Below are 115343 nucleotides of genomic sequence, written 5' to 3' on the forward strand. Positions count from 1 at the left end.
CGCCGGGGCCGGGGTCTCCGCCGGTGCGGGTGCGGGCTTGGGTGCGCCCGGCTTCGGCGCGTTGGTGCGCGGGCCGGGGCTCGGACGGTCGGCGACCGGCGCCGACGGGGTTGCGGGTGCACCGGGCTTCGGTGCGTTCGTGTTGCCGGACGGCTTGGGTCCGGGCTTGGCGCTCTGGCGCGGGCCGGGGGCCGGGGACGACTTGGAGTCCTTGGCTCCCCCGTCCTTGCCGGGGAACGATTCACGCAGTCGACGGGCCACGGGGGCCTCTACCGTCGACGACGCCGATTTGACGAACTCGCCTTGCTCCTTCAGACGCTCGAGCACCTGCTTGCTCGTGACGCCGAGCTCTTTGGCCAGTTCGTGCACGCGGGCTTTGCCTGCCACTGCTCTCCTCACTTGGAGGCCAAGCGGCTCACCCGCTACGGCCTCGATTTAAGTCCGGTACATGCTCATCGTGACTTCACGGTGTGCTCATGTCTTCTGCTACCTGTTCCGGCTCCGGGGAGCCATCCTCTGGTGGGTGATCGCGCCGAGCTGTTCGGTGAGATCGTCCGGGTCCACGGTCAGACCGGGGGTCCGGAGTGCCGCGGCGAAGGCCCGGCGTCGCGTCGCGGTGGAGATGCACTCCGACCGCGCGTGCAGCCACGCGCCTCGTCCCGGCATGGTCTTCGCGGGATCGACCACGACTGTCGGGGTGTCACCGCACAGCTGTGCGACGACACGGACCAACTCGCCGGCCTCTGCCCGCTGCCGGCAACCGATGCACATCCGGATGGGTGTGCCGCCGGCTCGCGAACGGGGGGCGGATCGCTGAACCATCGATCAGTCTAGCGCGAGCGGGCCCGGCGGGGACAATCGGCCGCTGCGCGTCACTCCGGCCCGCCCTCGGCCGCCGGCGCGGCGTCGGACCGGATGTCGATCCGCCACCCCGTGAGCCGGGCCGCGAGCCGGGCGTTCTGGCCCTCTTTGCCGATGGCCAGCGACAGCTGATAGTCCGGGACGATGACCCGCGCGGCCTTGGCGGCGGCGTCGACGACCGTCACCGAGACAACCTTCGCGGGCGACAACGCATTCCCGACGAAGACCGCCGGGTCGGTGTCGAAGTCGATGATGTCGATCTTCTCGCCGGCGAGTTCGCTCATCACGTTCCGTACGCGCTGGCCCATCGGACCGATGCACGCGCCCTTCGCGTTGAGGCCGGCCACGCCGGTGTGCACCGCGATCTTCGACCGGTGGCCGGCCTCGCGCGCCACGGCGACGATCTCGACGCTGCCGTCCTCGATCTCGGGCACCTCGAGGGAGAACAGTTTGCGCACCAGGTTCGGATGGGTCCGGGACAGGGTGATCTGCGGACCGCGCGGTCCGCGGCTCACGCCGACGACGTAGCACTTGATCCGGTCGCCGTGGGTGTAGACCTCGCCCGGCACCTGCTCGGCCGGCGGGATGATCCCCTCCGTCGAGTTGGCGTCACTGCCGATCTGGACGACGACCATCCCGCGCGCATTGGCGCGCGAGTCCTGCTGCACGACGCCGCCGACGATCTCACCCTCGTGGGCGACGAGGTCGCCGAAGTTCTTCTCGTTCTCGGCGTCGCGCAGGCGCTGGAGGATGACCTGCCGTGCGGTCGTCGCCGCGATGCGGCCGAAACCCTCGGGGGTGTCGTCCCATTCGTGGACGACGTTCCCGTCCTGGTCGACCTCCTGCGCCATCACGCGGACGGCGCCGGACTTGCGGTTGACGTCGACACGGGCGTGCGGTGCAAAACCGTCGGTGTGTCGGTAGGCCGTCAGCAGAGCGGTCTCGATGGCGGTGATGACGGTCTCGATCGAGATGCCCTTGTCGGCCTCGATCATGCGCAGGGCGGCGATGTCGATGTTCATGTCGTCGGTCTCCTATTCACTTGTCGTGTTCATTTGTGGTGTTCAGTTGTCGCGCGGCGGGGGCGCGGCGCGCTTCGATCTCGTCGGGTTCGAGGCCGCACAGTTCGAGCTCGCGGACGCTCGGCTGAGAGAAATCCACCTGCACCACGGCTTTGGTCACCGAGGCGAGGTCGACGGTCTCCACCGCGATCCGCCCCTTGTGGTTCGCGACCACCTCGACCGCCGGCGCCGGGTCGTCGAGCAGCCTGCCGATGCGTCCGGCGACGGTGCGCGGCTGCGATCCGGGTCCGCCGTCGACCTCCACGACGACGCGCCGACCGGTGTTGCGACGCCAGTGCCGGGGCAGGGTCAGCGGGCTGTCGACGCCGCGCGAGGTGACCTCGAGCACATAGGCGAGGTCGGCGAAGTCGGGCGTGGCGTCGAGGAGGTCGGAGATCTCGGTGCTGAGTCCGGCGAGGACGTCGAGGTCGCTGCCACCGTCGCGGTCGACCACGATCGACAGTTCCTCCTGGCCGTCCCGGCTGCGCACCGTGATGTCCTCGAGGTCGAATCCCCGCTCGGCGACGAGCTTTTCGACGAGTTCGCGCACCTGCGTCGGGCTGATCGGCATGCCACTCCCCTCGTCTTCAGTTGTCGGGCCGTGCCGGGTCTCGCACGACGTTGCTCCGAACATCCTAGTGGATCGATCGCGCGGAGAACTGCTGGCATGATGTCCCGGGTGAGCATGCCCCCGATCGAGCGACGGACCCTGCGGCACCCGATCGACCGGCGCACCGCCTTGCGCGGCGGACTCCTCGCGGGCGCCGTCGTCGTCGGTGCCGGGGCGGCCGGCGTCGGACTGACCGGTTGCGATTCGTCGCCCTCCGCGGAGACCCTGCTGGCCGAGAGCCTGGTGCCCCTGGTGCGCTCGGCGTCCGCGGACGAGAGCACCGCGCGCGCCCTGGTCGCCGTCGAGCCCGCCTACGCCACCGCACTCGGTGTCGTGGCCGATCAGCGCGCCCAGCACGCTCGCGCACTGCGCGAGGAGATCATCCGGCTCGACCAGGAGGTGGCGGCGACACTCGACCGTCCCGCCACCTCGGCGACCGCCTCGACATCCCCGGCGGGTGCCCCACCGGCGGCACCGTCCCTGGCTCGACTTCGCGTCGATCTCGACGCCGCGGCCGGGCAGGCCCGCCGGGTCGCGCTCGGCGCCGCCGGGTACGCAGCCGGGCTGACCGGGTCGGTCGCCGCGGCCGTCACTTCGATGCGAGAGGTGCAACTGGCATGACGTCCCCCGTGAACACACCGGCGTCGAACTCACCGGCCGCGCAAGCAGATCCCGACGACCCGTTGGTCGTCGCCGCCGAGACCGAGAACGCCGCGATCTTCACCTACGGCGTCATCACCGCCTTCGTCGCCGCCTCCCGTCGACGAACCGTCGCCGAGTACGCCGACGCCCATCGCGCCCGACGCGACGAGATCGACCGGACGATCGAGGCGGCGGGGAACACACCGCCGCTGGCGGCCGCCGGCTACACGCTGCCGGTCGAGGTCACCGACCCGACCACGGCGGCCCGCGCCGCGCTCGGCGCCGAGATCGACTGTGCGAGCGCCTATCGTGCGTTGCTGGAGCAGGCCGACGACGAGACCGGACGCCGGATCGGCGCCGACGGGCTGTCGGAGAGCGCGGTGCGCGCCGCGCGCTGGCGGGTGGCTCTGCAGGAGAGCCCGGTCACGGTGGCGTTCCCCGGGTCTCCCGCAGACGGCTGAGCCGCCTCAGCCGCGGGCGGCCGCCACCACCGCGTCGACCGCGGTGTCGACCGCGACCTCGGTGGCCTCACCGGTGAAGCGGTCGCGGATCTCGATGGTGCCGTTGGCATATCCGCGACCGACGACCACCACGGTCGGCATCCCCAGGAGTTCGGCGTCCTTGAACTTCACTCCGGGCGACGCCTTCCGGTCGTCCAGGAGCACCTCGAGACCGGCCGCGTCGAGGTCGGCGGCGAGCTGCTCGGCGCCGGCGACGGCGGCCTCGTCCTTGTTGGCGATGACGAGGTGAACCGCGAACGGCGCCACCGACTTCGGCCAGCGCAGGCCCTTGTCGTCGTGGGACTGCTCGGCGATGACCGCGACGAGGCGCGACACCCCGACACCGTAAGAACCCTGGGTCAGGCGGACCGGCTTGCCGTTCTCGCCGAGGACGTCCACCTCGAAGGCGTCGGTGTACTTCTGGCCGAGCTGGAAGATGTGCCCGATCTCGATGCCCTTGGCACTCACCAGCGGTCCGGCGCCGTCCGGCGACGGATCGCCGTCGCGGATCTCGGCGGCCTCGACCGTCCCGTCGGGCGTGAAATCGCGGCCGGCGACCAGACCGACGTAGTGCCGGCCCGGCTCATCGGCGCCGGTGATCCAGGACGTCCCCTCGACCACCCGCGGGTCGACGAGGTAGCGGATGCCGTTCTCGGCCAGCGCCTTCGGTCCGATGTATCCCTTGACCAGGAACGGGTTGGCGGCGAAGTCGGCGTCGGTGAGCAATTCGACCTCGGCGGGTTCGACGGACGCCTCGAGACGCTTGACGTCGACCTCGCGATCGCCCGGAACACCGATGCCGGTGATCTCCCAGTCACCGCCCGGCACACGGAGTTTCACGAGCACGTTCTTGAGGGTGTCGGCGCCGGTGTACTGACCGTCGAGCGTCGCGTTCGCCCAGTCGACCAGGCTGTCGATCGTCGGGGTACCGGGCGTGTCGTGGACGACCGCCGCGGGCAGGTCGTCGTAGGGCAGCGGGTCGGGCGCGCGGGTGATGACCGCTTCGACGTTGGCGGCGTAGCCGGATTCGACGCATCGCACGAACGTGTCCTCGCCGACCGCCGACTCGGCCAGGAACTCCTCGGAGGCGCTGCCACCCATCGCGCCGGAGGTCGCGGCGACGATGACGTACTCGATCCGCAACCGCTCGAAGATCTTCTGATACGCCTCACGGTGCGCGTTGTAGGCGGTCTTGAGTCCGTCGTCGTCGAGGTCGAAGGAGTAGGCGTCCTTCATCACGAACTCACGTCCGCGGAGGATGCCCGCGCGCGGCCGTTCCTCGTCGCGGTATTTGGTCTGGATCTGGTAGAGGATGACCGGCATGTCCTTGTACGACGAGTACTCGCCCTTGACCAGCGTCGCGAACAGTTCCTCATGGGTCGGGCCGAGGAGCATGTCGGCACCCTTGCGGTCCTTGAGGCGGAAGAGCGAGTCGCCGTATTCGGTCCAGCGGTTGGTGGTGTCGTAGGGCTCGCGGGGCAGCAGGGCGGGCAGCAGGATCTCCTGGCCGCCGATGGCGTTCATCTCCTCGCGGACGACGTTCTCGATCGCCTTCAGCACGCGTAGACCGAGCGGCAGCCACGAGTACACACCGGGCGCGACTCGGCGGATGTAGCCGGCTCTGACCAGCAGCTTGTGGCTGGGGACCTCCGCGTCGGCGGGGTCGTCGCGCAGGGTCCGCAGGAACAGGGTCGACATGCGTGTGATCACGACCAACCAGCTTAGTTATGGTGTTGCGGTGCTCGTCATCCTGCCTCCCTCCGAGACAAAATCCGACGGCGGGCGCGGCGCTCCCCTGGATCTCGACACGCTGTCCTTCCCCGAGCTGAACCCGGTCCGCAAGCAGGTCGCCGACGCGCTCGTCGCCCTGGCCGCCGACCTCGAGGCCAGTCGTACCGCGCTCGGGCTCGGCGCCACCCAGCTCGACGAGGTCGACCGCAACGCCGACCTGTGGCTGTCCCCCACCCGGCCGGCTCTCGAGCGCTACACAGGCGTCCTCTACGACGCCCTCGATCACCGGTCGCTGACCCGGGCGGGCAAGACCAAGGCCGCCGACCGGCTGGCGATCGGGTCGGCGCTGTTCGGTGTCGTGCGGGCACCGGATCCGATTCCCGCGTATCGACTCTCGGGCGGGTCCAAGCTGCCCGGGATGCCGACCCTGGCGGCGCTGTGGAAACCGGACCTGTCCCCCGCGCTGGACGCGGTCGACGACTTCGTCGTGGACCTGCGCTCGGGCGTCTACCACCAGCTCGGTCCGATGCGCGGCGCGGTGACGGCGACCGTGATGACCGAACAACCGGACGGCTCACGCAAGGTGGTCAGCCATTTCAACAAGCACTACAAAGGTCTGATGGCCCGCGAGCTGGTCCGCACGCGGCGTTCCGTACGCGACGTGAACGGTGTGGCCGCGGTCCTCGCCGACGCCGGGCAGCGGGTCGAGATCGAAGCGCCGGACCGCATCGTCGTACTGACCGACTGACCCGGCACCGAGGTCCGCGACGCTACTGCGCGTCGAAGTCGAAGAGGGTTGCGCCACCGGGCTCCACGGTCTGCAGGACGGTCGCCCGTCGCGGCGTCACCCGGTAGACGTACCAGGGCGGCGGGCCGGCCGACGGCGCACTGAAGTCGGCGGTCAGCGCGGCACCCGACTCGTCGACGCGGCACGGCCACCCGTCGCTCACCCACAGCTCCAGCTCCGCCATCTCGGCGACGACGGCGGGCTCGGTGACCAGGTTCGCGTCGCCCTCGACCACCAGGTCGGCCTCGTCGAGTGCCACCGACAGGGTGCAGCGCGGGTCGCGGGCGAGGTTGCGCGCCTTCCGGGTCGACGGACCGGTCTCCAGCCATATCGCGTCCCGATGCCACAGCGCCCCGATGCCGGTGACGTGCGGGCTGCCGTCGGCGTTGATCGTGGCGATCCACCACGTGTGCCGGTCGGGCCCACCGGTCCCGGGTGCCTGGGACACCCCGGCGGTCAGTCGGGCCGCGACGGGCTGCCAGTCGAGCGTGCCGATGTCGTAGAGCTCAGCGAGATTCTTGGCCTCCATAGCGGGACCGACCGTGCGTCCGCCCGGAATTCATCGCCGGGTGTCGGACCCCGGGGTGCTCGTATCGGCGTCGAGCCCGGCGTCGGCGGCTTCCTGGGCGGCCTGTCCCTCGGCGACCTGCTCCGGCGTGAACCGCATGAACAACACCACGACCGCGGCGAGGACGGCGATGCCCGCGCAGGCGGCGAAGGCCAGCCCGTAACCCTCGGCCTGCGCGGCGAGCTGGGTGGGGTTCATCGTCTCGACCGGCGCGGTGGTGCCGCCTTTCGACAGCGCGCGCGAGGTGACCATCGCACCGACGACGACCAGGCCGACGGCCCCGCCGAGGTTCTGTGCGACCTGCGCGAGCGCGGTCAGGGGGCCGATCTCGGTGGTGCCCACCCCGGCCACCACGGACAGGGTCAGCGGGATGACCGCCAGACCGACGCCGAAGCCGATCACGACGACGGGGACGAAGATGCTCGGGAAGTAGTCCGGTGAGTCGGTCGCGATCGACGATGCGTAGAGGCAGCCGACGAGGATCACCGCGCCGCCGACCAGGACGAGCCAGCGCGGCTGGATCATCAGCGCCAGCTTCGACGCGATCGCCGCGGCGATGCCCAGCCCGAACGCGAACGGCACGACCGCGAGCCCGCTCTGGATCGGCGAGTACTGCAGGATGCCCTGCAGGTACAGCGAGATGAACACCGCCATGCACATCATGATCATGCTGGCGAGCAGGATGGCGAGCAGGGCTGCGACGCGTGAGCTGTTGTCGAAGAGGGAGAACGGCAGCAGTGGGTTCCGGGCGCGCCGTTCGACCACGATGAACGCGGCCAGGGCGAGGGCGCCGAGGATGAACGAGCCGACCACGACCGGCGCCGTCCATCCGTTGGGCCCCTCGTTCACCGCGAGCACCAGCAGAGTGCAACCGAGCGTGCCCAGTACTGCGCCGGGTACGTCGAGGGGCAGTCGCTCCCCCTGGGACTCCCGTAGCGCGACGATCGCCCCGACGACGACGATCAGGCCGATGGGCACGTTGATGAGGAAGACCAGGCGCCATGACAGCTCGGTCAGCACCCCGCCGAGGATGAGCCCGGCGACCGATCCCACGCCGGTCATGGCCGCGTAGATCGCGAAGGCCTGGCTGCGCGGTTTGCCGGGCGCGAAGGTCGTGGCGACCAGGGCCATGGCGGTCGGCGCCGCGATCGCCGCCGACGCGCCCTGCAGGGCCCGGCCGGCGAGGAGGCTCGCCTCGTTCCAGGCCAGTCCGCACAGCAGCGAGGTGAGGGTGAAGGCGACCACGCCGACGATGAACATCCGCTTGCGGCCGAACGTGTCACCGAGACGGCCGCCGAGGAGCATGAGACCGCCGAACGCCAGCACGTAGCTGCTGATGACCCAGTTGGCGCTGGACTCCGAGAGCGAGAGCGCGTCCCGGATGCTCGGGAGCGCCAGCGCGGCCACGGTGCCGTCGAGCACGACGAGCAACTGCATCCCGGACAGCACCAGGATCGGCAGGCCGAAGACCGGACGGAACTGCTCGCTGTTCGGAGTTCCTGTGTTCACCGTTCCAGTGTTCACGGTTCCGGTGTTCGCAGCTCCGGGAGTCGACATAGTGAACGACCGTACCGGCCGACCGCCGGGACATGCCAATCTGCGTTGATTCGGTCTGGGTTGATCTGGTCAGGCGCCCTCGGTGAACGCGGCCACGTCGCCGATGACGACGATCGCGGGCGGACGCAGGCCCTGCGCCTCCGCGACCTCGCCGGCGTGGGCGAGATCGGTACGCAGCAGACGCTGGGTCGGCAGGGATCCGTTCTCGATCATCGCGACGGGGGTGTCGGGCCGCCGGCCGCCCTCGAGCAGCGCGTCGGCGAACACCTCGACGCGTTCGACCGCCATCATCAGGACCAGGGTGCCGCGCAGCTTGCCCATGGCCGACCAGTCGATCAGCGAGTCGGGGTGGCCGGGCGGCACGTGGCCCGAGGCGATCACGACCTCGTGGGTGACGCCGCGGTGCGTCACCGGGATGCCCGCCGATGCCGGTGCGGCGATCGAGCTGCTGATCCCCGGCACCACGGTGACCCGGACCCCGGCGGCCACACAAGCCTGCAGTTCCTCGAAACCCCGCCCGTAGACATAGGGGTCGCCGCCCTTGAGGCGGACCACGAACTTGCCCTCCTTGGCCTTCTCCACGAGGACGTCGTTGATGGCTTCCTGCTTCATCGCGCGGCCGTAGGGCACTTTGGCGGCGTCGATCACCTCGACCTGCGGGCCGAGTTCGGCGAGCAGTTCGGGGGGCGCGAGCCGATCGGCCACCACCACGTCGGCCTCGGCGAGGAGCCGTTGGCCGCGGACGGTGATCAGGTCGGGGTCGCCGGGACCGCCACCGACGAGGGCCACGCCGGCGGCGTGCGGGGCGGCGTCGTCGACACTCAGCGCCCCCTCGGCGAGGGCACGGCTCATCGCGGCGCGGAGTGCGGCCGACAGTTTGTGGTCGCCGCCGGCGAGGACGCCGAACTGGACGTCGCGGTGACGGCCGGACGCCGGGGTGACGGCGGTGCCGTGGCGGGCGTCGTCGGCCCGGACGCAGAACGTGTGCCTGCGCTCGGCCTCGGCCACCACCGCCTCGTTGACGGCGGGATCGTCGGTGCAGGCCATCGCGTACCAGGCGCCTTCGAGATCACCGTCGGCGTAGCGGCGCTGGGTGACGGTGATGCCGGTGAAGGATTCGACGGCCGGGGTGGGATCGAGCGCGATGACGTGCACGTGGGCACCCGCAGCGACCAGATTGGGCAGCCGCCGCTGCGCCACCGACCCGCCGCCCACCACGACGACCTTGCGTCCGCGGAGGTCGAGGCCGACCAGGTAGTGCCCCTCGCCGGAGGGGAAAGCATCGGGCCCGGGGACGTTCGGGGGTCCTGGGACATTCGACCCCGATACATTCGACCCCGGGACATTAGACACGGCGGAGGCAGGCTCGGACATGGGAGCTGACCTTACCGGGACAGCTGATCTAGAGCGGCAACTCACCCGTCCGGCGGACGTGGGCCCACACATCGGCAGCCGGGACACCGAGCCGGTGGGCCGCGGACTGCAGGAGCGCCCCGAGCAGGCTCGACGTGCAGAACGCGGCATCCAGCGAGTCGTCGGCGTTGATCCGGATCTGGTTCCACCACAGCGGGTTCCGATCCACGGCGGCCTCGGCCATGGCGATCGCGGTGGCGAAGCCGGCAGGGGCGGAGGCGGACTTCCCAGCGCCGGTCCCCCTCACTTCGGTCACGGTCACGTCGGTCACCGGGCCCGCAGTTCTCGTGCGTGCTGGCGCTGCAGCGCCCGCTCCCGCGACTCCTCGAACTTGCGCACCTTGACGTCCATCTCCTCCAGGAACTCCGCGAGGCGTTCGCGGTAGTGCTCGCCGACCGGCCCGAAGTCGTCGCGCTCGAAGATGCGCCACTTCCGCAGCACGGGCATGACGACGTCCGACATGTGTTGCGGCAGATCGTAGATGCCGCCCTTGGCGATCAACACGGCGTTGCGCCGGAAGTTCGGCATGGTCGCGCCGGGCATCTGGAAGTTGGTCACGATCGCGTGGATGGCGGCCATGGTCTCGTCGGGAACGAGGTCGAGCGCGCCGGCGACGATGTTGCGGTAGAAGAGCATGTGCAGGTTCTCGTCGGCCGCGACACGCTGCAGCATGCGGTCGGCGATCGGGTCCCCGCATGCCTTCCCGGTGTTGCGGTGCGAGACCCGGGTGGCCAGTTCCTGGAAACTGACGTACGCGACCGCGAACAGCATGTCGAAGCTGTGGTCGCGCTGCCCGTCGTCGTCGGGCAGGGGGTTGAACCCCGACGTCATGTGCGCCATGCGGATCTCTTCGAGTTCGACCGGGTCGACACCGCGGGTCACCACCAGGTAGTCGCGCATCACGATCGAGTGGCGGTTCTCCTCGGCCGTCCAGCGCCCCACCCACCAGCCCCAGGCATCGTCGAGGGTGAAGTTGTCGGCGATCACCCGGTGGTACGACGGCAGGTTGTCCTCGGTGAGCAGGTTGGTGATCATCGCGGCCTTGGCGACGTCGGAGAGCCGGGACTGTGCCGGATCCCAGTCGAGTCCGCCGAGAGCCGCGAAGTTGCGTCCGTCGTCCCAGGGCACGTAGTCGTGCGGGTGCCAGTCGCGCGTCATCTTCATGTGCCGCTCGACCTCGGTCTCGCACACGGGCAGCAGTTCACGCAGTAGATCCGAACCGGTCATGCCGCGGTCGGCGGGTTCGGCGTCGGGGGGTCCGATGAGGGTGGTCACGTGCTCTCCTGATCACAGCGGGGGTCGTACCATCCACTCTGCGCGGCGGGACGGGTGGTGCTCGTGAGGCGAAGGTCCCGCCTGTATGGGGTCCGACGTCGCGACTTCCCGGCGCCGCACATCCGGTACTTTCAGACCCATGTCCCCTGCCACGACCGATTCGGCCACCGCCGATCCGACCCCGTCCCCGAATCCGGTCCGCGCCTACCTCGTCGACGACCACGAACTCGTCCGGCGCGGTCTGCGCGACCTGCTCGGGACCGCCGGCGACATCGAGGTGGTGGGCGAGGCGGCCTCGGTCGGCGAAGCCCTCGTCGGCATCCTGGCGACCAAGCCCGATGTCGCCGTGCTCGACGTCCGGTTGCCCGACGGCAACGGGGTCGAGCTGTGCCGGGACGTCCGCGCGGCCGAACCGGGGATCAAGTGCCTGATGCTCACGAGCTACGCCGACGACGATGCACTGCTCGCCGCGGTCCTCGCCGGCGCCTCGGGTTTCGTGCTCAAACAGATCCTGGGGCACAACCTGGTCGCCGCGGTCCGGACCGTCGGTCGGGGCGGTTCACTGCTCGACGATCGGTCCACGGCGGCCCTGCTCGCCAAGCTGCGCAACGAGAAGCAGACCGAGAAGGATCCGCTCGCCGAGCTCACCCATCAGGAGCGCGAGGTGTTCGCCCTCATCGGCGAGGGCCTGACCAATCGGCAGATCGCCGGCCGGATGTTCCTGGCGGAGAAGACGATCAAGAACTACGTGTCCCGCATCCTGGGCAAATTGGACATGCAGCGACGCACCCAGGTCGCCGTGATGGCGACCAGACTCCGCGACGGCAAGGAGTGAGTCAACCCACCAGCGGCACCGACCAGGTGAGCGTCGTCCCGCCGCCGCTGGTCCGGCCCTCGCTCGTCCCGCCCCCACTCGTCCCCCGCGGGCGGGTGACGATGCTGAACGTCCCGTCGCAGTCCTCGGCGCGGCGCGTCAGGTTCTCGAGACCCCGATAGGTGACGTCGGCGCCGATGCCGACCCCGTCGTCGCTGATCTCGACGGTCAGGACGTCGTCGGCGGTCACCGACACCGCGATGTGGTCGGCCCGCGCGTGCCGGAGCGCGTTGCTCAAGCCCTCTCGCAGGACGGCGTCGATGTGTGGTCCGAGGGAGTCCGGGACCACCGTGTCGACGGGGCCGTCGAACTCCACGCTCGGCGAGATCGACGCGTGCCCGGACAGTTCGGAGACAATGTCGAGCACCCGCCGCCGCAGCGTCGGGCCGATGTCGGTTCCGTAGGGCGTCTGCAGGTCGAAGATCGAGGTGCGGATCTGCGCGATCGTGCGGTCGAGGTCGGTCATGATCTGCTCCAGGCGCGCGGCCGCGGCGGCCGGATCGGTGGTCCCGGCCAGCAACGTCTGTACCGACATCCCGACCGCGAAGAGTCGCTGGATCACATGATCGTGCAGGTCGCGGGCGATGCGGTGCCGGTCTTCGAGGACCTCGAGATCGCGGGCGATCTGTTGCTGCTCGGCGTAGACGACCGCCAGCGAGGCGACCTCGGCGACACCGGCGAGCCCGGCGATCTCCTCGTCGTCCCAGTAGGGGCGGTTACGGTGGGTGATGAGCATCCAGCCGAACGCCCCCGATGCGCGCTGGAGGGGTTGCACCGAGGTCCAGCGGGCGCCGCCCCGTATCAGCGACTCGGCGATCTGGCCGGAACGCTGCACCCGCAGCGCCGTGGCGTCCGGCGGGATGAAGTTCTCGATCTCCACCGGATCGCCGGTGTGCCCGCGTAGTTCCACCTCCCCCGCCATCTCGGTGAGCAGGTAGACATCGACCGCGCCGACGAGACCGGCGACATCGGCGCACATCCGGGACATGGTGTCCGACAGCGCGATTCCGGCCAGCGGCTCCGACCCACGCCGGGCCAGGACCTGCATCCAGCGGTGGCGGGTGCGGGCCCGTTCGAAGAGACCCGCGTTGTCGACGGCGATCCCGGCGGCCACCGCCAGCACCGCGACGACGGTCTCGTCGACCTCGGAGAAGTCCTCCGCGGACCGCTTCTCGGTCAGGTACAGACTGCCGAACACCTCGCCGCGCACCATGATCGGAGCACCGAGGAAGGTGTGCATCGGCGGGTGGTTGGGCGGGAACCCGACCGACGTCGGATGAGCGCCGAGGTCGTGGATGCGGTGCAGGCGGGGGTCGTCGATGAGCAGGCCGAGGACCCCGCGGCCGACCGGCAGATGTCCCATGGTGGCGCGTTGCGCGTCGGTGATGCCGATGTGCACGAATTCACTCAGCCCGCCGTCCGGTCCGCGCACGCCGAGGGCACCGTACTGGGCATCCACGAGTCCCGCCGCGACCTCGACGATGCGCTGCAGCGCGCGGTCGAGTTCGACCCCCTGCCCGACCACCAGCACCGCCTCCAGCAGTTCCCGGAGCAGGGCGGGATCGTCGGCACCGTGATCGGCGAGCGCGTCGAGCGTCTCGCGGAGCCGGTGCGCCAGCATCAGGACGCCCCGGGGGCGTCGCCGACGGACTGGGGCGTCGGCACCCGCCCACTATCGGCGGATCGGGACACGAAGCGGCACAACGCTTCCGGGATCGCGGCCGGATGCAGATGCAGGTACGAGGCGTGCACTGCGGCCGTCGCGACCCCGTGCATCGACGCGCGGCCCGCCGAATCCCGCCAGGCCCAGGCCGGGGCGAGCGCGCCGTCGCCGACTCCGCTGCGGTGGAACTCGTGACCGGTGACGCGTTCGCCGGTCCGGAACAGGGCCGAGTCGCCCACGGCCACGGCATCGCGGTATCCCAGCGTCAGGGTCGGGCCGAAGTGGCCGGGGATGTCGAGGACGCCGCTCATCGGGTGCCCGTCGAGTTCGGTGCACAGGTACAGCAGGCCCGCGCACTCGGCGTGGATCGGCCGACCCGCCGCGGCGTGCGCCCGGAGGTCGGCGCGCAGGAGATCGTTGGCGGCCAGCGCCTCGGCGTGTTCTTCCGGGAATCCGCCACCGATCACCACGCCGGCCGCTTCCGCGGGCAACCGGTCCACGAGCGGGTCGAAGACGACGACGCGCGCGCCGGCGGCGGTCAGCATCTCGGCGTGCTCGGCGTAACCGAAGGTGAACGCCGCGCCCCCGGCGACCGCGATCACCGGCGAACCGGCCGACGCGGCGGGACGATACGGCGCGACGGCTTCCGCAGCCGACCAGGCCGCGGCGTCGGGGACCGCACGTCCGCGGGCGGCGGCCACGATCGCCGGCAGGTCGAGGGCGCCGCGCAGGTGCGCGGTCATCGCGTTCACGGCGGCGACCGCGTCGGCGTTGCGTTCGGCGGCCGGGATCAGGCCCAGGTGCCGGGAGGGCACCGTCAGCGACGGGTGGCGCCGCAGCACACCGAGAACCGGCAGTCCCACCCGCGCGGCGGCCTGTCGCAGCACCATCTCGTGGCGCGGCGAACCGACCCGGTTGAGGATGACGCCCGCGATCGACACCGAGGGGTCGTAGGAGAGGAACCCGTGCAGCACGGCGGCCAGCGACTGGCTGTGGCCCGCGGCGTCGACGACGAGGATCACCGGCGCACCGATGATCGACGCGACGTGCGCGGTGGAGCCGACGCCGAGCGAACCGGCATCGCCACCTGGACTGCCGCCCGTGCCGTTGCCGCTGTCGGAATCCACGATCCGGCCGTCGAAGAGGCCCATCACGCCCTCGACGACCGCGATGTCGGCGCCCGCGGCGCCGTGGGCGAAGAGCGGCGCAATGCGTTCGGCGCCCACGAGATTCGGGTCGAGATTGCGTCCGGGTCGTCCGGCCGCGACGGCGTGGTATCCGGGATCGATGTAATCGGGGCCGACCTTGAACGGCGCCACCCGGTGTCCGGCCGCCCGCAGAGCGCCGATGAGGCCGGTCGTCACGGTGGTCTTGCCGCTGCCCGACGACGGCGCGGCGATCACGACGGCGGGCGTCGACGCCCGCACGGAGGTCACCATTCGATCCCCTTCTGCCCCTTGCGTCCGGCGTCCATCGGGTGGGCGATCTTGTGCATCTCGGTCACGAGATCGGCAGCGTCGACGAGGGCCTGCGGGGCGCGCCGGCCGGTGATGACCACATGCTGGCGTCCGGGTCGGCGGGCGAGGGTGTCGAGCACCTGAGCGGTGTCCACCCAGCCCCAGTGCAGCGGATAGGTGAACTCGTCGAGGACGTAGAAGTCGTGTTCGCCGGCATCGAGACGGCGTGCGATCTCCGACCACCCGGCCCGGGCGGCGGCGGCGTGGTCGTCGTCCTGGTCGTCGTTGGCCCGCAACCAGGACCAGCCCTGACCCATCTTGTGCCATTCCACCGGCCCTCCGGCGCCGGTCTCCGCGTGCACCCGGTCGAGGGTGAGCATCGTCGACTCCTCCCCCACCTTCCATTTCGCACTCTTCACGAACTGGAACACCGCGACCCGCATACCCGCGTTCCACGCGCGCATCGCCATCCCGAAAGCGGCGGTCGACTTGCCCTTGCCGTCGCCGGTGTGCACCGCGAGGACGGGCTGATTGCGGCGCTGTCGCGTCGTCAAGCCGTCATCGGGGATGCTGACCGGAACTCCCTGGGGCACTCGACTTCTCCTCTGGTCTCAGTTCGGGGTGGCGGGGGCGGTCAGGCCGCTCCCCGCGCGGGTGCGTGTCCCGTCAGCGCGGTGGCGGACAGTTCGTCCATCGGGATCAGGCTCGCGCCGAGGTGGGCCGCGAGATCGCCGGCGAGTCCGAGCCGGACCATCCCCTGCTCGCAGTCGACGACCACGGACCCGATGCCGCGACGACGGATACCGTCCGCGGCTTCCCGCGCCCGTGCCATCGCGCCTCGTCCTGAGGTGGCACGACCGTCGGTGAGGACCACCAGCAGCGGCCGCCGGTCGGGCTCGGCGCGGCGACACCGCTGCACGACATCGGCGGCGAGCTGCAGGCCCTCGCCGAGCGGTGTCCGGCCGCCGGTACGGATCTCCTCGAGGCGGCGCACCGCGATCTCGACCGATTTGGTGGGCGGCACCGCAAGCGTCGCGGAGGAACCCCGCGCCACGACCACCGCGACGCGGTCGCGGCGGGTATATGAGTCGCGCAACATCTCCACGCAGAGTTCGGACACCGCGGCCAGCCGACGCCGGGCGGTCATCGACCCGCTGAGGTCGACCACGAAGACGACGAGGTTGGCCTCCTGGCCGACCCGTTGCGCCGACCGCAGGTCGGGGGCGGCGATCCGCACACCGCGCTCGAACCCGTCCCCGCCGCGACCAGCCCGCCCCGCGGCGGCGAGCACCGTGCCGAACAGATGCACCGGTCGGCCGGCATCGAAGTCCACCGCATGGGTGGTGTGTCCGCGACGGCTCCGCGCCTTCGAGCGGCGACCCGGGTCACCGTCGCCGAGTCCCTCGACGCGCAGGGTCGGCATGCGGCGAGCCGTCGAGGTCGGCACGGACCCGAACGCCGGGCCGGGCGCGTGCTGCGGGGCGTCGGTGTCGCCGGTCTCGGGAGCCGCATCGGGGTCGGTGTCGGGCGCCGGGCCGGTGTCGGATGCGGAGTCCGGGGCCTCGCCGCCGCCACCGGGCGGTGGTGTCTCGGGCGGTTCCGGGTCGTCATCGGGTGTGTCGGGTCCGGCCGCGTCCTCGCCCGCCGACATCGCCTCGTCGAGCTGGTCGCGGCTGAGCCCCGACTCGTCGAAGGGGTTGCGGCGGCGCCGATGCGGCAGCGCGAGCTCGACGGCCGCCCGGACGTCGACGTCCTCGACGGCGGTGGCCCCGCGCCAGGCGGCATGAGCGAGCGCGGTCCGGGCCACCACGATGTCGCCGCGGAGTCCGTCGACGTCGAGGTGGGCGCAGATCCCGGCGATACGGCGCAACTCCCGGTCCGGGAGGGCCACCGCACCCACGGCGGCTCGTGCGCTCGCGATCCGTTGTGTCAGTTCGTGTTCGGCGGCGGCGTGGGCGGCGACGAACGACGCCGGGTCGGCGTCGTATGCCATGCGGCGGCGCACCACCTCCACGCGTTCGTCGACCTCGCGGTCGGCGGCCACGTCGACGGCGAGTCCGAACCGGTCAAGCAGCTGCGGGCGCAGCTCTCCCTCCTCCGGGTTCATGGTGCCGACGAGTACGAAATCGGCCGCCATGGTGTGCGACACACCATCGCGTTCGATCGTGACCCGTCCACTGGCCGCCGCGTCCAGCAGCACATCGACGAGGTGATCGGCGAGCAGGTTGACCTCGTCGATGTACAGCACCCCGCGGTGCGCCCGGGCGAGCAGACCGGGAGTGAACTCGGCACGGCCGTCCCGCAGCACCGAGGTGAGATCGAGCGAGCCGATCACACGGTCCTCGGTTGCACCGATGGGCAGTTCGACCACGCGGCCGGTGGTGTCGTCCGTTGGACCGGGGACGCTGAGCAGCGGGCCGAGCCCGCGCACGATGGTCGATTTCGCGGTGCCCTTCTCACCGCGGATCAGGACACCCCCGATGCCCGGCGAGATGGCCGACAGGATCAGTGCGAGCTTGAGCTGCTCCTGCCCGACGACGGCGCTGAACGGATAGCGCACATCAGCGAGGGGGTCCACGGAAGCGGGGAGTTCACCGAGGGTCGTCATCGTGACCCGGCGCGGAGCATCGACACGTGGGGTATTCCGTCCTCGAGGTAGTCGTCGCCGTCACGGACGAAGCCGAACTTGCCGTACATCTCGGTGAGGTAGGTCTGCGCCTCGATCCGGCACGGGCGCTCCCCGACCTCGGCGAGCGCGGCGGTCATGAGGGTCGCCACGAGGCCGTGACCCCGATGGTTGCGTTCGGTGCAGACGCGGCCGATCCGGAAGACCTGTCCGCCGTCGGCCTCCGGTTCCTCGAGCAGACGAAGCGTCGCCAGTACCGCCCCGGGGTCTGGCCCGTCCTCGTCGCCTCCGTCGGCCCGGTCCCCACCGTCGGTGATCCAGAACTGGCGCGTCGTCGGTTCCAGGTCTCGGCCGTCGAGTTCGGGATACGGACAGGCCTGCTCGACGACGAAGACCTCGACCCGCAGCCGGAGGACCCGATAGAGCGTGGCTGCGTCCATGTCGTCGGCCAGGGCGCGGTGGACCCGCGGTTCAGGGATCATGTGTCGTGGTTAGCACACAAGGCGACCGGACTTCACCTCGCGCGATCAGCCGGCAGTGGCGGGCGCGAGCCGGCCGGTCTCGGCCGGGACCTCGTTCCGGTCGGTCAGCTGCAGCGTCTTGTTCGTCCAGTCCCACACCTGGCGGTACAGGTCGCGGTTGTCGTTGAGCTTCTGACCGAAGGACGGGATGATCGCGGTCAGCTTCGACGACCAGCCCGCGTACTCCTTCGGGAAGCACTGTTCGAGCACCGAGATCATCGCCGGCACGGCGGTCGAGGCGCCTGGGGACGCACCGAGGAGCCCGGCGATGGTGCCGTCGCCGGCCGCGACGACCGCGGTGCCGAACTCCAGCTGACCACCCATCCCGGTCTTGCGTATGACCTGCACGCGCTGTCCGGCGGTGATGAGCTCCCAGTCGGCGCCGAGCGCGCGGGGGACGAATTCCGACAGCGTCTTCACCCGGTCGGCCGGCCCGGCGGCGAGCTCGCTGATGAGGTACTTGAGCAGCCCGAACTCCTTGGGAGCGATCGACACCATGGGGAGCAGGTTGCCCGGCTTGATCGAGGCGGGCAGGTCGGTGATCTTGCCGCTCTTGAGGAACTTCGGCGACCATCCGGCGTACGGGCCGAACAGCAAGCCCGGCTTGTGGTTGATGACGCGGGTGTCGAGATGCGGCACCGACATCGGCGGGGCACCGACGGCGGCCTGCCCGTAGACCTTCGCGTGATGCTCGGCGACGAGATCGGGGTTGGTGCAGCGGAAGAACTCACCGGACACCGGGAACCCGCCGAACCCCTTGGCCTCCTTGATGCCCGACTTCTGCAGCAGGTGCAGCGCACCGCCGCCGGCACCGACGAACACGAACTTCGCGTGCACGGACAGCTTCTGCCCGGTCCGGCCGTTACGGACCTTCACGATCCAGCTGCCGTCGGACTGCTTGGACAGATTGGTCACCGAATGACCGAAGTAGATGTCGGCGCCCTGGGCGACATGATTGAGGAGCTGCTGGGTGAGCGCGCCGAAATCGACGTCGGTGCCCTGGTCGAACCAGTTCAGCGCGACCGGGTCGGCGAAGTCGCGTCCCTCCGACATCAGCGGCAGTCGCGCGGTGAACTCGGCCGGATCGTCGATGAACTCCATGCCCTCGAACAGGGTCTGGGTCGCGAGATTGTCGTAGCGCTTGCGGAGGTACTTCTGGCCTTCGGCGCCGTGGGTGAAGGCGACGTGCGGGATGGGGTTGATGAACTCCGACGGGTCACCGAGGATGCCGTTGTCGACGGCGTGGGCCCAGAACTGGCGCGACACCTGGAACTGCTCGTTGATGGTGAGCGCCTTGTCGATGTTGACGTCGCCGTCGGCGGTCTTCGGCGTGTAGTTCAGCTCGCAGAGTGCCGAGTGTCCGGTGCCGGCGTTGTTCCACGGGTCGCTGCTCTCGGCGGCGGCGGCGTCGAGCTGCTCGAACAGGCTGATCGACCAGTCGGGCTGAAGCTGTCGGAGCAGCGCTCCGAGCGTCGCACTCATGATTCCCGCACCCACCAACGCGACGTCGGTCGTGATCACCGTTTTCGACACCTGGACTCCACTTCACCTGGAGGGACACTGTGACCGGTGTTCGTCGCGGCACGTCGTCCCGGATGGCAACTTGTCGACCGGGCACTTCTCACCCGGTCCTTCTCAACCGTCATTGTCCAGCATGGCACGTCCAGCACGAGAATCGACCTTCGCAACTGTGTGCTGCACGACATCCGGGCAGTCCTGACCTGTCACTATGCTGGTCGCCGTGAGCGCATCCGCAGCCGCCGACTGGCAGCCCGACCGATTTCTCGAGGACTACCGGCAACGCGTCCTCCCCCTGGGCCCCGATCCCGACGGTGAATCGCCGATCACCGCGACCCTGGTGCGACGCGCCGAGTCGTCACCCGCGCGCGGCGCAGTGCTCTACGTCCACGGGTTCACCGACTACTTCTTCCACGAGCCGCTCGCCGACTTCTTCGTCGACCGCGGGTACGCGTTCTATGCTGTCGACCTGCGAAAATGCGGGCGATCGTGGCAATCGCACCACACGCCGCACTTCACCACCGACCTCGCGATGTACGACGAAGAGCTCAACGCGTCGCTGCGGATCATCCTCGACGAGCTGGGACCCGACTGCCGGGTCGTGGTGGCCGGGCATTCGACGGGCGGCCTCATCACCGCACTCTGGCTCGACCGGTTGCGGCAGCGCGAGCCGGCGCTGCACGCGGCAGTTGACGGACTCCTGCTCAACTCACCCTGGTTCGATCTGCAGGGCGACGCGGTGCTCCGCACCCTCCCGGTCACGCTGCTCGTCAAGGCGATCGCCGCCGTCGCGCCGACCAGGGTGATACCGAAGGAACTCTCGCAGGCCTACGGCGAGAGCCTGCACGACAGCGCTCACGGCGAATGGAACTACGACCTGTCGGCGAAACCGCTGGGCGGATTCCCGGTCACCTTCGGTTTCCTCGACGCGGTGCGCAGCGGTCAGCGTCGCCTGCACCGCGGCATCGACGTCGGTGTTCCCGCGCTCGTGTTACGTTCGGACAAAACGCATTTCGCCAGGACCTACTCGGCGTCCACCGATCATGCCGATGCCGTCCTCGACGTCACCCACATCGCCCGCTGGAGCGGGTGCCTCGGCGGCCGCGTGACCGCGGTACCGATCCCCGACGCCCGGCACGACGTCTTCCTCTCCGTCGCACACGCACGCGAGCACGCCTATCGCGAGGTCGACCACTGGCTGTCCGCCGTCCTCTCAACCGAAAGCGAGAATCCTCTATGACCGCCACGCAGGTCGTCGACCTGGCCATCATCGGCTCCGGCAGCGGCAACGCCATTCCCGATGACCGCTTCGCGGACAAGACCCTCGCGATCTTCGAGGAGGGCGTCTACGGCGGCACCTGCCTCAACGTGGGGTGCATCCCGACCAAGATGTTCGTCTACGCCTCCGAGGTGGCCGAGATCGCCAGGCACGGTGCTCGCCTGGGCGTGCACTCGAAGGTGGACTCGGTCGACTGGCCCGGCATCGTCGAGCGCGTGTTCGGCCGCATCGACCCGCTGTCGCAGGGCGGCAAGGAGTACCGGGTCGATCGGTGCGAGAACATCACCGTGTACGACTCCCATGTCGAATTCGACGGGCGCGACGACGACGGCCGGTACCGGTTGGTCACGCGAGACGGCGACACCGTTCTCGCCGACGAGGTCGTGCTCGCCGCCGGATCGCGCGCGGTCATCCCCCAGATCATCGCCGACTCGGGGGTCACCTACTACACCAACAACGACGTCATGCGTCTTCCCGAGCTGCCCGAACGCCTGATCATCGTCGGGAGCGGTTACATCGCAGCGGAATTCGCACACGTCTTCGGCGCGCTGGGCTCACATGTGTCGATCATCGCGCGCGGCCCGGGTCTGCTCCGCAAGCAGGATGCCGACATCTCCAACCGCTTCACCCAGGTGGCCCGGGAGAAGTGGGACGTGCGGCTGGAGACCACGATCACCGAGGCCGAGGATCTGCCCGACGGCGGTGTGCGGGTCGGGCTCTCCGACGGCGCGACACTCGAGGCCGACGTCCTGCTGATCGCGACCGGCCGGCAGCCGAACGGCGACCGGCTCAACCTCGACTCCGTCGGTATCGAGCTCGACGACGAAGGTCGCGTGCGCTGTGATCAGCACGGTCGCACCGCCGCCCGCGGAGTGTGGACGCTGGGCGACGTCAGCTCGCCGTACCAGCTCAAGCACGTCGCCAACCACGAACAGCGGGTGGTGCAGGCCAATCTCCTGAAAGGCTGGGACGCAACCGATCTGGACGCCTTCGACCACCGGTACGTCCCGGCGGCGGTGTTCACCCACCCGCAGATCGCCGCGGTGGGCCTCACCGAGGACGAGGCTCGCGAGGCCGGCCACGACATCGCCGTCAAGGTCCAGGCCTACGGCGATGTCGCCTACGGCTGGGCGATGGAGGACACCACCGGATTCTGCAAGCTGATCGCCGAACGCGGCACCGGCCGGTTGCTGGGCGCACACCTCATCGGCCCGCAGGCACCGACGGTCATCCAGCCGGTCATCCAGGCGATGCACTTCGGCCAGACCGCACACGAACTTGCCCGCGGCCAGTACTGGATCCACCCGGCGATGCCCGAGGTCCTGGAGAACGCGATCCTCGGCCTGGACATCTGACGGCCAGGCCCTCCGCGCGAGCTCAGAAAATCGTTGAGCGCAGGGCGATCTCGCTGGCGAGGGCCGGGGCCGCGCGCTGCGGAATCCAGTGGTCCACGCCCGCGAGTTCGCAGTAGCGGAAGTCGCCGTAGACGTACCGGCCGCTGCCCTGCGCCTGTTCGCGACCCAGGGCGGTGTCGGCGTCGCTCCACAGCAGCGTGGTCGGGATCTCGACCGGCGGGCACGCCATCGTCGCCTTGATGTCGCCGGTGAAGTTCGCGCGGTACCAGTTCAGCGCCGCGGTCAGGGCGCCCGGTTCCCGCAGCGGGGCGAGTTCGTCCTCGGAGATCCCCACCGCCCGCAGCTCGGCGGCGTCGTCGGCGAGCAGCCTCTCTTCGGCCCCGTCGGCCACGAAATCGAGGATGTACGAAGAACGTTCACGCTGGTCGCTACCGACGAGAGCGTCGCGCATGGCCGACGGATGCCCGGTGCTGGCGACGACGAGACCGGTGAACCGGTCGGGGTACTTCCCGGCGAGATGCCACGCGACGATGCCGCCCCAGTCGTGCCCGACGAGGATCGCGTAACCGATGCCGAGGGCGTCGAGAACCCCGATCACATCGGACACGAGGTGGGTGAGCCGGTAGTCGTCCACCCCGGGCGGCCGCGCGCCGGGGCTGTACCCACGTTGATCGATGACCAGTGTCCGCAGCCCCGACTCGTGCAGGCGCGGCAATACGTCGTCGTAGCAGCTCCCGTTCACCGGGAACCCGTGCAGCAGCAGAACCCACGGACCGGTCTCCGGTCCCCCGATCCGGACGTCGAAGGTGAGGCCGCCCACGGTCACCTGACGTCGGTCGTCGATCATGGGGCGGTCTTCAGTCATGGCGCCCACGATAACCCGTCTCCACGACCCCGGCGTCTACAAGTCCTCGAGGTGGTGACGGATGACCTTGGGGTGGCGCGGCGGCCCTTGTCGGATCAGCCGCATGACAGCGTCGAGGTCGAGGTGTTCGGTGACGAGGTCGGCCATCGCGTCGACCTGTCGCCGACGTACGGCGTCGACATCGGTGTCGGGCGCCACGCGGAATCCCCGGACCCCGGCCTCGGCCGCCACGTCGGCCAGAAGTCGACGCCGGAAGTCGTTGCACGCCAGCAGTCCATGCCAGTGGGTACCCCGGACCGCCCCCCGCACCGCGCCCTCCGGACCGTGCCGGTCGTCGACGATCCACGTGTTCTCGGCCGATCGGGTCACCCGGCCGTGATGGATCTCGTAGCCGCTGATCGCGACGCCGGACGCGTCGCCGCCGGTCCCGGTCACCTGCCGCACGGTCTTCTCGGCGTGGAACTCGATGTCGAGGTCGAACAACCCCAGTCCGGGCACCCGCCCGCGACCGGACTCCACCCGGTCGTCGAGGGTGCGGCCCAGCATCTGGAATCCGCCGCACACGGCGACGATCGGACGTCCGCGGGCCGCGCGTTCGGTGAGCGCCTCCCCCAGACCGCGCGCCCGCAGCCACTCGAGGTCGGTCACGGTGGCGCGGGTGCCGGGCAACACGACGAGGTCGGCGGCCGCCACCCCGGCCGGGTCGTCGACCCAGGTGACGTCGACACCGGGTTCGCAGGCCAGCGCCTCGACATCGGTCGAATTGGAGATCCGCGGCAGGCGGATGGCGGCGACCCGCAATCGGGGTCCTCCGGTCGCGGAGGATTCGGTGAACGAGCGCGGTGGCCCGACCCGCCGCCCGACCGGCGCCGCTAGCGAGTCCTCGGCGTCGAGCCACAGGTCGTCGGCGAAGGGCACCACCCCGAGCGTCGGCCGTCCCGTGATCGCCTCGACCTGCCGAAGTCCCGGCTCGAGGATCGACGGGTCACCACGGAACTTGTTGACCACGAACCCCGCGATCAGCCGCTGATCGGCGTCGTCGAGGACCGCGGTGGTACCGAACAGATGGGCCAGCGACCCGCCGCGGTCGATGTCGGTGACCAGCACCACCGGGAGGTCCGCCGCCTGTGCGAGACCGAGATTCGCGATGTCGTTGGCGCGCAGGTTGATCTCGGCGACCGAACCCGCACCTTCGCAGATGACGACGTCGAAGTCGCGTCGGAGACCGGCCAACTCGTCGGCGACGACGGCACGCAGCCGCGACCGCCAGTGCAGGTAGTCGGCGGCCCCGGCGTCTCCGGCGGGCCGACCGCGGAGGATCACGTGCGAGCGACGGTCACTGCCCGGTTTCAGCAGCACCGGGTTGAACCTGGTGGAGGGTTCGAGGCCACAGGCGAACGCCTGCAACGCCTGGGCACGACCGATCTCGCCGCCGTCGAGGGTGACCACCGAGTTGTTGGACATGTTCTGCGCCTTGAACGGTGCGACCCGCACACCGGTGCGCCGCAGCGCACGGCACAGCCCGGCGACGATGAGGCTCTTCCCGGCATCGCTGCTGGTACCGCCCACGAGCAATGCGCCACCGAGTCCGTCCACCCGGAACAGACTAGAGGCCGGACCCGAGGCCGCGACCACGGTGGCGTCGTTCACAAGTCCCACCGTTCACCTCGCGGTCGTGCGGGTCTGGATACAGTGACCCGGACGAACAGGTCGACAGCCGGTCGTTCGGAGTCAAGGGGGGTCATCGGACGTGGAGGTCGTGAAGCCCGGGTCCGTGTTCGCCGGATATCGCGTCCTCTCGATGCTCGGGCGCGGCGGCATGGGACAGGTCTGGCTCGTCGAACACCCGACCCTGGGCCGCCGCGAGGCCCTCAAGATCATCTCGCCGAACCCCGCCGATCCCAGTTTCGCCGAGCGGTTCCGCAACGAGGCCCGCACCGCCGCGGCCCTCGATCACCCCGGCATCGTCACGGTCTACACCCACGGCGTGGAGAACGGCAGCCCGTGGTTCTCGATGTCCTACCTCGAAGGCGAGGACCTCGCCGCCGCGTCGGCCCTGCCGGTCGACGACGTGGTGACGGTCGTCGGCAAGGTCGCCGACGCGCTCGACTATGCCCATACCCGGCGCGTCATCCACCGCGACATCAAACCCGCGAACATCGTGGTCGCCCGCGGCCCCGACGGCCGGATCACCCGGGTCACCGTGCTCGACTTCGGCATCGCCCGCCTGATGGACGGCGCGAAGATGACCGCGACCAACCTGTTCGTCGGCACCCTCGCCTACGCCGCACCCGAGATCCTCACCGGCGAACCGGCGATCCCGGCGTCGGACCAGTACGCGCTCGCGTGCACGACCTTCCAGCTGCTCACCGGATCGCAGCCCTACCCCGGGCAGACCCCGATGGCCCTGATCGCCGGCCACGTCAACACGCCCGCACCGCGGATCTCCGAGCGCCGCCCCGACCTCGTCCACGTCGATGCCGTGTTCGCGCGCGCCCTCGCCAAGAACCCCGCCGACCGGTTCGCGTCCTGCTCCGAGTTTGCCGCGGCGCTCGCCCGGGCGGTCGAGATCGCGTCGACGGCGCCCTCCGTCGTCGCGGCGCAGGCACCCGGCCGTCCGTTCTCCCCACCGCCGCCCACCCAGCAGGCGCCGGTGCACCCGGTGAACCACCGTGCCCAGCCACCCGGCGTTCACCCACCGTTCCCGGCGTACGGTCCCGGCGGACCGCCGCCGGGTCCACCACCCGGATATGTGACCGGGCCCGGCGGACCCCACGGACCCGGCCCGGGGTCACGGGGAACGGGCTCACGCACCGCGTGGATCGTCGCCGCGGTGCTCGGTGTCGTCGTCCTCGTCGTCGGTGTCGTCGGGGCCGCGATCGCCCTCAGCGGATCGGTATCGGATCCTCAGACGGCGCCGGTCGCCGGGTCATCGACGACGGCGCCCAGCAGTTCCGGCGGATCATCCGGCGGCAGCGATGAGTTCGAGTCCATCGCCTCCAGCGGGGACAGTACGTGCGCGGTGCGCGGCGGTCGACTGTACTGCTGGGGCGACAACGAACGGGGCACGCTCGGCGACGGTACGACCACCGACCGTCCGCGACCCGTCCCGGTCACCGGTGTCTCCGACGTCTCGGCGGTCAGCATGGGCGGCCTCGGGACGACCTGCGCGATCAGTTCCGGAGACCTCTACTGCTGGGGTTACGGCATCGGACCGCCCGGCCAGAACGTGCCGCTGCCGACAAAGGTGTCCGGCCTGTCCCGGGTGTCGGCGGTGTCGGTCGGGCTCACGATCTGCGCGATCAGCGACGGCGACGCCTACTGCTGGCGCAACAACGCGAGCGGCCAGGTCGGCAACGGCAGTACCGGGTCGGTGGACGTGCCCACCCGCGTGGCCGGCCTCTCGGACGTGACCGCCGTGTCCACGTCGCACACCACGAGTTGCGCCATCGCCGGCGGTTCGGCCTACTGCTGGGGCAACAACCGGGAAGGCCAGATCGGCGACGGCACCACACTCGACCGCCTCACCCCGACCCGGGTCCTCGGACTCGACTCGCCCACGTCGATCAGCACGAGCCTGTACTCGACGTGTGCGGTCGCCGGCTCCGGCGGCGTGTTCTGCTGGGGCCAGAACACCAGCGGCCAGCTCGGCGACGGCACCGAGCAGAACCGGCGCACCCCGACCCGCATCGACGTCCGCGGGGCCACCGAGGTGTCCACGGCGGCCTATGGCGGATGCGCCGCCGCGGGCAGCTCCGCCTACTGCTGGGGTTCGCGCAGCGATCAGCCGGACAAGAGCCCCGACCGCGTCAACGGACTGTCGGGGGTCACCGAGGTCACCACCGGTTCGGCGAACGTGTGCGCGGTCGCGGACGACGAGATGTACTGTTGGGGCCTCAACGGCCAGGGTCAGCTCGGCAGCGGGACGACCACGACGAGCAGCGAACCGCAACCCGTCCGCTTCCCCGCCTGAACGTCTCGGCTGTCGGACCGAACCTCAGTTGTCGGGCCCGATGTCAGTTGTCCGGCACAGTGAGGATCTCGGCGCCGTCGTCGGTGACGACGAGGGTGTGCTCGAACTGCGCGGTCCACCGGCGGTCGGCGGTCACCACGGTCCAGCCGTCGTCCCACATCTCCCACGGCAGTGCGCCGAGGTTGATCATCGGCTCGATGGTGAAGACCATCCCGGGTTCGAGGACCGTGTCGACGTTCGGTTCGTCGTAGTGCAGCACGATCAGCCCGTTGTGAAAGGTCTCACCGATGCCGTGGCCGGTGAAATCGCGCACGACCGTGTAGCCGAACCTGTTCGCGTAGGACTCGATGACCCGACCGATGACATTCAGCTCGCGACCCGGTTTGACGGCCTTGATGGCCCGCTCGGTCGCGATCCGCGTCCGCTCGACGAGATCGGCGGCCTCCTGGTCGACGTCGCCGGCGAGGAAGGTCGCGTTGGTGTCGCCGTGCACGCCGTGGATGTAGGCGGTGACGTCGATGTTGACGATGTCCCCGTCCTCGATCACCGTCGAATCCGGGATGCCGTGGCAGATCACCTCGTTCAACGAGGTGCAGCACGACTTCGGAAAGTCCTTGTAGCCCAGCGTCGACGGGTAGGCACCGTGGTCGATCATGTACTCGTGCGCGATCGCGTCGAGTTCGTCGGTGGTCACGCCCGGGGCGACGGCCTTGCCCGCCTCGGCGAGTGCATTGGCCGCGATCTTGCTCGCGATGCGCATCTTCTCGATCGTCTCGGCGGTCTGCACCCAGGGCTCATGGCCCTCGTTCACCGTCGGCTTCCACACGTATTCGGGACGTTCGATGGAGTCGGGCACGGACCGGATGGGCGACACGATCCCCGGCGTGAGGGCACTGCGAACTGGCATGCGACCAGACTATCCCGGCCCGTCGCGGCGAGGCCCGTGGGCGGACACCGCGGCGAACGTCACTAAGCTCGCCGGGAGGAGCCGATGGGAGGGCATCGGAGTCGACGATGGAGGTGTGCGGTGCGGACCAGGGGCTTACGGGCGGCGCTGGTGATGGTGCTGACCGTGCTGAGCCTGTCGGCGTGCTTCGTCACCCCGATCGAGCAGGAGCGGCACTCGCCGGGCGCACATCTGCGCGACGGCCCGCAGACTGCGACGCTCGCGGAGTCCGACGTCACGCCCGTCGTCGAGAATCCCGCTCCCCGGCTGCCCGCGACCGTGGACTCGCTGCGGTACGGCGACGTGACCGTCGACGACGCCGACCGGATCATCGCCGTGGACATCAACGGAACCCTCGGCAACATCGTGTACGCCCTCGGACTCGGGTCGCACGTGGTGGGGCGCGACACGTCCACCGCCTTCCCCTCGGCGAGATCGCTGCCGGTGGTGACCAACCGCGGACACAGCCTCAACGCCGAATCCGTTCTCGCCCTTGACCCGAGCGTCCTGCTCGTCAGCGAGTCCACTGTGCCCACCGCCGCCGTCGACCAGATCCGCGACTCCGGCGTCGCGGTCGTCGTGTTCCCGGCCGCCCGCAATCTGGAGTCGAACGACACCCTGATCCGCTCGGTCGCAGCCGCACTCGGTGTCGCCGATGCCGGCGAGAAGCTCGTCGCCCGGACCGACGCCCAGATCCAGGAGGCGCGCGCGCTGGTCCCGGATCCGTCCGGAGATCCCACCATGGCGTTCCTCTACATCCGCGGACGCAACCTGCTGCTGCTGGCCGGGCCCGGATCGGGTGCCGACGACCTCATCGAGGCGCTCGGTGGCCGGGATGCCGGCGCGGCAGCCGATCTCACCGGCGCGTTCACCGCGATCAGCGCCGAGGCCATGATCACCGCCGACCCGGACGTGATCCTCGTGATGACCCAGGGCGCGGCCACCGTCGGCGGACCCGAGGGGGTGCTGACCCTGCCGGGTGTGGCCGACACCGAGGCCGGCCGCAACGGACGGGTCGTGCAGATGGACGAGAGTCAGATCCTGGCGTTCGGTCCCGAGGTCGGACTGGTGCTGGGTGCGCTGGCGAGGTCGATCTACGCATGACCGACCCAGCGCGGACCACGACGGACCCGGCGACCGAGCCGACGACCCCGTCGGCCGTCGTCGCTCCCCCGGCCGGCACGTCGCATCGGGTCCGTGACCTCACGGTGGTGGCGGTGATGCTGGTCGCCTTGGTCGTGCTCGTCATCGTGTCCGCGGGCACCGGAAAGGTGTCGGTGCCGCCGCTCGAGGTGCTCGGCAGCCTCGCCCACCATTTCCACCTCGATCTCGGACCGCTCCCCTCCCACCCGAACGGCGAAGGCGCGCTGTGGAATGTGCGCTTCCCGCGCATCGTGCTCGGACTGTTCGTCGGAGCCGCGCTCGGCGCCGCGGGTTGCCTCCTGCAGGGAGTGCTGGCGAACCCGCTGGCCGAACCGGGGATCATCGGCGTCTCCTCCGGCGCCGCGGTCGGCGCCTGTCTGATGATCGTGCTCGCCGGCGGGACCGCCGGAGCCGGTGGCGCGGCGGGCAATTGGGCTCTCGCCGGGGCGGCCTTCGTGTTCGGCCTCATCACCGCGGCGGCGGTGTACGTGTTGTCCCTTCGCGACGGCTCGTCGTCGGCGATCATGCTGGTGCTCACCGGTATCGCGGTCAACGCGTTCGCGGCCGGGGTCATCGCCTTCCTCACCTTCGTGGCCACCACCGCCGCCCGCGAGCAGATCATCTTCTGGCAGCTCGGCTCGCTCGCCGGACGCACCTGGAGCGAGATCTGGGTCGTCGCACCGCTCGTCGTCGTGGGTGTCGCGGCCTGCCTGTTCCTGGTCTCGAAGCTCGATCTGCTCGCGCTGGGCGACATCCAGGCCGCCTCCCTCGGCGTGAACGTGGAGGCCGTCCGCCGGCAGGCGATCGTGCTCACCGCGGTGCTGACCGCCGCGGCGGTCGCCTTCGCCGGGATCATCGCCTTCGTCGGCCTCATCGTGCCGCACGTGATGCGCCTCATCGTCGGACCGCGCCACGCGATCCTGTTACCCACCAGCGTGATCGGTGGAGCGCTGGTCATCACCGGTGCCGACCTCGCCGCCCGGACGATGCTCGGTGACGCCGACCTCCCGCTCGGCATGTTCACGTCCCTGATCGGTGGCCCGGTCTTCTTCATCCTGTTGCGTCGCAGCCGTCACGCGGGTGCCGGATGGTGACGACCGAAACCGCCGCGACGACGGCCCTGGGTATCCACGCCCGAGACGTCTCGGTCGTTCTCGGCGGACGCGAGGTGGTGCGCGAGGTGACCCTCGACGTCGGGCGCGGTGAACTCGTCGCCCTCGTCGGCCCCAACGGGTGTGGCAAGTCCACGCTGCTGTCGGCCCTGTCCGGCACCCGCACACCGCAGCGCGGTCACATCGAGGTCGACGGCCGGGACGTCGCGACGACCTCGATGCGCGAACTCGCCCGCCACCGCTCGCTGGTGACCCAGCAGAACCGGGTGGACACCCCCTTCACCGTGGCCCAGGTCGTCGCGATGGGCCGCTACCCGTGGCTGCGGACACCGCGCGCGGCGAACTCCCCAGCGGTCATCGCCGACGCGATGGCACTGTGCGAACTCGGCGACATCGCCGACCGGCCGTTCGGACAGCTCTCCGGCGGCCAGCAGGCACGCGTCTCCCTGGGTCGTGCCCTCGCCCAGGACACCCCCGTCATGATGCTCGACGAGCCGACCGCGGCACTCGACATCCACCATCAGGAGCAGGTCCTCGACATCCTGCGCGTCCACCGCGATGCCGGGAACGCCGTGCTGCTGGTGGTGCACGACCTCACCCTCGCGGCCGCCTACGCCGACCGGGTGGCCGTGATGAAGGACGGCCGGCTGCTCGCGATCGGGCCGACGCCGGAGGTGATGACCGTCGACCTGCTCAGCCACACCTACGACCACCCCGTCGAGGTGATCGAACATGCCGGGCGACGGGTGATCCTCCCCGTCCGGACACCCGGTAGCGCCTAGAAGATGGTGCGCACTGGTGAGGGCGTCTCAGGAGAGAGGGCGCACCGCGTAGCCCGGTCCGAGACCGGCGAAGAAGTCGCGGGTGACGGCCACCGCGTTGTTCGAATCACCGCCACCTACGACGAGGGTGGCGAACGCGATGTCGCCACGGTAGCCGGCGAACCAGGCGTGTGACCCGCCGGCGAACTCCGCCTCACCGGTCTTGCCGAAGACCGCACCCTGGCCGTCGATCACCGACGCCGTACCGCTCGTGATGACCTCACGCATCATCGGGCGCAGCTGGGCGTAGACCTCGGGCGCCATCGTGGGCGTCGGACCCTCGACCTTCGTGGGCTTGTCCAGGATGAGTTGCGGCACCGGCGCCTTCCGACCGTTCGCCACGGTGGCGGCCACCAGGGACAGCCCCAGCGGCGAGACGAGGACCTTGCCCTGCCCGAAGCCGTCCTCACTGCGGGCGACGAGTTCGTTCTCGATCGGCACCGAGCCGGACACGGCGTCGAGGCCGGCGATCTCGTACTGTTGTCCGACGCCCATCGCGGCCGCGGCGTGCGCGAGATCCGACGGTCCCATCTCGCTGGCGAGTTTGGCGAACGTGGTGTTGCAGGACTGCGCGAACGCCCGCAGCATCGACACCGTCCCCAGCGAGAACCCGTCGTAGTTCGGGATCAGGCGCGGACCGATCTGGATGGCGCCGGGACATCCGACGGGAGTGTCGGGGGTGGCCATCCGATGGCTGATCGCGGCCGCGGCGGTCACCATCTTGAAGGTCGACCCGGGCGGGTACAGACCGGTCGTCGCGATGGGCCCCGACCGGTCGGCCGCGGGATTCTGGGCGACCGCGAGGATCCGACCGGTGGACGGCTGCACGACGACCAGCGCGATCTGGAACCGGTTGGTGGCGTTGACCGCTCGCTGGGCCGCGTTCTGCACCGTCCGCGACAGACTCAGCGAGACCGCCGGCGCGGGGTCCGGGTCGTGGTCGGCGAGGACGTCGGCGTCGAGGCCGTTGGGGTTGACCGTCACCACCCGCCAGCCCGCCCGCCCCGACACCTCGGAGTCGACGACCTTCTTGACCTCGGTCAGCAGGGCGGGCGCGAATCTCGGGTCCTCGGGGACCAGTTCGGCCTGTTCGTTGGTCACGACGCCGGGGATCGCCAGTTGGTCGCGCAAGCGGTCGAACTGGTCGTGGGACAGCCGGGCGAGCGGGTACTGCTGCCGGTTCGCGGTGACCTGTTCGATGATCGTCTGCTCGTTGAGCGAGGGACTGAACCGGCGCAGTACCGCGACCGCACCGGTCACCGACTCGGCGACCGACGCGCCCTGTTCGGCGGCGGCGGTCGCATCGAAGTTGACGCCCACGACGGTGCCGTTGACCATCACCTCCGAGCCGTCGGACTCATTGACCGTCGCGCGCGGCGCCTCGACGATCTGGAGCGAAAGGCGTTGATCGGCACCGAGTTTCGGATGGATGTTCGTCGACGCCCAGCGCACCGCCCAGCCGTCGTCGGACCGGCCCATCCGCAGGGTGGCGTCGTAGGCCCAGTCGCGGCCCCGCGGCAGCGCCCACGTGTAGTCGACGTCCACCTCGGCGGTGTCCCCGGTGACGCGGACCCGCCCGGCCTGCGACTCGAGCGCCTCGGCACCCAGCCCGGCCCAGGCCGACTCCATCGCGGACTCCGCGGCAGCGGGTGTGTCGGTCAGCGCCGCCGCGGACGCCACCTCACGATCGGCGTAGGCCTGCAGGAAGCGCTCCGCGGCGCGGCGCGGCCCGTCGTCCTCGGAGGCCGAACAACCGACCGTGGCCACCGTCACGGCAGCACACACCGCGACGATCACCGCCGGGGTCCATCGAGTTCGCATGCGCCACATCGCAGTCGAGTCTAGGGTGGCCCGGCCGGAATCCCGCGACGCCACGCGGGGCGGGCGCTCAGTCGACGAGGACGGTCGCGAAGGTGCCGACCTCGGTGAACCCAATGCGGTCGTACACCGCGCGCGCGGTCACGTTGAAGCTGTTGACGTACAGACTCGGAATGCGGCCGTGAGCGGCGACGGCCTCGGCGACGGCCGCGGTACCACCCAGTCCCAGTCCCTCACCGCGCCGGTCGGGATCCACCCAGACTCCCTGGATCTGGCCGACCCGGCGGGACAGCGAGCCGATCTCGGCCTTGAACACGACGTCGGGGCCGTCGAACCGGGCGAACACCCGCTGCGCGGTGATGAGCGAGGCGAGGCGCCGACGATAGGAACGACCGCCGTCGCCGGCCGTCGGATCGACACCGACCTCGCCGATGAACATGTCGATGGCCGCGGGCATGTACGCGTCGAGGTCGTCGAGGGTCACCAACCGCACGAGCGGGTCGGCGGGTACCGCCGCACAACACGTGAGGGCGAGCAGTGGCTGCACCGGCCGGACCTCACGCGCCGGACCCCACACCGGCTCGATCTGTTCCCACATCTGCATCACGAGGTCGGCGCGGCCGACGATGGAGGAGCATGCCCGCGGCCCGGCGATGGCGCGGTCGGAGAAGTAGTCGAGATCCTCGGGCGAACCGGTGAGCGGGATCAGGTTGGCGCCGGAGAAGCAGAGGGACGACGCGGGATTCTGCGCGGTCCACAGCTCGCCGCCCAGCAGCCGGGGGTTGATCCCGTGCGTCTCGAAGCGGGCCGCGACCATGCACATCGCCACCGGGTCCGAGGTGAGGACACGTTCGACAGCAGCCGCATCACGAGCGCCGAGCGGCTTGTCGCCCAGTAGCTTCAGCAACGCCGCTCCTCCCTCTCGAGCCTCCCGCCGACCTAGGAAACGGTCACCACGGGCGGGCCCACGTGAGTACCGTCTCCAGTTTCTCCTGATTCCTCGGCGATCCGCAGCGCTTCTTCGATCAAGGTCTCCACGATCTGCGCCTCGGGAACCGTCTTGATGACCTCGCCCTTGACGAAGATCTGCCCCTTGCCGTTTCCGGAGGCCACGCCGAGGTCGGCCTCGCGGGCCTCACCGGGGCCGTTGACGACGCACCCCATCACGGCCACGCGCAGCGGGACCTCCATGCCCTCGAGTCCGGCGGTGACCTCGTCGGCCAGCTTGTAGACGTCGACCTGGGCGCGGCCGCACGACGGGCATGAGACGATCTCGAGTTTGCGCGGGCGGAGATTCAGCGACTGCAGGATCTGGTCGCCGACCTTGATCTCCTCGGCCGGCGGGGCCGACAGGGACACCCGGATGGTGTCGCCGATGCCCTCGCTGAGCAGCGCGCCGAAGGCGACGGCGGACTTGATCGTGCCCTGGAAGGCGGGCCCGGCCTCGGTGACCCCGAGGTGCAGCGGGTAGTCACAGGCGGCGGCGAGCTGGCGGTAGGCCTCCACCATGATCACCGGGTCGTTGTGCTTCACCGAGATCTTGATGTCGCCGAAGCCGTGCTCCTCGAACAGCCCGGCCTCCCACAGCGCCGACTCGACGAGCGCCTCCGGGGTCGCCTTGCCGTACTTCTGCAGGATCCGCTTGTCGAGGGACCCGGCGTTGACGCCGATCCGGATGGGGATCCCGGCATCACCGGCCGCCTTGGCGACCTCCTTGACCCGGCCGTCGAACTCCTTGATGTTGCCCGGGTTGACACGCACGGCGGCACAGCCGGCGTCGATCGCGGCGAAGATGTACTTCGGCTGGAAGTGGATGTCGGCGATCACCGGGATCTTGGACTTCTTGGCGATGATCGGCAGCGCCTCGGCGTCTTCGGGACGCGGGCACGCGACACGCACGATGTCGCACCCCGAGGCCGTCAACTCCGCGATCTGCTGCAGGGTGGCATTGATGTCGTGGGTCTTGGTGGTCGTCATCGACTGCACCGAGATCGGGTGGTCGCTGCCGACGCCGACCGAGCCGACGAAAAACTGCCGGGTCTTCCGACGCGGGGCGAGCACCGGCGGTGGTCCGGCGGGCATGCCGAGTCCGATCGGCACAGCGGTCGCGGGAGTCGGGGCGTTCATCTCGTTCACCTCTGGGGGTTTCGGTTCTCTGATGGTATTCGGCGCCGGACGGCGACCCGGATCGTCCGGGTCACTGCCACGGGTTGATCGGGTTGATGATGTCGGCGGTGAGCGTGAGCACCATGAAGCCGGCCATGATCACGACGGCGGCGTAGGTGATCGGGAGCAGTTTGTAGTAGTCGACGGCCCCACCGGGTGCCCGGCCGAACCAGCGCCGCACGGTGTCGCGCCCCTTCTCGTAGCCGACGATCGCCATGTGGCCGCCGTCGAGCGGGAGGAGCGGGACCAGGTTGAACAGTCCCAGGAAGAAGTTGATGCTGATCAGGAGCATCCAGAACATGTCCCACAGTCCACGCTCGACGGCCTGACCGCCGAGCACCGAGGCGCCGTACACGCTGACCGGGGTGTCGAGGGCGCGCTCACCGCCGGTGACCGCCGTCCACAGCGCACCGATCTTCGAGGGTAGGGACAGCAGCGCGTTCCAGGTCTCGACCGCCAGTTCGCCGGTGAATCCGATCGCGCCGGGCACGATCTCGAGGCCGCTGTAGGTGATGACGTTCGGCGGGACGTCGTAGGCGATGCCGACCATGTTGTAGGTCTGGGTTTCGGAGGTGCCGTCGGCGTTCGTCGCCGTCACCGTGGTGGGCTCGGGGGTCATCGTCAGGTCGAGTCGCTGACCGTCGCGGTCGACCGTCAGCGCGACCGGGCCGCTGGACTCGCGGATCACCGGGGTCAGATCCGACGCCTGCCCGACCGGCTGACCGTTGATCGCCACGATGTCGTCACCGGGGAGCAGCCCGGCGGCGCCCGCCGGGCCGGTGCCGGTGCAGGGCGCGTCGGTCTGCTTGTTGCCTTCGATGGTGATCGTCGACGGGACGCACTGGGTCTCGCCGACGGTTGCCGGGGTCGGGCCGGGGTTGAGATTGGGCAGGCCGAACGTCAGTCCGACGATGATGATGAGGACGAAACCGAGGAGGAAGTTCTGGGCCGGTCCGGCGAACAGCACGACCAGGCGTTTCCAGGCCTTCTGCTTGTACATCGCCCGGTCCTTCTCGTCCCAGGCGAGTTCCTCGTGGGGGGTCATCCCGGCGATGTCGCAGAAACCGCCCAGCGGCAGCGCCTTGATCCCGTACTCGGTCTCGCCGCGCCGGGTGGACCAGATCGTGGGACCGAAGCCGACGAAGTACCGCCGGACCTTCATGCCCGTCGCCTGCGCGGCCCACATGTGGCCGCACTCATGCCATGCGACCGACAGCAACAGCGCCACGGCGAACAGCGTGACGCCGATCGCGAAACTCACGTACCCACTCCATCCGGATCACGGGGCGCACCCGCTCACGAGAGCCGCCGATCAGACGGATGCGGCCGCAACCAGCTGCGCAGCGCGATCCCGGGCCCACCGATCGGCGGCGAAGACCTCTTCCACAGTACCTGGCGTCCGGCGCCACTGGTCTGCCTCGCCGAGCACCTCCTCGATGACCTCGACGATGCGCGGGAACCGGATCGCACCTGCGAAGAACCCTGCTGCGGCGGCCTCGTTGGCGGCGTTGTAGACAGCCGTCAGACTGCCTCCCGCCGCACCGGCGCGTCGAGCCAGCTCGATCGCCGGGAACACCGCGTCGTCCACGGGCTCGAACGTCCACGCCGACGCGGTCGAGAAGTCGCAGGCCGTCGACGATCCGGGCACCCGGTCCGGCCATCCCAGTGCCAGGGCGATGGGTAGCTTCATCGACGGCGGTGAGGCCTTCGCCACCGTCGCCCCGTCGACGAAGGTCACCATCGAGTGCACGATCGACTGCGGGTGGACGGTGACGTCGATGCGGTCGTAGTCCACGTCGAACAGCAGGTGCGCCTCGATGACCTCGAGGGCCTTGTTGACCAGGGTCGCGGAGTTGAGCGTGATCATCGGGCCCATCGACCACGTGGGATGTCGGCCGGCCTGCTCGGGGGTGACGTCCTCGAGTTGCGCACGGGTCCATCCGCGGAACGGGCCGCCCGACGCGGTGAGGACCAGTCGGTCCACCTCGGCGGCCGTCCCCGCTCGCAGACACTGTGCGATTGCGGAGTGCTCGGAGTCGACCGGGACGATCTGCCCGGGCGCGGCGGCGTCGAGGACCAGTGCCCCGCCCGCCACGAGCGACTCCTTGTTGGCCAGCGCGAGCCGGGCACCCGATCGGAGTGCGGCGAGGCTGGGCGCCAGACCGATCGAGCCGACGACGGCGTTGAGGATCACATCGACCCCGGTGTCCGCGGCGACGACGTCGATCAGATCACACATGGCGTCCGGTCCATTCAGGACCCGGCCGCCGAGACGTTCGCCGAGTTCCTGCGCCCGCGTGGCGTCGGCGACGGCGATCCGCGAGGCCGGCACGCCGAACGCGGCGGCCTGATCGGCGAGCAGATCGGGATTCGACCCGCCGGCACCCAGACCGGCGACCTCGAAACGATCCGGATGTTCGGCGATCACCTCGAGAGCCTGGACGCCGATGGAACCGGTGGAGCCGAGGATCAGCACGCGTGTGGGCACGCACCCATTCTGGACCATGCTCGTCGACGAACCGCCGCCGCCGGTGACACCGGACCGACCTGCGGGCAGGAGGTGCCGCTATGCTGCTCGGAGAACTACTACCGATCGTCAGACATCTGACGTCCGCGCTGTGAGGAGTGGCTGTGGCAAGCACCGATGTGGAGCACACTGTGGGGCACGGCGATGGGGGGCATGGCGAAGTCGAGGTCATCGACACCGGCTGGCGCCGCGAGCCCGCCGATGCCCCGTCCGCCCGGTTCGGCTGGCACGGAGCAGCGACCAAGACCTTCTACGGTGCGGCCATCTTCTTCGCGCTGTTCCTGCTCGCGATGATCATCGGCAACCACACCGGGCACATCGAGGACCTGTATCTCATCGCCTTCGCCGCGGGCACGATCTTCCTCGTGGTGCGCGGCTGGTGGATGAACCGCGGAAAGTGGTCCTGACCAGCCAGATCGCCTCATCTACGACGAACGCCGAGCGGTGATCCGCTCGGCGTTCGTCGCATCTGCCTCTCAACACGCCCCGGGTCGGCGCCTCGGTGTCAGCGCTCTTCGGCCGCCAGCTGACCACACGCGGCGGCGATCTCCTGCCCGCGCGTGTCGCGAACGGTGCACGAGACTCCCTGCTCACGGACCCGGCGGACGAATTCGCGTTCGACCGGTTTGGGACTGGCGTCCCATTCCGAACCCGGCGTCGGGTTCAGCGGGATGAGATTCACGTGAACGAGTGACCCGAGGGCCCGGTGCAGCTTCTCCCCCAGCAGGTCGGCCCGCCAGGGCTGATCGTTGACGTCGCGGATGAGGGCGTACTCGATGGAGACGCGCCGTCCGGTGGTGTCGGCGTAGTAGCGGGCCGCCTCGAGCACCTCGGCGACCGACCACCGGTTGTTGACCGGGACGAGGGTGTCGCGCAGTTCGTCGTCGGGCGTGTGGAGGGAGACGGCGAGCGTCACCGCGAGCCCCTCGTCGGCGAGACGGCGGATCGACGGCGCGAGACCGACGGTCGACACGGTCACCGAGCGCGCGGAGATCCCGAGGCCCTCCGGCGCCGGCGAAGTGATCTGCCGGACGGCGCTGACCACGCGCTTGTAATTGGCCAGCGGCTCACCCATACCCATGAACACGACGTTCGACAGGCGTCCGGGCTCGCCGAGCTCCCCGTCGCGCAGCGCGCGGGCCGCGGCCCGCACCTGATCGACGATCTCGGCGGTCGACAGGTTGCGGTCCAGTCCGCCCTGCCCGGTGGCACAGAACGGGCAGGCCATGCCGCAGCCCGCCTGGCTGGAGATGCACAGCGTGTTGCGATCGGTGTAGCGCATGAGGACGCTCTCGAGGAGCGTGCCGTCGTGCAGGCGCCAGAGCGTCTTGCGGGTGGAGTCGTCGTCGCAGGAGATGTGCCGGACCGGGGTGAGCAGCTGCGGGAAGAGCTTGTCCCGCACCGATTCGCGCGACGCCGCCGGCAGATCCGTCATCTCGTCGACGTCACCGTTGAGGCGCGCATAGTACTGGCGGGCCAGTTGATCGGCCCGGAACTTCGGCAGCCCCAGGTCGGCCAGCGCCGCGACGCGACCGGCGGGGTCGAGGTCGGCGAAGTGTGTCGGCGGCCGCCCACGCTTGGGCGCGTCGAACACGAGTGGCAATGAGGTCATTTCGCCATTGTCGCATGTCATGATGAAGTGATGACGACACCCGAGGACCGACGGCACACGGGTTCGGTACCGGCGTGGGGCGAACAGCCCGCCGCGTCACCGCCACCGGCGACCGGTCACGCGCACACCCCGGAGCAGCACGCCCCTGACCCGGACCATCGCGATCGTCTCCGCCGCACGGTCGCCGACGTGGAGCACACGCGGACGCGCGCCACCTGGTTCGGCGTGGTGATCGGCGCGATCATCCTGGTCCTGTTGCTCGTCTTCATCGTGCAGAACCTCCAGTCGCAGACCATCGACTTGCTGTTCTGGGAGGTCAACCTGCCCCTCGGGGTCAGCCTGCTGATCGCGGCCATCGCCGGTGCACTGGTCGTCGCGCTCGTGGGCGGCCTGCGGATGCTGCAACTGCGGCGCGCGCTGAAGAAGGCAGCCAAGTAGCGTCCGGCGGCGCGGTGGCGCGTGCTCAGAGCAGCGCGGTGAGCACGACCCACACCACGAACGCCGACGGCAGCAGGCTGTCGAGCCGGTCCATGATGCCACCGTGGCCGGGCAGCAGCGTGCCCATGTCCTTGATCCCGAGATCGCGCTTCACCTGGGATTCGACGAGATCGCCGAGGGTCGCGCAGACCACCAGGACCGGTCCCAGGATGATGCCGATCCACCAGTGGCTCTCGAGCAGGAACACCACGCAGCCGACGGCACCGACAGTGCCGACGACGAGCGAGCCCACCATGCCTTCCCAGGATTTCTTCGGACTGATCGCCGGCGCCATCGGGTGCTTGCCGAACATCACACCCGCGGCATAGCCGCCGACGTCGGAGCACACCACGACGACCATCAGCGTGGCCACTCGCGCCGCCCCGTCGTCCTGCACGACCAGGTGGGCGCCGAACGACGCGAGCAGCGGTAACCACGCCAGCACGAACACGGTGACGGCGAGGTCGCGGAGGTAGTTGACCGGCGCCTTGTCGATGCCCTGCCCGAGCAGCTTCCACACCATCGACACCAGGGCCGTCGCCACGAAGGCGACGAGGGCTCCGGTCGGACCCCAGGGCCAGCTCGCCCAGATGATGGCCTGGCCGCCGATGAGCAGCGGCCAGAGGGCGACGTCGTAGCCGCCGGTGCGGAGACGTTTGATGACCTCCCAGGTGGCGACCGCGAACGCGACCGCCACGAGGCCGTACCAGACCTTCGGGACGAAGATCAGGATCGCGATGATGCTGATGCCGAGTGTGCCGCCGACCGCGATCGCGGCCGGCAGGTCGCGGCCGGCGCGCGACCTCTTCCCACCGCCCCGTTGCGGAACCTCGTTCACACCTCGAGCAATTCGTCTTCTTTGTGCTTGACCAAGTCGTCGATCTGGTGCACGTAGGTCGCCGTGGTCTTGTCCAGCTCCTTCTCGGCGCGCGACACCTCGTCCTCGCCGGCCTCGCCGTCCTTCTGGATGCGCTTGAGCTCGTCGGCAGCCTTGCGGCGCACGTTGCGGATCGCGACCTTCGCGTCCTCACCCTTGCCCTTGGCCTGCTTGACCAGATCGCGGCGACGCTCCTCGGTGAGCTGCGGGACGGCGACGCGGATGATCGTGCCGTCGTTGGTCGGATTGACCCCGAGGTCGGAGTTGCGGATCGCGGTCTCGATGTCGCGCAGCGTCGACGCCTCATACGGCTTGATCACGACGAGTCGCGGTTCGGGCGTGTTGATGCTCGCGACCTGGGTCACGGGGGTCATCGAGCCGTAGTACTCGATGTTGACCTTGTTGAACATGGCCGGGTTCGCCCGCCCGGTGCGGATGGAGCCCATGTCCTCCTTGGCGACGTTGACCGCCTTCTCCATCTTCTCCTCGGCGTCGAGCAACGCGTCGTCGATCATCTTCGTCCTTGTTCCGTTCGGTCGGTGTTCTCGTCGATCTCGGGGTCAGGCGCCGGTTCAGGTGCTGACCAGGGTGCCGATGCGGTCGCCTGCGACCGCACGGGCGATATTGCCCTGCTGGAGCAAATTGAACACCAAGATCGGCATCTTGTTGTCCATACACAGGCTGAAGGCCGTCGCGTCGGCGACCTTGAGCTCCTTGTCGAGCACCTCGCGGTGAGTGATCTCGGTGAAGAGGGTGGCGTCGGGGTTGGTGCGCGGGTCGGCGTCGTACACGCCGTCGACCGCCTTGGCCATCAGGACCACCTCGGCCTTGATCTCCAGCGCACGCTGGGCCGCGGTGGTGTCAGTGGAGAAGTACGGCATCCCCATGCCGGCGCCGAAGATGACGACGCGGCCCTTCTCCAGGTGCCGCTGGGCACGCAGCGGGAGATACGGCTCGGCGACCTGCCCCATCGTGATGGCGGTCTGCACCCGGGTCGAGATCCCGCGCTTCTCCAGGAAGTCCTGCAGCGCAAGGCAATTCATGACAGTGCCGAGCATGCCCATGTAGTCCGAGCGGCTTCGGTCGAGCCCTCGTTGCTGGAGTTCGGCGCCGCGGAAGAAGTTGCCGCCGCCGATCACGACGGCGACCTGGACACCGGAATTGACGACGTCGGCGATCTGGTCGGCGACGGTACCCACGACGTCGGGGTCGAGCCCGACGTCGCCGCCACCGAACATCTCGCCGCCCAACTTCAGCAAGACCCTACGGAATCCATCCCGCCGGATGGGGTCGGACGCTTCACTCATCGGCTTCCTCACTCGTCGGTTCGGTGAACTATCGTACGTCGTCACCGGAACCGACCCGCGATACGCGTCGTGCGCGCCGCGCGAGGGTGCCCTGTGGATTCAGCCGCGTAGGGCCGCGTCGAACTGCGGCCAGGCACGATGCAGTTCGTCCTGCCAGTACGGCCACGCATGGGTCCCGCCCTCGTAGAGGTGGAACGTCGCCGGCACACCGATGTCGCGCATCCGCCGCTGGAGGTTCCTCGTGCACTGCGCCGTGGCGGTCTCGATCACCGCCCCGACTGCGATCTGGTCGAACAGCTTGGAGCCGTTGCCCTCGATGCCGGGGCCGTCGAGGGTGTCGTACCGGCCCGGCATCCCGGATCCGTTCGAGACGTAGATCGGGCTTCTCCTGTCGCTCCTGTTCTTCAGCGTGTTCGCCGGGTTCTTCTTCACCGTGTCGATCTCGGCTCAGTTCGGACTCGGCTACTCGGCCTTCGGGACCGGGATGCTGGCCCTGCCCTTCGCGATCGGCGCCGCGGTCGGCTCACTCGCCTCACCACGCGTGGTCGCCCGCATCACCGCCCCGCACACCCTGATGGCCGGATCCGTCGCCGTCGGAGCCGGATTCGTCTGGCTCGCGATGATCATCGAACCGGCTGCGGAGACCCTGCCGGTGCCCGGCATCCTCGGTCCCCTCGTACTCGGCGGTCTGGGGACGGGTGTGTTCATCGCACCGCTGCAGGCCGTGATCCTGTCCGACACGACCGAAGCCACGGTGGGCACGGCAACCGGGACGATCCCCACTGTTCAGCAGATCGGCGCCTCGATCGGGCTGGCGGTCGTCACCCTCTTCTTCTTCGGTCAGGTGGCCGGCCAGACAAGCGAGACGGTTCCGGCGGTGAGAGCCGAACTCGTTGCGTCGCTGTCGGAGTCACCGGTTCGCCCGGTGCTGCACGGGGCGGTCGCCGATCGTTTCGCATCCTGCGCGAGCGATCAGCTGCGGTCCGCACATCCGGAGCGACCGGCGCCCGCCTGCGCGGGCGGACCGACCTCGCCGGCGGTCGCCGCGGTCGCCGCGCAGGCACGGCCCTCGACTCAGGATGCGGCCCGGTCGGTGACCGCTCGGACCTTCCTGGCCGCGCTGAGGACGACCTTGATGATGCTGGGTCTCGTCGCCGTGGCGATCGGGGCACTCGCCGCCGCTCTGCGGACGCGACGGACCCCATGAACGCACATCGCCCCGTCTCCTCGACGGAGACGGGGCGATGTGGAACGCGTTCGATCAGGCCTGGCCGACCTCGAACCGGGTGAATGCCTTGACGGTCACACCGGCGTCGTCGAGCAGGGCCTTGACGGACTTCTTCGAGTCCTGGACCGAGGCCTGGTCGAGCAGCACGACGTCCTTGTAGAAGCCGTTGACGCGACCTTCGACGATCTTGGGCAGGGCCTGCTCGGGCTTGCCCTCCTCCTTGGCCGTCTGCTCGGCGATACGACGCTCGTTCTCGACGACGTCCGCGGGGACCTCGTCGCGGGTGGCGTAGCGCGCCTTGAGCGCGGCCACCTGCATCGCGGCGCCGCGAGCGGCCTCCTCGGCGGCCTCGCCCTCACCGGTGTAGGACACCAGCACGCCGACGCCCGGAGGCAGGTCCGACGCGCGCTTGTGCAGGTACACGGCAACGGGACCGTCGTAGTAGGCCACGCGCCGGAGCTCGAGCTTCTCGCCGATCTTGGCCGAGAGAGCCGCCACGGCCTCGTCCACGGTGCCGTCGCCGAGCGGAGCCTTCTTCAGCTCGTCGAGGTCGTTGGTCTTCGCCGCGGCCGCCGCGTTCACGATGTCGTCGGCGAGCTGCTGGAACTCACCGTTCTTCGCGACGAAGTCGGTCTCGGAGTTGATCTCGATGAGCGCGCCGCCCTTGGCCGCGACCAGGCCCTCGGCCGTGGAGCGCTCGGCGCGCTTGCCCACGTCCTTGGCGCCCTTGATACGCAGCTCTTCGACGGCCTTGTCGAAATCGCCGTCGTTGTTGGCCAGCGCGTTCTTGCAGTCGAGCATTCCAGAGCCGGTGAGCTCACGGAGACGCTTCACATCAGCTGCGGTGTAGTTCGCCATCGTCGGCGAGCCTCCTTAGAGAAAGTGTTGGGACCGGACTGCGAGCAGTCGGGACTACTGAGCAGCCGGGGCGTCGGTCGCGGCGGCGTCGCCGGCCGGTGCCGCAGCCTGGGTCAGCAGTTCCTGCTCCCACTCTGCCAGCGGTTCGCCACTGCCGGCCTCGGGCTTGGCGTCGCCACTGGCGGCGCCGGCACGGGCCTGGACGCCCTCGGCCACGGCCGAGGCCACGACGCGGGTGAGCAGTGCTGCGCTGCGGATGGCGTCGTCGTTGCCCGGGATCGGGTAGTCGACGAGGTCGGGATCGCAGTTGGTGTCCAGGATCGCGATGACCGGGATGTTCAGCTTGCGCGCCTCGCCGACGGCGATGTGCTCCTTGTTGGTGTCGACGACCCACACGGCCGACGGAACCTTGGCCATGTCGCGGATACCGCCGAGGGTGCGCTCGAGCTTGTTCTTCTCACGCGTGAGCATGAGGATTTCCTTCTTGGTGCGTCCCTCGAAACCGCCGGTCTGCTCCATGGTCTCGAGCTCCTTCAGGCGCTGCAGGCGCTTGTGGACGGTCGAGAAGTTGGTGAGCATGCCACCGAGCCAGCGCTGGTTGACGTACGGCATGCCGACACGGGTCGCCTCCGCGGCGATCGATTCCTGTGCCTGCTTCTTGGTGCCGACGAAGAGGATGGTGCCGCCGTGGGCGACGGTCTCCTTGACGAACTCGTACGCCTTGTCGATGTAGGTCAGCGTCTGCTGCAAATCGATGATGTAGATGCCGTTGCGGTCGGTGAAGATGAATCGCTTCATCTTCGGGTTCCAACGGCGGGTCTGGTGCCCGAAGTGTGCGCCGCTGTCCAGCAGCTGCTTCATGGTCACGACAGCCATGATCGTCCTTTTCTCGCAGTTGTCGTCGGTACCGTCGGTACCGACCCTGGCGCCTGCGGCCGAGTGCCACCCGAGACGGCATGGGCCGTTCCGGGACTGCTCACTTGGCGTGTGTTTCTCGACTGTGCTGGTCAGGGCGTCGAAGCCCGGAGCGTCACAGACCTGAGTGCAGGCGCGCGAAGTCACCTCATCAACGAGCGATGAGGTGCGTGGGAGAGTTTACGCCGCGGCGGATGGAACACCAAAACGCCTTCGCCCACGTCGGAGACGGTTGTGGTGATGCCGTCGGCGGTCGAATCGGCATCGACCGCGCGCCCGGCGGATCCCATCCGGCTCCCGCCGCGTCCAATCAGCGTGCCATCCCGATTACCGCGTGTCCTCGCCGCGCTCCTGCCGACCGTCCTCAGCGTCGTCGGTCCGGTCCCGACCGCCGCGTCCGTCGGTGTGTACGCGGCGCCGTTGTCGCCCCGGCCCACCGTGGTGACCGCCTACGACGAGCCCGAGAAGCGATGGCAGCCCGGCCACCGGGGCGTCGACCTCGCGGCCGGGCCCGGCCAGACCGTCCGCGCGGCGGGCGCCGGTCGCGTGCGCTTTGCGGGAACGGTCGCCGGCCGGCCGGTGGTCTCGGTGTCCCATCCCGACGGCGTGACCACGACGTACGAGCCGGTGGAGGCGAGTGTCGACGCGGGTGATCACGTCTCACGAGGTGAGGTCATCGGGACCGTGATGACAGGTCATCCGGGATGCCCGGTGCCCGCCTGCCTGCACTGGGGCGCCCGACGCGGTAGCGGCCGTGCGGCGGACTACCTGGACCCGCTCGGCCTGCTCGGGGCCGTGCGCGTCCGACTCAAACCGGTCGACTGACGGCGGTCACGCTCGCGGGTGCGCCTGTCGATGGACGGCCCGCAGACGTTCGACGCTCACATGCGTGTAGATCTGCGTCGTGGCGAGCGACGAGTGTCCGAGCAGTTCCTGGACGACGCGCAGGTCGGCACCACCCTCGAGCAGATGAGTGGCGGCGCTGTGCCGGAGTCCGTGTGGCCCGGTCGCCGGGCCTCCGCTCGCCTCGACCGCGCGTGACACGACCGAGCGCGCCATCCGCTGGTCGAGCCGTCCCCCGCGGGCACCCAGCAGCAAGGCTGGTCCGGACGCGTCGGTCACCAGGGCCGGGCGTCCGGAACGCAGCCAGGCGTCGATCGCGCGGGCGGCGGGCTCTCCGTAGGGGACCGACCGTTCCTTGTCGCCTTTGCCGATCACCCGCACCACCCGTCGCCCGGCGTCGACGTCGCCGACGTCCAGCCCGCACAACTCCCCCACTCGAACTCCGCTGGCGTACAACAACTCCAGGATGACCCGATCCCGCAGGGCGATCGGGTCGTCGGGGGCACGATCCACTCCGGTGGCCGCGATCGCGGCTTCTGCCTGGGCGGGGGCCAGTACCGCGGGCAGGGTCCGGTGCGCCTTGGGAGCCTTCAACCGCTGTGACGGGTCGGCCGCCAGGTAGCCCTCGCGGACCGCCCACGCGCAGAACGTCTTCGCCGCGGAGACCTGCCGGGCCACGGTCGTGCGCGCGGCGCCGCGCCGGGTCAGTTCCGCGAGCCAGGCCCGCAGCAGCGGGAGATCGATGTCGGCCACCGCGATTCCGCGGGCACCGGCGAACGAGACGAGGGCGCGAGCCCCACCGACATAGGCGCGGATCGTGTGCTCGCTGCGCCCTTTCTCCAGGCGCAGGTGATCGGCGAAGTCGTCGAGCATGGTCACGACCTCACCGCGTCGGACACCCGAGTGCAACCGCACACGCGGCGTTGTGGCCGAATCGGTGCGGTGTCCGGTCGGTGGGCCTCAGCCCTGGGCGCCGACGGCCTCCTCCTCGGCCCGCAGGTCGGCTTTCCACTGTCGGAAGCCCTCCTCGGTCCGGCCGCGCCGCCAGTACCCGGAGATCGAGGCGTTGGCCGCACTCACGCCGCGTTCCTTGCGGATGTAGGCCCGCAGGTTGTGCATGACCGCTTGCGCCTCGCCGTGGATGAACACGTGCGGTTCGCCCTCGAGCCATTCCGTCGCGCGCACGGCCGCGATCAGCGGGGCGTTGTCACCGGCGAGCGAATCGTCGACGTCCGCCGCGGGTCCGCCGCGGTGCACCCACGAGACCTGTGCCCCGGCGGGTGCGTCCAGGTCGAGTTCGTCGTCGGGGCCGGCGACCTCGATGAAGACCTTGGCGACGGCGTCGGCGGGAAGGGCTTCGAGTGCGGCGGCCACCGCGGGGAGACCCGCCTCGTCGCACGCCATGAGATGCCAGGGGGCATCGGATCGCGGACGGTAGCCGCTACCCGGCCCGATGAAACGGATCGTCTCGCCTGGCTCCACCGAGGCCGCCCAGGGGCCGGCGATGCCCTCGGTGCCGTGCACGACGAAGTCGACGACGAGCTCGCGGGCCTCCGCGTCGACCCGGCGCACCGTGTAGGTACGCAAGACGGGTTGCCGCTCGGGCGCCACGTTCGTACGGATCTCCTGGAGATCGAACGGTTCGGGATAGCTGACACCCGGCGGTGCGAAGACGAACTTCACATACATGTCGGTGTCGGGTTCCCCGGACTTGCCCAGAGCCGGTCGGAAGTCGTCGAACCCCTCCCCGCCCAGGTACAGGCGTACGAAATGCGGGCTGATCCGCTCTCTTCGTAGCACCGTCATCGTGTTCACGCGTTTCGCCATCGAACCTCCCTTTCGGGTCAACCCTACGCCTACGAGATTAGGCCACCCTTAGCTTTAGGCCGGCGAACCACCCATCCGCGGTTGTAAGGTTTTCTATCGATCAAGCGATGTGAATTTGAGACTTTGCCATTGCTAAAGTCAGACGTCGCGAGACCCGACCAGAGGTGACTCCATGCCGGATCAGCCCGTGGACCAGTCCACCACGCGCCGCAGCTCGCGGCTCAGTGTGGACGACTGGTTGGAGGCCGCGACCCAGATCCTGGTCGACGACGGGATCGATGCCCTCAAGATCTCGCGCCTCAGCGCGCGCCTCGGTGTGACCAAGGGCAGCTTCTACTGGCACTTCACCGACATCGGGGCGCTGAAGACCGCGCTCGCCGAACACTGCCGACGTGCCCAGTCGGCGGCGGCCGACCGGATCGAGGCGCTGGAGGCCCTACCACCGGTCGAACGGGTCGAAGGGATGGCCCGTCTGCTGTCGGATCCTCGTCGCTGGGCGATGGAGTCCGCCCTGCGCCGCTGGGCCCAGACGGACGAGTCGATCGCGAACTCGGTCGATGCACTCGACTGCCGGATCTTCTCGATCGCGATCTCCGCGATGCGTGAACTCGGTTTCTCGGAGGCCGAGGCACACGCTCGCGCGACGACGCTTCTGTACGCGGGAATCGGTTACGTCCATGCTCATAGCCGTCTGAACGAGGCGACGGTCGAGGATCTGCATGTCATCATCGACGTCCTCACCCGCCGCTGAGGTCACGCCAGCCGCCATCGTCCGTCCACGTTCTGCACGTACCCCTTGATGTCGAGGTGCGCGAGCGCCGCGCGGACGGTTCCGATGTCGAGGCCGGCGGCGAACGCGATCTCGTCGATCCCCACTCCACCGCGGCCGGGAATGGCGTCGTGGACCCGTAGTTGCTCGGCGTCGAGCGCGTCGGTCGGTTTCGCGCGGCCGCGGCCGATGTCGCCCCCACCGTCGGGTCGTACCAGGTTGATCACCGACGCGACGTCGGACACCAGTACGGCGAGCTCGTCGGCGATCATCCGGTGACATCCGACCGAGGTCGCCGAGGTGACGGGACCTGGAACGGCTCCCAGCGGCCGGCCGAGCTTGCGCGCCCAGGCGGCGGTGTTCGCCGCGCCGGACCGTCGCCCTGCCTCGACCACGACGGTCGCGCCGCTCATCGCGGCGACCAATCGGTTCCGGGTGAGGAACCGATGTTTCGCCGCTGTCGTCCCGGGCGGGTACTCGCTGATCACCGCGCCCGTGCGCGCGATCGCGGTCAGCAGCGACGAGTGTGACGCCGGGTAGTCGCGGTCGATGCCACACGCCATCACCGCCGCGGTCACCCCGCCCGCCGCGACGACCGTGCGGTGAGCGGCGCCGTCGATGCCGAACGCCCCGCCGGACAGCACTGCGAAACCCTGGGCCGACAACCCCGAAGCGAGCGTCTGCGTGACGTGTTCGCCATACGACGACGCGGCACGGGACCCGATCAACGCGATCGACGCTGCGGCGAGGTCGTCGAGCCGGGCCGGACCGCGCACCCACAGGGCCAGCGGTTCGCCTCCGCGCGCGGCCGTGTCCGCCTGCCCCAGCGCCAGCAACGACCAGGCCGGCCACTCCGGATCGGCACGGGTCACCAGGCGCGCACCGACCCGCTCGGCGGCGTCCAGATCGTCGACCGCACAGTCTGATTCGCTCCGAGCCGCGGTGGCGGCGAGCACCGTCTCGTGGCCGCCGGGCACGGTGCGTCGACGGATCGCCGCAGCCGCCTCGACCGGACCGATGTCGTCGACGAGCGCGATGACCGCGGCGCACGGCGGTTCGGCGACCCGCGCCAGATAGGCCCAGGCGATGGATTCCGGCGACCGGGGTTCCGACGAATGGGCGGAGATCACCAGGTCGCTCCTCGGTCTCGGTACAGAAGTGCCTGTGCGACATCGTCTTCGACGGGACGCCCGGACCCGCTCAGATCGCTGAGGGTCCATGCCAGCCGCAGAGCGCGATCGGCACCGCGGGCGGTCACGCGGCCGTCTCGGAGGAACAGTTCGATGGGCCGCAGCACGTCGGGCGGCAGCCGGAACCGCTGCCGCAGCGCGGACCCGGGAACCTCGGCATTGGTGCGCCACCCGAATTCCGACCAACGCTCGATCGCAGTGGCTCGCGCCGCGGTGACGCGGGCCCGGACGTCGGCACTCGACTCCCCGGCACCGCTCATCAGCGCGGTGTTGCCCGGTGGGTCCATCCGCACGCGGATGTCCACGCGGTCCAGCAGCGGTCCGGACAACTTGCCCAGATAGCGCCGCCGCACGACGGCCGTGCAGACGCAGTCGACGTCGTGGGCGGGCGCGCACGGGCACGGGTTCGCCGCGAGGATCAGCTGAAAGCGCGCGGGGTAGACCGCCATGCCGTCACGCCGGGGCACCCGGACCTCGCCGTCTTCGAGGGGTTCCCGCAGGGATTCGAGCGACTTGACACTCATCTCGGCGCACTCGTCGAGGAACAGCACTCCCCGATGCGCCTTGGACGCCGCGCCCGGCCGGGCGAAACCGGTACCGCCACCGAGCAGGGCCGTGATCGATGAGCTGTGGTGCGGGGCGACGAACGGCGGTTCGGTGATCAGCGGACGTCCGGGCGACAGCTCCCCCACCAGGGAATGGATCGCCGTCACCTCCAACGAGTCCTCCAGACCCAGCGGCGGCAGAATGCCCGGCAGCCGCCGCGCGAGCATCGTCTTGCCGATCCCCGGCGATCCGGTCATCAGGACGTGATGAGCTCCCGCGGCAGCGATCTCGAGCGCGTGCCGGGCCTCGTGCTGCCCCACGACGTCGGCCATGTCGGGGGCCGGCGGCGCCTGCGTCGTCGTCACCGCGTGCACCGTGTCGAGCACGTGGTCACCGGCCAGCCACTGCGTCACCTCTTTCAGACTGCTCGCTCCACCGACGTCCATCCCCTCGACGAGCGCGGCCTCGGCAACGGTCTCGATCGGCACCACCGCCCGTCGATACCCCTCCTGCCGCGCCGCGATCACCGCCGGCAACACCCCGCGGATCGGCCGCACGGTGCCGTCCAGACCGAGCTCGCCCAGAAAAACCGTCGACGACAACTTCTCCGCCGACACCTGTTGCGTGGCAGCCAGAATGGACACGGCCATCGACAGATCGAACCCCGGACCGATCTTCGGCATATCGGCCGGCGACAACGCCACCGTCACCTTCAACTCGGGAAAACTGAACCCGGAGTTCTTGATCGCAGCCCGCACCCGATCCCGCGCCTCCCGAACCGACGAATCCGGATTACCCGTCACCGCGAACCCCGGCAGACCCGAACTCACACTCGCCTGCACGTCGACGACCTGCGCGACAAAGGCATTGAGCCCCACCGCCTGTGTTTGCCCCAACATGGGCACAGTCTCACCGGAAACACGCGTGGCGGGCGGCGCCGAACCACTCACACAGCCGATCTGTGGATGACCTCGCGGTTGTGCACCACCGTTCACAGCAGCCCGACTAGGCTCGACAACCGATGGACGACGGAACATTCGACGATGCGTTCGTCGGCGATCTCGACCGACTACTCCGATGGCGGCGCGACGTCCGTTGCTTCCGCCGCGAACCACTCGAACCCCACGTGCTCCCCGACATCCTCGACGCAGCCGAACTGGCTCCGTCTGTGGGCAACAGCCAACCGTGGCGCTGGGTCGAGGTCCGGTCCGCCGAAGCCCGGCAATCGGTGCGCGACAGCTTCACTCGCTGCAACGCCGACGCGCTGGACGGTTATACGGGCGAACGCGCACAGCTGTATTCGTCGCTCAAGCTCGCCGGTCTCGACGACGCTCCCGTCCACCTCGCCGTGTTCTGCGAACCCGGTGTCGAGCAGGGCCGGGGACTCGGCCGACAGACAGTGCCCGAGACGCTGGAGTATTCGGTCGTCACCGCGATCTCCACACTCTGGCTGGCGGCGCGGGCCCGAGGCGTCGGGGTGGGGTGGGTGTCCATCCTCGAACCCGAGGAGGTTTCCGAGGCACTTGCGGTACCGCCGGCCTGGAAGCTTGTCGCCTACCTGTGTATCGGCTACCCCGCGCACGACTCGGAGACACCGGAACTCGAACGTGTCGGCTGGCAGTCACGGACGTCCGCCGGGGAACGCTTCTTCGTGCGCTGACACCAGATCGTGACCCCGCGGACCGCGCGATCCGCATGTAACTCCAGTAACAATAGTCACGTCAATCACTTCTATCGCAAGAGTAACTGGAGGACGCGCGTGTCGAGCCGTCTCACCACGAGTGTCCGACTGGCCCTCGCCGGGGTCATCGCATTCAGCGGCACCGCGGTCGCGCTGACGACCGGTGCCGGTGTCGCGCACGCCGCGCCGTGCGGCAACGCGACCACGGGCTCTAGCTTCCTGGGCTTCGGTTCCAGCGGTTCCAGCGGCTCGAGTGGCTCCAGCGGGTCGGAGGGCTCGTCGGGCAGCTCGAGCATTCCGAACCCGGGACCGCAGCGACCACTGATCCCGTATGTCGGTTCCAAATCCCGCACCGTCGGGTGGGTGACGGGCCCGCTCAGCGCGAACCGCACATTCAGCCGGTTCGGTATCGGCGGCACCGATCTCGGCGTCTCCTGGGACAACGGCCGCGGCCAGACGCTGATGGCCTTCGGAGACACCTTCGGCAACTGCAACGCGCCGGGACAGCAGTGGCGGCACAACGTGCTGCTCCGCACCGACGACGACAACCTCGCGAACGGACTCTCCGTCCCGGCCGGTCGCGCCGGCGACGTGACGTCGGGTTCGGTGATCGCGCCCGGCCAACCGAACTACGCGCAGGAACTGATCCCGTCGCTGGGCATCTCCAATGTCGAGGTCACCACCATCCCGACGGCGGCCATCTCCCTCCCGCACGGCGACGGCTTCCGCCAGTACATCAACTACATGTCGGTGCGCTCCTGGGGTTCGCCGGGCAACTGGGTCACCAATTTCTCGGCGATCGCCCATTCCGACGACAACGGCCAGACCTGGGTCACCGATCAGGACACCATCCTCATCAATGCTCCGGTCTCGCTCCGACTGCCCGGCGAGTTCCGTCCGATCGAGTTCAACAACGGCAAGTTCCAGCAGAACGCGTACGTCCGCGGCCGGCCCGGGACACCCGAAGCCGAGTACGTCTACCAATACGGCACCCCGAACGGACGATTCGGCGCCGCCTTTCTCGCGCGGTTCAAACCCACGGACATCCTCGACCTCGACGCGTACGAGTACTGGGCCGGCAAGAGTCGCGGTTGGGTGGACGACATCGCCGCGATCCCCGACGACGGCTCGGCGGTCGTCGTCAGACAACCGGTCACCGAACTCTCGGTCGCCTGGAGCCCGTACCTCGAGAAATACGTCATGCTCGATGGCGACAACGACATCACGCTGCGCACCGCCGATCATCCCGAAGGCCCATGGAGTGCACCGAAGACCATCGTGCCCCGTGGTGCGCTCGTCGTCTACGGACCGATGATGCTCCCCAACTCCCCCGCGCTGCAGGGAGATTCGAAGGAGCTCTACTTCAACGCATCGCGGTGGAGCGACTACAACGTGATGCTGATCCGGACCGATCTGAGCAAGCTCTGACACCCGGGTTCACACGTGCACGCCCTGGTGATGCCGCACCTGCGCACGAGCCAGATCGTCGGGAGCGGCCTGGTCGAGGCGCACGCTGAGGACGTCGAACCGGATCTGCGTCCATCGCCGATCCTGCGCCGCCAGCCACATCCCCGCGAGTCGGCGCATCCGGGCGAGCTTCGTCGGCGTGACCGCCATGACCGGATCGTCGTACGTGCGGCTCGCGCGGGTCTTGACCTCGACGATCACCAGGACCGACCCATCCGCGGCCACCAGATCCAGTTCGCCATAGCGGGTACGCCAATTGCGCTCCAGGACAGTCCAGCCGAGGGATATCGCGTAGTCTGCGGCCACGTCTTCACCGAGCCTGCCGATATGACCGCGGCGATCGGGGCGAGGATGGTCGCGCGCTTGTGCACTCATGCCGATCAGATTCGCGCAGAATCGATTTTGTCGACCTTCCGAAAGCGAGCAACGCCCTGATCTGTGAACGATCAGGGCGTTGTCAACAGGTTGCGCGTGGTCAGGGCTCGTCGGGCAGGCGGAGTTCCGACTTCTCGAGTTCCTCGATGTTGACGTCCTTGAACGTGATCACGCGGACCTGCTTGACGAACCGCGCCGGGCGGTACATGTCCCACACCCAGGCATCGCTCATGCGGAGTTCGAAGTAGACCTCGCCGTCGGTGTTGCGCGGGATCATCTCGACCGCGTTGGCGAGGTAGAAGCGCCGCTCCGTCTCCACCACGTAGGTGAACTGCCCGACGATGTCCTTGTACTCGCGGTACAGAGAGAGTTCCATCTCGGTTTCGTACTTCTCGAGATCCTCAGCACTCATCCTGTCAGCCTATCCCTGTTGTCGTTTGCGCTGGTGACCACACGTGCCGCGACATTACGGTACGACATGCGGTGTTGTGGTGTGGGGCCGGCGGCGTCGATGCGCGACATGTGCAACGCCGTGCTGTACCCCTTGTGGATGGCGAAGTCGTACCCGGGCAGGTCGTCGTCCATGGCGACCATGATGCGATCTCGGGTGACCTTGGCGATGATGCTGGCGGCGGCGATGCACGCGGCCGCCCCGTCTCCCCCGATCACCGGCAGAGACGGGGCCGTCAGTCCCGGCACCGCGAAACCGTCGGACAGCACGTATCCCGGTTTCACGTCGAGGGCGGCCACCGCCCGGCGCATGCCCTCGATGTTCGCGACGTGGATGCCGATGCGATCGATCTCGGCGGCTTCGATGATCACCGCACTCCAGCTCTGCGCGTAGCGCGTCACCGAGCGGTACAGCTCCTCGCGGGTGCGCTCGGTCAAACGTTTCGAGTCGTCGAGGTCGGCGAGGGAGACGAGCTGCGTCGGCTTCAAGACGCAGGCCGCCACGACCAGCGGGCCCGCGCACGCTCCGCGGCCGGCTTCGTCGACCCCCGCCACGGGCCCCAGACCCTGCCGGTGCAAGGCGAATTCGAACGTCCGCAGGCCCGCGGCACGGCGGACGGGTGAGCGGGGTGGCCATCGAGTCGTCACAGCTGTCTCACCCCTGCTGCGGATTGAACGAACCGACACCACCGATCCGCGAGAAGGGGTAGATGATGAACCGGACCTTGCCGCGGATGTCGCTGACCGGGACGGTGCCCTGGTACTGGTCCTCGACGTGGTAGCGCGAGTCCTGCGAGTTCAGTCGATTGTCACCCATGACCCACACGTTGCCCTCGGGCACGGTGATCGGACCGAAATCCGGCCCGAGACACGGAGGCACCTGGTCGCCCGGCCCGGCGACACCGGGCCCGAACGACGCAACCGTCTCCTCCTGGAGCTTCATGTCGATGTAGGGCTCGCGCAACGGGCGACCGTTGACCTTCACGCCGACGCCCTCGTCGTTGCGACATTCCACCGTCTGACCGCCGGTCGCGATGACCCGCTTGACGAGGTTGTTCTCGTCCGGCGGCGCGAACCCGAACCACGACAGCGCATCCTGCGCCTTGTGCATCACCGGATTCGTCGATCGGGGCGACACCCAGGCGCCGTTCCACGACTCCGACGGGCCCTTGAAGACGACGACGTCGCCGGGTTGCGGATCACCGAACCGGTACGTGAGCTTGTCGATCACGATGCGGTCGTTGGTGCAGCCGTCGCACCCGATGAGGGTGGACTCCATCGACTCCGACGGGATGACGTACTGCCGACCGATGAAGGTCTGCAGCACCCAGGTGAGGAGAAGGACGCACCCCACGATGATGACGACTTCGCGCAGGAGCGAACCCGAGCCGGACTTGCGCTTGCCGCGCTCGTCGGCATCGGATTCGGCCGGGTCGGTCTTCAACCTCCACGGACGCTTGGCGTCGTCGTCGGGGGCATCGTGGGGTCGCTGTGTGTCGGCCACCTCGTCAGGTTAGACGCGTCAGCGCTTTTCCTTGATCTTGGCTGCCTTGCCGCGCAGATCGCGCAGGTAGTAGAGCTTGGCGCGACGGACGTCACCGCGGGTGAGGACGTCGATCTTGGCGATGTTCGGGCTGTGCACCGGGAAGGTGCGCTCGACGCCGACGCCGAAGGACACCTTGCGGACGGTGAAGGTCTCGCGCACGCCGCCGCCCTGACGACGGATGACGACGCCCTTGAACACCTGCACGCGCTCCTTGCTGCCCTCGATGACCTTGACGTGGACGTCGAGGGTGTCACCGGGGCCGAAGTCCGGCACGTCGTCGCGGAGGGACTGCTTGTCGAGGAAGTCGAGCGTGTTCATGTGTCGTGGTCCTTGTCTGGCGGAGAACGTTGAGCAGAGGAACCTGGCGGCCCGTGGGCTCGACCGGTTCGTGCTCCGAGTCGTTGGCGTCGCAGCCGGCGGTCTCGGAGAGACAGCCCCGGACACGGGGCATCGTCGGCAGGCAACCCGACTATTGTGCCAGAGACACCCCGGGCCGACGAAATCGCGGAGCCGCTACGTCCGTGGCGCCACGATCACGACGTCGTCGGCCTGCAATGCCGAGATGGTGGCGGGCTCCATCGGCGTCGCCGCGGCGATCGCTCTCGGCGTCACACCGGCATGCACCATGTGGTCGCGGACCGCGAGTTCGGGCGCCTGGCCGTTGGCGGTGAGTGCCTCGTCGTCGGCGAGTTCCATCCCCACCCGCTGATACGGCTGCGGGTCGTTGGTCCCGACGACGACCACCGGGGCTCCCCGCGGGCCGATCCCGACGCCCACCGCGGTCCGGAACCAACCTGCGATCGATGCCGGGACCGTGGTCTGGAGTCGCTCGGCTCGCCCCCGCAACCAGGTCAGGTCGTTCGCGCCGATCACGTCGCGGTCGGCGCGAGCCCGCGCGCCGGCCAGACCCCCGAGACCGGCAGCCATCGCACCCGCCGCACCCAGTGCCCCGAGCGGCATCATCGGCATCATCCCGCTCGTCGCCGCGGGTGCAGCGGCGCTCTGCCCGGCCTCACCCGACCGTTCGGTGTGATCATCCCCCGCCGCGGTGAGGGCCATCCGGCCGGTGCTCGCGGCCTCGACCCGCCACGTGTCGTCACCGATCGCGGCGTTCACCTCGGCCCGCCGGATGTCGCGGTCGGCGATCAGTGCGACCACCGACATCTGCTGCTGCGTGTCGATCACCGTTCGGGCATACGCGTCCAGCGACGTCCCGAGCGCGCGCAGCCGTTCCGCCGCTCCGGGCAGATCGGCACCGGCGATCTGTCCGAGCCCGTCGACGACGGCATCGTGGAACCCGCCCGCGGTCGAGTCCCCCGTCGCGTACGAGTCGGTCACCGACGCCACCGCCTCGGCGAGGCCGGCCACCCTCTCGGCGAGTGCCCGCACGCGCTGTGCCGAGTCGCTCAGTGCCGCCGCGTCGGCGGTCGGCCACACCCCCGGGGCCAGTTCCTCGGCGATCCGCTCGGCCTCGCCACGCGCCGTCATGCGTCGGCCCGGCCGATACGCGCCGAGGCCTCGGCATCTCGGTCGAGGAGGTCGTCGATGCCGGCGACGAGGGCGCGGCGGCGTTGTCCGAGACGGTTCCCGACGTCGTGCAGACGATCCGTCGACGCCGCGGCCGCCGGCGAGAACCCCGCCCGGAACGCACCCGCCGATTTCCCGGTGCCTACTGCCATGTCGACGTCGATGAGCAGGGCGGCGAGCTCGGTCTGTATCGCCGTGAGTTCCGCCGCCGCTGCCTGCAGTCGCGTCGCCACGACGGCGGCGGCACCGGGGTCGGCGGCGACCCGGGGACCGGCGTCGGCCGCCGGCGAGAGGTCAGGGTCGGTCATCGGCGACCACACTGTCGAGGCGGGCGTCGGCGTAGTCGATCGGCAGATCCGGTGCGCCGGAGAGGATGTCGGCGGATCTGGTGCGCAGCGCGGTGTCCGCCTCGGCGATCAGCGTGGTCAGCAGGGCGGACAGTTGATCCGCGCGGTATCGACGCATTGCGGAGGGTTCGATCGTGATGTCCACCGCACGGCCGCGCGCGTCGACCGTCACCGCGACGAGCCGGTCGTGACTGGTCGCCCGGGAGGTCAGCTGCGACAACGACTTCCGGACCCGTTCGAGTTCGGTGCGCTGCCGGTCGAGTTCCTCGACCATGGCCGAATACCCCTGCATCGTCTGCTGGACCCCCGTCCGAGTCGAACCTCTGCCGAATCCTAGTCGGTATCGCCCGGATGGTCCGCGGAGGAGTCCACAGGGTCCGGGAGGAGATCAGGCCGGCGCGCGCGCGTCCGCTCGAGGGCCTGTTCGGTACGCCAGCGTGCCACCTTCGCGTGGTCGCCGCTGAGGAGTACGGGCGGGACGTCCAGACCGCGCCAGGACACCGGCCGCGTGTAACTCGGACCTTCGAGCAGCCCGTCGGAGAACGAATCCTCCTGATGCGAGCGGGGATTGCCGAGTACGCCGTCGAGCAGCCGGACGGTCGCCTCGATCATGGCCATGACCGCGACCTCTCCCCCGATGAGGACGAAGTCGCCGAGGGAGACCTCTTCGACGCGCACCCGTCGGGCCGCGTCGTCGAAGACACGCTGGTCGATACCCTCATACCGGCCGCAGGCGAACACCAGATGCTGCTCGGTGCTCCAGCGACGCGCGGTCTCCTGGGTGAACGGCACACCGGCAGGGGTCGGCACGATCAGCAGCGCGTCGTCGGGGCACACCTCGTCCAGGCACGGCCCCCAGACGTCGGGTTTCATCACCATGCCGGGCCCGCCGCCGTACGGCGAGTCGTCCACGCTGCGATGGACGTCGTGCGTCCAGTTGCGTAGGTCGTGGACCGCCACGGTGATCCGTCCGGCGTCGATCGCCTTGCCCAGCAAGGCAACTCGGAGCGGATCGAGGTACTCGGGGAAGATCGACACGACGTCGAGGCGCATCACGGCGCCTCGTCGAGCGAATCCGGATCCAGCAGCCCCTCCGGGGGGTCGATCACGATCAGCTCGCGACCGACACTCGGCACGATCTCGCGCACGAACGGCACGAGTACCTCACGGTCGTCGGTGGTACGTACCGACAGCAACTCGCCGCCGGGCAGATGCAGGACCGATTCGACGACGCCGACCGCGGAGCCGTCGGTGAGTTGTACGGGCACGCCCTCGAGTTCGTGGTCGTAGAACTCGTCCGGGTCGTCGGAAGGCTCCACCTGCGAACTGTCGATGAGGAACAGGGTGCCGCGCAGGGCGTCGGCGGAATCCCGGTCCGCGATGCCGGCCAGGGACACCAACAGCCGCCCGGAATGATCCCGGGCGGCTGTGACGGTGAAATCCCGTTCCCCGGCACCGCGCGGCAGACGGCCACGCAGCACCGAGTTCGGGGCGAAACGCATCTCGGGCTCGTCGGTGCGGACGTCCACGACGACCTCACCACGGATTCCGTGTGACTTGACCACACGGCCTACGACGAGATCCACGATGCGCTCGGTGTTCGGGTTCGCGGTCAGCGGTCGGTGTCGACGATGTCGACGCGCATCCCGCGGCCGCCGATCCCGGAGACCAGGGTGCGCAGCGCGGTGGCGGTACGACCGTTGCGACCGATCACCTTGCCGAGGTCGTCGGGGTTCACGTGAACCTCGACGAGCCGGCCGCGACGGCCGGTGACGAGGTCGACCCGGACGTCATCGGGGTTGGAGACGATTCCGCGGACCAGGTGCTCGACCGCGTCGGCGACGACTGCGCTCACGCGTCACCCTCGGCGGCGGGAGCCTCGGCAGCCTCGTCGTCCTTCTTGGCGGCCTTCTTCTTGGGGGTGGTCGCGGCGGCGACCGGCTCGTTGTCGGCGGCGGCGAGCGCGGCGTTGAACAGGTCGAGCTTCGACGGCTTGGGCTCGGCGGTCTTCAGGGTGCCCTCGGCGCCCGGCAGGCCCTTGAACTTCTGCCAGTCACCGGTCACCTTGAGGATCGCGGCCACGGGCTCGGTCGGCTGCGCACCGACGCCCAGCCAGTACTGCGCGCGCTCGGAGTCGACCTCGATCAGCGAGGGCTCTTCCTTGGGGTGGTACTTGCCGATGGTCTCGATGACCCGGCCGTTGCGGCGGGTGCGGGCGTCGGCGACGACGATGCGGTACTGCGGGTTGCGGATCTTGCCGAGCCGCGTGAGCTTGATCTTGACAGCCATGTCTACATCTCTTTCGTGTGGTCACTGCGCAATTCAGCAATCCGCCCGGAGTGGCGGACCCGGTTTTGCGTCTGTAGTGGTGTGACCGTCGGGCGGCCGTGACCGGATCCGACGAACCAGCGAATCATTGTGCCAGACCGGGCGGTGAGTTCCGAATCCGGTGATCGGCCTGCAGAAGGAACAGCCGATGGACCGGCATGTGGTCACCCACCCCGCGAGGACGACCACATGCCGAACGTCACTTCCGTCACTCTGTCGGTGTCGGCTCATCCGCGTCCTGATGCGCGACACCGCCGGAGCCTCCCTCGACCCCCGGCTCCGACGGGCCCGCGCTCTCGGATCCGGGCCGCGGATCCGAGGTGGACTGATCCGGTTCGTCCTGGCCGAACCGTTGCAACGCCGTTGCTACGTTACGCGGCGGTAAGGAAGGCAACCAGCCACTACCGTGTGGCTTTGCTCACACGAGGTGGCGACCAGACGAGACCACTGCCACCGGGTGTCGCAACGTGCCCAGGTCGTCGCACGGGTTGTCTGCGTACACGACGAAGTCGGCGCGGTGCCCGTCCTCCAGGAGGTCGGCGCCCAGCCAGGCGCGCGCATTCGTCGACGCCGCCGCGATCGCACCCGCCGGGCCCAGGCCCACGTCCGAGAGCGCCTCGATCTCGTCGACGATGCGTCCGTGCTCGACGAATCCGCCCGCGTCGGTCCCGGCGAAGATCTGGACACCGGCCTCACGCGCGGCGGCGAACACCGCCGGGGCGCCCGCATGCAGGGCGCGCATGTGCGCGGCGTAGGTCGGGAAGCGTTCGGCTCCGTCGGCGATCCCGGGAAAGTTCTCGACCTGGATCAGGGTGGGCACCAACGCGATCGAGCGGTCGACGAGCTGGTCGACGAGATCGGGAGTCAGCCCGGTGCCGTGCTCGATGCAATCGACACCGGCCCCGATCAGGTCGACTAGAGCATCGGTTCCGAAGACATGGGCGGTGATCCGGGCGCCGTGCTCGTGCGCCACCGCCACCGCCGCCTCTATCTGTGCACGGGTCCACAGCGGGGCCAGGTCGCCGACCTCGCGGTCGATCCAGTCGCCCACGATCTTCACCCAGCCGTCGCCGGCCTGCGCCTGCCGGGCCACCTCGGCCGCGAGTTCGTCCGGATCGTCGAGGTCGACGCCGTAGTCGCGCAGATACCGCTTGGGCCGGGCGATGTGCTTGCCCGAGCGGATGAAGCGCGGGCAGGCGGGGTCGTCGTCGAGCGGGTGTGTGTCGAGCGGCGACCCGACCTCGCGGATCAGCAGGGTGCCTGCGCGCGCATCGGCGTAGGCGTACCCACGGGCCTGCTCGATGTCGACCCCGAGGCCCGGCGCGATCCCCACGTGGTTGTGGGCATCGACGAGGCCCGGCAGGATCCAGCCGCCGTCGACGGCCGTCTCGGCGTCGGGAACCGCGGTGAGGCTGATGGTGTCGTCGGACACCCAGAACTCGACCGGTTCGGACGTGAGCGGATCGGTGCCCCGGTAGTGGCGGGCCATTGCACCCTGTTCCGGGCCACCCACCGTCATTTCTTCTTCTTGGGCTGCTGGAACTGCGACACGTCGATGCCCTCGAGACCCGGGGGCAGCTGATCGAGACCGGCCGGCATGTTCGACAGGTCCGGGAACCCGGCCGGCATGCCTCCGGGCATACCAGGGAAGCCGCCGCGCGCCGCCTTCGGCGGGGTGGGGCCGCGGCTCTTGCCCTTCTTGCCCTTCTTGCCCTTGCGGTTGGACTTGCGGTTCATCGCGCCCATGCCCATGCGACCCGACATCTGCGCCATCATCTTGCGGGCCTCGAAGAACCGGTCGACGAGCTGGTTGACCTCGCTGACGGTCACACCCGACCCGTTGGCGATCCGGATCCGGCGTGAGGCGTTGATGATCTTCGGGTTGTCGCGCTCGGCGGGGGTCATGCCGCGGATGATCGCCTGCACGCGGTCGAGCTGCTTGTCGTCGACCTGCGACAGCACGTCCTTCATCTGGCCGGCGCCGGGCAACATCCCCAGGATGTTGCCGATGGGGCCCATCTTGCGGATCATCAGCATCTGCTCGAGGAAGTCCTCGAGGGTCAGCTCGCCCTGGGTGATCTTGGCGGCCGCGGCCTCGGCTTGCTGCGCATCCCAGTGCTGTTCGGCCTGCTCGATGAGCGACAACACGTCGCCCATGCCGAGGATGCGGCTGGCCATGCGGTCGGGATGGAAGACGTCGAAGTCCTCGAGCTTCTCGCCCGAGGACGCGAACATGATCGGTTGGCCGGTCACCTCGCGTACCGACAACGCCGCACCGCCGCGCGCATCGCCGTCGAGCTTGGTCAGCACGACGCCGGTGAAGCCCACACCCTCCTGGAAGGCCTCGGCGGTGGTGACGGCGTCCTGACCGATCATCGCGTCGACGACGAACAGCACCTCGTCGGGCGAGGTGGCGTCGCGGATGTCGGAGGCCTGCTTCATCAGTTCGGCGTCGATGCCGAGCCGGCCGGCGGTGTCGATGACCACCACGTCGTAGTGCTTGCTCCGCGCCTCGTCGACACCGGCCTGCGCGACCGAGACCGGATCGCCCGAGGTCACACCGAGCACACCCTCGCCGCCGACGCTCGTGCCCGGATGCGGCGCGAAGACCGGTACGCCGGCGCGCTCGCCGACGATCTGCAGCTGTGAGACCGCGCCCGGACGCTGCAGGTCACAGGCGACGAGCAGCGGGGTGTGACCCTGCTGCTTGAGCCAGTTGCCCAGCTTTCCGGCGAGTGTCGTCTTACCGGCACCCTGGAGACCGGCCAACATGATGACGGTCGGGGGGTTCTTGGCGAACCGCACCCGCCGCGTCTCCCCGCCGAGGATTCCGATGAGTTCCTCGTTGACGATCTTGACGACCGTCTGCGCCGGGTTGAGTGCCGCGGAGACCTCGGCACCCTTGGCGCGCTCCTTGATCCGGGCGATGAAGGACCGGACCACCGCGAGCGAGACGTCCGCCTCGAGCAGGGCGAGCCGGATCTCGCGGCAGGTGCGGTCGATGTCGGCGTCGGACAGCCGCCCCTTGCCACGCAGATCCTTCAGGGCACCGGTCAACCGGTCGGAGAGGGAATCGAACATGGGTCCCATCCTTCCATGCGGGTCCCGGGACGAAACATCTAGGAGATCGGCACTCCGGACCGTCCCGTCCCGCCGTAGGACTGCGGTCCGTCGCCGTCCTCCTCGCGCGCCGGCTGCGGCGGCGGGCAGACCGCGACGACGGCCTCGGCCAGCTTTGCCCGTGCGTCCTCGGTGTCGGTCGCCAGCCGCAGGCCGAAGATGTCGACCCCGGTGGCGCCCAGGGTCGCCACCTTGGCCCACCGGATGTCGGCGCCGTGGCGTTCCAGGATGGCACTGACCCGGCTGAGCAGGCCGATCCGGTCGTCGGAACGGACCTCCAGCACCGCTTCCCCCTCCGGGGCGTCCAGCCACGTCACCCGCGGTGGCGCCACGGCGAAGAGCGCGGGTACCGCGTTCTTCGGATGCCCGGCCCCGTCGACCTCGGGATCGGTGCTCCCGGCGCTGGCGCCGATGGTCACCACGGTGCCGGGAATCGTGGTGACGGTGCCGATCGTCGGGATCGGCGAGTCCCGCTCGCGCGCGTCGAGCCGCGCGAGGACGTCGATCTTGCCGTCGACGGCCGCGATCAGCTGCTGGCGCAACAGGCCGGCATCGGGCGGACTGCCGAACATCGGGACGACCAGGAACGAGTTGATCGCCTTCCCGTCGGCGCTCTGGGCACACGCCGAGTGGGACCGCAACCCGCCCAGGGCGAGGACCCCGGCCATCTTCGACAGCAGGCCGGGTTGATCAGGCGCCACCATGGTGACGCGGTACGTGTGTTGCCCGTCGGCCCGGACGAGCCGGACCGCGTAGTCCCCTTCCGCCGCCGTGGCCAGGTCCTCGGCCGTCAGCGGCTCGGGCGCGCTCGGCTCTTCGCCGTCGATGAGTCGCATCGACCGGCGGACGAGGTCGTGGATGAGCGAGGCCTTCCACTCCCCCCACACCCCCGGGCCGGTGGCCAGCGAATCCGCTTCGGCAAGTGCGGCAAGCAGTTCCAACAGCACCCGGTTGTGTCCCAGGGTGTCGGCGACCGACTCGGCGGTGGCCGGGTCGTCGAGGTCCCGGCGGGTGGCGACCTGCGGCAGCAGCAGGTGGTGTCGCACCATGTCGGCGAGGATCGCCACATCCTGCGGCCAGAGACCGAACCGGTTGCCGACCTGAACCGCCAGATCAGCGCCGACGATGCTGTGGTCGGCACCCCGACCCTTGCCGAGGTCGTGGATCAACGCACCGAGGACGAGCAGGTCGGGCCGGGACACCCGGGTGGTCATCGCACTCGCGTACGCCGCGGTTTCCACGAGATGCCGGTCGACGGTCCAGGTGTGGATGGCATCGCGCGGCGGGAGGTCGCGCACCGCACCCCATTCCGGCAGGAGCCGGCCCCACAGGCCGGTGCGGTCGAGCGCCTCGATCGGGTCGACCATGTGATGTCCCGAACTGAGCAGGACCAGCAGGTCGCTGAGTGCTTCGGCCGGCCACGGCTCACGCAGTTCCGGCGCGTAGTCGGCCAGCCGGCTCAGCGTCGACGCGCTGATCGGGAGGCCGGTTCGGGCCGACGCGGCGGCGACCCGCAGGATGAGTCCCGGGTCTTTGCTCGGAATCGCGTTGCGCGCCAACACGATCTCTCCGCTGTGCTCGACGACGCCTTCGTCGAGCGGACGGCGCAGCGGCGAGCGCCGCAGCTTGGCCAGTCCGCGACGCGGCAGGGCGTTGCCCGCGGTCCGCAGGCCGACGTCGATGGAGTAGCTGATGGTGCGGGCCGAGTCGCTGATGACGCGGGCGAGATCGAACCGGTCCCCGATCCGGAGGGCCGCCCCGATCTCGTCGGCGTCTTGGGCCTGCACGTGCTCGCGGGGACGCCCGGCGATGCGGTGCAGTTCGGTACGGATGTCGAGGAGCCGCGTGTAGGCGACCTGCGGTCCGGCACCGGGCGAATCGGGTCGCAGGCTCGCCATCCCGCTGGTGAGCTGGGCGATCGCCAGCGCTCCCAGGAGCTGGACGTCACGCAGGCCGCCCCGGCCGCTCTTGAGGTCGGGTTCGGCGCGATGTGCGATGTCGCCGGCTCGCCGCCAGCGGTCCTGCGCGTGCGTGACCACTTCGGGGAACCGATTGCGGATGTCGTTGCGCCACTGCTGGCGGACCCCGCCGATCAGCAACGTGGACAGATCCTCGTCGCCGGCTATGTGGCGCGCCTCGAGGAGGCCGAGGGCCGCGGTGACGTCGTCGCCGGCGACCTGCAGCGCCTGCGGCACCGTCCGCACACTGTGGTCGAGCGGGATGTTGGCGTCCCACAACGGGTACCAGAGTCCGTCGGCGACCTCGGACACCCGCTCGGCGGGCATGTCGTCGTGCAGCAGGATCAGATCGAGGTCCGAATACGGGAGCATCTCACCGCGACCGAGTCCGCCCACGGCGACGATCGCGAACCCGCTGTGCGGCTTGATGCCGAGTTCGGCGCCCTTGCTGGTCAGCCAGAATTCGTGCAGGTCGACGAGCACCTGGCGCAGTGCTGGTGCGTCGAGTTTTCCCGATCGGCCGGATTCGGTGAGTTGCCGTCGGGTCTTGGCCAGGTCTGCGGCGCTTACGACTGCCTCCAAAGTGTGTGGGAGAGAAGGGAATACGAGGTGTGGAACTCCGACGGCCCCGCGCCCGACTGGTCGTCGGGCACGGGGCCGTTCACCGGGATTTCGTCGACGCCTCGGCGGGCTCGCTACAGTGCGTCGCCACCGCGCTCGCCGGTTCGGACGCGAACCACGGACTCGACCGGCGAGACCCACACCTTGCCGTCACCGATCTTGCCGGTCCGGGCGGCCTCGACGATCACGTCGACGACCTTGTCCACGGCGGCGTCGTCCACCACGACCTCGACGCGGACCTTGGGTACGAAGTCGACCGAGTACTCGGCGCCGCGATAGACCTCGGTGTGACCCTTCTGGCGGCCGTAGCCCTGGACCTCACTCACGGTCATGCCCAGGATGCCGGCCTGCTCCAACCCGGCTTTGACATCCTCGAGCGTGAACGGCTTGACGATTGCAGTGATCAGCTTCATTAGTTATCCCTCTCCACAGGATTCAGCGTAGTAGCGAATGGCTTCGAGCGTCATGCCAGCTCATAGGCCGTCTCGGCGTGTTCTGCCTCGTCGATGCCGCTCTTCTCGTCCTCGTCGCTGACGCGCCAACCCAGCGGCTTGAGCACCAGGGCGATGATCGCGGTGAGAACACCGGTGAACACGAGGGCGAACAAGGCGATCACGACCTGGACCACCAGCTGCTTGTAATCTCCGCCCCAGAAAAGGCCCACGTCCTCGCCGATCAGGCCGATGGCCACCGTGCCCCAGAGGCCGGCGACGAGGTGGACACCGACGACGTCGAGCGAGTCGTCGTAGCCGAACTTGTTCTTCAGGCCGATCGCGACGGCGGCGAGAGCACCCGCGATGACACCGAGGATGAGCGAGCCGACCGGGGTCAGCGAACCACACGCGGGGGTGATGGCGACCAGACCGGCGACCACACCCGAGGCGGCGCCGACGCTGGTGGCGTGCTTGTCGCGGATGAGTTCCACCGCGAGCCAGCCGAGGATCGCCGCGGCGGTGGCAGCGGTGGTGTTGACCCACACCTGACCGGCGAGCAGGTCGGCGCCCAGCTCGGAGCCGACGTTGAACCCGAACCAGCCGAACCAGAGGAGTGCTGCGCCCAGCATCACGAACGGGATGTTGTGCGGACGGTAGGCGGTGCGGCCGAAGCCGACGCGCTTGCCGATGATGAGGACCAGGACCAGCGCCGCGATACCGGCGTTGATGTGCACGACCGTGCCGCCGGCGAAGTCGATCGGCGCGACGTTGGCCGCACCTTCCTCGTCGGTCCCGAACATCTTGGCCGCCAGACCGTCCTCACCGCCGCCGAGGAGGCCGCCGCCACCGACGAGCCCGCCCCAGACCATGTGGGACAGCGGGAAGTACACGATCGTCGCCCACAGGACGGTGAAGACCATCCAGGTGGAGAACTTGACGCGTTCGGCGAGTGCACCGCTGATGAGGGCGACGGTGATGACCGCGAAGGTCAGCTGGAACCCCATGAAGACGATCGCCGGGATGGTCAGGCCGCCGGTGACGTACATCTCGGTGTCGCCCTCGCCGATGGTGCTCATCAGCTGGTCGGACCCGAAGAGCGCGAACGGGTTCGCGAAGATGCCGCCGATGTCGCTGCTGCCGGTGATCCCGTCGCTGAACGACATCGAGAAGCCCCACAGCACGTACACGACGCTGATCGACGCGAGTGCTCCGAAGGACATCATCATCATGTTCAGGACGGACTTGCCTCGCGCCAACCCCCCGTAGAAGAACGCGAGGCCTGGGGTCATCAGCAACACGAGCGCGGCCGACACGAGCATGAATGCCGTGTTACCCGTGTCGATCGGGCCAAACGATTCGTTTGGCAACTGAGCCAACTCCACTACGAAACCTCCTCAGGATGCGCCGACGGCTCGGCGCCTCCAAAGAGATTGTCGGCAGTCGGTTTCGGCCGTGGTGCCCTGACGTTTCGGGCGCGTAACCCCCTGGGCGGTTTGTATTTCGCCCATGTAACATCCCAGTTCGGCTCTGAGCTGTCTCTCAGACTCCGCGGCCGATGTCTGACCCGACATTTCCGATCACAGATCCCGACTTCACGGCAGCGTCCGCCGGCGTCAGAGGAGGGCGTCGACGAATGCGTCCGGTTCGAAGGGCGCGAGGTCGTCCGCGCCCTCCCCCAGTCCGACGAGCTTGACCGGCACGCCGAGTTCCTTCTGGACGTGGAACACGATGCCGCCCTTGGCGGTGCCGTCCAGCTTGGTCAGCACCACGCCGGTGATGTTGACGACCTCGGCGAACACCCGGGCCTGCATCAGGCCGTTCTGTCCGACGGTCGCGTCGAGCACCAGCAGTACCTCGTCGACCGGCGCCTTCTTCTCCACGACGCGCTTGACCTTGCCCAGCTCGTCCATCAGGCCGGTCTTGGTGTGCAGCCGGCCGGCGGTGTCGATCATGACCACGTCGACGCCGCTCTCGATGCCCCGGTCGACGGCGTCGAATGCGACGGCGGCGGGATCGGCCTGTTCCTTGCCGCGCACGATCTCGGCGCCGACCCGCTCGCCCCACGTCTGCAGCTGGTCGGCGGCGGCCGCGCGGAACGTGTCCGCCGCGCCGAGCAGGACACGACGCCCGTCGGCGACCAGGACGCGTGCCAGCTTGCCGGTCGTGGTGGTCTTGCCGGTGCCGTTGACGCCGACGACTAGGACGACGGCGGGACGGCCCGCGTGTGGCAGCGCCCGGATCGACCGGTCGAGCGTCGGGTCGAGCTGCTCGACCAGGACCCGCTTGAGCAACGCCCGGGCCTCACCCGCGGTGCGGACCGGGTTGGCCGCGAGCTCGGTGCGCAGGGTCTCGACGACGGTGGCCGTCGTGGACGCACCGAGATCGGCCATCACCAGCGTGTCCTCGATCTCCTCCCAGCTGTCCTCGTCGAGATCGCCGGCGCCCAGCAGGCCCAGCACACCCTTGCCGATCGCGCCCTGTGACCGGGACAGCCGGCCGCGCAGCCGACCGATCCGGCCCGCCGTCGGCGCGATCTCGTCCAGCGGCGGCGCGGTGGTCGCCTCCGCGACATCGTCGGGTACCCGGGTCCCGGGCTCGGTCGTTGCCGGCTCGGTCGTTGCCGGCTCGGCGGTGGCCGGTTCGGGTTCGGTGACCTCGGGTGCGGCGGTTGCGGCTGTGGCGGACGCGGGCTCGGCCACGTCCGGCTTCGCCGTCTCGGGCTCGACGGTTTCGGGGCGGGCGGTGGCAGGTTCTGCGGTCTCGGGTTCGGTGGTGTCCGGCTCGGGCAGCGACACCTCGGTGACGCCGCGCCGGATCGAATCCCGCGGCACCGCGGAGTCGTCACCGACGCCCGGCTGACCGTCGACATCGGTGCGCTCTCCGGGCGGCCGGATCACCTCGGGTGCCGGCGTCGCAGACTCCGGAGCCGGGGGTTCCGGCCTCCGTCGCGGCGGTTCCGCGAGGGCGGTGTCACCCGCGGCCTCCCCGCGACTGAAGCTGAACCCCGATCCGGCCTGGTAGCCCCCGGACCGGTCGACCTGGCGGGTCGTCCCGTCGACGATCTCCGGTTGCCGCTCGTCGGTCAGCGAGATGCGCCGGCGGCGCGACAGCACCAGCCCCAGCACGATCAGCGCGATCACGACGAGCACCGCAACGACGATGCCGATGATGATTCCGGTGTTCACTGGCTGGTGTCCTCCTGTTGACCGACGGGCATGTTCACTCCGCGCATGCGTTGCGAGATGACCGTCGTGATGCCGTCGCCGCGCATGCTGACTCCGTAAAGCGCATCCGCGACCTCCATCGTGGGCTTCTGGTGGGTGATGACGATGAGCTGCGACTTCTCCCGCAATTGGGCGAACAACGTGATCAGTCGCCGCAGGTTGGTGTCGTCGAGCGCGGCCTCGACCTCGTCCATGACGTAGAACGGCGACGGGCGGGCGCGGAAGATCGCCACCAGCATCGCGACCGCGGTCAGCGACTTCTCCCCGCCCGAGAGCAGCGAGAGCCTCTTGACCTTCTTACCGGGCGGACGCGCCTCGACCTCGATGCCCGTCGTGAGCATGTCGCCGGGTTCGGTCAGGACGAGCCGGCCCTCGCCGCCGGGGAACAAGGTCTGGAAGACCTGGCCGAACTCGCGTTCCACGTCGGCGTACGCCTCGGTGAACACCTGCAGAATCCGGGCGTCGACCTCTTCCACGACGTCGAGGAGGTCCTTGCGGGCCGCCTTGACGTCCTCGAGCTGCGACGACAGGAAGTTGTATCGCTCTTCGAGAGCGGCGAACTCCTCGAGCGCCAGCGGGTTCACCTTGCCGAGCGTGTTGAGATCCTTCTGTGCCTTCTTGGCGCGGGCCTCTTGTGTAGCCCGGTTGTAGGGCATCGGGGCCGGTGCGACGACCTGCTCGCCGCGTTCCCGGGCCTGCTCGTACTCGGCCATCTCCAGCGCCGACGGGGGCATCGGCACGTCGGGACCGTATTCGGCGATCAGATCGTCGGGCGCCATCGCGAAGGTCTCGAGGACCTGCTCTTCGAGCTGTTCGATCCGCAGCGCGACCTGGGCCCGCGCCACCTCGTCGCGGTGGACGGTGTCGCGCAGCGAATTGAGGGTGGTCGTCAGTTCGCCCGCCCGGACCCGGAGCGCGTCGAGGGTCGCGGTGCGGGCGGTCCGGATCTCCTCGAGTTCGTCGCGCCCGGCCTGCGCCGAGGCCACGGCCGCGGCGAGACGCTCACTGACCTGTGCACCGGCGCGTTCGACGGCTGCCGCCACGCCCGCGGCCTGGCGTCGGATCTCGTCCTGCCGACGAGCCCGCTCGCGTGCCTCGCGCTCGCGCTGTGCGGCCCGCCGCAGCGAGTCCGCCTTGCCCCGGACGGATGCCAGGCGTTCCTCGGCTGTCCGCAAGGTCAGGCGCGCCTCCATCTCGGCGCTGCGTGCCACGCCGACGGCGGTCGCGGCGTTCGCGCGGTCGGTGTCGTCGGCGGACATCTCGGTCCCCACCTCGGACTCATCGCGGGCGAGACGCAATCGCTCGGTGAGTTCCTGCAGGTTCTCGAGGGTTTCCTCGCGACCCTTCTCGAGCAGGTTGCGCTGTCGGGTCAGCTTGTCGGCCTCGGCACGCGAGGCTCTGATCTCCTGGCCCAGCCGGGCCATCTGCTCATAAGCGGCGCCGACGCCGGCGTCGGACTCGTGCAGCGCCGCGAGCGCCTCCTCGGCCGCCTCCCGCCGATCGTGCTGCTCGGTGAGCGCACCGGCGAGCGCCGCCTCGAGTTCTTCGACGCGCCTGCGGGTCGAGGCGAGTTCGGCGGTCGCCGCATCGATCGCCGACTGGACCTCCAGCGTGGAGGGGCGGCGTGACGAACCGCCCTCGACCGACGCCGCCGAGATGCGGTCGCCGGCGGGCGTCACCGCGCGCACCCCAAGACGGCGGGCGAGTTCGAGCCCCTGCGCAGGGTCGTCGACGATGACGGTGTCGGCCAGGACGGTGTCGATCGCACCGCGGATCTCCGGCCGGGTGTCGACCACCGAGGCCGCCCACCTCGCCCCGTCGGGCAGCGCCACGTCGGTCGATCGGTCCGGGCCGGTGAGTCCGCCGCAGATCAGCGCGGCCCGTCCCCCGTCGCCCGACTTCAGGGCCGCCAGCGCCCGCACCGCGGCGATCCCGTCCACGGTGACGATGCCGTCCACGGCGGGTCCGAGCGCCCCGGCGATGGCCGTCTCGAAACCCGCTTCGACCGTGACCAGCTCCGACATCGGTCCGAGCAGGCCGTCGGGCGCGTTCTCCAGGAGCCATGCGCCGCCGTCGCCCCGCTCGAGTCCCATGGCGAGTGCGTCCACCCGGGCCGACAAGGAGGCGATGGCGTGCTCGGCGTCGCGGTGTGCGGCCTGCAGGGTGGCCACGCGCTCGTTGGACAGGTTCAGCGCGGCCACGCATCGTTCGTGGTGTTCGTCGAGCGCCTGTTCGGCGGCTTCCAGCTGTGCCAGCTCGCTTGCCGCCGAATCCTGTTGCGTGACTGCGACTTCGGCGCGTTCGGTGGCGGCCGAGATGGCCGCGGTGAGGCGTTGCGCCTCGGCGTCGACCGACTCCGAGCGCGTCCGCAGGTTGTCCACCTGCCCTTCGAGGCGCGCCAGACCCTCGCGACGGTCGGCGATGGCGCGGACAGCCGCGAGGTGAGCCGCCTCCGCGGCCTCCGCAATCGACTCGCGTTCGCCAAGCACCTCGCGGGCGCTCTCGAGCTGTTCGGCGGCGATCTCGACACCCTCGGTCAGCTCGGCTTCGAGTTCGGCGGCCTCGAGGGCCTGCTCGTCGAGCTCCTCCGGGTCGGGCCCGGACGCCTCGCTCGACGGCTCGCTGAGGTACCGGCTGCGTTCGGCGGCCACCCGGCGGGTCGCGTCGACGCGCTCGGCGAGCGCCGACAACCGGAACCAGGCGCGGTTGGCCGCGGCCGCGGCGGGCGTGATCTCGGCGAGATGCTGTTCGTGTTCGGTCACTTCCGCGTTCGCACGGTCGAGTTCGGCGGCCACCTCGTCCTGCCGACGCCGGACCTCGTCCTCGACGGCGGCGTGTTCGGCCATCTCGGCGCGGCGGGTGACGAGGTCGTCGGCGGCCAGGCGCAACCGTGCGTCGCGGAGATCGGCCTGGACGGTCTGGGCCCGGCGGGCGACCTCGGCCTGGCGTCCCAGTGGTTTGAGCTGACGACGGAGTTCGGCCGTCAGATCGTTCAGACGCGCCAGGTTGGCCTGCATCGCGTCGAGCTTGCGGACCGCTTTTTCCTTGCGCTTGCGGTGTTTGAGGACCCCGGCCGCCTCTTCGATGAACGCGCGGCGGTCCTCGGGCCGGGACTCGAGGATCGCCGACAACCGTCCCTGGCCGACGATCACGTGCATCTCGCGACCGATACCGGAGTCCGACAGCAGCTCCTGCACGTCCATGAGGCGACAGGAACTGCCGTTGATCTCGTACTCGCCGGCGCCGTCGCGGAACATCCGGCGCGTGATGGACACCTCGGAGTACTCGATCGGCAGCGCACCGTCGGCGTTGTCGATGGTGAGGGTGACCTCGGCGCGGCCCAGCGGAGGACGGCCCGAGGTGCCGGCGAAGATGACGTCCTGCATCTTCCCGCCGCGCAGTGCTTTGGCGCCCTGCTCGCCCATCACCCAGGTCAGGGCGTCGACGACGTTCGACTTACCGGAGCCGTTGGGGCCGACGACGCACGTGATACCCGGCTCGAAGCGCAGGGTCGTCGCCGAGGCGAACGACTTGAAGCCCTTCAGGGTCAGGCTTTTGAGGTGCACGACGGTACAGACTACTCACCATCGCGACGTGTTTCGGCTCTCCTCACCGTTCGACGAAGCCGTCGAGGTCCCCGCGCGGTTCATCCACACGCTCGACCACCAGGTCCACCTGTCCGGGCGTGGTTCCCGACCGGAGCGCGTCGAGCAGGGCGAGGGCCTTGTCCCGTGGCCCCTCGGCAACGACCAGCACCCGGCCGTCGGCCTGGTTCGACGCGTAGCCGACGAGCCCGAGTTCGAGAGCACGCGCTCTGGTCCACCAGCGGAAGCCCACGCCCTGCACGTGCCCGTGGACGTGCGCGGTGAGCCGGACGCGGTCGGTGCCGTCCTCGCTCATGCGGTCACTCCGTCTCGATCCGCAGATCCACCTCGGCGCCGGCCTTCACCGTGCGCCCGACCGTGCACACCGCGTCGATGGCGCGTTCGACGACGACGAGCAACCGGGCCGCGGCGTCGGGCTCGAGTTCGGACAGGTCGATCTCGAGGATCTCCTCGATGCGCGGGTACACCTCGTTCTCGCGGTCGGCGTCGCCGCTGACGCGGATCGTCGCGTCGTAGTCGTCACCGAGGCGTCGCGCCAGCGGCCGGTCCGACGACATGCCGGTGCAGGCGGCCAGCGCGATCTTGAGAAGTTCACCCGGGGTGAAGACGCCCTCGACGTCCTGCGAGCCTATCAGCACCTCCGCGCCGCGCGAGCTGCGACCGGTGTACCGGCGCGTGCCGGTTCGCTCGACCCACAGATCGGTGTGGGCCTGGTCGGCGGGAACCCCGGACGCGGGGGCAGTTGCTTCGGTGGTCATCGAAGACGGGTCCTCTCAAGATGTTGTCGGCCGGCGCCGCCGGCATCGCGACCAATAGTAAGAGCCCCGGCACGTCGATTGTTCCCGGCGCATGTCTGCCGAGGTGAGTCTGCCTGGTGGCTAGGGTCTTCCGCATGCGTCGCAGAACCGCAGTCACGAGGACCCACCGACCGACGATGCACGTGCTGGATCCGTTGAGCCGTCGGTGGTGGCGAGCGGTCGGCCGGCGGGTCGACATGTCGACGCCTGAGTTCGCATTCCTGGGCGCGCCGCACAATGGCCGGCACGAGGTCGGCGACGCCTGGCTGCGCCAGTACGAGAAGCAGGGTGCGGTCGCGCCGCCGTCGCCGACCGCCGGCCTGTTCGAAGACATGGCAGTGCTCGACGGACCGGACTTCCGGGCATCAGCGCTGCACCCCGCGGTGCGAGACTTCTACGAACGGACCGGATCGTGGCGGATGGAGGTCTGGTCGCAGTGGAACCCGCTGTTCGCACCCGGCGGGATGGCGGTCGCAGCGTTGTTCGGGCGGCGCGTCGAACAACTCGCTCTGCCGACCGAACCGCTATCTGTCAGCCGTGGCATGTCCAGCGAGATCCGGGTCGTCACCGACCACTCAGGACACAGAGTGGGCGCGGCGTGGCTGCGACGGCTCCGCCTGGACAATTCCCCTGTGTACAGCGGGTTCTATCGATCGGCTTCGCTTCCAGGACAACCGCAGCCGCACGTCGCCGTCGCGTTTCCCCTGGAACTCGGCAACATCCACGTTTTCCTTGCTCCACGCGCCGAGGCCGACGGGGCGCTCACCTTGACATCCCGCTCTCGACGATTCGGGGCGGACGGCGCCTACGTGTCGGTCCTGTTCGGCGATCAGTGGTATTCGGCGCAGCCGACACTGGCGGAGTCGTTCCGGGTATACGTCGACGAGGAAGGCGTACTCCGCACCGATCATGAGTTGAAGGTCGGACGATTCCGGGCGCTTCGCCTGCACTACCGCCTCGAACGCCAGGCCTGATACTCCCGATGCAGCACCGCCGCGGATACCGGACGGTCAGCCCGGGTTCGCCTTCGACGCCCGCTGGCATCGCGGACACGAGAACGAGCCACGGTTCATGAACTGCTCGCGGCGCATGATCGCGCCGCACCGACGACACGGCTCCCCCGCCCGTCCGTAGGCGTTCAGGGACCGCTCGAAGTAGCCGGACTGTCCGTTGACGTTCACGTAGAGCGCGTCGAACGAGGTACCGCCGACCTTCAGCGCATCCGCCATCACGTCGGTGACGGCATCGATGAGTTCGCGCAGTTTCTTGCGACTGATCGTCTCGGCGATCCGCGAGCCGTGCAGACGTGCGCGCCACAGCGCTTCGTCGGCGTAGATGTTGCCGACGCCGGAGATCACCGTCTGATCCAGCAGGACCCGTTTGATCTCGGAGTGTTTGGCGCGCATGCGATCCACCACGCGGACGGGATCGAAGGCCGGGTCGAACGGATCGGTTGCGATGTGCGCCACCGAGACCGGGATGTCGGCGGGCGACGGGTCGGTCGTGTCCGTACTCCCCGAGGGCGCATACACATCGGGTGTGTAGTCGTCGAGATGCCAACCCCCGAAGGTCCGCTGATCGACGAAGCGGAGTTCGTTCTCGTCGTCGAGGACCGCGCGGATCCGCAGGTGCGTGTGATCGGGAGTTCCGGTCCGGGCGATCAGCATCTGGCCACTCATCCCGAGGTGGACGACGAGCGCCGCACGGTCGGCGGAGTCGGCGACATCGATCCACAGGTACTTGCCGCGGCGCCGGACGCCGGTCACCCGCTTGCCGGCGAGCCGACCGATCAGATCCGGCTCACCGCCGGCGTGACGACGGACCGCGCGCGGATGAAGGACCTCGGTCGAGGCCACCACCCGACCGACGAGATGGGTCTCGAGACCGATGCGGACGGTCTCGACCTCGGGGAGTTCAGGCATCGCAGATCGCGAAAAGCCGGCTGACAGAAGGGTTCACGACGCCGACGCGCGCTCGGTCAGCACTTTCCAGGCGTGTGCGGCGGCCTGCTGCTCCGCTTCCTTCTTGGTCCGGCCGACACCCTCGCCGAGGCTCTCGCCGGCGACCAGCGCGGTCGCGGTGAACTCCTTGTTGTGGTCGGGACCGGTCGCGCTGATCTGATACTGCGGCGGACCGAACCCGCGCTCCGAACTCAACTCCTGCAGCGACGTCTTCCAGTCCAGCCCTGCGCCGAGGTTGCCGGCACGTTCGAGGCGCTCGTCGAACAGACGCAGGATGACGCGCTGCGAGGTCTCGAGTCCGTGACTGAGGAAGACCGCGCCGAACAGCGACTCCAGACCATCGGCCAGGATCGAGTCCTTGTCGCGCCCGCCGGTCATCTCCTCGCCGCGGCCGAGGAACAGGTACTTGCCCAGACCGCCCTCGTCCCCGAGACCACGCGCGACGTCGGCGAGCGCATGCATGTTGACGACGCTGGCCCGGATCTTCGCCAGCTCGCCCTCGGGTCGATCGGGATAACGCAGGTAGAGACGCTGGGTGATGACGACACCGAGCACCGAGTCCCCGAGGAACTCCAGGCGCTCGTTGGTCGGCAGACCGCCGTGTTCATACGCGTAGGAACGATGGGTCAGTGCCAGCGTCAGCAGGTCGTCGGGAATGTCGGTGTCCAGCGCGTCGAGCAGGGCCGCACGCGGACCGTCCGCACGCACGGCCTCAGTCACGATGTCGTTCCGGGTCGGGGTCGTTTGCGGCACCGTCCGTCGGCGAATCGTCCTTCCCGAGGTCGGCGAACTTGTCGGCGAGTCCGGCCCAGCGCGGGTCGATGACCTCGTGGGAGTGACCCGGTTCGGCGATGGCCAGACGCACCCCGCAGGTCTGGCACAGACCCTCGCAGTCCGACGAACAGAGGGGCGACATCGGCAGTTCGAGTGCCACGGCGTCGATGATCGACTGTTCGAGGTCGATACGGTCGTCGGCGATGCGATGGATGTCGTCGGCGTCGGTGGTCTGCTCGGTCGCGCTGTCCGGGTAGGCGAACAACTCGGTGAGGAAGACCGTCACCGTGCCGTCGATCGGCTCGAGGCAGCGCGAGCACTGACCGACGGTTTCACCGCACACCGTCCCGGTCACCAGGATTCCCTCGGACACCGCCTCCAGACGGAGGTCGAGGTCGACATCGGAATCCGCTGGGATCCCGACCATCTCGACGCCCAGCCGTTCGGGTGTCCGGACAGTACGGTGCACCTCCGACATCGTGCCCGGGCGGCGTCCCATCGAACGCACATCCAGCACGAAGGGCTCGCGCCTGGGAGTAGAACCGGGACCGTGCGACGGCTCTGATGTCACAGCATGATCAGCCACAAACGCCCACCATACGCTCGCACCCGGGAATGATCGACCGACGCCGGCGGCGTGTGGACAGCCGGGTCGACGAGCGTGTCACACCGCGAGCGGCGAACCGTGGTCGCGGTCGTAGGTGTGGCGGGCCGAGGTCTCGCGCGAGCGGGGATCGTCGCCACGGGACTCGCGCGAACGCGCACCGTCGCCACGCCCGGACTCGTCGACACCACGGGGGTACTCGACATAGTCGTGCATGCCGGCGCCGGTCCGTAGCTGGTGCCGACCCCGGTTCACCGATCGCAGCGTGCCGGTCAGGATCTCCTCGAATTGCGCGAGCTTCTCGTCCACGTAGACGTCACAGTCACCGCGCAGGCGGTCGGCCTCGGCGTGGGCGGCGTCGATGATCCGCTCGGCCTCGGACTTCGCCGCGCCGACGACCTCGGTCTCGGAGACGAGGCGCTGCTGCTCGGCGATACCGTCGGCCACCGACTTGTCGTAGGAGTTGTTGGCGGCGTCGATGGTGCGCTGCGCCTCGGCCCGCGCCCGGCCGGTGACGGCCTCGAACTCGCGCGCCGCGCTGGTCTGCAGACGGTGTGCCTCCTCGGCGGCGTCCTCCACCAGCGAGCCCGAGTGCGCGCTCGCCTCGTCGACCATACGGTCGGCCTGCGCCTTCGCCTCGGAGAGGATCCGGTCGGCCTCGGCGCGAGCGTGCGCGAGCACCGCCTCGGACTCCGAATCCGCCTTGGACACCGTCGTCTCGGCGTGCTCGCGGGCATCACCGATCAGCGTGTCACGCTGGTCGAGGACGTCCTGCGCGTCGTCGAGCTCGCCGGGGATGGAGTCCTTGATGTCGTCGAGGAGTTCCAGCACGTCGCCGCGCGGCACGACGCACCCGGCGGTCATCGGCACACTCCGCGCCTCTTCGACGATCGCGACCAGCTCGTCGAGAGCCTCAAATACCCGGTACACAGCCACCCCAATCCGGCGCTTGCCTGGTTGCAACAGTTGGTGATTCTGTGACTATTGTGCCGAATGTTGCGCTTGTGACTCGTGAAGCGCGTGGGGTGTGTCGCGCCCGACCGGTGGGTCAGGCCGAGCGCTCGCCGGACAACCGGCTCATCAGGCTCTTGTGGACATGTGCGGACAAGAATGGCGTCACGTCTCCACCCAACTTCGCCACCTCCTTCACCAGCGAGCTCGAGACGTGGGCGAATCGTGGGTCGGTCAGCAGGAAGATCGTCTCCACATCGGCGAGCTCGCGGTTCATCTGGGCCATCGGCACCTCGTAGTCGAAGTCGACGGCGGAGCGCAGCCCCTTCATGATGGTGTGGATCGACTCCTGCCGCAGGTAATCGACGAGCAGGCCCTCCCACCGGTCCACCCGCACATTCGCCAGGTCCGCACAGTCCTCTTCGATGAGTTCGATCCGCTCGTCCACACCGAACATGCCGCGCTTGTTGGGGTTGACCACCACGGTGATCACGACCTCGTCGAAACACGCCGCAGCGCGTTCCACCACGTATCGGTGACCGAGGGTGAAGGGATCGAAGGAACCGGGACACACTGCCGTCGTCATGGCCCGAACTTACCGGTCAGACCAGGCGGGCGATCTCCACCCGGGTGTCGCCATAGGACTTGTCGACGACCACCTCGTACTCGGATGGCCAGATCTCGCCGGTGGACCGCGTCGAGCGTTCGACGACGATCAGCGCGTCGTCGTCCAGGTGTGACCGCAGTAGCTCCAGGTCCGCGGTGATCCGGTCGGCCCGGAGGTCGTACGGCGGATCGGAGAAGACGAGGCCGAACCGCCGTTCCGCGGCGCCGGCGAGGTAGGCCGACACCGTGCGCGTATGTACGGTGGCGTTCGGGGCCACCCCACAGGCCCGCACGTTGGCGGATATCGTGACCGCGGCCCGGCGCCCGGAGTCGACGAACGTCGCCCCTGCAGCACCACGCGAGATCGCCTCGAGACCCAGCGCCCCCGATCCCGCGTACAGGTCGAGGACCCAGACTCCGTCCAGATCGGATCGGGCGGCCAACATGTTGAACACCGATTCGCGGACCCGGTCAGAAGTGGGCCGGGTACCCTCGCCCGGAACACGCAGTCGCCGCCCACCCAGCCGGCCGGCGATGATCCTCGTCATGAGGCCATTCTGCAATCCCGGAAGCCACCCGAACCAATCCGGACTCACGTCTTTGTGACCCGCTTCACATTGTATGTCTGAACAGGGACAAGGTAGGCGTTCCGCGGACCAATTTCCGCAGGTACATGACTTCTACGACACGCATTGTTAACGTCGTTTGCGTTATGAGCCCTTCCCAAACAAGAACGGCCCCGACAACAACCCTCACCGTCGATTACCGGGTTCCCACGGTCGACGACGGTATCCGCCTCTGGGAAATCGCTTCGGACTCTCAGGTTCTCGACGTCAACTCGAGCTACTCCTACGTGCTGTGGTGCCACGACTTCGCCACCACCTCGATCGTCGCCGAAGTCGATGGCCGCGCAGTCGGTTTCGTCACCGGCTACCGGCGGCAGAGCGACCCCTCCACCCTGATGGTCTGGCAGGTCGCCGTCGACGACGAGGTGCGCGGACACGGCATCGCGGCGACCATGCTGCACGAGCTGTTCGACCGCGTCAACCGTCAGGGCATGGTCGCCATGCACACGACGATCAGCCCGGACAACGTCCCGTCCCAACGCTTGTTCGCCTCGGTGGCCAAGGCCCGCGGACTTCGTTTCGAACGTCGAGACCTGTTCGCGGCGAACGCATTCCCCGACTCCCACGAGCCGGAAGATCTCTACATGCTCGAGCCGGAGATCCCCGAGCCCTGAGTCCTGCGCGATCCCGGTCGTCGCCATGACCACAGGGCCGACGCCTCAGATGCGGCACGCGCGCTAGGTTTCCATCCTGCCGACCCCGTAATCGGTAGTCCCGCATGACATCCCGACCAAAGGCCGACCCCAGCCCGTAGGGCTCAGCCGAACCCGGCGATCGCGATGAGGCGACCTCGAGCCGGGCACATGAACCCCACGTTGTCACACCAGAAGGAAGCACACGACATGCCACTTCTCGACACCCACATGGACGATTCAGTCTTCACCGCCCACGAATCCGAGGTGCGCAGCTACTGCCGTAACTGGCCGGCTGTGTTCACCACCGCCAAGGGCTCCTACATCACCGATCAGGACGGCCGCGAATACCTCGACTTCTTCGCGGGCGCCGGGTCCTTGAACTACGGCCACAACAACCCGGTCCTGAAGAAGGCCCTTCTCGAGTACATCGAGGCCGACGGCATCACCCACGGTCTGGACATGGCGACCGTCGCCAAGGGGAACTTCATCGAAAAGTTCACCAGTCACATCCTCGAGCCGCGCGGACTCGACTACAAAATCCAGTTCCCCGGCCCCACCGGTACGAATGCCGTCGAGTCGGCACTCAAGCTGGCGCGCAAGGTGACCGGTCGCGAGTCGATCATCAGCTTCACCAACGCCTTCCACGGCATGACGCTCGGATCGCTGTCGGTGACCGGTAACTCGATGAAGCGTGCCGGCGCTGGTATCCCGCTCGTCCACGCGACGCCCATGCCCTTCGACAACTACTTCGGCGGCGTCATGGAGGACTTCGCCTGGTTCGAGCGTGTGCTCGACGACTCCGGCAGCGGCCTGAACCGCCCGGCGGCGGTCATCGTCGAGACCGTCCAGGGTGAGGGCGGCGTGAACGTCGCTCGTGCCGAGTGGCTGCGGGCACTGTCGGATCTCTGCCGGCGACGCGACATCCTGCTGATCGTCGACGATGTCCAGATGGGCTGTGGCCGCACCGGCGAGTTCTTCTCGTTCGAGGAAGCCGGCATCAAGCCCGACATCGTCACACTGTCGAAGTCGATCAGCGGCTACGGGCTGCCGTTCGCGCTGACCCTGTTCAAGCCCGAGCTCGACGTGTGGACCCCCGGCGAGCACAACGGCACCTTCCGCGGGAACAACCCGGCCTTCGTGACCGCCGCCAAGGCGATCGAGACCTACTGGGCCGACGACGCGCTGACCCGCGACATCCATGCCAAGGGCGAGCGGATCCACGAGGTCTTCACCGACCTGTGCAACCGCTACGACGGCATCTCCACCCGGGGGCGTGGCATGGTGCGCGGACTCGCGTTCGAGGACCATACCGCCGCGGGCAAGGTCTGCGCGCAGGCCTTCGGCGCGGGACTCTTGGCCGAGACGTCGGGCCCGTCCGACGAGGTGGTCAAGCTGCTCCCGCCGCTGACCATCTCGCGCGAGGACCTCGACCGCGGCCTGTCCATCCTGTCCGATGCAGTCAAGGAGGTGCTCGGATGATCGTCCGAACCACTGAAGAAATCACCGGGACCGACCGCGACGTCGCCGACCCCAAGGGCAACTGGGTCTCCAAGCGCATCATCCTCGGCGGCGACAATGTGGGCTTCTCGTTCCACGAGACCACGATCAAGGCCGGCTCGGTCAACGAGTTCCACTACGCCAACCATGTCGAGGCCGTCTGGCTCGTCGAAGGCACCGGCACGCTCCTCGACCGAGAGACCGGCGAGACCTATCCGCTCGCGCCGGGCACGATGTACCTGCTGAACGGCCACGAGCGGCACACCGTCACCGCCGACACCGAGATGCGCATGCTGTGCGTGTTCAACCCGCCTGTCGTGGGCACCGAAGTCCACGACGAGAACGGCGTGTATCCGCTGGTGACCGTGCCGCAGCCGGCCGGCAAGCACGCGGAGACGCCCGTCACCTGACGGCTCTCGCAGACACCTCGAGTACGCACCCTGCCTATCCTGGGCAGGGTGCGTACTCGTCTCCAGCTCGGCTCCGCCCCGGCCGAACACACCCCCCTCGACGATGACGTCGCGGACCGGATCGCACTGGCCGCCGACATCCTCGCCGGACGCCGTTTCGCGGTTCTGACCGGCGCCGGCATCTCCACCGACTCCGGCATCCCCGACTACCGGAGTCCCGGCTCGCCGCCGCGGACGCCCATGACCCTCGAGATGTTCCTCTCGTCGCCGGACTTCCGACGCCACTACTGGGCACGCAACCACCTCGGCTGGCGGCACATGGACGCCGCGGTCCCCAACAGAGCCCATCTGGCGCTCACCGAACTCCAGCAGCGCGGGTGGATGTCGCGGGTGCTCACCCAGAACGTCGACATGCTGCACACCAAGGCCGGCACCCGCGGGGTCATCGAACTCCACGGATGCTACGGCCGTGTCCGCTGTGTGAACTGCGACTGGCGTATCTCCCGTCACCGGCTCGCCGGACAACTCGAAGAGATCAACACCGAGTTCGCGCGTCGGGTCAGCGGCCGCGGTGCCATCGAAGTCGCGCCGGACGCCGACGCCACCCTGTCCGACACGTCCGACTTCATGATGATCGACTGCCCGAACTGCGGCGGCATCCTGAAGCCCGACATCGTCTACTTCGGCGAGACGGTCACGAAAGACGTTGTGGACGAGGCGTATTCGGTGGTCGACGAGGCCGACGCCCTGCTTGTCGTCGGGTCGTCGCTCACCGTCATGTCCGGCCTGCGATTCGCGCGGCGCGCGCACCGCGCCGGCAAGCCGCTGATCATCGTGAACCGCGGGGTCACCCGTGCCGACGAGATCGCGACCTTGAAGATCGATCACGAGGCCGGTTTCGTGCTCCCGGCGCTGGCGACGTTCTGACCTCTGGTCAGCGGCCCACGACCACCAGATCGTCGGCGTGCACCACCGGACGCTGTAGTTCAGGTGGGAGGTCGCCGGTGGAGCGGCCGACCATCGACGCGATGTCGTCGACGCCGTAGGCCGCGACTCCCCTGGCCCGCACCGTGTCGTACTGGTCGACGAGTTCGACGACGTCGCCCTCGTAGAACCTGCCGGTGACCCCGACGATCCCCGCGGCGAGCAGTGAACGCCGCCTGCGCGACACCGCGTCCACGGCGCCGTCGTCGAGCACGATCCGACCCCGCGCGTCGGCGGCGTGACGCACCCAGAACCGACGCGCGGACAGCCGCTCGGGCCGGGCGGCGAACACCGTGCCCACCGAGGCGTCGGCCAGCGCCTGCGCCGCCGACGAGGCGGCCGCCAGCAATACGGGCACGCCGGCATCCGCCGACAAGCGGGCCGCGGCCAGCTTGGAGGCCATGCCACCCGTACCCAGCGCGCCGCCGGAGCCGGCGATCACCCCGTCGAGATCCTCGGGGCCGTTGACCTCGGGTATCAACCGGGCGCGACGGCCGTCGACGTCGACCCGGCGCGGATCACCGTCGTAGAGGCCGTCGACGTCGGAGAGCAGGATGAGCGCATCGGCACCCGACAGGTGGGCGACGAGCGCGGCCAGCCGGTCGTTGTCCCCGAAACGGATCTCGTTGGTGGCCACGGTGTCGTTCTCGTTCACCACCGCCACGGCGCCGAGTGAACGCAGACGGTCAAGTGTCCGTTGGGCATTCGCGTGGTGACTACGGTTGGAGATGTCGTCGGCGGTGAGCAGGACCTGACCCACCGTGCGGCCGTAGCGCGCGAACGACGTACCCCACGCATGCGCGAGGGCCAGCTGCCCGACGCTTGCCGCCGCCTGCTTGGTGGCGAGATCCGTGGGCCGTTTCTTGAGTCCGAGCGGGGCGATCCCGGCCCCGATGGCCCCCGAGGACACGACGATGACATCCGAGCCGGCCCGCATCCGGGCCTCGAGCGCGTCGGCCAGTGCGTCGAGGCGGTTGCGGTCGAGTCCCTCGGTGAGGTCGGTGAGTGCCGACGAGCCGATCTTCACGACCACGCTGCGCGCGTGCGCGATCCGGTCGCGTACCGACCCCTCGTGAACGCGGTCGGCGGAACCGGTGCTCACGGGAGGTCCCGCTCCCCGCCGTCCTCGTCCGGCAGCCCGCGCCGCAGGCGACGCGCCTGTTTGCGTTCGGCGGCGCCGACGCGATCGGAACGATCGAGCCGGATGTCGGTGCCGCGCCCGGTGACTGGGACGTCGTCGCCCATCGGCGTGGACGGTTCCCAGTCGAACGTGACCGCACCGATGGTGACGGGCGCACCCGGTTGTGCACCCCGCTTCACCAGTTCGTCTTCGACGCCGAGCCGGTTGAGCCGATCGGCGAGGTAGCCGACGGCCTCGTCGTTGTCGAACTGCGTCTGCGCGATCCACCGCTCCGGGCGCGAACCCCGGACGATGAAGCCGCCCTCGTTGTCCGGGTCGGTCTCGATCGTGAAGCCGGTGTCGTCGACGGCCTTGGGGCGGATGATCGCGCGCCGGGCGACCTTGGCGGGCTGGGCATCTCGGTATTCGCGCACCATCCGCGCCAGTGCGAAGGTGAGCTCGCGCAGACCTTCGTGGGCGACCGCCGAGATCCGGAACACCGGCCAACCACGTTCGGCCAGTTCGGGTTCGACGAGGTCGGCGAGCTCGGCGGCGTCGGGTACGTCCAGCTTGTTGAGGATCACCACGCGGGGGCGGGAGGCGAGGTCGCCGAGTCCGTGGTCGTCGTCGAGTGCCGGGACGTACGCGGCCAGCTCGGCTTCGAGCGCATCGATGTCGGAGATCGGGTCGCGCCCGGGTTCCAGTGTGGCGCAGTCGACGACATGCGCGAGCACCGCGCAGCGCTCGAGGTGGCGGAGGAACTCGAGGCCGAGCCCGCGGCCGGTCGAGGCGCCCGGGATCAAACCGGGGACGTCGGCGATGGTGAACACGTCGCCCGCGGTCTGCACGACCCCGAGGTTCGGGACCAGCGTGGTGAACGGGTAGTCCGCGATCTTCGGCTTGGCGGCCGAGAGCACCGACACCAGCGACGACTTGCCGGCCGACGGGAAACCGACGAGCCCGACGTCGGCGACCGACTTGAGTTCCAGGACCAGCGAACGCTGCTGCCCCTCTTCGCCCAGCAGGGCGAAGCCGGGGGCCTTGCGCGCCTTCGACGCGAGCGCCGCGTTCCCCAGCCCGCCGCGGCCCCCCTGCGCGGCCTCGAAGACCGTCCCCTCGCCGACCAGATCGGCGAGGATCGTGCCGCGCTCGTCGAGGACGACCGTGCCGTCGGGAACCTTGAGGACGAGGTCGCCGCCGGTGGCGCCGTCGCGGTTGTCTCCGGCCCCGGGCTTGCCGTTGGAGGCCTTCGCGTGCGGGTGGAAGTGGAAGTCGAGGAGCGTGTGCACCTGGGGGTCGACGACGAGCCGCACGGACCCGCCGTTGCCGCCGTTTCCGCCGTCGGGTCCGCCGAGAGGCTTGAACTTCTCGCGATGGACCGACGCGCAGCCGTGGCCGCCGTTCCCCGCGGCGACGTGGATGGTCACGCGGTCGACGAACCGAGACATCGAAATCCTTCTTCCGTCAAAAAAGAACAGGGCGGGCGGGGTACGCGATGACCCTGCCCGCCCTGTGTAAGAGCTTGTCGTGCCGGTTGCTCAGGTCAGACCGAAGCGGTTTCCGGGACGATGTTGACCGTCTTGCGGCCACGCTTGGAGCCGAACTCCACCGCGCCCGCGGCGAGCGCGAACAGGGTGTCGTCGCCACCGCGACCGACGTTGACGCCGGGATGGAACTTGGTGCCGCGCTGGCGGACCAGGATCTCACCTGCGCTCACCTGCTGGCCGCCGAAGCGCTTCACGCCGAGTCGCTGGGCGTTGGAATCGCGACCGTTGCGCGAGCTGGACGCGCCCTTCTTGTGTGCCATGTGTCAGTCCTCCTGAGGTCTTCTCGAAGCGGGTCGAACTACTTGATGCCGGTGACCTTGAGGACCGTCAGCTTCTGACGGTGACCCTGGCGCTTGTGGTAGCCGGTCTTGTTCTTGAACTTGTGGATGCGGATCTTGGGGCCCTTGACGTGGTCGACGACCTCGCCGGTGACCGAGATCTTGGCCAGCTTGTCGGCATCGGTGGTCAGGTTCGACCCGTCGACGACCAACGCGACCGGCAGGCTCACCGTGCTGCCGATCTCTCCGTCGATCTTCTCGACCTTCACAGTGTCGCCTTCAGCGACCTTGTACTGCTTACCGCCGGTCTTGACGATCGCGTACGTTGCCATCGAAGTATTCCTCTTACTCGTCTACTCGGACCCTGGGGGCGCGAGCGCTCCTGGGGCGTTTGTGTTGTGCGTGCCGGGGCGGGCCGCAGGGCACCCGGGCATGTGGCCGGGGAAGCTGCGGTTCGCACCAGAGGGCCTGCCGACGGACTACGCACCGTTGCTGTGCCGAAGCGGGCAGAACAGCGCAGACCCTCCGCGGGAGGCGACTTTCCAAGGTTACGGGAACGTCGGCGGTCGGGTCAAACTAGCCCGACCCGGGTCCGACGCGGCCCGGTCACCCGGATCAGTCGTCGGCCGGTGGCGGTCCCGCGGGACGGCCCGCGCTGCGCTTGCGCGGCCGGCGCCGTACCGCGACCGCCGCCTCCGAGTTCCCGGTGGAGACCGGACCCGAGGTCGTCACCGGCGTCTCCGCAGCGACATCCGCCGCGGTCATCACCACGGTGTCCGGCGGTGTGGTCGTCTGCGCCGGACGCCGGACGACCCGTCGACGACGCCGTGCGGCCGCCGGAGCCTGTCCGTCGGTGGCCGAGCCGGCCGGCTCTGGCTCCGTCTCGACCGCCGCAGGTTCGGACTCAGCCGATTCCGTCCCAGCCGAATCCATCTCAGCCGGTTCCGTCGCCACCGGATACGGCAGGGTCTCGGTCGGCTCGGCAACAGCGGTGTCCACCCGGCTGTCGGCCGTCTGCTGCGGCGACGACGCCTCGACGACGGGCTTCGGCGCGTCCTCGGCCCGACTCGTGGTGTCACCGTCGGTGGTCGCGCCGGACTCCTGGTCGTGTTCGTCGTCGTGCGCGTGCGCCGCCATCGCCCGGAACATCGGGTGTTCGGCCGGCTTGTGAGCGGGCGCGACGGCCGGGGCGACTGCCTCCGGTTGCGCGTCGGCCTTCTTCTTGCCTCGACGGGACCGCTTCGAACCGGCACCGTCGCCACGCGAAGAGTCGTCGGTCTTCACCTCGACGGGATTCGCGTGCACGATGATGCCTCGACCGCTGCAGGCGGTGCAGGTGGTCGAGAACGCTTCCAGCAGACCGGTTCCCAGACGTTTACGTGTCATCTGGACGAGGCCCAGCGAGGTCACCTCGGACACCTGGTGACGGGTGCGATCACGAGCGAGCGCCTCGGTGAGCCTGCGGAGCACCAGATCCCGGTTCGACTCGAGGACCATGTCGATGAAGTCGACGATGATCATCCCGCCGATGTCGCGCAACCGCATCTGCCGCACGATCTCCTCGGCGGCTTCGAGGTTGTTGCGCGTCACCGTCTCCTCGAGGTTGCCCCCCGAGCCGGTGAACTTGCCGGTGTTGACGTCGACGACGGTCATCGCCTCGGTGTGCTCGATGATCAGCGTGCCGCCGGAGGGCAGCCACACCTTGCGGTCGAGCGCCTTCGCGAGCTGCTCGTCGATGCGGTGCACGACGAACGAATCCGGCGCGTCGGCGTGCGGCTTGTCGAATTTCTCGACCCGCTCCATGAGATCCGAGGCCACCGAGCTGACGTAACCCTCGACCAGGTTCCAGGCCTTGTCACCTTCGACGACGAGCTTCTTGAAGTCCTCGTTGAACAGGTCACGGACGACGCGCACCAGGAGGTCGGGCTCCTCGTACAGCGGCTTCGGGCTCGACGACCCGCCCTTCTTGGCCTGGGCCACCGCCTCGTCGATGGACTTCCACTGCGACTCGAGGCGGGCGATGTCGGCACCGAGTTCCTCGGCGCTGACTCCCTCCGACGCGGTGCGGATGATGACCCCGGCCTCGTCGGGGACGAGCTTCGCCAGGATCTGCTTGAGACGTTTGCGCTCGACGTCGGGCAGCTTGCGGCTGATCCCGGTCGACGAACCGCCGGGCACGTACACCAGGTAGCGGCCGGCGAGGGAGATCTGCGTGGTCAGACGGGCGCCCTTGTGACCCACCGGGTCCTTGCTGACCTGGACGAGCACGTTGTCGCCGGGCTTGAGCGCCTGCTCGATCTTGCGCGAACCGCCGTCGAGTCCGGCAGCGTCCCAGTTGACCTCACCGGCGTAGAGCACGCCGTTGCGTCCGCGACCGATGTCGACGAATGCGGCTTCCATACCCGGAAGGACGTTCTGGACGCGTCCGAGGTAGATGTTGCCGACCATCGACGACGACGTCGCGGTCGTCACGAAATGCTCGACGAGGACACCGTCCTCGAGGACCGCGACCTGCGTGTAGTCCTCGACCGCGGCGTGCTCGTGCCCGTCGTTGCCGGAGATGCGGCTGTTCGCGCTGCGCTCTCGGACGACCATGACGCGGTCGACCGCCTCACGGCGTGCCAGGAACTCCGACTCGGTCAGGATCGGCGGACGACGCCGGCCGGCATCGCGCCCGTCGCGCCGGCGCTGACGCTTGGCTTCGAGTCGGGTCGACCCCGAGATGCCCTGCACCTCGTCGCGGGCGCGCTTGCTGCGCGGCTCGCGCTCGTGCACCACCGTGTTCGGCGGATCGTCGGGAGACGCCTCATCGGGTTCGCCGCCACCTTTGCGACGGCGACGGCGACGGCGGCGGCGAGTCGACGAGGAGTCACCGGAGTCGTCGTCATCGGATGCGTCTTCGGCGTCGGCGGAGTCGGCATCGTCACCGGACTCGTCGGCGCGGTCGCCCGTGGCGCCGGACGCCTCGGAGTCCTCCGCCTTGTCCGCACCCGAACGACGGCTGCGGCGGCGGGTGCGTTTGCCCGACGGACGGCCCTCCTCCGAGCGCGAGTCCTCGGCCGACTCGTCGGACGTGGTGTCCTCCGAGTCCGTGTCGGCATCGGTTGCCCCGTCACCGGTCGACTCGTCGGCATCGGACGCCTCGGCGTCGGACTCATCCGTGTCCGAATCAGAGTCGCCCCCCTGGTCTCCCCTACCGCGCCCGCGTCCACGACGTCCGCGTCGACGCCGGCGACTCCGGCCCGACCCGGAATCATCGGCGTTGGAATCATCGGCGTTGGAATCATCGGCGTCGTCGGCGCCGGATTCGTGAGGGGTCGAGACGTCGGCGTCCCGGTCGGCCGCAGTCGAATCATCGGCTCTCGACCTGTCCGAGCGGGCGGGCGCGTCCGCTGATGTCGAGGTCGAGGTCTCGGCAGCGACGGACTCGTCTGCCGGGGTGTCCGCCGACTCGTCCTTCGCGCCCGTCTCAGCGCGGGTCTTCGCACGACCCGAGCGGGCGGCGCGGGGCTTGTCGGCCGGGGCCTGAGGCTGCAGGAACAGCGGCTGCGCGCCGGTCGAGGCGTCGGTCTCCGCGGCCGGGGTCGCCACCGGTGCGTCGTACTGGGCGGCCGAGAACAACGTCGGGGCTGCGGTCGGTGCCGCGGGCGAGTCGTCGGCGGTGGTCTGTGCAGCATCCTCGGTCGATGCGACTTCGGCCGTCGGTGCGTCGTCGGCGGGCGCCGCTTCGGCGGACACCGCCTCGGTTGGTGCGGCTTCGACCGATGCCGCCTCGGCCTGTGCCGCGTCCGTCGGCGGGGTGTCGGCAGGGGCCTCGGCCGGCGTCGTGTCGGCAGCGGCGTCAGGCAGAGCCGCGTCGCCGGCCGGGGCGGCCTGCGGCGGCGTCTCGCCGGTCTCGTCGACGCCGGAGCGCACCCGTTCGGCCACGGCTTTCGCCAGGTCACGATCGACGCTGGATTGCGGGCTGCGGGTCTGCACGCCGAGATTCGCCAGGTGAGCCAGAACCTGTCGACTCGTGAGGCCCAGGAAGCGGGCCAGGGCGTGCACACGAAGTTTGCTGGGAAATTCTTCCGCCGATTCCGACGCTGCGTTCGCGTCAGCCGGCGACCCGTTGTCGGTCACTCAGTCTCCTCGAACCCCCGGGCGCGTCGGGCTGACGCGGCCACGCGAGGGTCTGCTCTGTGTCCCGGTCCTCGTCGGACCGGTGTTGTGTGGTCTGCGCGTCGTCGCGGCGGTCCGTCTCACGGGTCGTCTGACGACGCTCTTGCTGTGTCGATGACCGCGTCCCTGATCGCTTTCCACGCCACCGGGCACAGGCGGAACCTGAGTGTTCGCCCGCTGGCAGCAGGGCGAACTCGGTGGGGTCAGCTGCGGTTCCGTGGCGTCGCGGTGCGTCAGTGCCGCACCGCGACGCGCCGGTACCGGGGCGCGTCATCCGGTCGTCGTCGACAAAGTGTGTCGGCGATAACTGTGCAAGTATCCCACACCGCGGTCGGATGACCGCAAAGGATGAGCGTTTGACGTTGCGCGTCGAGCCGAGGCGCTCGCGTTCAGCCCTCGAGTCCGGGGAACCAGAGAGCGATCTCGCGCTGTGCCGATTCGGGCGAATCGGACCCGTGGACCAGGTTGTACTGGGTGTCGAGCGCGAAGTCGGCACGGATCGTTCCGGGCACGGCCTTCTCGACCGGGTCGGTACCGCCGGCGATCTGGCGAAACGCCGCCACCGCGCGGGGCCCCTCGAGAACGGCCGCGACCAGCGGACCGGACGTGATGAACTCGAGCAGCGAGGGGTGGAACGGCTTGCCCTCGTGCTCGGCGTAGTGCCCGCGAGCGACCTCGTCGCTCGCGGTCTTGAGTTCGAGAGCCACCAGGGTCAAGCCCTTGCGCTCGATACGGCTGATGATGTCGCCGACGAGGTTGCGTTCGACGCCGTCCGGCTTGATGAGTACGAGAGTGCGTTCAGTCACGACTGACACCCTATCGACCGGCTACGGTCACGTACCGGTCAGGAGCAGTACTCGCCGGCGACCGGGAAGAAGCCGTAGTCGAAAAGGCTGCCGGTTCGCGAGCGCGGATCGACGACCACCTGCAGACAGCCGCCGGGCGAGGCGAGCGCGCCGGCGAGCGCGAGATCGAACTGTTGCGCCAGACCGAGATTCGCGGGCCGGTACTGGCGGGCACCGGGAGGCTGGCGATGGCCTCGGGCGCCTTCATGGTCGCGGCACGCTGGGTGATCTCGTGGGTGGCGACATAGCTGTACTCCCCCGGACCGACGGGAACAGGTGCGTCCGCGGCGGGTATGAGGTTCGCGATCCCGATGGGTGCCTGGTCCTGCTCCGGTTCGGCCGCCGCCGTGGCCGGGACGGTCAGTGCGAGCGCCGCGCCCGCGAGGACGACGACGGGGAGCACGGGGCGTCGGGTTCGGGCGGAGGTGGTCCGGAAGAGCTGGAACTGCACGTATGTCCTCACATCGGGTGTCTCGAGAAGGGGTTCGACAAGCTGCGAGGATCGACTTGTCGGCCCCCGCGGCATGGGCCATTGTTACAGCAAGCCCACCTGGCCGCCCGGGTTCGGCGATAACGGTCCGGCCACAGGTCTTGCGGCCACCAAACCCCGCCCTGAGCAACGAGAACACCGCTGGTCGGACAGCCGGCGGCGAGACGGCCGTGGCCGCCGGACCGATTACTCGATCGGCTCCTGGCCGGGCAGCATCCCGCGTTCGACCCGTTTCTCGACGTCGGCCTTGATGTAGCGGATGTACAGCCAGACCGACCCGAAGACGACTCCCACCACCGCGATCGACCAGTGGAAGAGCCCCCCGATGATCAGGACGACCTGCAGGCCGAGATCGAGGTTGATCGCGTACGGCCGGCCCTGCATCCCGGCGGCCAGGATCATCGCGATGACGACGAGCGTGAGGTATCCGCCGGACAACCAGGTCAGCCCGTCGCCGAGGCGCCACACGATAGGGAACGCCAGGATCACGACGATGACCTCCAGGATCATCGTGCCGGCCATCACGCCGCGGAGCCCCTTCCACGGATCGTTCGTGGGTGGGGTGTACCGGGTCATGAGGGTTCCTTACCGAAGAGTGTTCGCGCGGCACCGGCGGTCACGACGGACCCGGTGATGACCACGCCCGCACCGGACACGCGTTCGCCGTCGGCTTCCTCGGCCAGTGCGATGGCCTCCTCGACGGCGTCGGGCAGGAAGGGTTTGACGACCACGCGGTCCTCGCCGAACACCTCCCGCGCGTACTCCGCGAGCGTCTCGGGCTCCAGGGCCCGTGGCGACCCGTTGTCGGTGACGACGACCGCGTCGAGCACCGGCTCGAGGGCTTCGAGGACTCCGCGGGCGTCCTTGTCACCCAGCACGCCGATGACGCCGACGAGTCGACGGAAGTCGAACTCCTCGGCCAGCGCCTGCGCCAGCGCCGCGGCTCCGTGGGGATTGTGCGCCGCGTCGGCGAACACCGTCGGGGCGCTGCGCAGTCGCTCGAGCCGTCCGGGGTTGGCGACGGACGCGAAACCCGTACGCACCGCGTCGATGTCGAGCTGACGATCGGCGCCCGCACCGAAGAACGCCTCCACCGCCGCGAGCGCCAGCGCCGCGTTGGCCGCCTGATGTGCACCGTGCAGCGGCACGAAGATCTCGTCGTAGACACCGCCGAGGCCCTGGATGGTGAGCATCTGCCCACCGACGGCGATGACCGAGTCGAGGACCGCGAACTCCGATCCCTGGCGGGCGACGATGGTGCCCGCATCGACGGCCGCGCGCAGCAGGACGTCCATCACCTCGGGGCTCTGTTCGGCGATCACCGTGACGGGATCGACGGTGCCGGCCGCATCGGGTTCGGCGGGCTTGATGATGCCGGCCTTCTCCCCCGCGATGGCGGTCAGGGTGTCGCCGAGATAGTCCGCGTGGTCCATCGCGATCGGTGTGATGACCGAGACCGTGCCGTCGATGACGTTGGTCGCGTCCCATCGACCGCCCATGCCCGTCTCGACGACGGCGACGTCCACCGGCGCCTCGGCGAAGACCGCATACGCCATCGCGGTCAGCACCTCGAACTTGCTCATCCGGGGTCCACCCGCCGCTGTCGACGAATCGTCGACCATGGTGATGTACGGCTCGAGTTCCCGATAGGTGTCGATGTAGGTGCGTGCCGGAATCGGCTTGCCGTCGACCGAGATCCGCTCGGTGACGCGCTGCAGGTGCGGACTCGTGATCCGGCCCGTGCGCCGGTGCAGCGCGGACAGCAACGCGTCGACCATCCTGGTGACCGACGTCTTGCCGTTCGTCCCGGCGATGTGGATCGCGGGGTATCCGTGCTGGGGGGATCCGAGCAGATCCATGAGCGTCGCGATGCGGGTCAGCGACGGCTCGATCTTGGTCTCGGGCCACCGGGTGTCGAGCTCGGCCTCGACCTCGGCGAGTTCGGCGAGATCGTCGGCGCTGTCAGTGACGCGCAGCCGCGCCGGCTCGGCGTCCGGATCGGGTTCGTCCTCCCCCAGGATCGCCGAGAGACCCAGGGGGTCGCCTGCCGCATCCATTCCCAGGACGGCTGGATCCTCTTCGGGGAAACCGGTGTCGTCGCTCACGCGCCGGCCAGACTCGCCAGCTTCGCGTTCAACCGTTCGACCTCTTCGGTCGCGATCCGCTGACGGTCCCGGATCTTGGCGACCACGTGGTCGGGCGCCTTGGACAGGAACTGTTCGTTGCCCAGTTTCGCCGAGGTCGTCGACAGTTCCTTCTCGGCCACCGCCAGGTCCTTGGCGAGCCGCTTGCGTTCGGCTTCGACGTCGACGGTGCCCGAGGTGTCGATCGCGACGACCACGGTGGCCACGCTCAGGCGGACCTCGATGGTCGCGGTCGCGCCGAAGTCGGGACCGGCCGGGTCCAGGCGCGCGAGGGAGGTCACGTACGGCAGCAGGTGTTCGAGCCCGGCTTCGCCGAGTCCGTCGAACTGCACGGCGACGCGCTGGCCCGGACGGAGACCCTGATCGCTGCGGAAACGCCGCACCTCGGTGATCAGTCGCTGCAGATCGTCCACGCGGGCGGCCGAATCCGACGACCAATCGCGTCCGGAAGTGGTCGGCCAGGGGGCGACCACGAGCGATTCACCCCCGGTGAGCGCCTTCCACAGCACCTCGGTGACGAACGGCATCACCGGCGACAGCGCGCGCAGCAACGGCTCTAGGACCGCGCCCAGCACGAGCGACGTTGCTTCCGAACGCTTCTCGTCGTTCTCGGCGAACTGCACCTTCGCGAGTTCGAGGTACCAGTCGCAGACCTCGTCCCACGCGAAGTGGTAGAGCGCCTCGCATGCCTTCGAGAACTCGTAGGACTCGAACCCGGCGTCGATCTCGGCGAGCACCTCGTCGAGCCGGCCGAGGATCCACCGGTCGGCGTCGGTCAGCGTCTCGGCGTCGGGGAGCTCGCCGACCTTCGCGCCGTTCATCAACGCGAACTTGGTGGCGTTGTAGAGCTTGGTGGCGAAGTTGCGCGACGACTGGGCGTGGTCCTCGCCGACCGAGATGTCCGAACCGGGGTTGGCACCGCGGGCGAGCGTGAAGCGCAGGGCGTCGGCCCCGAAGCGCTCCACCCAGTCGAGCGGGTCGATGCCGTTGCCCTTCGACTTCGACATCTTGCGGCCGTGCTCGTCGCGCACCAGGCCGTGCAGGAACAGGTTGTGGAACGGGATCTCGTTGCCCGGACCCAGATCCTTGCCCACGTAGGTGCCGAACATCATCATGCGGGCCACCCAGAAGAACAGGATGTCGTACCCGGTGACGAGAACCGAGGTGGGATAGAACTTCTCGAGATCCGCGGTCTGATCGGGCCAGCCCATCGTGGAGAACGGCCACAGCCCGGAGGAGAACCAGGTGTCGAGGACGTCGGTCTCCTGGACGTAACCCTCGGGGGCCTGCTCGTCGGGTCCGACGCACACCACCTCGCCGTCGGGTCCGTACCAGATCGGGATGCGGTGACCCCACCACAGCTGACGCGAGATACACCAGTCGTGCATGTCGTCGACCCAGCTGAACCAGCGCGGCTCCATCGACTTCGGGTGGATCACCGTGGACCCGTCCCGCACCGCGTCGCCGGCCGCCGCGGCCAGCGTGGAGACCGCCACCCACCACTGCATCGACAGGCGCGGTTCGATCGGCTCGCCGGTGCGCTCCGAATGCCCGACGCTGTGCGGGTACGGACGCACCTCTTTCACGATCCGGCCCTGTTCGGCCAGCGCCTCGCGCACCTTGACACGCGCCTCGAAGCGGTCCATGCCGTCGAATTCGGTTCCGGTGTCGGCGATCCGGGCGGATTCGTCCATGATCGTCGGCATCGGCAGGTTGTGTCGCTGACCGAGCGCGAAGTCGTTGGGGTCGTGTGCCGGCGTGATCTTGACTGCGCCACTACCGAATTCGGGGTCGACGTAATCGTCGGCGACGATCGGGATCATCCGGTCGACAAAGGGGTGCGGCAGTGCGGTGCCGACCAGGTGGGCATACCGTTCGTCGTCGGGGTGCACCGCGATCGCGGTGTCGCCGAGCATCGTCTCGAGTCGGGTCGTCGCGACGACGATGTGAGGCTCGGTGTCGTCGAGTGACCCGTAACGGAAGCTGACGAGTTCGCCCTCGACGTCGGCGTAACTCACCTCGATGTCGCTGACGGCGGTCTTGAGGACCGGCGACCAGTTGACGAGGCGCTCAGCCTGATAGATCAGCCCGTCGTCGAACATCTTCTTGAAGACGGTGTGCACCGCGCGCGACAGGCCCTCGTCCATCGTGAAGCGTTCGCGCGACCAGTCGACGCTGTCGCCGAGCCGGCGCATCTGCTCGCCGATGTTGCCGCTGATCTCGGCCTTCTCGGCCCACACCCGGTCGATGAACGCCTCCCGGCCGAGGTCGTCGCGCGTCTTGCCCTCGGCGGCGAGCTTGCGCTCGACCATCGTCTGCATCGCAATCGCCGCGTGGTCCATGCCGGGGAGCCACAGCACCTCGTAGCCCTGCATCCGACGACGACGCGAGAGCGCGTCCATCAGGACGTGCTCGTAGGCGTGGCCCATGTGCAGCGAGCCGTTGACATTCGGCGGCGGGATCACGATGGAGAACGGCGGCTTGTCACTCGCCGCGTCCGCGGTGAAGTACCCGGCGTCCACCCAGCCCTGGTAGAGCGACGCCTCGTGCTCAGCGGGGTCCCAGGACTTCGGCAACCCGGTCTCGGGTACGGCAGTCCGGGGCGACGCTGTCTCGGGCAACGCGGATGTCTGGTCGGGTGATGTCACGGCCGCTATTCTATGTTTTCGCCGGGCCGGACCTCGCCCGGGACCCGTCCGCGCCCGAGCGCTTCGTGCTAACCCGCAGAGACGCGCAATCTGTGCAGGTCCTCAGGCGCGTTGACGTTGACCAGCCAGTCCGGATCGGAGATCCCCACCCGATGGGTGTTGAGCGCCTCGATCGCGCCCAGCATGCGCCGTTCACCGCCGGCGACGACATCCGCGATCATCGCCGCGGCATCCGTGCGGTAGATCCCCGCCATCGGATGATCCCGCTGGGCGTCGTGGGCGATGACCGCCTGGGTCGAGTCGGTCAGCCCCAGCCGCAGCTCGTCGATCAGCTCCGGAGCGATCAGCGGCATGTCCGTGGCACAGACGAACGCGAACTCGGCACCCGCGGCAGCCGCTGCGGACAGGCCTGCGACGAGCCCGCCGAGCGGACCCGTCCCCTCCTGTTCGTCGGTCACCCAGTGCACCTTCGACGAGTCGATCCCCGGCGCCGCCCGGTCGCGGATGTCGTCGACGCCGCGGAATGCGGCGGACGTCTCGCCCGCGACGACCAGCACCGGATCGCAGCGCTGGGACACCACCCGCACCACTCGCGCGAGCATGGGTTCACCGTCCCAGTCGAGCGCGGCCTTGTCGCTGCCCATCCGTCGCGAACGTCCGCCCGCCAGCACCAGGCCGGCGAGCACCGAGGTATCCGATCCGTGTTGAGTCACATCGCTCAGTGTGCGCGATCTGGCGCACGGGCGGGGCAAGATGGACATCATGAGCAACACTCGCAACACCGAGACTGCGGCGACGCACCCCGCCGACGAGCCGCGCGAGGTCCGGCGCACACACCCGAAGACCTACGCCGCCGGAGTCCCGGCCGTCGCAGTCGCCCTCAAGCGCGGAGTCGAGCAGATGGGCGCGCTCCGGACAGCACAGACCTTGATCAAGCTCAATCAACGTGATGGGTTCGATTGTCCCGGATGCGCCTGGCCGGAGACGCCGGGCCACCGCAAGCATGCCGAGTTCTGCGAGAACGGCGCCAAGGCGGTCGCCGAGGAGGCCACACGTCGAGCCGTCGCCCCCGAGTTCTTCGCCGCCCACAGCGTCGACGACCTCCGGACACGCAGCGGCTACTGGCTCTCGCAGCAGGGACGCCTGGCGCACCCGATGTACCTCGGTCCGGGCGACACCCACTACCGCCCGCTGAACTGGGACGAGGCCAACGCCGTCATCGCCGACGAGTTCGCCGCGATGGACTCGCCTGACGAGGCCGTGTTCTACACGTCGGGTCGCACCAGCAACGAAGCCGCTTTCCTGTACCAGCTCTTCGCCCGGAGCCTGGGTACGAACAACCTCCCCGACTGCTCGAACATGTGCCACGAGTCCTCCGGCGCCGCTCTCGGCGCGTCGATCGGCATCGGCAAGGGTTCGGTCACCGTCCCCGATCTCGAGGCGGCCGATCTCATCCTCATCGCCGGCCAGAATCCCGGCACCAATCACCCGAGAATGCTCGCCACCCTGGAGAAGGCGAAGCACAACGGGGCCCGGATCGTGGCGATCAACCCGCTGCCCGAAGCAGGCCTGATGCGTTTCAAGGATCCACAGAAGGTCGGCGGGGTCATCGGCGCGGGTACCAAGCTGGCCGACGACTTCCTCCAGGTCCGGCTCGGGTCCGACATGGCTCTGTTCCGCGGCGTCGCACGTCTGCTCCGTGACGCCGAACGAGCCGCCCCCGGAACGGTTTTCGATCACCAGTTCCTCGACGAGTCGTGCGCCGGGGTCGAGGAGTACCTCGACCTGCTCGACGACGTCGACCTCGACCGGGTCGTCGAGGTCACCGGCGTGACCCGCACCCAGATCGACGAGCTCGCACGGACGGTCGCCACTTCGCGCCGCATCGTGCTGTGCTGGGCGATGGGCTTGACCCAGCACCGCCACGGCGTCGCGACGATCGCCGAAGGCACGAACCTGCTGCTCCTGCGCGGCATGATCGGCCGCGTCGGCGCCGGCCTCTGCCCCGTGCGCGGTCATTCGAACGTGCAGGGCGACCGCACCATGGGGATCTTCGAGAGGATGCCAGAGTCCTTCCTCGCTGCTCAGGACGCCGAGTTCGGCATCACGTCCCCACGCGAGCACGGGTACGACACCGTCGCCGCCATCACTGCGATGGCCGCCGGGAAGGTCCGCGTCTTCGTCGGGATGGGCGGCAATTTCGTGTCCGCCTCACCCGACACCGACGTCACCGCCGACGCCCTGCGGCGCTGCGCACTCACCGTGCACGTGTCCACCAAGCTCAACGAATCCCACCTCGTCACCGGCCGTCGCGCACTCATCCTGCCCACCCTCGGGCGCACCGACCGGGACATCATCGACGGTGTGGCACAACGTGTCTCGGTCGAGGACTCGATGTCGGCGGTCCACCTGTCCCGTGGGTCGCTGCCGCCGGTGTCGGCGCACCTGCGCAGTGAGGTCGCGATCATCTGCGACCTGGCGACCCGGGTTCTCGGTACCGCTCACCCGGTTCCGTGGCAGGAACTGAAACGCGACTACGACCGCATCCGCGACCGGATCGAGCGGGTCGTCCCCGGCTTCCACGACTTCAACATCCGCGTCCGCCGCAGTGACGGTTTCGTGCTGCCGCACCCGCCGCGCGACACCCGGTCGTTCGACACGCCCAACGGCAAGGCCAACTTCGCAGTCCATCCCCTCGAATGGGTGGACGTCCCGGCCGACCGCCTCGTCCTGCAGACACTCCGCAGCCATGACCAGTACAACACCACCATCTACGGCCACGACGACCGTTACCGGGGCATCTCCGGCAACCGCCACATCGTGATGGTCAATCCCGACGACATCGCGTCCCTCGGCCTGCGCGCCGGGCAACTCGTCGACATCGTCTCGGAGTTCGACGGCGAGGCCGGAGTCGAGGAACGACGGGTCCGCGGCTTCGAGGTGGTCCCGTATGACACACCGCGCGGCAACGCGGCCGCGTACTACCCCGAGACCAACCCGCTGGTCCCGCTCGGATCGGTGGCAAAGGAGTCGAACACACCGGTCTCCAAGGCGGTGGTGATCCGCATCGAACCGGCCGAATCCGCCTAGCCGGAGACGACAGCAGCGAGCCCCGTCCGGTCGTCCGGGCGGGGCTCGCTGCTGTCGTCGGGTGAGTGGTGAGCTGCGGGTCAGGCGCTCTTGTCGCGACGTTCGTCGCTGGAAGCCTTGCGGGGCACGATCGTCGGGAGGACGTTGTCGCGGACTGTCTCCCCGGTCACGACGACCTTCTCGACGTCGTCACGGCTCGGGATGTCGTACATCACCGGCAGCAGGACCTCTTCCATGATGGCCCGCAGGCCGCGGGCACCGGTGCCGCGGTGGATGGCCTGATCGGCGACCGCCTCGAGGGCGTCCTTGGTGAACTCCAACTCGACATTGTCCATGTCGAACAGCCGGGTGTACTGCTTCACCAGCGCGTTCTTCGGCTCCGAGAGGATGCTCACCAGCGAGTCCTTGTCCAGGTTCGTCACCGAGGCGACGACCGGCAGACGGCCGATGAACTCCGGGATCAGGCCGAACTTGATCAGGTCCTCCGGCATGACGTCGGCGAACTGATCCGAGGTGTCCACCTCGTCCTTGCTCGCCACTTCGTTGCCGAAGCCGAGACCGCGCTTGCCGATCCGCTCGGACACGATCTTCTCCAGACCGGCGAACGCGCCGGCCACGATGAACAGCACGTTCGTCGTGTCGATCTGGATGAACTCCTGATGCGGATGCTTGCGTCCACCCTGCGGCGGCACCGACGCCTGCGTGCCCTCGAGGATCTTCAGCAGCGCCTGCTGGACTCCCTCACCGGACACATCGCGCGTGATCGACGGGTTCTCGCTCTTGCGGGCGATCTTGTCGACCTCGTCGATGTAGATGATCCCGGTCTCGGCACGCTTGACGTCGTAGTCGGCGGCCTGGATCAGCTTGAGCAGGATGTTCTCGACGTCCTCGCCAACATATCCGGCCTCGGTCAGCGCGGTTGCGTCGGCGATCGCGAACGGCACGTTGAGCATCTTCGCCAGGGTCTGCGCCAGGTACGTCTTGCCGCATCCGGTGGGGCCGAGCATGAGGATGTTCGACTTCATCAGCTCGACGGTCTCACCCGTCCGGGCGTCCTTCTTCTCGCCCGCCTGGATGCGCTTGTAGTGGTTGTAGACCGCGACCGCGAGCGTCCGCTTCGCCGTGTCCTGGCCGATGACGTACTTCTCGAGGAAGTCACGGATCTCCGTCGGCTTCGGCAACTCGTCGAGCTTGACGTCGCCGTTCTCGGCCAGTTCCTCTTCGATGATCTCGTTGCACAGGTCGATGCACTCATCGCAGATGTACACGCCGGGGCCGGCGATGAGCTTCTTCACCTGCTTCTGGCTCTTGCCGCAAAAAGAGCACTTGAGCAGGTCGCCGCCGTCTCCGATTCGTGCCATCTCGCGCTGTACCTACTTCCTCGTTGCCGGACTGTCGTGTCTGGTCCGTCGCGTCGCACGCAGCCGGGCATGGGTCATTTGATCGACACTCGAATGCCCAGTAACCCGACGGTACCCGCGTGTCGCTCGAACTTCGACCGATAAGGCCAAATGTCGCGGCAGAAAATCACCGGGACTTCTGCACTGCCACAACTACTTCTTGGCCAGGACTACTTCTTCATCGACTTCTTGCGGTACTCGAAGACCTCGTCGACGATGCCGTACTCCTTGGCCGCGGCCGCGGTCAGGATGTTGTCGCGGTCGGTGTCCTTGCGGATCTTCTCCTTGTCCTGACCGGTGTGGCTGGCCAGGATCTCGTCGAGGCGGTCGCGGATGCGCTCGATCTCGGCGGCCTGGATCTCGAGGTCGGAGACCTGACCCTGGTAGGCGCCACCGGTGCGCGGCTGGTGGATCAGGACCGTAGCGTTCGGCAACGCCGCACGCTTGCCCGGGGTTCCGCCGGCGAGGAGGATCGCCGCCGCCGAGGCCGCCTCACCGAGGCAGACGGTCACGATGTCGCAGTGCACGTACTGCATCGTGTCGTAGATGGCGAGCATGTCGGGCACGCTGCCACCGGGCGAGTTGATGTACATGGTGATGTCGCGGTCGGGGTCCTGCGATTCGAGGACGAGCAGCTGCGCCATGACGTCGTTGGACACGACCTGGTCGATCGGCGTGCCGACGAACACGATCCGCTCTTCGAACAGCTTCGCGTACGGGTCGTACTGTCGCTGGCCGTTCGGGGTGTGCTCGATGAACGACGGCAGGATGTACCGCGCTTCGATGTTCTTCAGCGCGAGGGCCGACGCGGGGATGCCGGCGGCGACCTCGGCGGGCATGCCGTCGAAGGAAAGGGAGTTGGTCATCTGTTGCTCCATTGGGTAGAGGTGGCTCGGCGGTGGGTACGGGAGCGGTCGTCGGACCGGGGTCTCACCGACCCGGGCGCGCGATCACCTTGTCGACGAAGCCGTACTCCTTGGCCTCTTCCGCGGTGAACCACTTGTCGCGGTCGGCGTCGGCCTCGATCTTCTCGAGCGGCTGACCGCTGAACTCGGCGTTGAGCCGGTTCATCTCCTTCTTGGTGAGCGCGAATTGCTCTGCCTGGATGGCGATGTCGGCCGCGGTACCACCGATGCCGGCGGACGGCTGATGCATCATGATGCGCGCGTGCGGCAGTGCATGTCGCTTGCCCTTGGCGCCGGCGGCGAGGAGGAACTGCCCCATCGACGCCGCCATACCCATCGCGTACGTCGCGACGTCGCATTCCGCGAGCTGCATGGTGTCGAAGATCGCCATTCCGGCGGTCACCGACCCACCGGGCGAATTGATGTAGAGGTGGATGTCCTTCTGCGGGTCCTCGGCCGAGAGCAGCAGGATCTGCGCGCACAGCCGGTTCGCGATGTCGTCGTCGACCTGGGTGCCCAGGAAGATGATGCGCTCGCGCAGCAGACGCTCGAACACCGAATCGGTCAGGTTCAACCCAGCCACACCCGAACTCATCGTGGGTGTGTGGATGGTCGGCTCACTCACGGGTTCCTACCTTTGCCTTGTTGTCATGACCTGCGCGTCACCCGCGGGTGACGCGCACGCACATCGAATGCTTCTCTGATGACGTCCTCACCGACACTAACCAATCGACACCCGCGGACACTCCCGAGGACACGCCTCTTCGCTGAGAGCAGAACGGCCTTCGGCACCGTGAACGGCCCGTGCGTGATGGTGGACCGACGGCGATCGCCGGCCCTCGTACTTCGAGGACCGGCGATCGCGGAGGAAACGTGCGGGCTGTGCTGGACCGCGGGAGCCCGATCAGTTGTCGGAGTCGGACTCGTCCGCAGCGGACTCGTCGGCGTCGTCATTGCCGCCGAAGTACTCGGCGGTGTCGACGGTGGCGCCCTTGGTGTCGGTGACGGTCACGTCGCCGACGATGCTCGCCAGCGACTTGCCGCGCCGGACGTCGGCGTAGACCGCACCGACCTGGTTGGCCTGCGTCAGCTGCTGGATGAACTCCTGCGGCTGCATGCCGTAGCGCTGGGCGGTGAAGATGATCTGCTGGGTCAGCTCGTCCTGGCTGACCTCGGTGTCCTGCTGATCGGCGATCGCGTCGAGCAGCAGCTGCTGCTTGACCGACTTCTCCGCCTCAGCACGGGACTCGGCATCCCACTCCTCGCGGGTCTTACCCTGCGCCTCGAGGAATTTGGCGACCTGCTCGTCGTCGTGTCCGAGCGCGTGGATGACCTGGTGCTGCTGACCCTCGACCTCTTCGTCGACGACCTTCTCCGGCAGCGGGATCTCGACGGTCTCGAGGAGCTTGTCGAGCACCGCGTCGCGGATCTTGTTGGCCTGCTCCAGCTTCGCGGACTGCTCGACCCGCTCGGCGAGGCTGGCGCGCAGCTCCTCGACGGTGTCGAACTCGCTGGCCATCTGGGCGAACTCATCGTCGACCTCGGGCAGCTCGCGCTCCTTGACCGACTGCACGGTCACCTTCACGAGGGCCTCCTCGCCCGCGTGATCGCCGGCGACGAGCTTGGTCGTGAACTCTTTGTCCTCGCCGGCCTTCAGGCCGATGAGCGCCTCGTCGAGTCCGTCGATGAGCTGGCCGGAGCCGACCTCATGGGACAGCCCCTCCGTGGTGGCCTCCTCGACGGCCTCGCCGTCGACGGTCGCGGCCAGGTCGATCGACACGAAGTCGCCGTTCTCCACGCCGCGCTCGACGCCCTTGAGGGTGCCGAAGCGGGCGCGCAGGCCTTCGAGCTGCTCGTCGACCGCCGCCTCGTCGACCTCGATCGCGTCGACCTCGACCGACAGGGTCGAGTAGTCGGGCAGGGTGATCTCGGGACGGACGTCGACCTCGGCCGTGAAGGTGACCGACTCGCCGTACTTCAGCTCGGACAGGTCGATCTCGGGCTGGCCGATGGCCTTGGTCTCGGTCTCGGCGACGGCCTCGGAGTACTTGGCCGGGATGGCGTCGTTCACGACCTGCGCGAGAATCGAATCGCGGCCGACACGGGCCTCGATCAGCTTCGCGGGCGCCTTGCCCGGACGGAATCCGGGGATCCGGATCTGCTGGGCCAACGACCGGTAGGCCCGGTCGAAGTCTGCCGACAGCTCCTCGAACGGGACCTCGACGTTGAGCTTGACCCGGGTCGGGGTGAGTTGCTCGACAGTGCTCTTCACGCCTGAATACTCCTTATATCTACGGTGGTGGAAGTTCGGTCGTTCGCGGGCCGTGCACCGGGTGACCGGTCGGGCCACATCGATCAAGTCGGGATGACAGGATTTGAACCTGCGACCCTCCGCTCCCAAAGCGGATGCGCTACCAAGCTGCGCCACATCCCGGGGTCCGAACACGCGAGGGAACCCCGGAGGGCGACCGCGCATCAGGGCCAACAAGAGATAGTACGTGCCACCGCGGCCGGGCCCGCGCACGGGTGCCGCGGCGACGCCGGAACCGATGGTCGTCCGTCGGATGCCACCTCGTCGCATCCACCCCGATTTCGGTTCCGGCGCCGCTGCCGGTACAGTCACTCATCGCACGCGACGCCGGGATCTCGACGGTCACCGCGAGCAACGCGGGTGTAGCTCAATGGTAGAGCCCTAGTCTTCCAAACTAGCTACGCGGGTTCGATTCCCGTCACCCGCTCCACCGGCTCGGAGACACTATCTCCGAGCCTTTTTCGTCGGTCCGGGCTACTCCGTGCGCCTAGTTGGGCGGCTCCGGCGGCTTGTTCCACGGCAACGGCAGGGGCGCGTACTCGTAGACGATCTCGGGAGTCGCCTCCTCCTCCGGGTGCCCGGGTGCCGACGAATCGCCGGGGCCGGTCGAGACGATCGGTGGTGGGCAGGGCGCGAACTGGCCTGGCGTTTCCCTCACGTTCCTCCGCTGTCTGCGAACCACATGCGATTCGGGTCGGCGATGTCACAGATCCCCGCCCAAGTCACCCAACCGGACCACATCCCGCCGGTCCGGACTCGTCCTGTGATCCACGCCACACCTGGCGTACCGTTGACCCATGTCCTCCAGCCACACGAAAACCCAACGCCGGTGCGGATCCTGCGGCGCACCCCTGTACGTCCGCCGAGACGTGACCGAGTCCGAGGCCGGCATCGGTCGCGTCGACGTGATGCTCGTCTGCCGGGACGAGGCGTGTTCGCAACCTGCGCAACACCTTCGCACCGAACATCCACAACCCGCCTGAGCGGGAACACGGCGCCCCGAACGAGCAGTCCCCAGTGGGACAAACGATCCTGTTGCATACGAGGGTCCAGCGGCCACAATGAGTCCACGCCGGAACCCGCTGCGTATGCGCGACCTCGAATGTGACGACCGTCACACGCGGTGTCGACAACGGCGCTACCTCGGGTTTTGCCACGTCGTACTGAGGGTTCGCGATGGCGGCGTCATTCGGCGTGACCCGCTCCTTGGACCCAAGGCAACGGTTGTGTAACGATGGTTCCGCGCTCAGGCCGATGCGCGAACGAACCATCGAACCGAAGGTACGACCTGTGTTGAACTCTCACCTGCCGACCCCGCGCGCCTCGCGCCGCCGTTCGGCTCGACGACTCGCGGCTGTCGTCTTCGGCGTCCTGGCCATGACCCTCGCACTTCCCGGCGTCGCCAACGCCGTCCCGGTCACCGTGATCCCCGGCCTGCCGCCGGTCGAGATCCCCGCGGTCCCCGGTCTGCCGACCCCGCCGGCGCCGACCACCCCCGAAGCTCCGCAGCCGCCGCCGTCGACGACCGAGGAGAAGCCGGCCGGGCCGGTCATCCCGAACGTCAAGACCGAGACCGGTTACATCGCCCTGGCCGACGACAACACCCACACCATCACCTGGTGGCACAACGGCAAGGTCGTCCGGACGATGCCGATCTCGATGGGTTCGGACAAGAACCCCACCTCGAACGGCGTGTACTACACCAAGGAGAAGTACCGCGACATGTACATGGACTCGTCCACGTACGGCGTCCCGGTCGACTCCGCCGAGGGCTACCGCACCTACGTCGAGTACGCGACCCGGATGTCGTGGGACGGCATCTTCATCCACGGCGCCCCCTGGTCGGTCAATCAGCAGGGTCGCAGCAACGTGAGCCACGGCTGCATCAACGTCACCAACGATCACGCCAAGTGGGTCTACGACAACGTTCCCCGCAACACCCCGATCGTGGTGCGCAACACCATCGGTGGGAAGTATCAGAACACCTAGTCTCGAGCAGACTACGAGGGCCGGTCACCGTCAGGTGACCGGCCCTCTGTCGTGTGACCAGGTGGCGGCCTGGTCGGCGAACGTCGCCTGGACCTGAAGCCACTGGGCGATGACCTGACAACCGGTGGACGCCGGATCGGTGACCGAGGTCCGCCGATAGGGGTCGCTCCGATACGACGTGTGCCGGCCACCCACGGCGTTGGTCAGCCACACACCACCCACCCGGATGCGCGACGGGAGGTAGCACCTGACCTCACGCCACGCCGCCAGCATCCGCCCGGGGTCGCGCCGCCACTGCGCCGGCCGGACCGACGTCCGCCGTGCGTTCTGCAAGTCGTTGGCGCGCAACACATCCCACGCACTCCTCCCCCATCGGCCGAGCCCGGCCAGCGTCATAGAGCCGGTGAGGTCGGCGACGTCGCGGACAAGCGAGTCCGCGTCGGCGTTGCAGATCACGTCCTGGGACGCGCCCACCCAGTACACGGGCAGCCCGGTCGGCAGATCCGCTCCCGGGCCGGCGACTCCCCACCCGTCGCAACCGGGCACCACGCCCGGCGGCTGGTGCGGGTCGGCGACCAGCCCGACACCGAGTACCCGGTCCAGGTCGGATGCAGTCTCGGCGTCCCCGGTCGCCAGATCGGCGACCGCGGATCGGATGACCACGGCCCCCTGCGAGTAACCCACCAGCGCGACCGGTCCTGCCGTGGCGCGGATGGCCGCCCGCAGTCGGCCCGCACCGATCCCGACGCTCTCGACGAAACTCATCCCGCCCGGACGCGGGGCGGGACCATAGCTCGCGGGGTATCCGATCCACCGACAGTCGAAGCGGTCATCGAGTTCGTCGGCCACTCCGGTGAGGAGCCCGGACACCTCGGCCCGTGGGTCACCGGGGTACGACTCCCCCGTCCCGCCGACCACGAAGACGGTGATCGTCGGCGTCCTGCCGGGCCGGGGCCGGGTTCTGACATGCTGCACCTCACCCATGGTGGGTCCCGGACGTATGAACCGCCCGCAGGAGCGCTGAGGGCTCCCTGAGATTCCCACCTCGACCGTGTCATGGCGCCGCGGCCCGCACCTCGCAGCCGTGACCGATCAGGATGCTTGCGCCGGTGGCGGTTTGGCGACGTAGTCGGCGGTCTCGATGATCGCCACGAAGAAACCGCTGCCCTCGATCACGTTGGCGCTGTGCACCAGGCCGGCCGGTATGTAGATGCTCGCGGGCGCCTCGACCTCATAGACCTCGTCCCCGAGCGTGATCTCGTAGACCAGACGGTCGAGCGACAGCAGGATGTTGATCTCCGGGCAGTCGTGTACGTGCGGCTCGCAGTAGTCACGTGAAGCCGCCGAGACGGCCCGCATCTCATGTGCCACGACGCGCTTCTCCGCCTCCGGGAAAAGGTCCCCACCGGCCAGCACACGACGGGTGATCGGCGCGTCGGCCGCGCCGTGGAAAGGTACGCCTCGGAGTGGGGACACCTCGCCCCGCGAGATCAGTCCGGCATGAGACCGGATGCTTTCGCTGATTGTCACACTGCCCCCTCTTGTCTCCCCGACCGTTCGCATGAGTAAGAACCTCACGGCTCCGCACATGCTACTAAGGTTCGGCTATCCACACCGACCGGGCAGTAACCTGTCAGGTCTGGCAGACGGGGCACCAATACAGTTTTCGGGCCTCCAGATCGGCGATCAGGACGGGTGTCCCGCAGATCCGGCATGGCTCGCCCGCCCGCCGGTACACGTAGGTCCGCGGACGGTTCGGGGCGTAGGACGGCGCCCCGGAATCGTCTTCGGGCCGGATCACGTGAATGCGTCCACGACGCACGCCGATCTTCATGAGAGTCACCAGGTCGGACCACAGAGCGTCGAATTCGTCTCGGAGAACACGCTTTCCGGGCCTCATCGGATCGATGCCGGCGCGGAAGAGGATCTCGGCGCGATACACGTTGCCGATCCCGGCGATGACCTTCTGGTCCATCAGCAGGGCGCCGACGGGCCGCGCGGACCGCGAGATCGCCGACCATGCCCGGTCGGGATCGGCGTCGCGTCGCAGCGGATCCGGACCGAGTCGGGCGACCAACGCCTCGAGATCGGCGGGGTGGTAGATCTCACACGCCGTCGGACCGCGAAGGTCCGTTCCGGCGGTCTCGGTCTCGATGCGGAGTCGAACCTGCCCGACCGGTTCCGGCACGGGCACCGCGAGTTCGGTGAACGAGCCGTACAGCCCGAGGTGGATGTGCACCATTCGTTCGGCACGCCCGTCCCGGTAACGATGGACGAGATGCTTGCCCCAGGCCTCGGCCGCGTGGAAGGTGAGTCCGTCCACCATCGCCGCACCGTCGGCGAACCGACCCTGCGGGCTGCTGACGCGAACCCGCTGCCCGCCGAACAGTCGCTGCTGCCGGCGGGCCAGTCGATGGAGAGTGTGGCCCTCGGGCACGAACTCGGCCGAGACCTACTGGGCCGGGGCCCCCGGCACCTCGGGAGCCTCGCCGGTGCGCTCGTACTCCGCGAGGATGTCGATGCGCCGCTGGTGCCGCGCCTCTTCCGACCACGGGGTGGCCAGGAACGCGTCCACGATGGCCAGCGCCTCGGCAGTGCTGTGCATCCGGCCGCCGATGCCGATGAGCTGTGCGTTGTTGTGCTGCCGGGCGAGCTGGGCGGTCTCGACGCTCCAGGCGAGTGCGCAGCGCGCGCCGGGGACCTTGTTCGCGGCGATCTGTTCGCCGTTGCCGCTGCCGCCGAGCACGATTCCCAGGCTGCCCGGGTCGGCGACGGTCTTGGCCGCGGCGGCGATGCAGAACGCCGGGTAGTCGTCGGCGGGGTCCATCTCGTGGGCACCGCAGTCCACGACCTCGTGGCCGGTGGCCTCGAGATGGTCTGCGATCTGGTTCTTGAGTTCGAATCCGGCATGGTCGGCACCGAGGTAGACACGCATGGCGTCACTATAGATTGAGGGCGTGGACACGCCCCTGCCCGTCCCCCGCGAGCCGGCCGCCGGCACACCCGCCTCCGGGGCACCGATCCCCAACGTGCCCGGCGTCGCCGACCCGCCGCCACCCGCGCCCGCCGACCCCGGTCGACGGTGGCTGCGCCCGGCGCACTACGCCGCGCGGCCGCGGCTGCACCCCTGGGAGATCCCCACCCTCGTGCTGGTGATCCTCGCGACGGTGGTCGGGTACGCGGCGATCATCGTCCTCGTCGCGCTGGGCACCCTCGACCAACTCCTGTTGGGCGCGTTGCTGTTTCCGCTCCTGCTGTTCGTGATCCGCGGCCTGACCTATGCATCACCGCGGGTCAACGGCGTACAGATGACGCCGACCCAGTTCCCCGACGGACACCGGATGGTCGTCGAAGCCGCAGCCCGCTTCGGACTGGAGTACGTGCCGGATGCCTACGTCGTCCTCGGCAACGGCGCGATCAACGCATTCGCCTCCGGGCACGGGTTCCGGCGATTCGTCGTCGTGTACTCCGACCTGTTCGAGGTGGGCGGCGCCGCCCGGGACCCGCAGGCGCTCGAGTTCATCATCGGCCACGAGGTCGGGCACATCGCCGCCGGGCACACCTCGTACTGGCGACAGCTCTCGACGATCGTCGGCATGAACATCCCCGTGCTCGGCGCCGCCCTGTCCCGCGCGCAGGAGTACAGCGCGGACAACTACGGGTACTACGCCAGACCCGGTGGGGCGCCCGGGGCGATGGGGGTCCTGGCCGCCGGCAAGTACATGCTCTCGGCGGTGGACTTCGACCAGTTCGCCGACCGGGCGACCCACGAGCGCGGGTTCTTCACCTTCCTGACCAACGCGATGTCGTCGCATCCGGTGCTGACCTGGCGGGCAGCCGCACTTCGCGACCGGACCCGCGCGGGGGCGATGCTGCTGCGTCCCAGCCAGATCGTCCGGGGCGTCGGGAGCGGAAACGTGGTGGCGGTGCCGCCGCCTCCCCATCCGGCGACCCTCGGGCCCGACGGACTGCCCAACGGCATCGAACCGCCACCACGCTTCTGACGTACGGAACCGCAAGCGCGCAACCGAACCCGATCAGTCGAACTGCGGATCCTCGTTGCGGGTGCGCTTGAGCTCGAAGAAGTGGGGGTAGGACGCGAGTGCGCGCGCACCGTCCCACACCGTCCCGGCGTCCTCACCACGCGGGATCCGCGACAACACGGGGCCGAAGAAGGCGACGTCGTTGACGTGGATGGTGGGCGTCCCGACATCGTCGCCCACCTTGTCCATCCCGGCGTGGTGGCTCTCGCGGATGACCTCGTCGAACTCGGTGCCGTCGGCGGCCTCGGCGAGCGAGGCGTCGAGGCCGACCTCCTCGAGCGCGCCCGCGATGACCTCGTCGAGATCCTTGATGCCCTGGTTGTGGATGCGGGTCCCCATCGCCGTGTACAGCGGCGCCAGGATCTCGTCGCCCTTCTGCGCGGCGGCGGCGGCGATGACCCGGACCGGACGCCAGGCGTGCTTGAGGCCCTCGCGGTACTCCTCGGGGATGTCCTTGCCCTCGTTGAGGACGGCGAGGCTCATGATGTGGAAATTGACCTCGATCGGCCGGACCTTCTCGGCCTCGAGGATCCAGCGTGAGGTGATCCAGCACCACGGGCAGAGCGGGTCGAACCAGAAATCGACGCGATCGGTGGGCTGGGCCTGCTCTGACATGGAACATCCTCTCGAGAGTCGACATTGAACACGTGCCGCCGACGATCGGCCGGTGGCGCCGTCGGACGGCTCAACACCCCGGCGGTTCGAACTGTTCCCGATGCGCGGAGCAGTCGCCGGCGCTGTGGATTCGCGGGGCCCGGTCCGGGCACGGTGTGAGATGGTGCAAGAACCGCCGAGGAAGAGGACCCGGGATGCCGTCGTCGCCACCGTCCGATCCGGACGAACCCGCCCGGGTGGTCGCGCGTCTCCGGCCGCTCGAACCCCGATCTCTCGGACAGCGCTCGGCACAGATCGTCCGGGCCGCCACAAGACTGTTCCAGGACGCGGGATTCCGAAACGTCAGCATCGAGCAGATCGGCGCCGCGGTCGGTCTCACCGGGCCGGCGGTGTACCGACATTTCCCCGGCAAACACGACATCCTCTCGCAAGCGCTGACGACGCAGGTGGAGCTCGTCGCGACACTCATGGCCGACGCCGAGGAGCACGGCCGCTCGCCGGTCGAGCAGCTCGCACTTCTGCTCGACGGGCTCGGTGACCTCACCGCCCATCGGGACGTGTCGACGCTGTGGCGTCGCGAGCAACGGCATCTGCAGCCGGCCGAACTCGACGTCATGCGCGGATACTTCGCCCAGTTGAGTGAGCACTTCGCCGCACTGGTCGCAGCGGCGCGTCCCGACGTCGCGCCGTCGGACGCGGCGATGCTGGGTGCCGCTGCACTCAGCGTGTACTCCAACACCTCCGGGATGCGGGGCTCCTTGTCGCCCGCCCGCCTCATGGAGGTCCAGCGCGCCGTGGCGGACTCCATCCTCGCGTGCCGGCTGCCGGGGCCACCGGAGCCGGACCCCGATGCCGAGCGCGCACCCGCGCACCGTCGCCCCGCCTCCCGTCGCGAGCGCATTCTCGACGCCGCCACCCAGTTGTTCTCCGAGCGGGGGTTCCCCGACGTCCGGATCGACGAGATCGCCCGCACGGCCGACGTCTCGATCGCGACGCTTTATCAGGAGGTGTCGGGCAAATCCGATCTCCTGCTGGCCGTTCTGTGGCGCGGCGTGCAGGGAATCCTCTACGTCACCGCCCATGCGTTGAGCCGCGCCGGTTCCGACGACCCCCTCGACGTGCTCATCCGCGTATTCGTCGAGTACGCACTCGACGTCCACGGCCGCATCATGCCCGTCTTCACCAGTGACCTCATGTATCTGCCGGACACCGAGCAGACGCAGCTCCGGAACGCGCAGACGGATTACCGGGCCGAATGGATCGACGCGATCCGGTCCCGTAACCCACTGCTGACCGCGGCCGACGCGAATGCGCTCGCCCAGGCGTTGTTCGGCTACACGTGCGAGATCATCGAGTCGCCGCAGCTGCGGTCCCGGCCCGGGGTCACCGCTGAACTCGAGACGATCGCACGGGCGATCCTGAACCCCGCCGGACTGCGTGGAGCACCGCCGGAGTCCTGACCTGGATAAGCTGGCCTGCGTGACTGCTCCGAACCTCACCAGAGACCAGGCCCGCGACCGCGCAGCGATTCTCGACGTGTCGAACTACCAGATCGACCTCGACCTCACCGACGGTTCCGGGGCGCCCGGGACCGAGACCTTCCGCTCGACGACGACGGTGCGGTTCACCGCGACGGAGGGCAGCGAGACGTTCGTCGATCTCGTGGCACCCACGCTGATCTCGGCCACCCTCAACGGAGCCGACCTCGACGTCTCCGGTTTCGACGAATCAGTGGGTATCCCGCTGTCGGGCCTCGCCGCCGAGAACACGCTCACCGTGGTCGCCGACTGCGCGTACTCCAACACCGGCGAAGGATTGCACCGGTTCGTCGACCAGTCCGACGACTCGGTGTACCTGTACTCACAGTTCGAGACGGCCGACGCCAAGCGGATGTTCGCCTGCTTCGATCAGCCCGATCTCAAGGCGACCTACACGGTGACCGTCACCGCTCCCGCGGACTGGAAGGTCATCTCCAACGCCGCGCACGCGGAGGCTCCTGGCGAACCGGACGGCTCCACATCCGCTGTGGTGCACCGATTCCGGGAAACAGTACCGATGAGCACCTACCTCGTCGCACTCATCGCGGGGCCGTATGCGGAGTGGACCGACGTCTACTCCGACGAGCACGGCGACATCCCGCTCGGCATCTACTGCCGCGCATCGCTCGCCGAGCACATGGACGCCGAGCGCCTGTTCACCGAGACCAAACAGGGCTTCGGCTTCTACCACCAGAACTTCGGGATCCCGTACGCCTTCGGCAAATACGACCAGCTGTTCGTCCCCGAGTTCAACGCCGGCGCGATGGAGAACGCCGGCGCCGTGACGTTCCTCGAGGACTACGTCTTCCGGTCCCGCGTGACCAAATACCTCTACGAGCGCCGCGCCGAGACCGTCCTGCACGAGATGGCCCACATGTGGTTCGGCGACCTGGTCACCATGCAGTGGTGGGATGACCTGTGGCTCAACGAGTCGTTCGCTACCTTCGCGTCCGTGCTGTGCCAGGCCGAGGCGACCGAATACGCCAGCGCCTGGACGACTTTCGCCAACGTCGAGAAGTCCTGGGCCTACCGGCAGGACCAGCTGCCCTCGACCCACCCGGTCGCGGCCGACATCCCCGACATCGCGGCCGTCGAGGTCAACTTCGACGGCATCACCTACGCCAAGGGCGCGTCGGTCCTCAAACAGCTGGTCGCCTACGTGGGCCTCGAGGACTTCCTCGCCGGGTTGCGCAGCTACTTCGCCGCGCACCAGTTCGGCAACGCCACCTTCGCCGATCTCCTCGGCGCATTGGAGAAGTCGTCGGGCCGGGACCTGTCGGACTGGGGCGACCAGTGGTTGCGCACCACGGGCATCAACGTCATCCGGCCCGACTTCGAGGTCGACGACTCCGGCGCCTTCACGCGGTTCACCATCGTCCAGGACGGCGCCGCCCCGGGCGCCGGCGAGACCCGGGTACACCGACTGCGCGTCGGTGTCTACGCCGACAACGGATCCGGTGCCATCGAGCAGACGCACAGTGTGGAACTCGACATCGAGGGCGAGCGCACCGACGTCGCCGACCTCGTCGGTGTGCATCGTGGAGATCTGGTGCTGCTCAACGACGGTGACCTCACCTACGCCTCGGTTCGGCTCGATCCGGAGTCGCTGGCGACGGCGACCGCCCGGATCGGCGACATCAGCGATCCGATGCCGCGCACCCTGGTCTGGTCGGCGGCGTGGGAGATGACCCGTCAGGCCGAGATGCGTGCCCGTGACTTCGTCGAACTCGTTCGGCAGGGCATCGCTGGGGAGTCGGAAATCGGTGTGGTGCAACGAGTTCTGCTGCAGGCGACGACCGCCATCGAATCCTATGCCGACCCGGAGTGGGCGGCCACCACGGGCCGTCCCGGATTCAGCTCGCGCATGCTCGAACTCGCCCGCGCGGCCGAGCCGGGTTCCGACCATCAGCTGGCGTTCGTCAACACCTGGCTCGGCGGCCTTATCAACGACGACCACACCGAGGTGGCCCGGGCGCTGCTCGAGGGCGCGGATCCCGCCGACCACGGGCTCGAGGGTCTCGCCGTCGACACGGACCTGCGGTGGAAGCTGGTGACCGCGCTGGCCACCGCCGGGGCGATCGACACCGATCCGGAGTCGACCCCGGTCATCGACGCCGAGGCCGAGCGGGACAACACCGCCACCGGCACGCGTTCGGCGGCGCTGGCGCGGGCGGCGCGTCCGCTGGCAGAGGCCAAGGCGGACACCTGGACTCGCGCCATCGAGGACGACTCGTTGTCGAATGTGTACACCCGCACCATGATCGGCGGATTCGCCCGTCCCGGCCAGGGCGAACTCCTCGAGCCCTACGTGGAGAAGTACTTCGAGGCGGTTCCGAAGGTGTGGGCACGCCGGTCGAGCGAGGTCGCGCAGACCGTCGTCATCGGCCTGTACCCGAGTTGGGCGATGTCGCAGCATGCCCTCGACCTCGCCGAGGACTTCCTGTCCGGGGACCACCCGTCTGCGCTGAAGCGGCTGATCTCCGAGGGCCGCGACGGCGTCGCCCGCTCGCTGCGGGCGCGCGCCTACGACGCGCAGGAGAGCTGAACCCCGCGGACGCCGGGTTCAGCGCCGTCGCCACCGGTAGCGCACCTGCGGGCGGCCCGCCGAGCCGTACTCGGTATCGCGTTCGAGTACATGGTCGTCGGCGAGCCGCTCGAGGTAGCGCCAGGCGGTGACCCGCGACGATCCGAGGGCGCGCGCCACTTCCGAGGCGGTCAGCCCGTCGGGGCTGTCACGGACCGCCCGGCTGACCGCGTCCTCGGTCTGCGGCGCCGCGCCCTTCTTCGCCGATCGACGGGTGTCGCTCGTGCGCAGCTCGGCGAGCGCCCGGTCGACGTCGCGCTGACTGACCGCGTCGGCGTCGCCGGTGAGGGCTTCGCGGTAGCGCAGGTACTGCTCGATCTTCTCCCGGAACGCGGCGAAGGTGAAGGGTTTCAGCAGGTAGAGCAGCACCCCGCGCGACATCGCGCTCCGGACGGTGGCGAGGTCGCGCTGGGCGGTGATCGCGATGACGTCGGGCGCCGGGCGGACACCCGACAGCGCCGAGGCGAGGTCCACGCCACGTGCGTCGGGCAGACCCAGATCGAGCAGCACCAGATCCACCGGTCCGGCGGTGGCCATCCGCAGCGCCTCTTGCGCGGTGGACACGGCACCGACGACCTCGAATCCGCCCAGCCGGACGAGATAATCGCGGTGCGCCTCGGCGATCACGGGTTCGTCCTCGACGATCAGGACGCGGATCATCGTCCGCGCTCCCCCGCGTCGGCGCGCACGCGTACCGAGATGACCGAGCCGTAGGTGTTCTCGGCGCTCATCGTCCCGTGCCGACGCGCGACGACCTGGGCGACGAGGGCGAGACCGAGGCCGCGCCCGGCGGCGTCACCTCCGGGCTTCGTCGAGTAACCCCGAGTGGTCGCCAGTGCGAGCAGGTCGGCATCCATGCCGCTGCCGCTGTCGGCGACGACGATGTCGAGCACGCGGTCGTCCCCGACGACCGTCACCTCCACCCACGGGTCCGCGGGGTCGCAGGCGTCCAGGGCGTTGTCGATCAGGTTGCCCACGACCGTGATCAT

General features: G+C 69.0%; 112 protein-coding genes, 2 tRNA genes and 1 pseudogene (1 of these 115 running past the window's edge). 29 read left to right on the plus strand and 86 right to left on the minus strand.

Annotated features, from left to right (window positions below; genetic code table 11):
- The 4 genes from JW364_RS03770 to rimP form a co-directional block, all read right to left on the minus strand.
- Positions 1–387: translation initiation factor IF-2 N-terminal domain-containing protein (locus JW364_RS03770; protein ID WP_205333129.1), on the minus strand; the 387-nt coding region annotated here is incomplete at its 3' end.
- A gap of 99 nt (positions 388–486) precedes the next feature.
- Positions 487–771, minus strand: a complete 285-nt coding sequence (locus JW364_RS03775; RefSeq protein ID WP_058250131.1) for a YlxR family protein — start codon at positions 769–771, stop codon at positions 487–489.
- A 101-nt stretch (positions 772–872) separates the two neighbouring features.
- The gene (gene nusA, locus JW364_RS03780; protein ID WP_058250130.1) at positions 873–1883 is read right to left on the minus strand and encodes a transcription termination factor NusA; all 1011 of its coding nucleotides are present in this window, start codon (positions 1881–1883) and stop codon (positions 873–875) included.
- Positions 1884–1899: 16 nt separating this feature from the next.
- On the minus strand, positions 1900–2493 hold the full coding sequence (gene rimP, locus JW364_RS03785) for a ribosome maturation factor RimP (protein ID WP_165630191.1): 594 nt from the start codon (positions 2491–2493) through the stop codon (positions 1900–1902).
- A gap of 96 nt (positions 2494–2589) precedes the next feature.
- On the opposite strand from rimP, the gene JW364_RS03790 reads away from it, so the two are divergent.
- Complete coding sequence (locus tag JW364_RS03790; RefSeq protein WP_058250128.1) at positions 2590–3153, plus strand: hypothetical protein; 564 nt, start codon at positions 2590–2592, stop codon at positions 3151–3153.
- The gene (locus tag JW364_RS03795) at positions 3150–3635 is read left to right on the plus strand and encodes a ferritin-like domain-containing protein (protein WP_068971275.1); all 486 of its coding nucleotides are present in this window, start codon (positions 3150–3152) and stop codon (positions 3633–3635) included. The genes JW364_RS03790 and JW364_RS03795 overlap by 4 nt, the downstream gene beginning before the upstream one ends.
- Positions 3636–3641: 6 nt before the next feature.
- Here JW364_RS03795 and JW364_RS03800 read toward each other — a convergent pair whose 3' ends face one another.
- Positions 3642–5372: a proline--tRNA ligase gene (locus JW364_RS03800; protein WP_159371891.1), complete on the minus strand. Its 1731-nt coding sequence runs from the start codon at positions 5370–5372 to the stop codon at positions 3642–3644.
- On the opposite strand from JW364_RS03800, the gene yaaA reads away from it, so the two are divergent.
- Complete coding sequence (gene yaaA / locus JW364_RS03805) at positions 5371–6153, plus strand: peroxide stress protein YaaA (protein WP_189340091.1); 783 nt, start codon at positions 5371–5373, stop codon at positions 6151–6153. The two genes, JW364_RS03800 and yaaA, sit on opposite strands and share 2 nt — an antisense overlap.
- 22 nt (positions 6154–6175) lie before the next feature.
- Here yaaA and JW364_RS03810 read toward each other — a convergent pair whose 3' ends face one another.
- The 5 genes from JW364_RS03810 to JW364_RS03830 form a co-directional block, all read right to left on the minus strand.
- Entirely contained in the window at positions 6176–6721 is a 546-nt protein-coding gene (locus JW364_RS03810; protein WP_068971273.1) for a pyridoxamine 5'-phosphate oxidase family protein, read from the minus strand.
- Between the two features lie 30 nt (positions 6722–6751).
- The gene (locus tag JW364_RS03815) at positions 6752–8197 is read right to left on the minus strand and encodes a DHA2 family efflux MFS transporter permease subunit (protein WP_189340092.1); all 1446 of its coding nucleotides are present in this window, start codon (positions 8195–8197) and stop codon (positions 6752–6754) included.
- A 189-nt stretch (positions 8198–8386) separates the two neighbouring features.
- Positions 8387–9691: a uroporphyrinogen-III C-methyltransferase gene (gene cobA / locus JW364_RS03820; RefSeq protein ID WP_240198617.1), complete on the minus strand. Its 1305-nt coding sequence runs from the start codon at positions 9689–9691 to the stop codon at positions 8387–8389.
- A gap of 28 nt (positions 9692–9719) precedes the next feature.
- Positions 9720–9986: a hypothetical protein gene (locus tag JW364_RS03825; protein WP_139104503.1), complete on the minus strand. Its 267-nt coding sequence runs from the start codon at positions 9984–9986 to the stop codon at positions 9720–9722.
- An 11-nt stretch (positions 9987–9997) separates the two neighbouring features.
- A complete protein-coding gene (locus JW364_RS03830) occupies positions 9998–11005 on the minus strand; it encodes an acyl-ACP desaturase (protein WP_065628958.1) in 1008 nt (335 codons plus the stop codon).
- 139 nt (positions 11006–11144) lie between these two features.
- Here JW364_RS03830 and JW364_RS03835 point away from each other — a divergent pair, with 139 nt between their 5' ends.
- Entirely contained in the window at positions 11145–11840 is a 696-nt protein-coding gene (locus JW364_RS03835; protein WP_065628959.1) for a response regulator transcription factor, read from the plus strand.
- Position 11841: 1 nt separating this feature from the next.
- Here the strand turns inward: JW364_RS03835 and JW364_RS03840 are convergent, their stop codons facing one another.
- The 6 genes from JW364_RS03840 to mqo are packed head-to-tail and all read right to left on the minus strand — an operon-like array spanning position 11842 to position 19679.
- Positions 11842–13500, minus strand: a complete 1659-nt coding sequence (locus JW364_RS03840) for a GAF domain-containing sensor histidine kinase (protein WP_065628960.1) — start codon at positions 13498–13500, stop codon at positions 11842–11844.
- The gene (locus JW364_RS03845) at positions 13500–14981 is read right to left on the minus strand and encodes a cobyrinate a,c-diamide synthase (RefSeq protein ID WP_065628961.1); all 1482 of its coding nucleotides are present in this window, start codon (positions 14979–14981) and stop codon (positions 13500–13502) included. The genes JW364_RS03840 and JW364_RS03845 overlap by 1 nt, the downstream gene beginning before the upstream one ends.
- Positions 14975–15592: a cob(I)yrinic acid a,c-diamide adenosyltransferase gene (cobO, locus tag JW364_RS03850; RefSeq protein WP_065628962.1), complete on the minus strand. Its 618-nt coding sequence runs from the start codon at positions 15590–15592 to the stop codon at positions 14975–14977. The genes JW364_RS03845 and cobO overlap by 7 nt, the downstream gene beginning before the upstream one ends.
- Positions 15593–15633: 41 nt before the next feature.
- Complete coding sequence (locus tag JW364_RS03855; RefSeq protein WP_068971267.1) at positions 15634–17607, minus strand: VWA domain-containing protein; 1974 nt, start codon at positions 17605–17607, stop codon at positions 15634–15636.
- Entirely contained in the window at positions 17604–18107 is a 504-nt protein-coding gene (locus tag JW364_RS03860) for a GNAT family N-acetyltransferase (protein WP_068971266.1), read from the minus strand. Before JW364_RS03860 ends, JW364_RS03855 begins: the two co-directional genes overlap by 4 nt.
- A gap of 45 nt (positions 18108–18152) precedes the next feature.
- Positions 18153–19679, minus strand: a complete 1527-nt coding sequence (gene mqo / locus JW364_RS03865; RefSeq protein ID WP_065628965.1) for a malate dehydrogenase (quinone) — start codon at positions 19677–19679, stop codon at positions 18153–18155.
- A 196-nt stretch (positions 19680–19875) separates the two neighbouring features.
- On the opposite strand from mqo, the gene JW364_RS03870 reads away from it, so the two are divergent.
- Together JW364_RS03870 and mtr are read left to right on the plus strand one after the other, a co-directional pair.
- Complete coding sequence (locus JW364_RS03870) at positions 19876–20904, plus strand: alpha/beta hydrolase (protein WP_068971265.1); 1029 nt, start codon at positions 19876–19878, stop codon at positions 20902–20904.
- The gene (mtr, locus tag JW364_RS03875; protein ID WP_068971264.1) at positions 20901–22298 is read left to right on the plus strand and encodes a mycothione reductase; all 1398 of its coding nucleotides are present in this window, start codon (positions 20901–20903) and stop codon (positions 22296–22298) included. The genes JW364_RS03870 and mtr overlap by 4 nt, the downstream gene beginning before the upstream one ends.
- Positions 22299–22320: 22 nt before the next feature.
- Here the strand turns inward: mtr and JW364_RS03880 are convergent, their stop codons facing one another.
- Complete coding sequence (locus JW364_RS03880) at positions 22321–23124, minus strand: alpha/beta fold hydrolase (RefSeq protein WP_078112257.1); 804 nt, start codon at positions 23122–23124, stop codon at positions 22321–22323.
- Between the two features lie 75 nt (positions 23125–23199).
- Positions 23200–24759, minus strand: a complete 1560-nt coding sequence (locus JW364_RS03885; RefSeq protein WP_068971276.1) for a cobyric acid synthase — start codon at positions 24757–24759, stop codon at positions 23200–23202.
- Between the two features lie 154 nt (positions 24760–24913).
- On the opposite strand from JW364_RS03885, the gene JW364_RS03890 reads away from it, so the two are divergent.
- Positions 24914–27136, plus strand: a complete 2223-nt coding sequence (locus JW364_RS03890; RefSeq protein ID WP_068971263.1) for a protein kinase — start codon at positions 24914–24916, stop codon at positions 27134–27136.
- 43 nt (positions 27137–27179) lie between these two features.
- Here JW364_RS03890 and map read toward each other — a convergent pair whose 3' ends face one another.
- Positions 27180–28043 (minus strand): type I methionyl aminopeptidase, encoded by an 864-nt coding sequence (map, locus tag JW364_RS03895; protein WP_058250111.1) that lies wholly within the window; start codon positions 28041–28043, stop codon positions 27180–27182.
- Between the two features lie 120 nt (positions 28044–28163).
- Here map and JW364_RS03900 point away from each other — a divergent pair, with 120 nt between their 5' ends.
- From JW364_RS03900 to JW364_RS03910, 3 genes are read left to right on the plus strand one after another with little or no spacing between them, the layout of a single operon-like run.
- Complete coding sequence (locus tag JW364_RS03900) at positions 28164–29186, plus strand: hemin ABC transporter substrate-binding protein (protein WP_068971262.1); 1023 nt, start codon at positions 28164–28166, stop codon at positions 29184–29186.
- Positions 29183–30319 (plus strand): iron ABC transporter permease, encoded by a 1137-nt coding sequence (locus JW364_RS03905; protein ID WP_205333128.1) that lies wholly within the window; start codon positions 29183–29185, stop codon positions 30317–30319. The genes JW364_RS03900 and JW364_RS03905 overlap by 4 nt, the downstream gene beginning before the upstream one ends.
- Positions 30313–31119, plus strand: coding sequence for a heme ABC transporter ATP-binding protein (locus tag JW364_RS03910; protein WP_068971261.1), 807 nt, complete (start codon positions 30313–30315; stop codon positions 31117–31119). Before JW364_RS03905 ends, JW364_RS03910 begins: the two co-directional genes overlap by 7 nt.
- Before the next feature lie 27 nt (positions 31120–31146).
- Here the strand turns inward: JW364_RS03910 and JW364_RS03915 are convergent, their stop codons facing one another.
- The 5 genes from JW364_RS03915 to dxr all read right to left on the minus strand — a co-directional run bounded on the left by JW364_RS03915 (position 31147) and on the right by dxr (position 37630).
- Positions 31147–32988 (minus strand): penicillin-binding transpeptidase domain-containing protein, encoded by a 1842-nt coding sequence (locus JW364_RS03915; RefSeq protein WP_058250107.1) that lies wholly within the window; start codon positions 32986–32988, stop codon positions 31147–31149.
- Positions 32989–33046: 58 nt separating this feature from the next.
- A complete protein-coding gene (locus JW364_RS03920) occupies positions 33047–33883 on the minus strand; it encodes a GNAT family N-acetyltransferase (RefSeq protein ID WP_065628972.1) in 837 nt (278 codons plus the stop codon).
- Between the two features lie 32 nt (positions 33884–33915).
- Positions 33916–35103, minus strand: coding sequence for a flavodoxin-dependent (E)-4-hydroxy-3-methylbut-2-enyl-diphosphate synthase (ispG, locus tag JW364_RS03925; protein ID WP_078112440.1), 1188 nt, complete (start codon positions 35101–35103; stop codon positions 33916–33918).
- Positions 35104–35173: 70 nt separating this feature from the next.
- Positions 35174–36403, minus strand: coding sequence for an RIP metalloprotease (locus JW364_RS03930; RefSeq protein ID WP_065628973.1), 1230 nt, complete (start codon positions 36401–36403; stop codon positions 35174–35176).
- Positions 36404–36454: 51 nt separating this feature from the next.
- Positions 36455–37630: a 1-deoxy-D-xylulose-5-phosphate reductoisomerase gene (dxr, locus tag JW364_RS03935; RefSeq protein WP_068971259.1), complete on the minus strand. Its 1176-nt coding sequence runs from the start codon at positions 37628–37630 to the stop codon at positions 36455–36457.
- A gap of 143 nt (positions 37631–37773) precedes the next feature.
- Between dxr and JW364_RS03940 the strand changes: the two genes are divergently transcribed.
- Positions 37774–38076 (plus strand): DUF2631 domain-containing protein, encoded by a 303-nt coding sequence (locus JW364_RS03940; RefSeq protein WP_058250103.1) that lies wholly within the window; start codon positions 37774–37776, stop codon positions 38074–38076.
- 98 nt (positions 38077–38174) lie between these two features.
- On the opposite strand, the gene rlmN is transcribed toward JW364_RS03940, so the two are convergent.
- On the minus strand, positions 38175–39281 hold the full coding sequence (rlmN, locus tag JW364_RS03945; RefSeq protein ID WP_065628976.1) for a 23S rRNA (adenine(2503)-C(2))-methyltransferase RlmN: 1107 nt from the start codon (positions 39279–39281) through the stop codon (positions 38175–38177).
- A 30-nt stretch (positions 39282–39311) separates the two neighbouring features.
- Between rlmN and JW364_RS03950 the strand changes: the two genes are divergently transcribed.
- Positions 39312–39719 (plus strand): lipopolysaccharide assembly LapA domain-containing protein, encoded by a 408-nt coding sequence (locus JW364_RS03950; protein ID WP_068971258.1) that lies wholly within the window; start codon positions 39312–39314, stop codon positions 39717–39719.
- A 25-nt stretch (positions 39720–39744) separates the two neighbouring features.
- On the opposite strand, the gene JW364_RS03955 is transcribed toward JW364_RS03950, so the two are convergent.
- The 4 genes and pseudogenes from JW364_RS03955 to JW364_RS03970 all read right to left on the minus strand — a co-directional run.
- Entirely contained in the window at positions 39745–40596 is an 852-nt protein-coding gene (locus JW364_RS03955) for a phosphatidate cytidylyltransferase (RefSeq protein ID WP_068971257.1), read from the minus strand.
- Positions 40593–41150 (minus strand): ribosome recycling factor, encoded by a 558-nt coding sequence (gene frr / locus JW364_RS03960; protein WP_058250099.1) that lies wholly within the window; start codon positions 41148–41150, stop codon positions 40593–40595. The genes JW364_RS03955 and frr overlap by 4 nt, the downstream gene beginning before the upstream one ends.
- A gap of 57 nt (positions 41151–41207) precedes the next feature.
- Positions 41208–41942, minus strand: a complete 735-nt coding sequence (gene pyrH / locus JW364_RS03965) for a UMP kinase (protein ID WP_068971256.1) — start codon at positions 41940–41942, stop codon at positions 41208–41210.
- A 99-nt stretch (positions 41943–42041) separates the two neighbouring features.
- A pseudogene (locus JW364_RS03970) lies at positions 42042–42332 on the minus strand (esterase family protein); the annotation flags it as partial.
- 19 nt (positions 42333–42351) lie between these two features.
- Here JW364_RS03970 and JW364_RS03975 point away from each other — a divergent pair.
- Complete coding sequence (locus JW364_RS03975) at positions 42352–43149, plus strand: hypothetical protein (protein WP_223258937.1); 798 nt, start codon at positions 42352–42354, stop codon at positions 43147–43149.
- A gap of 54 nt (positions 43150–43203) precedes the next feature.
- On the opposite strand, the gene tsf is transcribed toward JW364_RS03975, so the two are convergent.
- Both tsf and rpsB read right to left on the minus strand, forming a co-directional pair.
- Positions 43204–44028, minus strand: coding sequence for a translation elongation factor Ts (gene tsf / locus JW364_RS03980; RefSeq protein WP_058250094.1), 825 nt, complete (start codon positions 44026–44028; stop codon positions 43204–43206).
- A 54-nt stretch (positions 44029–44082) separates the two neighbouring features.
- Positions 44083–44904, minus strand: coding sequence for a 30S ribosomal protein S2 (gene rpsB / locus JW364_RS03985; protein WP_058250093.1), 822 nt, complete (start codon positions 44902–44904; stop codon positions 44083–44085).
- A gap of 348 nt (positions 44905–45252) precedes the next feature.
- Here rpsB and JW364_RS03990 point away from each other — a divergent pair, with 348 nt between their 5' ends.
- Positions 45253–45768, plus strand: a complete 516-nt coding sequence (locus JW364_RS03990; RefSeq protein WP_374100788.1) for a M23 family metallopeptidase — start codon at positions 45253–45255, stop codon at positions 45766–45768.
- Positions 45769–45774: 6 nt separating this feature from the next.
- Here JW364_RS03990 and JW364_RS03995 read toward each other — a convergent pair whose 3' ends face one another.
- Together JW364_RS03995 and JW364_RS04000 are read right to left on the minus strand one after the other, a co-directional pair.
- Complete coding sequence (locus JW364_RS03995) at positions 45775–46659, minus strand: tyrosine recombinase XerC (protein ID WP_058250297.1); 885 nt, start codon at positions 46657–46659, stop codon at positions 45775–45777.
- Positions 46660–46746: 87 nt separating this feature from the next.
- Complete coding sequence (locus tag JW364_RS04000; RefSeq protein ID WP_068971335.1) at positions 46747–47613, minus strand: siderophore-interacting protein; 867 nt, start codon at positions 47611–47613, stop codon at positions 46747–46749.
- Positions 47614–47785: 172 nt separating this feature from the next.
- Between JW364_RS04000 and JW364_RS04005 the strand changes: the two genes are divergently transcribed.
- Positions 47786–48364 (plus strand): TetR/AcrR family transcriptional regulator, encoded by a 579-nt coding sequence (locus tag JW364_RS04005; protein ID WP_165630197.1) that lies wholly within the window; start codon positions 47786–47788, stop codon positions 48362–48364.
- Between the two features lie 2 nt (positions 48365–48366).
- Here JW364_RS04005 and dprA read toward each other — a convergent pair whose 3' ends face one another.
- Both dprA and JW364_RS04015 read right to left on the minus strand, forming a co-directional pair.
- Positions 48367–49509: a DNA-processing protein DprA gene (gene dprA, locus JW364_RS04010; protein WP_165630862.1), complete on the minus strand. Its 1143-nt coding sequence runs from the start codon at positions 49507–49509 to the stop codon at positions 48367–48369.
- Positions 49509–51017: a YifB family Mg chelatase-like AAA ATPase gene (locus tag JW364_RS04015; protein ID WP_068972335.1), complete on the minus strand. Its 1509-nt coding sequence runs from the start codon at positions 51015–51017 to the stop codon at positions 49509–49511. The genes dprA and JW364_RS04015 overlap by 1 nt, the downstream gene beginning before the upstream one ends.
- Before the next feature lie 122 nt (positions 51018–51139).
- Between JW364_RS04015 and bluB the strand changes: the two genes are divergently transcribed.
- Both bluB and JW364_RS04025 read left to right on the plus strand, forming a co-directional pair.
- On the plus strand, positions 51140–51778 hold the full coding sequence (gene bluB / locus JW364_RS04020) for a 5,6-dimethylbenzimidazole synthase (RefSeq protein WP_068972336.1): 639 nt from the start codon (positions 51140–51142) through the stop codon (positions 51776–51778).
- Positions 51779–51877: 99 nt separating this feature from the next.
- A complete protein-coding gene (locus tag JW364_RS04025) occupies positions 51878–53227 on the plus strand; it encodes a DUF4185 domain-containing protein (protein WP_068972337.1) in 1350 nt (449 codons plus the stop codon).
- Between the two features lie 9 nt (positions 53228–53236).
- Here the strand turns inward: JW364_RS04025 and JW364_RS04030 are convergent, their stop codons facing one another.
- From JW364_RS04030 to JW364_RS04130, 21 genes are all read right to left on the minus strand, one after another.
- Positions 53237–53641 carry a YraN family protein gene (locus JW364_RS04030; protein ID WP_068972338.1) on the minus strand — a complete coding sequence of 135 codons (405 nt, stop codon included), beginning with the start codon at positions 53639–53641 and terminating at the stop codon, positions 53237–53239.
- Positions 53642–53741: 100 nt separating this feature from the next.
- Positions 53742–54053 (minus strand): DUF2469 domain-containing protein, encoded by a 312-nt coding sequence (locus tag JW364_RS04035; RefSeq protein WP_004572292.1) that lies wholly within the window; start codon positions 54051–54053, stop codon positions 53742–53744.
- Complete coding sequence (locus tag JW364_RS04040; RefSeq protein WP_068972339.1) at positions 54050–54739, minus strand: ribonuclease HII; 690 nt, start codon at positions 54737–54739, stop codon at positions 54050–54052. The genes JW364_RS04035 and JW364_RS04040 overlap by 4 nt, the downstream gene beginning before the upstream one ends.
- Before the next feature lie 7 nt (positions 54740–54746).
- On the minus strand, positions 54747–55595 hold the full coding sequence (lepB, locus tag JW364_RS04045) for a signal peptidase I (protein WP_068972340.1): 849 nt from the start codon (positions 55593–55595) through the stop codon (positions 54747–54749).
- Between the two features lie 18 nt (positions 55596–55613).
- Positions 55614–55955 (minus strand): 50S ribosomal protein L19, encoded by a 342-nt coding sequence (gene rplS / locus JW364_RS04050; protein WP_004572295.1) that lies wholly within the window; start codon positions 55953–55955, stop codon positions 55614–55616.
- 195 nt (positions 55956–56150) lie between these two features.
- Entirely contained in the window at positions 56151–57125 is a 975-nt protein-coding gene (locus JW364_RS04055; protein ID WP_065628987.1) for a hypothetical protein, read from the minus strand.
- Positions 57122–57472: a hypothetical protein gene (locus tag JW364_RS04060; RefSeq protein ID WP_065628988.1), complete on the minus strand. Its 351-nt coding sequence runs from the start codon at positions 57470–57472 to the stop codon at positions 57122–57124. Before JW364_RS04060 ends, JW364_RS04055 begins: the two co-directional genes overlap by 4 nt.
- The gene (locus JW364_RS04065; protein ID WP_065628989.1) at positions 57459–57803 is read right to left on the minus strand and encodes a YbaB/EbfC family nucleoid-associated protein; all 345 of its coding nucleotides are present in this window, start codon (positions 57801–57803) and stop codon (positions 57459–57461) included. The genes JW364_RS04060 and JW364_RS04065 overlap by 14 nt, the downstream gene beginning before the upstream one ends.
- A gap of 41 nt (positions 57804–57844) precedes the next feature.
- A complete protein-coding gene (gene trmD, locus JW364_RS04070; protein WP_065628990.1) occupies positions 57845–58564 on the minus strand; it encodes a tRNA (guanosine(37)-N1)-methyltransferase TrmD in 720 nt (239 codons plus the stop codon).
- Positions 58564–59097, minus strand: a complete 534-nt coding sequence (gene rimM, locus JW364_RS04075) for a ribosome maturation factor RimM (RefSeq protein WP_065628991.1) — start codon at positions 59095–59097, stop codon at positions 58564–58566. Before rimM ends, trmD begins: the two co-directional genes overlap by 1 nt.
- Positions 59098–59123: 26 nt before the next feature.
- Complete coding sequence (locus JW364_RS04080; protein ID WP_004572301.1) at positions 59124–59366, minus strand: RNA-binding protein; 243 nt, start codon at positions 59364–59366, stop codon at positions 59124–59126.
- Positions 59363–59800 (minus strand): 30S ribosomal protein S16, encoded by a 438-nt coding sequence (rpsP, locus tag JW364_RS04085; protein ID WP_058250078.1) that lies wholly within the window; start codon positions 59798–59800, stop codon positions 59363–59365. The genes JW364_RS04080 and rpsP overlap by 4 nt, the downstream gene beginning before the upstream one ends.
- Before the next feature lie 457 nt (positions 59801–60257).
- Positions 60258–61328, minus strand: a complete 1071-nt coding sequence (locus tag JW364_RS04090) for an amidohydrolase family protein (RefSeq protein WP_068972353.1) — start codon at positions 61326–61328, stop codon at positions 60258–60260.
- A 26-nt stretch (positions 61329–61354) separates the two neighbouring features.
- Positions 61355–62920, minus strand: coding sequence for a signal recognition particle protein (ffh, locus tag JW364_RS04095; protein ID WP_068972354.1), 1566 nt, complete (start codon positions 62918–62920; stop codon positions 61355–61357).
- A gap of 38 nt (positions 62921–62958) precedes the next feature.
- Positions 62959–65499, minus strand: coding sequence for a [protein-PII] uridylyltransferase (locus tag JW364_RS04100; protein WP_068972341.1), 2541 nt, complete (start codon positions 65497–65499; stop codon positions 62959–62961).
- A 113-nt stretch (positions 65500–65612) separates the two neighbouring features.
- Complete coding sequence (locus tag JW364_RS04105) at positions 65613–65951, minus strand: P-II family nitrogen regulator (protein WP_004572306.1); 339 nt, start codon at positions 65949–65951, stop codon at positions 65613–65615.
- Between the two features lie 50 nt (positions 65952–66001).
- The gene (locus tag JW364_RS04110) at positions 66002–67354 is read right to left on the minus strand and encodes an ammonium transporter (RefSeq protein ID WP_189340149.1); all 1353 of its coding nucleotides are present in this window, start codon (positions 67352–67354) and stop codon (positions 66002–66004) included.
- Positions 67355–67585: 231 nt separating this feature from the next.
- Complete coding sequence (gene ftsY, locus JW364_RS04115; protein WP_068972343.1) at positions 67586–69157, minus strand: signal recognition particle-docking protein FtsY; 1572 nt, start codon at positions 69155–69157, stop codon at positions 67586–67588.
- Positions 69154–72762 carry a chromosome segregation protein SMC gene (gene smc / locus JW364_RS04120; protein WP_068972344.1) on the minus strand — a complete coding sequence of 1203 codons (3609 nt, stop codon included), beginning with the start codon at positions 72760–72762 and terminating at the stop codon, positions 69154–69156. Before smc ends, ftsY begins: the two co-directional genes overlap by 4 nt.
- 43 nt (positions 72763–72805) lie before the next feature.
- Positions 72806–73096: an acylphosphatase gene (locus JW364_RS04125; protein WP_068972345.1), complete on the minus strand. Its 291-nt coding sequence runs from the start codon at positions 73094–73096 to the stop codon at positions 72806–72808.
- Between the two features lie 4 nt (positions 73097–73100).
- A complete protein-coding gene (locus JW364_RS04130) occupies positions 73101–73559 on the minus strand; it encodes an OsmC family protein (protein ID WP_058250071.1) in 459 nt (152 codons plus the stop codon).
- Between the two features lie 134 nt (positions 73560–73693).
- On the opposite strand from JW364_RS04130, the gene JW364_RS04135 reads away from it, so the two are divergent.
- Positions 73694–74572: a hypothetical protein gene (locus JW364_RS04135; protein WP_083229499.1), complete on the plus strand. Its 879-nt coding sequence runs from the start codon at positions 73694–73696 to the stop codon at positions 74570–74572.
- 36 nt (positions 74573–74608) lie between these two features.
- Here the strand turns inward: JW364_RS04135 and mutM are convergent, their stop codons facing one another.
- The 6 genes from mutM to rsmD form a co-directional block, all read right to left on the minus strand.
- Positions 74609–75520, minus strand: a complete 912-nt coding sequence (gene mutM, locus JW364_RS04140; protein ID WP_165630198.1) for a bifunctional DNA-formamidopyrimidine glycosylase/DNA-(apurinic or apyrimidinic site) lyase — start codon at positions 75518–75520, stop codon at positions 74609–74611.
- A gap of 33 nt (positions 75521–75553) precedes the next feature.
- A complete protein-coding gene (rnc, locus tag JW364_RS04145; RefSeq protein WP_065628999.1) occupies positions 75554–76279 on the minus strand; it encodes a ribonuclease III in 726 nt (241 codons plus the stop codon).
- Positions 76272–76904 carry a DUF177 domain-containing protein gene (locus JW364_RS04150; protein WP_171011583.1) on the minus strand — a complete coding sequence of 211 codons (633 nt, stop codon included), beginning with the start codon at positions 76902–76904 and terminating at the stop codon, positions 76272–76274. Before JW364_RS04150 ends, rnc begins: the two co-directional genes overlap by 8 nt.
- 93 nt (positions 76905–76997) lie before the next feature.
- A complete protein-coding gene (locus tag JW364_RS04155) occupies positions 76998–77867 on the minus strand; it encodes a DivIVA domain-containing protein (protein WP_058250067.1) in 870 nt (289 codons plus the stop codon).
- 118 nt (positions 77868–77985) lie between these two features.
- The gene (coaD, locus tag JW364_RS04160; protein ID WP_068972574.1) at positions 77986–78474 is read right to left on the minus strand and encodes a pantetheine-phosphate adenylyltransferase; all 489 of its coding nucleotides are present in this window, start codon (positions 78472–78474) and stop codon (positions 77986–77988) included.
- A 16-nt stretch (positions 78475–78490) separates the two neighbouring features.
- Positions 78491–79042: a 16S rRNA (guanine(966)-N(2))-methyltransferase RsmD gene (rsmD, locus tag JW364_RS04165; RefSeq protein WP_068972575.1), complete on the minus strand. Its 552-nt coding sequence runs from the start codon at positions 79040–79042 to the stop codon at positions 78491–78493.
- A gap of 164 nt (positions 79043–79206) precedes the next feature.
- Between rsmD and ectA the strand changes: the two genes are divergently transcribed.
- From ectA to JW364_RS04185, 4 genes are all read left to right on the plus strand, one after another.
- The gene (gene ectA / locus JW364_RS04170; RefSeq protein ID WP_068972576.1) at positions 79207–79734 is read left to right on the plus strand and encodes a diaminobutyrate acetyltransferase; all 528 of its coding nucleotides are present in this window, start codon (positions 79207–79209) and stop codon (positions 79732–79734) included.
- A 228-nt stretch (positions 79735–79962) separates the two neighbouring features.
- Positions 79963–81234, plus strand: a complete 1272-nt coding sequence (gene ectB / locus JW364_RS04175; protein WP_068972586.1) for a diaminobutyrate--2-oxoglutarate transaminase — start codon at positions 79963–79965, stop codon at positions 81232–81234.
- Positions 81231–81662: an ectoine synthase gene (locus tag JW364_RS04180; RefSeq protein WP_058250063.1), complete on the plus strand. Its 432-nt coding sequence runs from the start codon at positions 81231–81233 to the stop codon at positions 81660–81662. The genes ectB and JW364_RS04180 overlap by 4 nt, the downstream gene beginning before the upstream one ends.
- A gap of 48 nt (positions 81663–81710) precedes the next feature.
- Positions 81711–82589: a Sir2 family NAD-dependent protein deacetylase gene (locus JW364_RS04185; RefSeq protein ID WP_068972577.1), complete on the plus strand. Its 879-nt coding sequence runs from the start codon at positions 81711–81713 to the stop codon at positions 82587–82589.
- A gap of 7 nt (positions 82590–82596) precedes the next feature.
- Here JW364_RS04185 and proB read toward each other — a convergent pair whose 3' ends face one another.
- The 11 genes from proB to JW364_RS04240 form a co-directional block, all read right to left on the minus strand.
- Positions 82597–83748, minus strand: coding sequence for a glutamate 5-kinase (gene proB, locus JW364_RS04190; protein ID WP_068972578.1), 1152 nt, complete (start codon positions 83746–83748; stop codon positions 82597–82599).
- Positions 83745–85214: a GTPase ObgE gene (obgE, locus tag JW364_RS04195; protein WP_068972579.1), complete on the minus strand. Its 1470-nt coding sequence runs from the start codon at positions 85212–85214 to the stop codon at positions 83745–83747. The genes proB and obgE overlap by 4 nt, the downstream gene beginning before the upstream one ends.
- Before the next feature lie 95 nt (positions 85215–85309).
- Positions 85310–85573, minus strand: coding sequence for a 50S ribosomal protein L27 (gene rpmA, locus JW364_RS04200; protein ID WP_004019626.1), 264 nt, complete (start codon positions 85571–85573; stop codon positions 85310–85312).
- Positions 85574–85611: 38 nt separating this feature from the next.
- A complete protein-coding gene (gene rplU / locus JW364_RS04205; protein WP_004019625.1) occupies positions 85612–85923 on the minus strand; it encodes a 50S ribosomal protein L21 in 312 nt (103 codons plus the stop codon).
- 283 nt (positions 85924–86206) lie between these two features.
- Positions 86207–89713, minus strand: a complete 3507-nt coding sequence (locus tag JW364_RS04210; protein ID WP_068972580.1) for a translation initiation factor IF-2 N-terminal domain-containing protein — start codon at positions 89711–89713, stop codon at positions 86207–86209.
- Positions 89714–90141: 428 nt separating this feature from the next.
- Positions 90142–90558 carry a nucleoside-diphosphate kinase gene (ndk, locus tag JW364_RS04215; protein ID WP_058250057.1) on the minus strand — a complete coding sequence of 139 codons (417 nt, stop codon included), beginning with the start codon at positions 90556–90558 and terminating at the stop codon, positions 90142–90144.
- A gap of 10 nt (positions 90559–90568) precedes the next feature.
- Positions 90569–91048, minus strand: coding sequence for a hypothetical protein (locus JW364_RS04220; RefSeq protein ID WP_374100786.1), 480 nt, complete (start codon positions 91046–91048; stop codon positions 90569–90571).
- Positions 91049–91273: 225 nt separating this feature from the next.
- Positions 91274–91663, minus strand: a complete 390-nt coding sequence (locus tag JW364_RS04225) for a DUF4233 domain-containing protein (protein WP_058250055.1) — start codon at positions 91661–91663, stop codon at positions 91274–91276.
- Positions 91660–93192 carry a folylpolyglutamate synthase/dihydrofolate synthase family protein gene (locus JW364_RS04230; protein ID WP_068972581.1) on the minus strand — a complete coding sequence of 511 codons (1533 nt, stop codon included), beginning with the start codon at positions 93190–93192 and terminating at the stop codon, positions 91660–91662. Before JW364_RS04230 ends, JW364_RS04225 begins: the two co-directional genes overlap by 4 nt.
- A complete protein-coding gene (locus JW364_RS04235; RefSeq protein WP_139115598.1) occupies positions 93189–95852 on the minus strand; it encodes a valine--tRNA ligase in 2664 nt (887 codons plus the stop codon). Before JW364_RS04235 ends, JW364_RS04230 begins: the two co-directional genes overlap by 4 nt.
- Before the next feature lie 95 nt (positions 95853–95947).
- Positions 95948–96565 carry a molybdenum cofactor guanylyltransferase gene (locus JW364_RS04240; RefSeq protein ID WP_082652852.1) on the minus strand — a complete coding sequence of 206 codons (618 nt, stop codon included), beginning with the start codon at positions 96563–96565 and terminating at the stop codon, positions 95948–95950.
- Positions 96566–96632: 67 nt separating this feature from the next.
- Here JW364_RS04240 and JW364_RS04245 point away from each other — a divergent pair, with 67 nt between their 5' ends.
- Positions 96633–98969 carry an FdhF/YdeP family oxidoreductase gene (locus JW364_RS04245; RefSeq protein WP_139115599.1) on the plus strand — a complete coding sequence of 779 codons (2337 nt, stop codon included), beginning with the start codon at positions 96633–96635 and terminating at the stop codon, positions 98967–98969.
- An 80-nt stretch (positions 98970–99049) separates the two neighbouring features.
- On the opposite strand, the gene clpX is transcribed toward JW364_RS04245, so the two are convergent.
- The 5 genes from clpX to JW364_RS04270 all read right to left on the minus strand — a co-directional run bounded on the left by clpX (position 99050) and on the right by JW364_RS04270 (position 103708).
- The gene (gene clpX, locus JW364_RS04250; RefSeq protein ID WP_058250051.1) at positions 99050–100330 is read right to left on the minus strand and encodes an ATP-dependent Clp protease ATP-binding subunit ClpX; all 1281 of its coding nucleotides are present in this window, start codon (positions 100328–100330) and stop codon (positions 99050–99052) included.
- A gap of 209 nt (positions 100331–100539) precedes the next feature.
- Positions 100540–101235: an ATP-dependent Clp protease proteolytic subunit gene (locus tag JW364_RS04255; protein ID WP_058250292.1), complete on the minus strand. Its 696-nt coding sequence runs from the start codon at positions 101233–101235 to the stop codon at positions 100540–100542.
- A 64-nt stretch (positions 101236–101299) separates the two neighbouring features.
- Positions 101300–101899 (minus strand): ATP-dependent Clp protease proteolytic subunit, encoded by a 600-nt coding sequence (locus JW364_RS04260; protein WP_078113597.1) that lies wholly within the window; start codon positions 101897–101899, stop codon positions 101300–101302.
- Between the two features lie 279 nt (positions 101900–102178).
- The gene (gene tig, locus JW364_RS04265) at positions 102179–103546 is read right to left on the minus strand and encodes a trigger factor (protein WP_068972583.1); all 1368 of its coding nucleotides are present in this window, start codon (positions 103544–103546) and stop codon (positions 102179–102181) included.
- An 88-nt stretch (positions 103547–103634) separates the two neighbouring features.
- Positions 103635–103708: transfer RNA gene (locus JW364_RS04270), tRNA-Pro, on the minus strand.
- A gap of 233 nt (positions 103709–103941) precedes the next feature.
- Here JW364_RS04270 and JW364_RS04275 point away from each other — a divergent pair.
- A tRNA-Gly gene (locus JW364_RS04275) sits at positions 103942–104015 on the plus strand.
- A gap of 57 nt (positions 104016–104072) precedes the next feature.
- Here the strand turns inward: JW364_RS04275 and JW364_RS04280 are convergent.
- Positions 104073–104243 (minus strand): hypothetical protein, encoded by a 171-nt coding sequence (locus JW364_RS04280; protein WP_175401035.1) that lies wholly within the window; start codon positions 104241–104243, stop codon positions 104073–104075.
- 139 nt (positions 104244–104382) lie between these two features.
- Between JW364_RS04280 and JW364_RS24490 the strand changes: the two genes are divergently transcribed.
- The gene (locus JW364_RS24490) at positions 104383–104568 is read left to right on the plus strand and encodes a hypothetical protein (RefSeq protein ID WP_058250048.1); all 186 of its coding nucleotides are present in this window, start codon (positions 104383–104385) and stop codon (positions 104566–104568) included.
- A 271-nt stretch (positions 104569–104839) separates the two neighbouring features.
- Positions 104840–105574, plus strand: coding sequence for a L,D-transpeptidase (locus tag JW364_RS04285; protein ID WP_240198622.1), 735 nt, complete (start codon positions 104840–104842; stop codon positions 105572–105574).
- A gap of 30 nt (positions 105575–105604) precedes the next feature.
- Here the strand turns inward: JW364_RS04285 and JW364_RS04290 are convergent, their stop codons facing one another.
- The 4 genes from JW364_RS04290 to JW364_RS04305 all read right to left on the minus strand — a co-directional run bounded on the left by JW364_RS04290 (position 105605) and on the right by JW364_RS04305 (position 108509).
- The gene (locus tag JW364_RS04290; protein WP_065629012.1) at positions 105605–106558 is read right to left on the minus strand and encodes a PE-PPE domain-containing protein; all 954 of its coding nucleotides are present in this window, start codon (positions 106556–106558) and stop codon (positions 105605–105607) included.
- A gap of 108 nt (positions 106559–106666) precedes the next feature.
- The gene (locus JW364_RS04295) at positions 106667–107104 is read right to left on the minus strand and encodes a homocitrate synthase (protein WP_083229512.1); all 438 of its coding nucleotides are present in this window, start codon (positions 107102–107104) and stop codon (positions 106667–106669) included.
- 103 nt (positions 107105–107207) lie between these two features.
- The gene (locus JW364_RS04300) at positions 107208–108011 is read right to left on the minus strand and encodes an Fpg/Nei family DNA glycosylase (protein ID WP_068972584.1); all 804 of its coding nucleotides are present in this window, start codon (positions 108009–108011) and stop codon (positions 107208–107210) included.
- A 15-nt stretch (positions 108012–108026) separates the two neighbouring features.
- Positions 108027–108509: a ribose-5-phosphate isomerase gene (locus tag JW364_RS04305; RefSeq protein ID WP_058250044.1), complete on the minus strand. Its 483-nt coding sequence runs from the start codon at positions 108507–108509 to the stop codon at positions 108027–108029.
- Between the two features lie 22 nt (positions 108510–108531).
- Between JW364_RS04305 and JW364_RS04310 the strand changes: the two genes are divergently transcribed.
- Complete coding sequence (locus JW364_RS04310) at positions 108532–109578, plus strand: M48 family metallopeptidase (RefSeq protein ID WP_058250043.1); 1047 nt, start codon at positions 108532–108534, stop codon at positions 109576–109578.
- Positions 109579–109611: 33 nt separating this feature from the next.
- Here JW364_RS04310 and JW364_RS04315 read toward each other — a convergent pair whose 3' ends face one another.
- Positions 109612–110232 (minus strand): DsbA family protein, encoded by a 621-nt coding sequence (locus JW364_RS04315; protein WP_058250042.1) that lies wholly within the window; start codon positions 110230–110232, stop codon positions 109612–109614.
- A gap of 194 nt (positions 110233–110426) precedes the next feature.
- Between JW364_RS04315 and JW364_RS04320 the strand changes: the two genes are divergently transcribed.
- Together JW364_RS04320 and pepN are read left to right on the plus strand one after the other, a co-directional pair.
- Positions 110427–111692, plus strand: coding sequence for a TetR/AcrR family transcriptional regulator (locus tag JW364_RS04320; RefSeq protein ID WP_083229513.1), 1266 nt, complete (start codon positions 110427–110429; stop codon positions 111690–111692).
- Positions 111693–111711: 19 nt separating this feature from the next.
- The gene (pepN, locus tag JW364_RS04325; protein ID WP_068972589.1) at positions 111712–114315 is read left to right on the plus strand and encodes an aminopeptidase N; all 2604 of its coding nucleotides are present in this window, start codon (positions 111712–111714) and stop codon (positions 114313–114315) included.
- Positions 114316–114333: 18 nt separating this feature from the next.
- On the opposite strand, the gene JW364_RS04330 is transcribed toward pepN, so the two are convergent.
- Positions 114334–115014, minus strand: coding sequence for a response regulator (locus JW364_RS04330; RefSeq protein ID WP_058250040.1), 681 nt, complete (start codon positions 115012–115014; stop codon positions 114334–114336).
- A protein-coding gene (locus JW364_RS04335) for an ATP-binding protein (protein ID WP_205333127.1) crosses the window boundary here: on the minus strand, positions 115011–115343 show its 3' portion. The gene runs 1227 nt beyond the window's last position; only the last 333 of its 1560 coding nucleotides appear in the window; its start codon lies off the right edge, out of view; its stop codon occupies positions 115011–115013. Before JW364_RS04335 ends, JW364_RS04330 begins: the two co-directional genes overlap by 4 nt.

It is taken from the genome of Gordonia sp. BP-119 (genome assembly GCF_016924115.1).
Lineage (GTDB): Bacteria > Actinomycetota > Actinomycetes > Mycobacteriales > Mycobacteriaceae > Gordonia > Gordonia hongkongensis.

Excerpts from the sequence above, each read along its gene's own strand:
- coaD (WP_068972574.1), bottom strand. The coding sequence starts at position 78,474 with ATGACGACGGCAGTGTGTCCCGGTTCCTTCGATCCCTTCACCCTCGGT.
- ectB (WP_068972586.1), top strand. The coding sequence starts at position 79,963 with ATGCCACTTCTCGACACCCACATGGACGATTCAGTCTTCACCGCCCAC.
- JW364_RS03995 (WP_058250297.1), bottom strand. The coding sequence starts at position 46,659 with ATGCTCGACGACTTCGCCGATCACCTGCGCCTGGAGAAAGGGCGCAGC.
- JW364_RS03810 (WP_068971273.1), bottom strand. The coding sequence starts at position 6,721 with ATGGAGGCCAAGAATCTCGCTGAGCTCTACGACATCGGCACGCTCGAC.
- JW364_RS03835 (WP_065628959.1), top strand. The coding sequence starts at position 11,145 with ATGTCCCCTGCCACGACCGATTCGGCCACCGCCGATCCGACCCCGTCC.
- map (WP_058250111.1), bottom strand. The coding sequence starts at position 28,043 with ATGCCAGTTCGCAGTGCCCTCACGCCGGGGATCGTGTCGCCCATCCGG.
- JW364_RS04105 (WP_004572306.1), bottom strand. The coding sequence starts at position 65,951 with ATGAAGCTGATCACTGCAATCGTCAAGCCGTTCACGCTCGAGGATGTC.
- rpmA (WP_004019626.1), bottom strand. The coding sequence starts at position 85,573 with ATGGCACACAAGAAGGGCGCGTCCAGCTCGCGCAACGGTCGCGATTCC.
- JW364_RS04055 (WP_065628987.1), bottom strand. The coding sequence starts at position 57,125 with ATGACGGCGCGTGGCGAGGCCGAGCGGATCGCCGAGGAACTGGCCCCG.
- JW364_RS03870 (WP_068971265.1), top strand. The coding sequence starts at position 19,876 with ATGCTGGTCGCCGTGAGCGCATCCGCAGCCGCCGACTGGCAGCCCGAC.
- JW364_RS03775 (WP_058250131.1), bottom strand. The coding sequence starts at position 771 with ATGTGCATCGGTTGCCGGCAGCGGGCAGAGGCCGGCGAGTTGGTCCGT.
- clpX (WP_058250051.1), bottom strand. The coding sequence starts at position 100,330 with ATGGCACGAATCGGAGACGGCGGCGACCTGCTCAAGTGCTCTTTTTGC.
- JW364_RS04125 (WP_068972345.1), bottom strand. The coding sequence starts at position 73,096 with ATGAGCGAGGACGGCACCGACCGCGTCCGGCTCACCGCGCACGTCCAC.
- ffh (WP_068972354.1), bottom strand. The coding sequence starts at position 62,920 with ATGTTCGATTCCCTCTCCGACCGGTTGACCGGTGCCCTGAAGGATCTG.
- JW364_RS04000 (WP_068971335.1), bottom strand. The coding sequence starts at position 47,613 with ATGGCGAAACGCGTGAACACGATGACGGTGCTACGAAGAGAGCGGATC.
- JW364_RS04225 (WP_058250055.1), bottom strand. The coding sequence starts at position 91,663 with ATGACCCGGTACACCCCACCCACGAACGATCCGTGGAAGGGGCTCCGC.
- JW364_RS03800 (WP_159371891.1), bottom strand. The coding sequence starts at position 5,372 with ATGTCGACCCTGTTCCTGCGGACCCTGCGCGACGACCCCGCCGACGCG.
- JW364_RS04005 (WP_165630197.1), top strand. The coding sequence starts at position 47,786 with ATGCCGGATCAGCCCGTGGACCAGTCCACCACGCGCCGCAGCTCGCGG.
- JW364_RS03910 (WP_068971261.1), top strand. The coding sequence starts at position 30,313 with ATGGTGACGACCGAAACCGCCGCGACGACGGCCCTGGGTATCCACGCC.
- JW364_RS04315 (WP_058250042.1), bottom strand. The coding sequence starts at position 110,232 with ATGTCAGAGCAGGCCCAGCCCACCGATCGCGTCGATTTCTGGTTCGAC.
- rpsB (WP_058250093.1), bottom strand. The coding sequence starts at position 44,904 with ATGGCTGTCGTGACCATGAAGCAGCTGCTGGACAGCGGCGCACACTTC.
- rsmD (WP_068972575.1), bottom strand. The coding sequence starts at position 79,042 with ATGACGAGGATCATCGCCGGCCGGCTGGGTGGGCGGCGACTGCGTGTT.
- JW364_RS03790 (WP_058250128.1), top strand. The coding sequence starts at position 2,590 with ATGATGTCCCGGGTGAGCATGCCCCCGATCGAGCGACGGACCCTGCGG.
- JW364_RS04065 (WP_065628989.1), bottom strand. The coding sequence starts at position 57,803 with ATGCAGGGGTATTCGGCCATGGTCGAGGAACTCGACCGGCAGCGCACC.
- JW364_RS04180 (WP_058250063.1), top strand. The coding sequence starts at position 81,231 with ATGATCGTCCGAACCACTGAAGAAATCACCGGGACCGACCGCGACGTC.
- JW364_RS04130 (WP_058250071.1), bottom strand. The coding sequence starts at position 73,559 with ATGACCACCGAAGCAACTGCCCCCGCGTCCGGGGTTCCCGCCGACCAG.
- JW364_RS24490 (WP_058250048.1), top strand. The coding sequence starts at position 104,383 with ATGTCCTCCAGCCACACGAAAACCCAACGCCGGTGCGGATCCTGCGGC.
- rlmN (WP_065628976.1), bottom strand. The coding sequence starts at position 39,281 with ATGACCTCATTGCCACTCGTGTTCGACGCGCCCAAGCGTGGGCGGCCG.
- rplU (WP_004019625.1), bottom strand. The coding sequence starts at position 85,923 with ATGGCAACGTACGCGATCGTCAAGACCGGCGGTAAGCAGTACAAGGTC.
- JW364_RS04305 (WP_058250044.1), bottom strand. The coding sequence starts at position 108,509 with ATGCGTGTCTACCTCGGTGCCGACCATGCCGGATTCGAACTCAAGAAC.
- JW364_RS04320 (WP_083229513.1), top strand. The coding sequence starts at position 110,427 with ATGCCGTCGTCGCCACCGTCCGATCCGGACGAACCCGCCCGGGTGGTC.
- JW364_RS03795 (WP_068971275.1), top strand. The coding sequence starts at position 3,150 with ATGACGTCCCCCGTGAACACACCGGCGTCGAACTCACCGGCCGCGCAA.
- JW364_RS03905 (WP_205333128.1), top strand. The coding sequence starts at position 29,183 with ATGACCGACCCAGCGCGGACCACGACGGACCCGGCGACCGAGCCGACG.
- JW364_RS03860 (WP_068971266.1), bottom strand. The coding sequence starts at position 18,107 with ATGATCCCTGAACCGCGGGTCCACCGCGCCCTGGCCGACGACATGGAC.
- trmD (WP_065628990.1), bottom strand. The coding sequence starts at position 58,564 with ATGCGCCTCGACGTCGTGTCGATCTTCCCCGAGTACCTCGATCCGCTC.
- rplS (WP_004572295.1), bottom strand. The coding sequence starts at position 55,955 with ATGAACACGCTCGACTTCCTCGACAAGCAGTCCCTCCGCGACGACGTG.
- ispG (WP_078112440.1), bottom strand. The coding sequence starts at position 35,103 with ATGAACGCCCCGACTCCCGCGACCGCTGTGCCGATCGGACTCGGCATG.
- JW364_RS03950 (WP_068971258.1), top strand. The coding sequence starts at position 39,312 with ATGACGACACCCGAGGACCGACGGCACACGGGTTCGGTACCGGCGTGG.
- JW364_RS04255 (WP_058250292.1), bottom strand. The coding sequence starts at position 101,235 with ATGACCAACTCCCTTTCCTTCGACGGCATGCCCGCCGAGGTCGCCGCC.
- JW364_RS04245 (WP_139115599.1), top strand. The coding sequence starts at position 96,633 with ATGGACATCATGAGCAACACTCGCAACACCGAGACTGCGGCGACGCAC.
- JW364_RS04035 (WP_004572292.1), bottom strand. The coding sequence starts at position 54,053 with ATGAGTGCTGAGGATCTCGAGAAGTACGAAACCGAGATGGAACTCTCT.
- JW364_RS04060 (WP_065628988.1), bottom strand. The coding sequence starts at position 57,472 with ATGACCGACCCTGACCTCTCGCCGGCGGCCGACGCCGGTCCCCGGGTC.
- rimP (WP_165630191.1), bottom strand. The coding sequence starts at position 2,493 with ATGCCGATCAGCCCGACGCAGGTGCGCGAACTCGTCGAAAAGCTCGTC.
- JW364_RS04135 (WP_083229499.1), top strand. The coding sequence starts at position 73,694 with ATGCGTCGCAGAACCGCAGTCACGAGGACCCACCGACCGACGATGCAC.
- JW364_RS04290 (WP_065629012.1), bottom strand. The coding sequence starts at position 106,558 with ATGGGTGAGGTGCAGCATGTCAGAACCCGGCCCCGGCCCGGCAGGACG.
- JW364_RS04330 (WP_058250040.1), bottom strand. The coding sequence starts at position 115,014 with ATGATCCGCGTCCTGATCGTCGAGGACGAACCCGTGATCGCCGAGGCG.
- JW364_RS04285 (WP_240198622.1), top strand. The coding sequence starts at position 104,840 with ATGCGCGAACGAACCATCGAACCGAAGGTACGACCTGTGTTGAACTCT.
- frr (WP_058250099.1), bottom strand. The coding sequence starts at position 41,150 with ATGATCGACGACGCGTTGCTCGACGCCGAGGAGAAGATGGAGAAGGCG.
- pyrH (WP_068971256.1), bottom strand. The coding sequence starts at position 41,942 with ATGAGTGAAGCGTCCGACCCCATCCGGCGGGATGGATTCCGTAGGGTC.
- JW364_RS03815 (WP_189340092.1), bottom strand. The coding sequence starts at position 8,197 with ATGCAGTTGCTCGTCGTGCTCGACGGCACCGTGGCCGCGCTGGCGCTC.
- JW364_RS03845 (WP_065628961.1), bottom strand. The coding sequence starts at position 14,981 with ATGGTGACCTCCGTGCGGGCGTCGACGCCCGCCGTCGTGATCGCCGCG.
- JW364_RS03915 (WP_058250107.1), bottom strand. The coding sequence starts at position 32,988 with ATGTGGCGCATGCGAACTCGATGGACCCCGGCGGTGATCGTCGCGGTG.
- mtr (WP_068971264.1), top strand. The coding sequence starts at position 20,901 with ATGACCGCCACGCAGGTCGTCGACCTGGCCATCATCGGCTCCGGCAGC.
- yaaA (WP_189340091.1), top strand. The coding sequence starts at position 5,371 with ATGCGTGTGATCACGACCAACCAGCTTAGTTATGGTGTTGCGGTGCTC.
- nusA (WP_058250130.1), bottom strand. The coding sequence starts at position 1,883 with ATGAACATCGACATCGCCGCCCTGCGCATGATCGAGGCCGACAAGGGC.
- ectA (WP_068972576.1), top strand. The coding sequence starts at position 79,207 with ATGAGCCCTTCCCAAACAAGAACGGCCCCGACAACAACCCTCACCGTC.
- obgE (WP_068972579.1), bottom strand. The coding sequence starts at position 85,214 with ATGTCTCGGTTCGTCGACCGCGTGACCATCCACGTCGCCGCGGGGAAC.
- bluB (WP_068972336.1), top strand. The coding sequence starts at position 51,140 with ATGGACGACGGAACATTCGACGATGCGTTCGTCGGCGATCTCGACCGA.
- tsf (WP_058250094.1), bottom strand. The coding sequence starts at position 44,028 with ATGGCGAACTACACCGCAGCTGATGTGAAGCGTCTCCGTGAGCTCACC.
- JW364_RS03855 (WP_068971267.1), bottom strand. The coding sequence starts at position 17,607 with ATGACGACCCTCGGTGAACTCCCCGCTTCCGTGGACCCCCTCGCTGAT.
- JW364_RS03840 (WP_065628960.1), bottom strand. The coding sequence starts at position 13,500 with ATGCTGGCGCACCGGCTCCGCGAGACGCTCGACGCGCTCGCCGATCAC.
- JW364_RS04090 (WP_068972353.1), bottom strand. The coding sequence starts at position 61,328 with ATGGCCCGCCACTACCGGGGCACCGATCCGCTCACGTCCGAACCGGTC.
- cobA (WP_240198617.1), bottom strand. The coding sequence starts at position 9,691 with ATGTCCGAGCCTGCCTCCGCCGTGTCTAATGTCCCGGGGTCGAATGTA.
- rpsP (WP_058250078.1), bottom strand. The coding sequence starts at position 59,800 with ATGGCTGTCAAGATCAAGCTCACGCGGCTCGGCAAGATCCGCAACCCG.
- mutM (WP_165630198.1), bottom strand. The coding sequence starts at position 75,520 with ATGCCTGAACTCCCCGAGGTCGAGACCGTCCGCATCGGTCTCGAGACC.
- JW364_RS04015 (WP_068972335.1), bottom strand. The coding sequence starts at position 51,017 with ATGTTGGGGCAAACACAGGCGGTGGGGCTCAATGCCTTTGTCGCGCAG.
- JW364_RS04030 (WP_068972338.1), bottom strand. The coding sequence starts at position 53,641 with ATGAGTGCACAAGCGCGCGACCATCCTCGCCCCGATCGCCGCGGTCAT.